At 64.4% G+C, this 115,343-nt stretch carries 97 protein-coding genes and 1 pseudogene (2 of these 98 cut by a window edge); 53 read left to right on the plus strand and 45 right to left on the minus strand.

Translation table 11 applies throughout. The annotated features are described in order from the left end of the window. From B0G62_RS05545 to B0G62_RS05560, 4 genes are all read left to right on the plus strand, one after another. On the plus strand, positions 1-145 hold the 3' end of the coding sequence (locus B0G62_RS05545; RefSeq protein ID WP_103703180.1) for an acyl-CoA dehydrogenase family protein. The gene continues 989 nt to the left of window position 1, outside the view; only the last 145 of its 1,134 coding nucleotides appear in the window; its start codon lies off the left edge, out of view; the stop codon is at positions 143-145. A gap of 64 nt (positions 146-209) precedes the next feature. Beyond that, the gene (locus tag B0G62_RS05550; RefSeq protein ID WP_103703637.1) at positions 210-1,913 is read left to right on the plus strand and encodes an AMP-binding protein; all 1,704 of its coding nucleotides are present in this window, start codon (positions 210-212) and stop codon (positions 1,911-1,913) included. 19 nt (positions 1,914-1,932) lie between these two features. Next, positions 1,933-2,718, plus strand: coding sequence for an enoyl-CoA hydratase (locus tag B0G62_RS05555; protein WP_103703181.1), 786 nt, complete (start codon positions 1,933-1,935; stop codon positions 2,716-2,718). Between the two features lie 3 nt (positions 2,719-2,721). Next, complete coding sequence (locus tag B0G62_RS05560) at positions 2,722-3,870, plus strand: enoyl-CoA hydratase/isomerase family protein (RefSeq protein ID WP_103703182.1); 1,149 nt, start codon at positions 2,722-2,724, stop codon at positions 3,868-3,870. Positions 3,871-3,882: 12 nt separating this feature from the next. Here the strand turns inward: B0G62_RS05560 and B0G62_RS05565 are convergent, their stop codons facing one another. Both B0G62_RS05565 and ppnP read right to left on the minus strand, forming a co-directional pair. Continuing rightward, positions 3,883-5,319 (minus strand): chloride channel protein, encoded by a 1,437-nt coding sequence (locus tag B0G62_RS05565; RefSeq protein ID WP_103703183.1) that lies wholly within the window; start codon positions 5,317-5,319, stop codon positions 3,883-3,885. Positions 5,320-5,466: 147 nt separating this feature from the next. After that, positions 5,467-5,787 carry a pyrimidine/purine nucleoside phosphorylase gene (ppnP, locus tag B0G62_RS05570; RefSeq protein WP_103703184.1) on the minus strand — a complete coding sequence of 107 codons (321 nt, stop codon included), beginning with the start codon at positions 5,785-5,787 and terminating at the stop codon, positions 5,467-5,469. Positions 5,788-6,156: 369 nt separating this feature from the next. Here ppnP and B0G62_RS05575 point away from each other — a divergent pair, with 369 nt between their 5' ends. The 7 genes from B0G62_RS05575 to B0G62_RS31080 all read left to right on the plus strand — a co-directional run bounded on the left by B0G62_RS05575 (position 6,157) and on the right by B0G62_RS31080 (position 14,136). Further along, positions 6,157-8,412: a TonB-dependent receptor gene (locus B0G62_RS05575; RefSeq protein ID WP_103703185.1), complete on the plus strand. Its 2,256-nt coding sequence runs from the start codon at positions 6,157-6,159 to the stop codon at positions 8,410-8,412. A 206-nt stretch (positions 8,413-8,618) separates the two neighbouring features. Next, positions 8,619-8,879, plus strand: a complete 261-nt coding sequence (locus B0G62_RS05580; protein ID WP_103703638.1) for a PAAR domain-containing protein — start codon at positions 8,619-8,621, stop codon at positions 8,877-8,879. Further along, positions 8,876-11,506, plus strand: coding sequence for a type VI secretion system Vgr family protein (locus B0G62_RS05585; RefSeq protein ID WP_167401187.1), 2,631 nt, complete (start codon positions 8,876-8,878; stop codon positions 11,504-11,506). Before B0G62_RS05580 ends, B0G62_RS05585 begins: the two co-directional genes overlap by 4 nt. Next, positions 11,506-12,102, plus strand: a complete 597-nt coding sequence (locus B0G62_RS31070; RefSeq protein ID WP_146055206.1) for a glycoside hydrolase family protein — start codon at positions 11,506-11,508, stop codon at positions 12,100-12,102. Before B0G62_RS05585 ends, B0G62_RS31070 begins: the two co-directional genes overlap by 1 nt. Before the next feature lie 163 nt (positions 12,103-12,265). Further along, positions 12,266-12,574 (plus strand): lysozyme inhibitor LprI family protein, encoded by a 309-nt coding sequence (locus tag B0G62_RS32625; protein WP_425270994.1) that lies wholly within the window; start codon positions 12,266-12,268, stop codon positions 12,572-12,574. Positions 12,575-12,617: 43 nt separating this feature from the next. Beyond that, positions 12,618-13,376, plus strand: coding sequence for a hypothetical protein (locus tag B0G62_RS31075; protein ID WP_146055207.1), 759 nt, complete (start codon positions 12,618-12,620; stop codon positions 13,374-13,376). A gap of 169 nt (positions 13,377-13,545) precedes the next feature. After that, positions 13,546-14,136 (plus strand): hypothetical protein, encoded by a 591-nt coding sequence (locus tag B0G62_RS31080; protein WP_146055208.1) that lies wholly within the window; start codon positions 13,546-13,548, stop codon positions 14,134-14,136. Between the two features lie 126 nt (positions 14,137-14,262). Here the strand turns inward: B0G62_RS31080 and B0G62_RS05595 are convergent, their stop codons facing one another. Together B0G62_RS05595 and B0G62_RS05600 are read right to left on the minus strand one after the other, a co-directional pair. Next, positions 14,263-15,087 carry a family 1 encapsulin nanocompartment shell protein gene (locus B0G62_RS05595; protein WP_103703188.1) on the minus strand — a complete coding sequence of 275 codons (825 nt, stop codon included), beginning with the start codon at positions 15,085-15,087 and terminating at the stop codon, positions 14,263-14,265. Further along, positions 15,080-16,156: a Dyp-type peroxidase gene (locus B0G62_RS05600; RefSeq protein ID WP_103703189.1), complete on the minus strand. Its 1,077-nt coding sequence runs from the start codon at positions 16,154-16,156 to the stop codon at positions 15,080-15,082. The genes B0G62_RS05595 and B0G62_RS05600 overlap by 8 nt, the downstream gene beginning before the upstream one ends. A gap of 284 nt (positions 16,157-16,440) precedes the next feature. On the opposite strand from B0G62_RS05600, the gene B0G62_RS05605 reads away from it, so the two are divergent. Continuing rightward, the gene (locus tag B0G62_RS05605; RefSeq protein ID WP_103703190.1) at positions 16,441-16,716 is read left to right on the plus strand and encodes a hypothetical protein; all 276 of its coding nucleotides are present in this window, start codon (positions 16,441-16,443) and stop codon (positions 16,714-16,716) included. Between the two features lie 12 nt (positions 16,717-16,728). Here B0G62_RS05605 and B0G62_RS05610 read toward each other — a convergent pair whose 3' ends face one another. The 5 genes from B0G62_RS05610 to B0G62_RS05630 all read right to left on the minus strand — a co-directional run bounded on the left by B0G62_RS05610 (position 16,729) and on the right by B0G62_RS05630 (position 24,964). Continuing rightward, positions 16,729-18,933, minus strand: coding sequence for a VTT domain-containing protein (locus B0G62_RS05610; protein ID WP_103703191.1), 2,205 nt, complete (start codon positions 18,931-18,933; stop codon positions 16,729-16,731). Between the two features lie 212 nt (positions 18,934-19,145). Continuing rightward, on the minus strand, positions 19,146-20,360 hold the full coding sequence (locus tag B0G62_RS05615) for a CaiB/BaiF CoA transferase family protein (RefSeq protein ID WP_103703192.1): 1,215 nt from the start codon (positions 20,358-20,360) through the stop codon (positions 19,146-19,148). A gap of 75 nt (positions 20,361-20,435) precedes the next feature. Further along, complete coding sequence (locus tag B0G62_RS05620) at positions 20,436-21,581, minus strand: acyl-CoA dehydrogenase family protein (protein WP_103703193.1); 1,146 nt, start codon at positions 21,579-21,581, stop codon at positions 20,436-20,438. A gap of 11 nt (positions 21,582-21,592) precedes the next feature. Then, a complete protein-coding gene (locus B0G62_RS05625) occupies positions 21,593-22,789 on the minus strand; it encodes an acyl-CoA dehydrogenase family protein (RefSeq protein ID WP_103703194.1) in 1,197 nt (398 codons plus the stop codon). A 30-nt stretch (positions 22,790-22,819) separates the two neighbouring features. Next, the gene (locus B0G62_RS05630) at positions 22,820-24,964 is read right to left on the minus strand and encodes a 3-hydroxyacyl-CoA dehydrogenase NAD-binding domain-containing protein (protein WP_103703195.1); all 2,145 of its coding nucleotides are present in this window, start codon (positions 24,962-24,964) and stop codon (positions 22,820-22,822) included. A gap of 170 nt (positions 24,965-25,134) precedes the next feature. Here B0G62_RS05630 and B0G62_RS05635 point away from each other — a divergent pair, with 170 nt between their 5' ends. Continuing rightward, entirely contained in the window at positions 25,135-26,037 is a 903-nt protein-coding gene (locus B0G62_RS05635) for a LysR family transcriptional regulator (protein WP_103703196.1), read from the plus strand. 37 nt (positions 26,038-26,074) lie between these two features. Here the strand turns inward: B0G62_RS05635 and B0G62_RS05640 are convergent, their stop codons facing one another. The 12 genes from B0G62_RS05640 to B0G62_RS05695 all read right to left on the minus strand — a co-directional run bounded on the left by B0G62_RS05640 (position 26,075) and on the right by B0G62_RS05695 (position 39,006). Next, the gene (locus tag B0G62_RS05640) at positions 26,075-26,860 is read right to left on the minus strand and encodes a DUF4397 domain-containing protein (protein WP_103703197.1); all 786 of its coding nucleotides are present in this window, start codon (positions 26,858-26,860) and stop codon (positions 26,075-26,077) included. A gap of 418 nt (positions 26,861-27,278) precedes the next feature. Further along, entirely contained in the window at positions 27,279-27,728 is a 450-nt protein-coding gene (locus tag B0G62_RS05645; RefSeq protein ID WP_103703198.1) for a Na+/H+ antiporter subunit G, read from the minus strand. 22 nt (positions 27,729-27,750) lie between these two features. Further along, positions 27,751-28,026: a K+/H+ antiporter subunit F gene (locus B0G62_RS05650; RefSeq protein ID WP_103703199.1), complete on the minus strand. Its 276-nt coding sequence runs from the start codon at positions 28,024-28,026 to the stop codon at positions 27,751-27,753. Further along, entirely contained in the window at positions 28,020-28,514 is a 495-nt protein-coding gene (locus tag B0G62_RS05655) for a Na+/H+ antiporter subunit E (RefSeq protein WP_103703200.1), read from the minus strand. Before B0G62_RS05655 ends, B0G62_RS05650 begins: the two co-directional genes overlap by 7 nt. Before the next feature lie 3 nt (positions 28,515-28,517). Continuing rightward, complete coding sequence (locus B0G62_RS05660) at positions 28,518-30,164, minus strand: monovalent cation/H+ antiporter subunit D (RefSeq protein WP_103703201.1); 1,647 nt, start codon at positions 30,162-30,164, stop codon at positions 28,518-28,520. Next, entirely contained in the window at positions 30,161-30,529 is a 369-nt protein-coding gene (locus tag B0G62_RS05665; RefSeq protein WP_103703202.1) for a Na+/H+ antiporter subunit C, read from the minus strand. The genes B0G62_RS05660 and B0G62_RS05665 overlap by 4 nt, the downstream gene beginning before the upstream one ends. Then, positions 30,529-33,330: a monovalent cation/H+ antiporter subunit A gene (locus B0G62_RS05670; RefSeq protein WP_103703203.1), complete on the minus strand. Its 2,802-nt coding sequence runs from the start codon at positions 33,328-33,330 to the stop codon at positions 30,529-30,531. Before B0G62_RS05670 ends, B0G62_RS05665 begins: the two co-directional genes overlap by 1 nt. Positions 33,331-33,501: 171 nt before the next feature. Next, entirely contained in the window at positions 33,502-33,963 is a 462-nt protein-coding gene (locus B0G62_RS05675; protein ID WP_167401189.1) for a carboxypeptidase regulatory-like domain-containing protein, read from the minus strand. Positions 33,964-34,135: 172 nt separating this feature from the next. Next, positions 34,136-35,842, minus strand: coding sequence for a lactate permease LctP family transporter (locus tag B0G62_RS05680; protein WP_103703204.1), 1,707 nt, complete (start codon positions 35,840-35,842; stop codon positions 34,136-34,138). Positions 35,843-35,939: 97 nt separating this feature from the next. Beyond that, positions 35,940-37,415, minus strand: coding sequence for a LutB/LldF family L-lactate oxidation iron-sulfur protein (locus tag B0G62_RS05685; RefSeq protein ID WP_103703205.1), 1,476 nt, complete (start codon positions 37,413-37,415; stop codon positions 35,940-35,942). After that, positions 37,412-38,188, minus strand: coding sequence for a LutC/YkgG family protein (locus B0G62_RS05690; RefSeq protein WP_103703206.1), 777 nt, complete (start codon positions 38,186-38,188; stop codon positions 37,412-37,414). Before B0G62_RS05690 ends, B0G62_RS05685 begins: the two co-directional genes overlap by 4 nt. Beyond that, positions 38,185-39,006 carry a (Fe-S)-binding protein gene (locus B0G62_RS05695; RefSeq protein WP_103703207.1) on the minus strand — a complete coding sequence of 274 codons (822 nt, stop codon included), beginning with the start codon at positions 39,004-39,006 and terminating at the stop codon, positions 38,185-38,187. Before B0G62_RS05695 ends, B0G62_RS05690 begins: the two co-directional genes overlap by 4 nt. A gap of 231 nt (positions 39,007-39,237) precedes the next feature. Here B0G62_RS05695 and B0G62_RS05700 point away from each other — a divergent pair, with 231 nt between their 5' ends. The 3 genes from B0G62_RS05700 (at position 39,238) to ppk2 (ending at position 41,702) form a co-directional block, all read left to right on the plus strand. Continuing rightward, positions 39,238-40,038, plus strand: coding sequence for a FadR/GntR family transcriptional regulator (locus tag B0G62_RS05700; RefSeq protein ID WP_244193120.1), 801 nt, complete (start codon positions 39,238-39,240; stop codon positions 40,036-40,038). Between the two features lie 135 nt (positions 40,039-40,173). Further along, positions 40,174-40,554: a VOC family protein gene (locus B0G62_RS05705; RefSeq protein ID WP_103703209.1), complete on the plus strand. Its 381-nt coding sequence runs from the start codon at positions 40,174-40,176 to the stop codon at positions 40,552-40,554. A gap of 167 nt (positions 40,555-40,721) precedes the next feature. Further along, entirely contained in the window at positions 40,722-41,702 is a 981-nt protein-coding gene (gene ppk2 / locus B0G62_RS05710; RefSeq protein ID WP_103703210.1) for a polyphosphate kinase 2, read from the plus strand. Between the two features lie 96 nt (positions 41,703-41,798). On the opposite strand, the gene B0G62_RS05715 is transcribed toward ppk2, so the two are convergent. Continuing rightward, a complete protein-coding gene (locus tag B0G62_RS05715; protein WP_103703211.1) occupies positions 41,799-43,388 on the minus strand; it encodes an inorganic phosphate transporter in 1,590 nt (529 codons plus the stop codon). A 246-nt stretch (positions 43,389-43,634) separates the two neighbouring features. On the opposite strand from B0G62_RS05715, the gene B0G62_RS05720 reads away from it, so the two are divergent. After that, on the plus strand, positions 43,635-45,224 hold the full coding sequence (locus tag B0G62_RS05720; protein WP_244193121.1) for a GGDEF domain-containing protein: 1,590 nt from the start codon (positions 43,635-43,637) through the stop codon (positions 45,222-45,224). A 31-nt stretch (positions 45,225-45,255) separates the two neighbouring features. Here the strand turns inward: B0G62_RS05720 and B0G62_RS05725 are convergent, their stop codons facing one another. Continuing rightward, positions 45,256-45,660 (minus strand): helix-turn-helix domain-containing protein, encoded by a 405-nt coding sequence (locus tag B0G62_RS05725; protein ID WP_027816963.1) that lies wholly within the window; start codon positions 45,658-45,660, stop codon positions 45,256-45,258. Between the two features lie 677 nt (positions 45,661-46,337). Between B0G62_RS05725 and B0G62_RS05730 the strand changes: the two genes are divergently transcribed. After that, positions 46,338-46,733 (plus strand): hypothetical protein, encoded by a 396-nt coding sequence (locus B0G62_RS05730; protein WP_103703212.1) that lies wholly within the window; start codon positions 46,338-46,340, stop codon positions 46,731-46,733. A gap of 99 nt (positions 46,734-46,832) precedes the next feature. Beyond that, complete coding sequence (locus tag B0G62_RS05735; protein ID WP_103703213.1) at positions 46,833-47,453, plus strand: hypothetical protein; 621 nt, start codon at positions 46,833-46,835, stop codon at positions 47,451-47,453. Between the two features lie 71 nt (positions 47,454-47,524). Here the strand turns inward: B0G62_RS05735 and B0G62_RS05740 are convergent, their stop codons facing one another. The 7 genes from B0G62_RS05740 to B0G62_RS05770 all read right to left on the minus strand — a co-directional run bounded on the left by B0G62_RS05740 (position 47,525) and on the right by B0G62_RS05770 (position 56,374). Next, complete coding sequence (locus tag B0G62_RS05740; RefSeq protein ID WP_103703214.1) at positions 47,525-47,764, minus strand: hypothetical protein; 240 nt, start codon at positions 47,762-47,764, stop codon at positions 47,525-47,527. A 341-nt stretch (positions 47,765-48,105) separates the two neighbouring features. Beyond that, entirely contained in the window at positions 48,106-48,699 is a 594-nt protein-coding gene (locus B0G62_RS05745) for an IMPACT family protein (RefSeq protein WP_103703215.1), read from the minus strand. 500 nt (positions 48,700-49,199) lie between these two features. Continuing rightward, complete coding sequence (gene acnA, locus B0G62_RS05750) at positions 49,200-51,917, minus strand: aconitate hydratase AcnA (RefSeq protein WP_103703216.1); 2,718 nt, start codon at positions 51,915-51,917, stop codon at positions 49,200-49,202. An 80-nt stretch (positions 51,918-51,997) separates the two neighbouring features. Further along, a complete protein-coding gene (locus B0G62_RS05755; RefSeq protein ID WP_103703217.1) occupies positions 51,998-53,458 on the minus strand; it encodes a bifunctional 2-methylcitrate dehydratase/aconitate hydratase in 1,461 nt (486 codons plus the stop codon). An 18-nt stretch (positions 53,459-53,476) separates the two neighbouring features. Continuing rightward, the gene (locus B0G62_RS05760) at positions 53,477-54,007 is read right to left on the minus strand and encodes a hypothetical protein (protein WP_103703218.1); all 531 of its coding nucleotides are present in this window, start codon (positions 54,005-54,007) and stop codon (positions 53,477-53,479) included. Positions 54,008-54,213: 206 nt separating this feature from the next. After that, entirely contained in the window at positions 54,214-55,215 is a 1,002-nt protein-coding gene (locus B0G62_RS05765; protein ID WP_103703219.1) for an HpcH/HpaI aldolase/citrate lyase family protein, read from the minus strand. Positions 55,216-55,390: 175 nt separating this feature from the next. Then, entirely contained in the window at positions 55,391-56,374 is a 984-nt protein-coding gene (locus B0G62_RS05770; protein ID WP_027816956.1) for a malate dehydrogenase, read from the minus strand. A 559-nt stretch (positions 56,375-56,933) separates the two neighbouring features. On the opposite strand from B0G62_RS05770, the gene B0G62_RS05775 reads away from it, so the two are divergent. The 10 genes and pseudogenes from B0G62_RS05775 (at position 56,934) to B0G62_RS05820 (ending at position 65,201) form a co-directional block, all read left to right on the plus strand. Continuing rightward, a complete protein-coding gene (locus B0G62_RS05775) occupies positions 56,934-57,752 on the plus strand; it encodes a GntR family transcriptional regulator (protein ID WP_103703641.1) in 819 nt (272 codons plus the stop codon). A 149-nt stretch (positions 57,753-57,901) separates the two neighbouring features. Further along, the gene (gene sdhC, locus B0G62_RS05780; protein ID WP_103703220.1) at positions 57,902-58,318 is read left to right on the plus strand and encodes a succinate dehydrogenase, cytochrome b556 subunit; all 417 of its coding nucleotides are present in this window, start codon (positions 57,902-57,904) and stop codon (positions 58,316-58,318) included. A gap of 2 nt (positions 58,319-58,320) precedes the next feature. Continuing rightward, positions 58,321-58,689 (plus strand): succinate dehydrogenase, hydrophobic membrane anchor protein, encoded by a 369-nt coding sequence (sdhD, locus tag B0G62_RS05785; RefSeq protein ID WP_027816953.1) that lies wholly within the window; start codon positions 58,321-58,323, stop codon positions 58,687-58,689. A gap of 4 nt (positions 58,690-58,693) precedes the next feature. After that, positions 58,694-60,469 carry a succinate dehydrogenase flavoprotein subunit gene (sdhA, locus tag B0G62_RS05790; RefSeq protein ID WP_103703221.1) on the plus strand — a complete coding sequence of 592 codons (1,776 nt, stop codon included), beginning with the start codon at positions 58,694-58,696 and terminating at the stop codon, positions 60,467-60,469. Positions 60,470-60,498: 29 nt separating this feature from the next. Next, positions 60,499-61,200, plus strand: a complete 702-nt coding sequence (locus B0G62_RS05795; RefSeq protein ID WP_103703222.1) for a succinate dehydrogenase iron-sulfur subunit — start codon at positions 60,499-60,501, stop codon at positions 61,198-61,200. 25 nt (positions 61,201-61,225) lie between these two features. After that, positions 61,226-61,492: an FAD assembly factor SdhE gene (locus tag B0G62_RS05800; protein WP_103703223.1), complete on the plus strand. Its 267-nt coding sequence runs from the start codon at positions 61,226-61,228 to the stop codon at positions 61,490-61,492. Positions 61,493-61,584: 92 nt separating this feature from the next. After that, complete coding sequence (gene gltA, locus B0G62_RS05805; protein ID WP_103703224.1) at positions 61,585-62,886, plus strand: citrate synthase; 1,302 nt, start codon at positions 61,585-61,587, stop codon at positions 62,884-62,886. A gap of 104 nt (positions 62,887-62,990) precedes the next feature. Continuing rightward, a pseudogene (locus B0G62_RS32065) lies at positions 62,991-63,113 on the plus strand (GNAT family N-acetyltransferase); the annotation flags it as partial. Between the two features lie 69 nt (positions 63,114-63,182). Further along, positions 63,183-64,496 (plus strand): sensor histidine kinase, encoded by a 1,314-nt coding sequence (locus tag B0G62_RS05815; RefSeq protein WP_103703225.1) that lies wholly within the window; start codon positions 63,183-63,185, stop codon positions 64,494-64,496. 48 nt (positions 64,497-64,544) lie between these two features. Continuing rightward, complete coding sequence (locus tag B0G62_RS05820; protein ID WP_103703226.1) at positions 64,545-65,201, plus strand: response regulator transcription factor; 657 nt, start codon at positions 64,545-64,547, stop codon at positions 65,199-65,201. Positions 65,202-65,326: 125 nt separating this feature from the next. Here B0G62_RS05820 and B0G62_RS05825 read toward each other — a convergent pair whose 3' ends face one another. The 4 genes from B0G62_RS05825 to B0G62_RS05840 all read right to left on the minus strand — a co-directional run bounded on the left by B0G62_RS05825 (position 65,327) and on the right by B0G62_RS05840 (position 68,221). Continuing rightward, positions 65,327-65,737, minus strand: a complete 411-nt coding sequence (locus B0G62_RS05825; protein WP_103703227.1) for a tellurite resistance TerB family protein — start codon at positions 65,735-65,737, stop codon at positions 65,327-65,329. A 45-nt stretch (positions 65,738-65,782) separates the two neighbouring features. Beyond that, on the minus strand, positions 65,783-66,082 hold the full coding sequence (locus tag B0G62_RS05830; RefSeq protein ID WP_103703228.1) for a TFIIB-type zinc ribbon-containing protein: 300 nt from the start codon (positions 66,080-66,082) through the stop codon (positions 65,783-65,785). 97 nt (positions 66,083-66,179) lie between these two features. Further along, entirely contained in the window at positions 66,180-67,175 is a 996-nt protein-coding gene (locus tag B0G62_RS05835; protein WP_103703229.1) for a TerC family protein, read from the minus strand. A 191-nt stretch (positions 67,176-67,366) separates the two neighbouring features. After that, positions 67,367-68,221 (minus strand): MipA/OmpV family protein, encoded by an 855-nt coding sequence (locus B0G62_RS05840; RefSeq protein WP_103703230.1) that lies wholly within the window; start codon positions 68,219-68,221, stop codon positions 67,367-67,369. 523 nt (positions 68,222-68,744) lie between these two features. Between B0G62_RS05840 and leuC the strand changes: the two genes are divergently transcribed. The 18 genes from leuC to B0G62_RS05930 all read left to right on the plus strand — a co-directional run bounded on the left by leuC (position 68,745) and on the right by B0G62_RS05930 (position 88,442). Then, positions 68,745-70,154, plus strand: a complete 1,410-nt coding sequence (leuC, locus tag B0G62_RS05845; RefSeq protein WP_103703231.1) for a 3-isopropylmalate dehydratase large subunit — start codon at positions 68,745-68,747, stop codon at positions 70,152-70,154. 19 nt (positions 70,155-70,173) lie between these two features. Further along, complete coding sequence (gene leuD, locus B0G62_RS05850; protein ID WP_103703232.1) at positions 70,174-70,824, plus strand: 3-isopropylmalate dehydratase small subunit; 651 nt, start codon at positions 70,174-70,176, stop codon at positions 70,822-70,824. Between the two features lie 77 nt (positions 70,825-70,901). Further along, a complete protein-coding gene (gene leuB, locus B0G62_RS05855) occupies positions 70,902-71,969 on the plus strand; it encodes a 3-isopropylmalate dehydrogenase (protein WP_103703233.1) in 1,068 nt (355 codons plus the stop codon). 127 nt (positions 71,970-72,096) lie between these two features. Then, positions 72,097-72,222, plus strand: coding sequence for a hypothetical protein (locus B0G62_RS32435; protein WP_279629739.1), 126 nt, complete (start codon positions 72,097-72,099; stop codon positions 72,220-72,222). 84 nt (positions 72,223-72,306) lie between these two features. Beyond that, the gene (gene asd, locus B0G62_RS05865; protein ID WP_103703235.1) at positions 72,307-73,428 is read left to right on the plus strand and encodes an aspartate-semialdehyde dehydrogenase; all 1,122 of its coding nucleotides are present in this window, start codon (positions 72,307-72,309) and stop codon (positions 73,426-73,428) included. 226 nt (positions 73,429-73,654) lie between these two features. Beyond that, the gene (locus B0G62_RS05870) at positions 73,655-75,808 is read left to right on the plus strand and encodes a FimV/HubP family polar landmark protein (protein ID WP_103703236.1); all 2,154 of its coding nucleotides are present in this window, start codon (positions 73,655-73,657) and stop codon (positions 75,806-75,808) included. A 14-nt stretch (positions 75,809-75,822) separates the two neighbouring features. Then, complete coding sequence (gene truA, locus B0G62_RS05875) at positions 75,823-76,626, plus strand: tRNA pseudouridine(38-40) synthase TruA (RefSeq protein ID WP_103703237.1); 804 nt, start codon at positions 75,823-75,825, stop codon at positions 76,624-76,626. A 110-nt stretch (positions 76,627-76,736) separates the two neighbouring features. Next, positions 76,737-77,417 carry a phosphoribosylanthranilate isomerase gene (locus B0G62_RS05880; protein ID WP_103703238.1) on the plus strand — a complete coding sequence of 227 codons (681 nt, stop codon included), beginning with the start codon at positions 76,737-76,739 and terminating at the stop codon, positions 77,415-77,417. A gap of 60 nt (positions 77,418-77,477) precedes the next feature. Continuing rightward, entirely contained in the window at positions 77,478-78,671 is a 1,194-nt protein-coding gene (gene trpB / locus B0G62_RS05885; protein WP_103703239.1) for a tryptophan synthase subunit beta, read from the plus strand. A gap of 21 nt (positions 78,672-78,692) precedes the next feature. Then, entirely contained in the window at positions 78,693-79,595 is a 903-nt protein-coding gene (locus B0G62_RS05890; protein WP_103703240.1) for a DNA-methyltransferase, read from the plus strand. Positions 79,596-79,650: 55 nt separating this feature from the next. Further along, positions 79,651-80,466, plus strand: coding sequence for a tryptophan synthase subunit alpha (gene trpA, locus B0G62_RS05895; protein WP_103703241.1), 816 nt, complete (start codon positions 79,651-79,653; stop codon positions 80,464-80,466). Between the two features lie 139 nt (positions 80,467-80,605). After that, positions 80,606-81,478, plus strand: coding sequence for an acetyl-CoA carboxylase, carboxyltransferase subunit beta (accD, locus tag B0G62_RS05900; RefSeq protein WP_103703242.1), 873 nt, complete (start codon positions 80,606-80,608; stop codon positions 81,476-81,478). Between the two features lie 206 nt (positions 81,479-81,684). Further along, complete coding sequence (gene folC / locus B0G62_RS05905) at positions 81,685-82,995, plus strand: bifunctional tetrahydrofolate synthase/dihydrofolate synthase (RefSeq protein ID WP_103703243.1); 1,311 nt, start codon at positions 81,685-81,687, stop codon at positions 82,993-82,995. Between the two features lie 49 nt (positions 82,996-83,044). After that, a complete protein-coding gene (locus tag B0G62_RS05910; RefSeq protein WP_103703244.1) occupies positions 83,045-83,989 on the plus strand; it encodes an SPOR domain-containing protein in 945 nt (314 codons plus the stop codon). Between the two features lie 7 nt (positions 83,990-83,996). Then, the gene (locus B0G62_RS05915) at positions 83,997-84,491 is read left to right on the plus strand and encodes a CvpA family protein (RefSeq protein ID WP_103703245.1); all 495 of its coding nucleotides are present in this window, start codon (positions 83,997-83,999) and stop codon (positions 84,489-84,491) included. Between the two features lie 129 nt (positions 84,492-84,620). After that, a complete protein-coding gene (purF, locus tag B0G62_RS05920; protein ID WP_103703246.1) occupies positions 84,621-86,165 on the plus strand; it encodes an amidophosphoribosyltransferase in 1,545 nt (514 codons plus the stop codon). Positions 86,166-86,327: 162 nt separating this feature from the next. Continuing rightward, positions 86,328-87,524 carry an O-succinylhomoserine sulfhydrylase gene (locus B0G62_RS05925; RefSeq protein ID WP_103703247.1) on the plus strand — a complete coding sequence of 399 codons (1,197 nt, stop codon included), beginning with the start codon at positions 86,328-86,330 and terminating at the stop codon, positions 87,522-87,524. Positions 87,525-87,569: 45 nt separating this feature from the next. Next, the gene (locus B0G62_RS05930; RefSeq protein WP_103703248.1) at positions 87,570-88,442 is read left to right on the plus strand and encodes an MOSC domain-containing protein; all 873 of its coding nucleotides are present in this window, start codon (positions 87,570-87,572) and stop codon (positions 88,440-88,442) included. A gap of 41 nt (positions 88,443-88,483) precedes the next feature. Here the strand turns inward: B0G62_RS05930 and B0G62_RS05935 are convergent, their stop codons facing one another. Both B0G62_RS05935 and B0G62_RS05940 read right to left on the minus strand, forming a co-directional pair. After that, entirely contained in the window at positions 88,484-89,293 is an 810-nt protein-coding gene (locus tag B0G62_RS05935; RefSeq protein WP_103703642.1) for an AraC family transcriptional regulator, read from the minus strand. A 64-nt stretch (positions 89,294-89,357) separates the two neighbouring features. Continuing rightward, entirely contained in the window at positions 89,358-89,699 is a 342-nt protein-coding gene (locus B0G62_RS05940) for an FKBP-type peptidyl-prolyl cis-trans isomerase (RefSeq protein ID WP_027816921.1), read from the minus strand. A gap of 294 nt (positions 89,700-89,993) precedes the next feature. Between B0G62_RS05940 and B0G62_RS05945 the strand changes: the two genes are divergently transcribed. Next, a complete protein-coding gene (locus B0G62_RS05945) occupies positions 89,994-90,689 on the plus strand; it encodes a sensor histidine kinase (RefSeq protein ID WP_244193122.1) in 696 nt (231 codons plus the stop codon). Between the two features lie 147 nt (positions 90,690-90,836). Continuing rightward, on the plus strand, positions 90,837-92,291 hold the full coding sequence (locus B0G62_RS05950) for a hemolysin family protein (RefSeq protein WP_103703250.1): 1,455 nt from the start codon (positions 90,837-90,839) through the stop codon (positions 92,289-92,291). Positions 92,292-92,304: 13 nt separating this feature from the next. On the opposite strand, the gene treY is transcribed toward B0G62_RS05950, so the two are convergent. The 8 genes from treY to B0G62_RS05990 all read right to left on the minus strand — a co-directional run bounded on the left by treY (position 92,305) and on the right by B0G62_RS05990 (position 111,844). Continuing rightward, on the minus strand, positions 92,305-95,181 hold the full coding sequence (gene treY / locus B0G62_RS05955; protein ID WP_103703251.1) for a malto-oligosyltrehalose synthase: 2,877 nt from the start codon (positions 95,179-95,181) through the stop codon (positions 92,305-92,307). Further along, entirely contained in the window at positions 95,178-97,439 is a 2,262-nt protein-coding gene (gene malQ, locus B0G62_RS05960; protein ID WP_103703252.1) for a 4-alpha-glucanotransferase, read from the minus strand. The genes treY and malQ overlap by 4 nt, the downstream gene beginning before the upstream one ends. Continuing rightward, positions 97,436-99,373 (minus strand): malto-oligosyltrehalose trehalohydrolase, encoded by a 1,938-nt coding sequence (gene treZ / locus B0G62_RS05965; protein WP_103703253.1) that lies wholly within the window; start codon positions 99,371-99,373, stop codon positions 97,436-97,438. Before treZ ends, malQ begins: the two co-directional genes overlap by 4 nt. A 15-nt stretch (positions 99,374-99,388) precedes the next feature. Then, positions 99,389-101,623, minus strand: a complete 2,235-nt coding sequence (gene glgX, locus B0G62_RS05970) for a glycogen debranching protein GlgX (protein ID WP_103703254.1) — start codon at positions 101,621-101,623, stop codon at positions 99,389-99,391. 77 nt (positions 101,624-101,700) lie between these two features. Then, entirely contained in the window at positions 101,701-103,917 is a 2,217-nt protein-coding gene (gene glgB / locus B0G62_RS05975; RefSeq protein ID WP_103703255.1) for a 1,4-alpha-glucan branching protein GlgB, read from the minus strand. After that, entirely contained in the window at positions 103,910-107,347 is a 3,438-nt protein-coding gene (gene treS, locus B0G62_RS05980; protein ID WP_103703256.1) for a maltose alpha-D-glucosyltransferase, read from the minus strand. The genes glgB and treS overlap by 8 nt, the downstream gene beginning before the upstream one ends. Beyond that, positions 107,344-110,850, minus strand: coding sequence for a maltotransferase domain-containing protein (locus B0G62_RS05985; RefSeq protein ID WP_103703257.1), 3,507 nt, complete (start codon positions 110,848-110,850; stop codon positions 107,344-107,346). Before B0G62_RS05985 ends, treS begins: the two co-directional genes overlap by 4 nt. Positions 110,851-111,187: 337 nt before the next feature. Further along, positions 111,188-111,844, minus strand: a complete 657-nt coding sequence (locus B0G62_RS05990) for a DUF1345 domain-containing protein (protein WP_103703258.1) — start codon at positions 111,842-111,844, stop codon at positions 111,188-111,190. A 220-nt stretch (positions 111,845-112,064) separates the two neighbouring features. Between B0G62_RS05990 and B0G62_RS05995 the strand changes: the two genes are divergently transcribed. Both B0G62_RS05995 and B0G62_RS31555 read left to right on the plus strand, forming a co-directional pair. Continuing rightward, on the plus strand, positions 112,065-112,799 hold the full coding sequence (locus B0G62_RS05995; RefSeq protein ID WP_103703643.1) for a metallophosphoesterase: 735 nt from the start codon (positions 112,065-112,067) through the stop codon (positions 112,797-112,799). Positions 112,800-113,164: 365 nt separating this feature from the next. Beyond that, a complete protein-coding gene (locus tag B0G62_RS31555) occupies positions 113,165-113,338 on the plus strand; it encodes a hypothetical protein (protein WP_167401190.1) in 174 nt (57 codons plus the stop codon). A gap of 21 nt (positions 113,339-113,359) precedes the next feature. On the opposite strand, the gene B0G62_RS06005 is transcribed toward B0G62_RS31555, so the two are convergent. Beyond that, positions 113,360-114,211: a LysR family transcriptional regulator gene (locus B0G62_RS06005; RefSeq protein ID WP_103703260.1), complete on the minus strand. Its 852-nt coding sequence runs from the start codon at positions 114,209-114,211 to the stop codon at positions 113,360-113,362. Between the two features lie 98 nt (positions 114,212-114,309). On the opposite strand from B0G62_RS06005, the gene B0G62_RS06010 reads away from it, so the two are divergent. Then, positions 114,310-114,693, plus strand: a complete 384-nt coding sequence (locus B0G62_RS06010) for a tautomerase family protein (RefSeq protein WP_103703261.1) — start codon at positions 114,310-114,312, stop codon at positions 114,691-114,693. Between the two features lie 432 nt (positions 114,694-115,125). Then, positions 115,126-115,343, plus strand: partial view of a hypothetical protein gene (locus B0G62_RS31085; protein ID WP_146055209.1) — the 5' portion only. It continues 142 nt past the right edge of the window; 218 of the gene's 360 nt are visible here — the first part of the coding sequence; its start codon is at positions 115,126-115,128; the stop codon falls past the right edge of the window.

Genomic DNA, 115,343 nt, shown 5'->3' on the forward strand with positions numbered 1-115,343 from the left:
CTGCTCGCACGCGATCCAGATTCACGGCGGCTATGGCTTCCTCAACGATTATCCGGTCGAGCGTCATTACCGCGATGCGCGCATCACGCAGATTTACGAAGGCACGAGCGAAGTTCAGCGCATGGTGATTGCGCGGCAGCTTTAAGGTGAAGGAAGGATTGCGAAACAAATAATAAAGCGCATCATGGCGCCAAAAAATGGAGACGAAGATGACAAGGTTCACCCCTTCCGCGCAGGCCTTCATCGAAGCGCGCGATCTGCTGCAGCGACACCGCACCGACTACGATCGCGCTTACGCGGAATTCGTCTGGCCGCAACTCGATACGTTTAACTGGGCGCTCGATTATTTCGATGTCATCGCGCGTGGCAACGACAATCCCGCGCTCTGGATCGTCGACGATCTTGCGCACGGCGGCACGAAATATTCGTATGCGCAGATGTCCGAACGTTCGTCGCGCATGGCGAACTTTCTGCGCGAGCAGGGCGTCGGGCGCGGCGACCGGCTGCTGCTGATGCTGCCCAATCGCGTCGAACTCTGGGATGTGATGCTCGCGGCGATGAAGCTGGGTGCCGTGGTGCTGCCTGCCACCACGCAACTCTCGCCCGACGATGTGCGCGAGCGCGTCGAAGCGGGCGGCGCGCGTTTCGTCGTGGTCGATGCCGCCGAACTCGCGAAATTCGACGCGCTGGATGCGAACGTCAAGCGCATCGCCGTGGGTGCGTCGCGCGAAGGCTGGATCGATCTTTCGCAGACCTATGCATATAGCGCCGCCTTCGAACCCGATGGCCCCACGCGCGCGACCGATCCTTTGCTGCTCTACTTCACGTCCGGCACAACCTCCAAACCCAAGCTCGTCGAGCACACGCATCAAAGCTATCCCGTCGGCCATCTTTCGACGATGTACTGGATCGGCCTGTTGCCTGGCGACGTCCACTGGAACATCAGCTCGCCGGGTTGGGCCAAGCACGCGTGGAGCTGCTTCTTCGCGCCGTGGAATGCGCAGGCCTGCGTGTTCGTCTACAACTACGCGCGCTTCGTGCCGAAGGACACGCTCGCCGCGCTCGTGCAATGCGGCGTGACCACGCTTTGCGCACCGCCTACGGTCTGGCGGATGCTGGTCCAGGAGCCGCTCGCGAGCCACGCGGTGAAGCTGCGTGAAATTGTCGGCGCGGGCGAGCCGCTCAATCCCGAGATTATCGAGCGCGTGCGCCACGCATGGGATATCACGATCCGCGACGGCTACGGGCAGACCGAGACCACTTGCCAGATCGGCAATTCGCCGGGCCAGCCGGTGGTGGCCGGCTCGATGGGGCGGCCGCTGCCGGGCTATCGCGTTGAACTGGTCGATCCCGACGATCAGCCCGTGAGCGAAGGCGAAATCGCGTTGCCACTGGCACAGCGTCCGCTTGGCCTGATGACGGGGTACGCGAACAACGCGAAGGCCAGCGAATACGCCACGCGCAAGGGTTACTACCATACGTCCGACGTGGCGCTGCGACGCGACGACGGTTACTTCGTCTACGTGGGCCGCGCCGACGACGTGTTCAAGTCGTCCGACTATCGCCTGAGCCCGTTCGAACTGGAAAGCGTGTTGATCGAGCACGAAGCGATCGCCGAAGCCGCCGTGGTGCCGAGCCCCGACGAACTGCGTCTTTCCGTGCCCAAAGCCTTTGTGATCGTGCGGCAGGGCTTCGAGGCCGGCCCCGATCTCGCGCGCGAGGTGTTCCGCTTCTCGCGTGAAAAACTCGCACCGTACAAGCGCATCCGCCGCCTGCAGTTCAGCGATCTGCCGAAGACGATCTCCGGCAAAATCCGCCGCGTCGAGTTGCGCCGCCGTGAAATGGAACGCACGGCGGAACCCGCGCGCCAGCCCGACGAGTATTGGGAAGAGGATTTCCCGGAGCTGCGCTGAAATAAAAATGGAGTCCGAAATGATTGAATTCGAGTACGTGAATGACGGCGCGGTGGCGCTTGTCACGCTTGCGCGCCCGCCCGTGAATGCCTTTACCATCGACGGCCTGCGCCAGCTCCAGCAGGTGATCGAAGCCTTCAATCGCGAGGCGCGCGTGCGCGCCATCGTCATCACGGGGCAAGGGCCGAAGTTTTTCAGCGCGGGCGCCGATCTCAATGCCTTCGCCGATGGCGACCGTGCCGTGGCGCGCGCGGCGGCCAGCGCGTTTGGGGAGGCATTCGAGGCGCTGCAGAATGCGCGCGCTGTCGTAATCGCGGCGATCAATGGCTATGCGATGGGTGGCGGACTCGAATGCGCGCTCGCCTGCGATATCCGCATTGCCGAGGAACATGCGCAACTGGCGCTGCCTGAACCGGCCGTTGGTTTGTTGCCGTGTGGCTGTGGCACGCAGACGCTGCCCTGGCTCGTCGGCGAAGGCTGGGCCAAACGCATCATCCTGACTGGCGAGCGCGTGGACGCCGCCACGGCGCTGCGCATCGGTCTGGTCGAGGAAGTGGTGCCGCAGGGCGGCGCGCGCGAAGCGGCGCTCGTCATGGCCGCGCGCGTGGCCACGCTCAGCCCGCAAGCGGTGGCGTCGAGCAAAACGCTCATTCATCAGGCGCGCAACGGCGTGCCGCGCAGCGCGGCGCTGGCGGTCGAGCGCGAGCGCATGCTCGATCTGTTCGATTCGCCCAATCAGCGCGAAGGCGTCAATGCGTTCCTGGAGAAGCGCAAGCCGCACTGGCATTTTGAAACGGAGAACTAAGGAATGAATGCCATACCCGCTTCCACGCAGACTTCGGCGCAGGCACAACCCGACGTGCTGTTTCGCGTGGTCAATCGCGTTGCGATCATCACGCTGAACCGTCCTGCCGCACTCAATGCGCTGTCGCACGCGATGGTGCGCGAGATCGCCATGTTGCTCGAACGCGTGCGCGGTGACGACTCCATCGTCGCGCTCGTGCTGGAAGGCGCGGGGCCGAAGGGCTTTTGCGCGGGCGGCGACGTGCGGGCGATCGATCGGCTGGCGCGCGCGGGCGAGCGTTTGGGCAACGACGGCTGGCAACAGTTTTTCGTCGACGAATACCGGCTCGACTATGCGCTGCATACCTTCGAGAAGCCGCTCGTCGCGCTGCTCGACGGCGTGACGATGGGCGGCGGCATGGGGCTGGGCCAGGCGGCGGCGCTGCGCGTGGCGACCTCGCGCACGAAAATCGCCATGCCGGAGACGCGCATCGGCTTGCTGCCCGATGTGGGCGCGACGCACTTCCTAGCGAAGATGCCGGTGGAGACCGAGCTTTACGTCGGCCTCACGGGCGCGATGCTGAGCGGCGCGGACGCGCTTCACTGCAAGCTGGCCGATCTTTGCGTGCCGGGCGATTGGCTCGACGGTTACGAAGCGCGGCTCGCGCAGACTCATTTCGATGGCAATGTGCGCGATACGCTGCGGCGCGTGTTCGATGCACCGTGTCAGGACGCGAACGCGAGCGCCTTGAGCAGGCACGAGGCGTTAATCGCGAAGCACTTTAATCGTCGTGCGCGCGTGGTGGAGATCGTCGCTTCATTGCACGCCGCGCTCGAACGCGAACCGTCCGAAGCTGAACGCGTATGGATCGAAGCCACGCTGGAAGCGCTGACGCACTATTCGCCGACGATGCTCGAAGTCACGCGCGAAGCGTTGCTGCGCGGGCGCCAGATGACGCTCGCGGAGAGCTTTCGCATGGAACTCGGGATCGTTGCGCGCGCAATCGATGAGGGTGACTTCTGCGAGGGCGTGCGCGCACATCTGATCGACAAGGATCGCAAGCCGCGCTGGGCGCCCGCCACGCTCGCCGAGGTGCGCGATGAACGCGTGCGGCAGTTCCTTTGCTCGCCGTGGCGCGGCCAGGCGCATCCGCTCGCGGATCTGGGCGCGTGAAAATCTGAAGCGTCAGTCCGACGCTTCGCGCGCCGCGGTCGGGTCGCGCAAGGCGGCGAGTCGGCGCTGGCGCTCGTCATCGGATAGCGGGGCTGCGGTCGCGCCGCGCGCAGGTCGCTGCGCACGCGCGAGCAGGCGCAGCGTCGCGACCGATCCGGCGATGGCGAGCAGCATCGGAATCGCCAGATCGTGGTTCACGTGCGTGAACTCCAGCATCAGCACCGTGGCGGTCAGCGGCATCTGCATCGACGCGGCGAGGAACGCCGCCGCGCCCACGATCGCGAACGCGCCTGCCGCGAGTCCCGGCCACACGTGATTGACGAGGCCGGCGATCACGATGGCAAGCAGCGCGCCGTTCGTGAGTCCCGGCGTGAGCAGGCCGCCTTTGGCGCCCGCGCGCAGCGTCGTCGTCGTGATGAGCACCTTGAGCACCAGCAGCGTGGCCGCGAGACCAATGCCCAGGTTGTCGTCGAAACTCAAGCCCGCCGGACCCTTGCCGTTGCCGAGCAGTTGCGGAAACCAGATCGCCAGTACGCCGATCGCCGCGAAATTCACGACCGAATAGACCGGCAAACGCCAATCCTTGGGCGAGGCGTCGCGCGCGCGGCTCGTCACGCGCGCGAAAACGTGCGCCGCCGCGCCGAACAGCGGCCCGCACAGCACCGACCACACCACGAGCTGCGCATTGATCGCGTAGGCGGGCACGTGATACTGCTGCTCGTCGCCCAGGCCGATCCACGCGACCACGGCCGCAATCGCCGATGTCGTGATCGCGGGCACCGCCGCCGACCAGCCGAAGGTGCCCAGCAGCACTTCGAGCACGAACACCGCGCCACCCAGCGGCACGTTGTACACGGCGGCCAGGCCCGCGCCCGCGCCGCACGCGATCATCACGCGGCGCTCGGCGGCGGTCAGGCCCGTGCGCCGCGCGAGCCAGCTCGCGACCACGGCGCCGATCTCGCGCGGCGCGACTTCGCGTCCGAGCGGCGAGCCCATCGCCACCGTCACGATCTGCAATAGCGCGTGCACCGTGGTCGATACCATCGGCATACGCGGTCCGCCCGGCTTGATCGCCGCGCTGATGCTCACGAGCGCACGCCCATGGCGATAGAGCGCCCACCAGCCCACGCCGCCGATCAGCCCGCACGCCACCAGCACGGCCACGCGCCGCCACGGTTCGGTGCCCGTCACGCCTTGCAAAAAACTCTCGTTGCCGATCAGGTGCGCCTGGCTGTAGCCATAGGCGAAGTGCTGGATCCCGTGCAGCAGGAGCGCGAGCAGCATGCCGCCGAACCCCGCGCCGATGCCCGTGAGCACGGTCACCACGGCGAGCGTGACGAGCGGACTGCGTGCGGGCGGACGTTCGGTATCGGGACGGGCGCGGGAGCGCGGAGCGGGATCGATGGGCAACACGGCGCGTAGGGAGGGAGGAGCGGGCGCGGCGCGCATGCGCTGCGGTCTGGAAACACGCGCTAATTGTAGCCACCGCGCCTTTCGGGCGGATTCAGGCCGCGAATCACGTTGCCGCAGCACCCATGAGAACGCCCGCCGCGCGCAAGGCGCGGCGGGCGCTGGAAGCGCGTGCGCCCGAGTCGCTTACAGGTAGCTGCAAACGTAGTCGAGCGTCTCCGTCACTTCGATATCGAAACGGCTCTTGCCCGGCACCGAGAACGATTCGCCGGCGCCGTAGCTTTGCCACTCGTCGCTGCCGTCCAGACGGATGCGGCACTTGCCGGCCTGCACTTCCATCAGTTCAGGCGCGTCGGTGCCGAAGTTCAACTGGCACGGCAGGATCACGCCGAGCGTCTTGCGGCTGCCGTCGGCGAACAGTACGGTGTGCGACACGCACTTGCCGTCGAAGTAGACGTTGGCGCGTTTGATAACGGAAACCTGGTCGAATTGTGCTGCAGCCGTCATGGCGGTCTTCCTCTGGGTCGTTCGTGAAAGGATGCATTCGCGCCGTCAGGCGCGCTCCGATGCTGGCCGCGCGCCTGCTGCGAGAGCGCCATCATACCGGCCCGAAGCCGCACGGCGTAGCGCTCGATGTCGCCGGGCGCGGCGCTGGCGGCGCGAAAACGCGGCGTCGCATCGCGCCATTCTGGCAGTGAAATCCTACAAATTGCCATCTTCAATGTTTACATAAGTATAACTAGTAATTACAATTGCTTAAGCGAATGAGAAACATTCGCATTCTCAAGAACGACAACACCCAAGCATCTCCTGGCGCGGTGGACGCGTAATGTCCCGCGGCGCACAGGCGTGCGCCTTCGATCAAACCGTCCAACCATGTCCGTCATCTTCCCGACGCGGATGCGTACCGTCGCGTCCGTAGCAGCCCTCTATTGCTCCGGTTTCTTCGCCACTCAGGCGGCCCACGCCCAGGCTGCGCCTGCCGTGCCGGCCTCGTCGAGCGCGGCCAGCGCGAATACTTCGCCCAATGGCGCGGCTGAAGCCACGCTACCCGCCGTCAAGGTGAGTTCGTCGGCGGCCTCCGACATGCAGACGAAGTCGCTGTCCTCCTATAAGTTCACCTCGCCGCTCATCGATACGCCGCGCTCGGTCACGGTGATCCCGCAGGAAGTGCTCAAGGAGAAGAACGTCTCGACCTTCGAGGACGCGCTGCGCACGGTGCCCGGCATCACCTTCCTGGGCGGCGACGCGGCGGCGAATCCGTCGGCGGACCGCCCGGTGATTCGCGGCTTCGAATCGCGCAATTCGATCTTCGTGGACGGTATGCGCGACTCGGGCGTGCAGAACCGCGAGACCTTCGACGTCGAGAACATCAGCGTCGTGAAGGGCCCGGATTCGGTGTATGCGGGACGCGGCTCGGTGGGCGGCAGCATCGACATCACCACCAAGACGCCGACCGCCGATAATTTCATCAACGGCAGCGTGGGCCTGGGCACGGACAGCTATCGCCGCGCGACCGTCGACTGGAACCAGAAGCTCAACGACACCAGCGCGTTCCGCCTGAACGTCATGGGTCACGATTCCGACCAGCCGGGCCGCACCAATGTCTACAGCAAGCGCTGGGGCGTGGCGCCGTCGATCGCGTTCGGCCTGAATTCGCCGACCACGGTGACGCTGAGCTACTACCATTTGAACACCTACGACATGCCAGACTTCAGCGTGCCGTTCCGCTCGACGGGCGGCACGCCGATCCCGAGCAATCGCAGCCAGTTTTACGGGCTGAACTCGCGCGACTATCGCCGTGGCCAGAACGACACCGGCGAAGTGAAGGTCGAGCACCGCATCAACGACGCGTGGAAGATCAAGAACACGACGATGTTCGGCCGCTCGACGCTCGACTACATCGCGACCAATCCGCAGCTCACCAGCGCAACCTCGAATATCCTGAGCCTGCAGGCCAAGAGCGGCAAGTACGCGACCAACAGCGTGTCGAACCAGACCGAGGCGAACGGCAAGTTCGACCTTTACGGCATGCGTCACACGCTCACGGCGGGCGTGGAGTTCAGCCACGAACAGGACCTCTACGAGGGCTATCTCGTGAGCGACTCGGCGGGCAACAACATCCGCTCGGGCGGCCCGTGCTCGATCGCGTACAACTGCACGACGGTCAACGGCTGGAACCCGAACAACCCTTGGACCGGCAGCATCCTGCTCAACGGCGACAAGAGCTTCCCGGGCGCCGCCACGCGCACGCGCACCAACATCGCGTCGGCGTACCTGTTCGACAGCGTGCAGTTGTCCGATCGCTGGATCTTCAACGCGGGCATGCGTTTCGACCGCTATGACGTGAGTGCGCAGCAGCCGGGCGTCGCCGATCTGGGCAACACGTCGAACCTTTTCAGCTATCAGTTCGGCCTCGTCTTCAAGCCGATCCATACGGTGAGCCTGTACGCGTCGTACGGCACCTCGTCGAATCCGCCGGGCTCGAACTCGGGCCTGGGCGGCGGCACCGACCAGATCACGGCGACCAACCAGGATCTCGCGCCGGAACGCTCGCGCAACATCGAAGTGGGCGCGAAGTGGGACGTGCTCGATCAGCGTCTGTCGCTGACCACGGCGCTGTTCCAGACCGACAAGACCAACGCGCGCGTGAGCGACGGTCTGGGCGGCATGATCAACGCGGGCTCGCAACGCGTGCGCGGTTTCGAATTCGGCTTTGCGGGGAATGTGACGAACCAGTGGGCCGTGTTCGGCGGCTACTCGTATCTGGATGCGATCACGACGAATGCCGGCCCGACCACGCCGCAGAATTCGGGCTTGCCGATGGTGATGGTGCCCAAGCACAACTTCACGCTCTGGACCAGCTACGACGTGTTGCCTAAGCTCACGCTGGGCGCGGGCGCGACGGTGTCGAGTCTGACTTATGCGTCGGTGTCGTCGACATCGCGCAAGTGGACGCCGGGTTATGCACGTTTTGACGCTTCGGCGACGTGGCGCGTTTCGAAGAAGGTCGATCTGCAGCTTAACGTGAATAATATCTTCGATAAGCAGTACTACCAGAGTGCGTACCCGATTTACGCGACGTGGGCGCCGGGCCGCTCGGCGGTTGTGACGCTGAACTTTTATCAGTGAGCGGGTAGGTGATGGAGTAGGTTGAAAAGGGGCGCCTGATGTTTTTAGGGCGCCCTTTTTTGCAGCATGTGGCGCGCACTATCCCTCTGTTTTCACAGAAGGCACCCACGCAATTATTAGGAATTCTCTTGTAGCGATTTCGCCTGAACGAGCGAAAATTATCCGGATGTGCGGGCATGGCTCGCGTGACTACCGGAATCATTCGCATGAGAGACAACACGACTGGGCGTGAAATGGCATGCCAGGGCGATACGACGGACCATGGCGGCGAAATCCTCGACGGTGCGTCCGATCGAACGCATATGAGCAGGCGCATAGCCCTGGACGGGCACCGCGTATCGTGCCCGAAATGCGGCGGCGTCTTTAACATCATCGCCACGAGCGGGAACACGCACAACGGAAAACGCATTGCGTATCTGGGCGACAAGACGACATGCGGCGCGATACTGCAAACGGTTCGTGCATGAAACGGTCGACCCGTCCCGCCGTGTTTTCTACCCTCACCATGCAGGGGCACGCGCTGCCCGATGGGCTTGTCCTGCGGCGCGTACAGGGTCACGAAGGCGCGGGTCAACTATTCGAATACCGCGTCGAAGCCATCATGCCGCACGCGGAGTTTGCGCTAGAACTGTCCATGAACCCAGGTCTGGACCTGGACCAGATCAGAGATACGCTGGCAACCGTTACGATCAACCTGGAAAATATCGACCTGAGCGCGCCGGCTTTTCGCGGCACGGGCGTGCGCGAGATAAGCGGGCTCATTACGGAAGTCAGCGTTCTAGGGGTAGGGAAAAACGCCATCGTTTATGAATTCGTGCTGCGCCCGTGGATATGGCCAGCGACGTTGCGCCGTAATTCGCGCGTCTGGAATGATTCAGTTCTGGATTGCCTGTCCGAAATACTGCGTCCATACGGCGGTCAAATCGCCTGGCGAATCGAGAACAAAACACGGCCGGGCGCGAATCCAAGGCGCGATCTGATACGTCAGGCATGGGAGACCGACTGGCAATTCTTTATGCGGCTTTGCGAAGAGTTCGGCTATGTGGTGTGGTTCGAACATCGCGACGCTACGCATGTGCTGGTTATCGCCGACAACGCAAGTGCCTATCTAAAGCACGACGCGCCATTCGAAGTCCTGCCTTTCCGCCCAGACGGCGGCCATATCGATTCGGAGCACGTCACGGAGTTTGTGTATTCGCGTGCCGTTACAGTGGGCACCGTAACGGTACACGACCATAGCTATATGTCGCCGCGCCAGAATCCGGGGAGTTTGCCTTACCGCGCTAAATACAGCGCCGCGCGCGATGCGTCGAGTTTTCATCACGAAACTTATGCGCCTGCGGACTTTGCGCAGCCGCAAACGCGGTCCGGGATGCCCGAAGCGGGCGAAGCCTGGCAGGATGATGCGCTGCACCTTGCGCGCGTCAAACTGGAGGCCATGCGTTGCATGGGGCTGCGCGCACGCGGCAGCGGCCCGCTACGCGGCCTCCAGTCCGGTAAAACCTTCAGGCTTGCGGATTATCCGCATCACGCTGCAAATCGCGCATGGCTTGTGACACAGCTGGAAATCGACATTCGCGAACTGCCGGCGACTTCGGGCACCCTGCCGCAATACACAAGCGAATGCACATTTGAGGCGGTGCCGGTTGACGAACCTTATCGCATGCCTCAGGTGACGCCGCGCCCGCGCATCGACGGGTACGAATATGCTGTGATTGTTTCGCCCGATCAACGCGAAATCTGGATCGATGAGCACAACCGTGTGTTGATCCAATACCCGTGGGACCGCGAAGAACAATACGACGGGCGCAAATCAATCTGGGTTCGTCTGGCGACGCAATGGCAAGGCGAGCAGATGGGTTTTGTCGCCCACGCGCGGCGCGGTGACGCCGTGCTGGTGGCGTACATCAATGGCGACCCAGACCGCCCCGTTATTGCTGCGTTCGTGCCCGATCGGGACCATTCACCACCTTGGGCGCTGCCGGAAAATCAGGCGCTCTCCGGTATGCGTTCGCGCAGCCTTGAACATCGCGCGCAATCGAATCATGTCGCGCTCGACGATACGCCTGGCAGGCTACAGGCCCAGATTGCGAGCGACCATGGCAAATCCAGCATCAGCCTGGGCTACAACACGCGTATTGATGGGAATGCAGGGCGGCAGGAGGCAAGAGGTGAAGGCATCGAGGCGCGAACCGACCTTTGGGGAGTGCTGCGCGCGGGCAAGGGCTGGCTGCTGACGAGCTTCGCGCGTGAGAGCGCGGCGGGTAAGGTCAAGGATATGGGCGAGACCCATTCAAGATTGACCGAAGCGCGTGGTTTTCATGAAGAAATAGCCCGAACGGCGCGGCAGCACGGAGCACAGGACGCGACGGACAATCAGGAGGGCGTGGCGAACGCAATCAAGGAAGCCAATGCCGGTTTGCGCGGCAACGGTCATGGTGATTTTCCCGAGATTGAGAACCCCGATATTGTTATTTCCAGTGCGGCGAACGTGCATGCGTCGGCTGAAGGCAGCACGCACATTGCCAGCCGCGAACATATCGCGCTTACCACGGGCGGGAATATTGCACTCGCAGTGACGAAGTCACTCTTCGTATCGGTACGGCAATCAATATCAATGTTCGCGTCGAAGGCGATCACCGTGCTTACGCCTGGCCCTGTGCGTATCGTGTCCCGAGGCGATCAAATCGATCTGATCGCACAGAAAATCATCAACATACTGAGCACACAGGACGAAATACGTCTAACTGCGAAGCGCATAGTTTTGAATGGCGCAGGTACTGAGCTGACTCTCGGTGAAGACGGAATATTTGGTCTCACTGGCGGAAAATTCCTCGTACACGCTGACTCGCACGCAACCGATAAAGCACAGACAGTTGCGCCTGAAATTTATAACGATTCCGTTCAATACGACGAGCAATTCACATTTCACGATGCAAATGGCTTAGCTCTCGCCAATACCTATTACACAGTGCGAATGCCTTCCGGTGAATTGCGTCACGGCATAACAGATTCGCAAGGGCGCACCGAACGCTATGAAACAAGCAGTGCACAGCCGATCAAGTTCTATATGGGCCACAAACGGGAGGCGTGATGCCTGATGAGCTTGTGACAGCCGTAACCAACACTGATCCGAATTCTTGCGCGTATGTTCAAACGGGGCGTCTCTGTAAGCCCTGGAAACTCTCCAGAGAGGGTTATACATTTATGGCTGTCTGCGAGAGTGGGGTGTTAAATGGGAAATATAACGGATTGCCGGTCTCGGATGGCTTTATTGTAAAGGTTTACGACGACGGTTTTGGAATTCCCACCGTTGGGCTTGGGCATAAAGTACTACCGTCAGACAATCTAAGAATTGGTGACATCATAACAGTTGATCGTGCGAGGAAATTCTTTGAAATAAATTTGAAGGATACTGAATCTGCAATCAATCGTGATGTGATGGTCGCTTTGTATCAGCACGAATATGATGCGCTGGTTTCGACCTTATTTACCTCTGGTCCATACCCAAAGCAAGGAGATTTATGGTATCCGGAATCTAGATCTCAACATTTGGCTGGGTTTTTAAATCATGGTGAATACGACAGAATGAGAGACGTAATACGTACCTTTGTTGCCAGGCGTATACCTTGGCGTCGTCGGTTGGAAGCGCGTCTTTTCGAGTGCGGGAATTATGATGCCCGCCATTAGGTTATTTACGGCTATGGTATTGGTCGCCAACGGTGCGTATGCTTCAACGTCTATTTACGGAACCGAATTTGACTATAGGAAAGCAAGGCCGGCTGTTGAATTTTTTGCGGGGAAAAGCCGGTCGAAAATCGCCTCTTATTGCAGGAAGGAAATGTTAAGCACGATGGACTTATCTGCATGCGCACAATTTCACTATGAGGAATCGGTCGCGGCGTTGAATGCGGAAATAGCGAAAATCGAAGTAGTGACACGCGATTCAGACCGGGAGAGAAAAGCCAACGCTGAGCCCGAAGCTCTCCCCTACTTAAGAAGCGCGCAGAGAAGTTGGGTTATTTATCGTGATAACGAATGTTACTCAGAAACGTACCAGGCTGGCCTGGCATCGCTGCATTTTATATATTTCTGGGATTGTATGAACCGGATCACGAAAGCTAGATTGAAGGAGCTAACTACCCCCGACGGCGAAGAGTGAACTGTGCGACGGAGTGCAATCGTAAATTTCATTGCGAGGCGTAATGCTCGATCAGGCAGCACAAATGGCGGCTTGCGGACGAGGTTATTTCAGTCAATATCATGAGAAGACGCGTATGCGGCCGAGGATAAAATGCGGCGATATTGGGAAGATCGCGATAGTCTTAAGTTTTTCAATCCCGGTGTCTGCACATCCCGCTACGAACCCACCCTTAGGAAAATCGGAGCCTAGGGAAGTGGCTGAGTTGAATCTCGAAAATCAAAGTCGAGAAATCATGAAGGTCGTTGAGCGCGGGATGGAGATCATACGAGACGACGCGTCATTTTTACAGAACGATCCCGGATTAGGTTCCTTGTCGCTTCAAAAACCTCGATATAAGTTGCCGGGAATTATTTATCACTATAATAATGAAAAAATTCCATCGGCCAGTCTGACAATCACAACGACGGACGATCCGCTCGACGTTTCATTGGATCGAGATAAGGTTGCACTCGTACCGTTGCTTTTTGAACTCAGGTTTTATGATCTTGTTGATGGAATTGATCCCAATATTTTCAAAGGAAAATTGAAGCTTGCGAATTACTGGGTAGCATCACCAGGAATTAAGGTCGAGGGTAACGATATAGGGGTGGGTTTCCCGCCCAATAAACTATTGCACAGATATCGTTATCGCGCGGAGGGGACTGCTGGCGGAAAGTTTGGAGTGGACGTGGAGCTTTTCTATTATGATTTGCCAGAGAATCCGCAACCGGGAACGCGTTCTGGGCTATGGATGATAAATATCCGCCGAGATTATCCATAAATCGGAGTGTGTGGATAAATAGTGTTTATAGAATTATTTATTGATTTTTATCCAAATGATACGAGGCAGCAGAAGAGTTTTGGCAATAGTGATAGTGTTAAGCTTATCAATTCCGGTATCTATATATCCCGCTACGAATTTACTCCTGGGAAAATCGGAGTCGATGGAAATGGCTGAGCCGAGTCTCGAAAATCAAAGCGGAGAAATTTTGAAGATCGTTGAGCATGGAATGGAGATCATCCGAGGTGATAAGCCATTTTTGCAGAACGATCCCGGATTAGGTTCCTTGTCGTTTCAGGAGCCGCGATATGAGCTGCCTGGAACTATTTATCACTATAGTAATAAAAAAATTCCATCGGCCAGTCTGACGATCACGACGGTTGATGATCCGCTTGACGTTTCCGTGGATCGCGATAAGGTTGCACTCGTACCGTTGCTTTTTGAGATCCGGTTTTATAATCTTGTTGACGGAATTAATCCCGACGCCTTCAAGGATAAATTGAACCTTGCCGGCTATTGGGTGGCAGCACAAGGGATAAGGTACGACGGTAACGATCTGGGCGCGGGTTTTCCACCAGATAAACTAATGCATAGATACCGTTATCGTGCGGAGGAGACTGCAGGCAGTAAATTTGGGATCGATGTGGAGATTTCCTACTATGATCCACCAAAAGATGCGCAACCGGGAACACGGTCGAAACTATCGGAGATTGATATCAGCCGGGATTACCCGCCTGCCAATCGAGAAGTACCTAAGTGAAATTACGATAAACGATGGTTCAGGGTGGCCTCATTTTGCAAAAAAACAAAAATGCCGTCCAGTCTCCCAACCGAACGGCATCAGCCTACGTAAGCGCCTTATCCAACCCAAAGCGCTAAAACACGCTCACTTCCCTTTGACCTCTTCCGCAACCTCGCCCGTCACCGCAACCGAAGCCTCGGCGGTCAGCATCATGAACGTGAAGCTCTCCTGCAGATAAAGACGCACGCTCTTGTCGTCATGCGACGAGTACCCAACCGACACATCCTGCCCAAGGTGAAACGCAAAATCTCCACCGCGCGTGCTCACGATCACGCCGCCTTCAATCGCGGGGGCCCAGATAATCTCGCCGTTTACCAGCCGGCGAATGTGCTCAAGAATCGGATAACCCTGATCGCTCGCTTCGCTCACCGCCGTGTAGGCGTCCGAGCCAAGCAGCACCGCATACGGACCATCCACGCCTTGCAGGCGCAGTTGCTCCAGAGCGCGCGCGATCACGGCGGGGTAATCGGCGATATCGGCGGGCAGGTGCAGCGTGGGGTTCGACGTGCCTTCGCGGATGCCGGTGATCTGCGCGGCCTTGTAGCCGTCGAAGATCGCACGGTCTTCCGCGAACGCGAGGCGCGTGGCCGCGTCCTTGGCGGGCTGCCAGTCGGAGTCTTCCGCGCCGCGCTCGACGTCGTCGATGGCGTCGCGCGACAACTCGAACGGCACGCGCAGTTCGACCAGCGCCTTCACTTCGCGCTGGCGCGCGCGAATGCCGTCGAACGGCGCTTCGATACCGTTCTGGTGACCCGTGCCGACGCCGGCCAGGTCCGAGCCGCCTGGGCCGTTCACGTCCACGACGCGGCGGCCCGCGAGCGAGCGCTTGAAGGTGCGCGCGACTTCTTCTTCGATCTGCGACCACGCCGCCGTGGAAATAGGCGCGAGTTCGCGATGGAGATTATTCATACCGGGGTGCTCCTTTGAGGGATCCGATGGCGAGCGAGCCGTCCGCGGAAAGCGCGGCGGCAGGCTCGGGTTCAGTTTGATCGTGGCTGTCCACGGCGACGGTGGCGGCCGCGCCCGGCACCTGATCCGCAAGCTCTTCGAGCAGCGGCTGCGAGGGCACGAAGAAGAGGCCTCCCGTCACGGCGCGGCTGAAGTCGAGCAGGCGGTCGTAATTGCCCGGCGGCAAGCCGACAAACATGTTTTCCAGCATTTGCTCGATGGGCTGCGGATCGCGCGCATAGCCGATGAAGTAGGTGCCGAATTCGCCCTGGCCCGGCCGGCCGAACGGCATGTTGTCGCGCAGGATCTTGATTTCGTTGCCCTCGGCGTCGTCGAGCGTGGTCAGCGAGCTATGCGACCAGCTCGGCTTCACGGCTTCGTCGAGTTCGATGTCGTGCAGCTTGGTGCGCCCGATGATGTGTTCCTGCGCTTCCACGGGCAGCGCGTTCCAGCCTTTCATGTCGTGCAGGTACTTCTGCACCAGCACGTAGCTGCCGCCCGCGAAGCCGGGGTCTTCGTCCTGGATCACCGTGAAATGGACTGCTTCGTTGCCGACGGGGTTTTCCGTGCCGTCCACGAAGCCGATCATCGCGCGCATGTCGAAATTGCGGAATCCGTGCACTTCGTCGACGGTCTTGACCGCGCCTTCGAGGCGTTTCATCAGTTGCGTGGCGAGTTCGAAGCAGAGGTCGGTCTGGTCGGCGCGGATATGCATCAGCAGGTCGCCGGGTGTGGCGATGGCCTTGCGCTCGCCCGAGCCGAATTCGCGGAACGGATGCAGGCCGGCGGGACGCGGCCCGCCGAACAGCTTGTCCCATGCGTCTGACGAAAAGCCCACGACGCACGAGAGATTGCCGTTGGGCACGCGCTTGCCGACTGCGCGCACGAGATTGGCGACGTCGGCGCACCAGGCGCGCACGGTGGCGCGGCTCGCGGCATCTTCGTTGACGGTCGCGACGATGAAAAAGGCGCTGCGCGTGACGGCGCTGGAGACGGACTGCGGTTCCTGCGTGAGTGAGGCCGGCGTCATGATGTGAGGTATCGCTCGATTAGTCTGATGCGGGTTTGTGGCGCGTTGCACGCGGCCTTGCGCGCGGCGCGAACCTTTCGGAACGCATGCCGCGAACGCGCAGGCGCGGCCTGCGTAGGCCGTGTGCCGCATAGTTTAGCCAAACTCGGGAAAACAGGCGGTTTGTCCGCAGACCGGGCGTGCAGGCCGGTTTGCGGACAGCGGTCACGACGTGGGAGCATAGTGGCTCCGAAGGCGGTCTGTCCGGGACCAACGGTGAGTGCTGACGAGAGAGGAGACGCACCATGTGGGATCACACCGAGCACGAAGGTTTCGAAATCTGGGTGTTGCCGATTCCGGCGTTCGGGCCGCGTTCGCCGGAGCCGCTGTTCCACTACAGCGGCTACATCTGCCGGCATGGCGCGGACGCGCATCTGGAAGGGCGCAGCGTGCGCTTTCACGATCTGATGCGCAATTACGTCGGCCCGGATGCGGCGCTGGACGCGGCTTACAGCGACGCCCGCAAGCGCATCGACCACTTTCACGCGGCGGGTAGCTGGGGCGACGGGCCGGAAGGCTGAAGCCTCGCGTGGTCAGCGTCCGCCGGACACCACCAGCATCACGGGCCGCCCCTCGCAGCCTTCGCTGCCCGGCATCGTGATGACGCGCCAGCCTGCGGGCGGGCCGCCCGTGGCGTCGAGCGCGAGCGGCGTGCCATGGCCGCGATCGACATAGGTGGTGAGCACGTTGAACGGCCACGATGCGCGGCGCAGGCGCTCGTGGACCAGCGACCCGACCCAGATCGGCGTGAGTTCCGGTCCAGGGGGCGGTGCGGCAACGCCTTTTTTGCCCGTCGCGGCAGCGCTGGCCGCATCGGCGTCGCTCGCGTCGCCGCTTGTGTCGCTTGTATTGTTCATGGCGGGCGTCACCGCATCGGCCTGCAAGTCGCTGCGCGCGTCTTGCGACGCCGTCGAGTCCGCTCGCGCAGCCAGCGCATAGCCGGTCGGCCAGAAGCGCAGCACGTCGCGGCGGCTGCCGGGCCGCTCGGGATCGTCGGGCAGGTGCAGGCGGGCGAACACCAGCGGCGAGGGCAGGCCGTTATTAAGCTTGGGCAGCAGCGGCAGCGCCAGCGCATCCACGTTCGGCGCGATCAGCGAGAGCACGCTTTTCGCCGTGAACTGGCCGCCCTCGGTCCAGCCCGCGCCGCGCAGTGCGGCACGCAGGTCGGCGGCGCTGGCGGCCCATTGGAGCGTCATCGGCTCGCGCCGCTCGCCCTTCATGTCCACGCGATAGCAGGCCAGGTTGCGCCAGAGCGTGTCGGTCCACGTCATCTGCGCGACGACCGTGGGGGTCTCGGTGGCGCTCGACGCGAGTTCGGCCTGGCGCTCGGCCACGCCGCGTTGCAGCACGAAGGCGATCACGAGCACGGCCAACACGATCGCGGGCATGAACGTGCGCGCGGAGGGCCGCGCGGGATAGCGCCACAGCGAAAGCAGCACGACCGCCGCTACCCAGATCGACGCGAAGGCCGCGCCGCCGATGGCGTCGGAGAACAGGAAACGGTCGAAATACAGCCCCGCGAAGGCGACCGCCACCACGATGCCGTTGCCGACGGTCGCGACGATGGCCGCCTCGACCATCTTCACGCGCCGCACCAGCAGGAACATCGTGAAGCCGTAGACGATCACCATCGACGCGACACGGTCGCTCGGGAACACGTAGGCGCCGACGTGCGCGGCGCCAGGCGAGCCGTGGTGGATGGCAAAGCGCAACACGAGGATGAGCGCCTGCGAGAGCGCCGCCGCGAGCATCCAGTAGGTGATGGTGCGCCAGCGCCGCTCGATGGCCATCCAGGCCGTCACGGTCAGCACGAGCGCGGCGAGCGTGTAGTTGCTGCCGAGGGTTTCGACGTGCGCGAGCACGGTGTCGGCCCAGGTCGTGTGGATCGACTGCAGGAACTGGCGCACCGATTGATCGATCTGCACGAGCGGATCGCCGTTCAGCAGGTTGCCGAGCACGTAGGAAAACACAGCCGCGCACAGCGGCACCAGCGCGGTGATCGCGAGCACCGCGCCCAGCGCGGGCTGCTTCGGATCGAGCAGGCGCGCGAGCCGGCGCGCGGCCGCGCCTTCGTGCTGCGCGGCCCAGCGGGCCACGCCGCGCCGCGAGTCGCTCGCCCAGTTGTCCAGATGCGCCAGCAGGACGTGCGTGAAGCGCCACACGAGCCAGAGCGTGAGCGCAATGATCGCGAGCGCGACCACCAGCCGGAACGACACCGCGCCCGCCAGTTGCAGCGACGCGCCGAACACCACGCCCGGCAGGATGTGCGCGGGCGCCCAGACCAGCGCCGAAATCACGTTCATCATGAAGAAGCGCCACGGCGCCATGCCCGCCATGCCCGCGACGATGGGCACCACGGCGCGCAGCGGCGCGACGAAGCGCGCGAGGATCACGCTGCGCGTGCCGTGGCTGACGAAGTACGCCTGGGCTTTGTCGAGGATGGCGGGGTGCTTGCTGAACGGCCAGACCCGCGCGATCGAGTCGCGATAACGATGGCCGATCCAGAAGCTCAGCGCGTCGCCGGCGACCGCGCCCGAGATGGCGCAGACGAACAGCCAGCCCAGATTGAGCGTGCCCGTGCCCGCGAAGGCGCCCGCGATGAACATGGCGGTGCTGCCCGGGAAGAACGTGCCGATCAGCGCGAGCGATTCCAGGAACGCCGCGACCACCACGAACGCAAGTGTCCAGCCGGGGTAATCGGCAAGCAGGTGCAGCAACTGGACGTAGGCGTGCTCCATCTCGCAGGCGTTGGGTTGGCGTGTCCCACGCGCAATATAACCGGGTGCGGCGATGTGCGTGCGATATCGTGTGCTAACGTGCGCTATCGTGCCGGCCGCAACGAAAACGCCCCGCCGCGTGCGTGCTGCCTACGCGGCGGGGCGGGTGCATGCGCCTGGCGCCTGGCGCGCGTCTTCTGATCCCGCTGGTTCGAAGGCGGGATCGAGCGCCGTCAAATCACACCTTTTTCCTTCAATTGCGCGAGTTGCGCGTCCGTCAGCCCAAGCGTCTCGCCCAGCACATCGCGCGTGCCTTCGCCCAGTTGCGGCGGGGCACGGCGCACGGGCATGCGTTCGCCGTCGAAGCGCCACGGCGGCGCGAGCACGGGCGTCGTGCCGCTTTCCGTATGCGGATGCGCTTGCTGCGTGACGAGACCCCCTTCGGTTGCGCGCGGCGACAGCAGCGCCTCGCGCAGGCCCGCGACTTCGCCGCACGGAATCCCCGCACGCGCGAGGCGTTCGAGCAGCAGCTTGCGCGGGCGGCTGCCCAGCTCGCGTTTGAGTTCGGGCAGGAGCGCCGCGCGGTTCTGGGAGCGCTGGATATTGGTCTTGTAGCGCGCATCGTCGGCGAGATCGGGACGCTCGATCACTTCGCGCGCGAAGCGCTCGAACTGGCTGTTATTGCCGACCGTGATGACGAGCGGGCCGTCCGCCGCATCGAACACGCCATAAGGCACGATGGACGGATGATCGTTGCCGTAGCGCGGCGGGTCTTCGCCCATCACGAGCGCTTCCAGCCCGTAGTAAGCGGTAATCATGAGGCCGCAATCGAACAGCGCCATTTCGATGTGACGCCCGCGCCCTGTGCGCTCGCGCTGGAGCAGCGCCGCAAGCATGGCCTGCGCCGAATACATGCCCGTGAACAGATCGACGGCCGCCACGCCGAATTTCAGCGGCGGCTGGCTCGCCTCGCCGTTCAGCGCCATCAAACCGGCTTCGCCCTGTACCACGAGATCGTAGCCGGGACGCTTCGCTTCCGGGCCCGTGCGGTCGTAGCCCGAAATCGAGCAATAGACGAGACGCGGATTCTCCGCGCTCAACTGCTCGTAGCCTAGCCCGAGTTTTTCCGCGCCGCCGAACTTGAAGTTCTGCACCACGACGTCGCAGGTTTTTGCCAGATCGCGCGCGATCTGCTGGCCCTCGGGCGTTTGCAGATCGAGCGTGATCGAGCGCTTGTTGCGGTTCACGCTGTTGAAGTACGCGGTTTCGGTCTGGCCGATGCGCAGGCCCCAGTCGCGCGTATCGTCACCGCGATCGGGATGCTCGACCTTGATGACTTCCGCGCCCAGGTCGCCGAGTACCATCGTGCTCCATGGCCCGGCGAGAATGCGCGAAAGATCGAGCACGCGCACGCCCGCTAGCGGTAGGCCATTGTTTTCCGTCTGCATCAGCAGGTACTCCTGATTCGTTGTGGATGGAAGGCCGCGCCCCGGTGTGATCGGAGCGGGCCTGCCACTCGCGACTCACGCCGCAGCGCTTTCCAGTGCATTCAAGGCGATGTAACGCGCAAGATGATGATCCTCGTCGCCGAGTTGATGATCGATCATCACGAGGCGCTTGGCGTAGTGCGCGAGCGGCAGCTCCCACGTCATGCCGATGCCGCCGTGCAGCTGGATCGCCTCTTCGGCCACGCGCGCGCCGACTTGCCCGATCGTGTACTTCGCCGCCGACAACGCGCGCTCGCGCTGCACGCGCGGCGCATCGGCGGCCGCCGCCGCGTTGATGACCGCCGAGCGCGCCTGCTCGATGTCGAGCAGCAGATCGGCCATGCGATGCTGCAAGGCCTGGAAGCTGCCAAGCGGCAAGCCAAACTGCTTGCGCGTGCGCAGATACTCAAGCGTGAAATCGCGCGCGACGTCCATCGCGCCCAACGCTTCCGCCGTCAAGGCGATCAGGCCGAAACCGGTCGCGTGTTCGAGCGTGGCGAAACCGCTGCCTTCGGCGCCGACCAACGCATCCGCGCCGATCCTCACGTTGTCGAGCGTCACTTCCGCCGCGCGTCCGCCGTCGATCTTGCGATAGCCGCGCACCTTCACGCCATCGGAATCACGCGGCACGAGAAAGAGCGAAATACCGCTTTCGTCGAATTCACTACCCGAGGTGCGCGCCGAAACGAGCAATACGTCTGCGTGTTCCGCGTGCTGCACGACGCCTTTTGCGCCTTGCAGCAGCCAGCCGTCGCCGTGCTTTTCGGCACGCGTGCTCACGCGCGCAGCCTCGTAATGCGAACCCGGTTCGTCGTGCGCGAGCGCCGCGATTTGCGAGCCGTCGATCAGCGATGCAATGCGCGCGCGCTGCTCTTCGCTGCCTGCGTGAGCGAGCGCGCGGCCCACGATCAGCGTGTCGAGGAACGGCTCGACCACGAGTCCGCGCCCGAGCGCTTCGAACACCACGGCGACGTCGAAACCCTGGCCGCCGAAGCCGCCATCGGCCTCGTCGAACAGCGCGCCGATCACGCCGAGATCGGCGAAACGGCGCCACATATCCGCGCTGAAACCCTCACTGGAGCGCGCGATTTTATCGCGCGTATCGAAACCATACTGCTCCGAAATGAAACGATTGAGCGTATCCGCAAGCATGCGGCGGTCTTCGGTGTGCTGGAAATTCATCGCAAGACCTCTTAAAGACCGAGAATCATCTTGGAGATGATGTTCTTCTGGATTTCGTTGGAGCCGCCGAAAATCGACAGCTTGCGATTGTTGAAGTAGAGCGCGGCGGCGCTGGCGGCTTCGTCGGGGCCGACCGCTTCTTCGGCATAGCCTTCCTGCAGGGCTTCCTCGACGAAAGGCGTGGCATAGGGACCCATCGCGCGGCGCAGCAGCGACGAAATCTCCTGGCGGATTTCGGTGCCGCGAATCTTGAGCATCGAGCTTTCGGCGCCCGGCACGCCGCCGCCCGCCACGGCTGCGATCACGCGCAGATTGGTGGTCTTCATGTTCTCCAGATTGATCTCGACCTTCGCCAGGCGCGCGGCGAATTGCGGGTCTTGCGCGAGCGGCTTGCCGTTGCGTGTGACCTTTTGCGCGGCGAGCTTCAGGCGCGCGAGCGCCGCCACCGAAAAGCCCACGCCCGCGATGTTGGTGCGCTCGTAGGTGAGCAGATATTTCGCGTAGGTCCAGCCTTTGTTCTCTTCGCCGACGAGATTTTCCACCGGCACGCGCACATCGGTGAAAAAGACCTCGTTGACCTCGTGCTCGCCGTCGAGCGTGATGATCGGGCGCACTTCGATGCCCGGCGTGTTCATGTCGATCAGCAGAAAACTGATGCCTTCCTGCTTGCGCACATCGGTGGCGGTGCGCACGAGACAGAAGATCATGTTCGCGTAGTGGCCGAGCGTGGTCCACGTCTTCTGGCCGTTCACGATGTAGTGGTCGCCTTGACGCTGCGCCGTCGTGCGCAGCGAGGCCAGGTCCGAACCCGCGCCCGGTTCCGAATACCCCTGACACCACCAGTCGGAACCATCGAGAATGCGCGGCAGCCAATGGCGTTTTTGCGCCTCGTTGCCGTATTTGATCAGCACGGGGCCGAGCATATTCAAACCGAACGGCACGATGCGCGGCGCGGCGGCAATCGCGCATTCGTTTTCGAAGATGAACTTCTGCACGGCGCTCCAGCCGGGGCCGCCGTATTCCCGTGGCCAGTGATTCGCGAGCCAGCCCTTTTCGTTGAGGATGGCGTGCCATTGCGCCATGTCGTCGCGCGTGAGGTGCTGGCCGTTGCGCACCTTGCTGGCGATGCGCTGCGGCAGGCGCTCGCGCAGGAAGTCGAGCACTTCGCTGCGGAAGGCTTCTTCTTCAGCGGTAAATTTGAGGTCCATTGATTTGTCCGTGACTTGTTGTGTGCGCAATCAAACTGTCTGGTTCAGGCTCGCGAAGTTCGCGCCGCGTTCCACCAGATCGACGAGCAGCGGCGACGGCTTCCAGAACAGCGGATCTTCCTTGGCGAATTCGCGGATATCGGCGAGCACCTTCGCCAGACCCACGGTATCGGCGTAATGCATCGGGCCGCCGCGATGACGCGGAAAGCCGTAGCCGTAGAGGAAGGTCACGTCCACGTCGAGCGGACGCAGCGCGATCTTTTCATGCACGACGTTCGCGCCTTCGTTGATCATCGCGGCCATGTAGCGGCGCAGGATTTCCTCGTCGCTGAAGCTGCGCGGCTCGATGCCCGCGCGTTCGCGCTCGGCGCGGATGATCGATTCGACTTCGGGGTCGGGCGTGCCCGTGCGTGCGCCGTCGGGGTAGAGGTAGAAGCCGCGGCCCGTCTTCTGGCCGAACCAGCCGCGCTCGCACAGCCGGTCGGCGATCTGCACGTAACGCGCCTTGGGGTCACGCGTGGCGGCACGGCGCTTGCGCGTGGCCCAGCCGATGTCGCCGCCCGCGAGATCGACCACCTGGTACGGGCCCATCGGATAGCCGAATTCGCGCACGGCCTTGTCGATCTGATAGGGCGACGCGCCGTCTTCCATCAGATGATCGGCGGCGGTGCGATACACGGCCAGAACGCGATTGCCGATGAAGCCATCGCACACGCCCGCGCGCACGGGCACCTTGCGCAGCTTCTTCGCCAGTTCGAACGCGGTGGCCACGACATCGGCGCTTACCTGCTTCGGCACCACGACTTCAAGCAGCTTCATGATGTTCGCGGGCGAGAAGAAGTGCAGGCCGATCACGTCCTGCGGGCGCTTCACGCTGTTTGCGATGGCGTCGATGTCGAGATACGAGGTGTTGGTCGCGAGCACGGCGCCGGGCTTGCAGACGCGGTCGAGTTCGGCGAACACGGCCTGCTTGACGCTCAGGTCTTCGAATACCGCCTCGATCACCAGATCGACCGACGCGAGCGCGTCATACGACGTGCTGCCGTTGAAACGCGCGAGAATCGCGGCCTTCGCCTCGGGCTTCATGCGGCCCTTCGCGATCAGACCGTCGTAGACCTTCTCCACATGCGCGCGGCCGCGGGCGAGCGAGGCGTCGTCGCGCTCGATCATCGTCACGGGCAGGCCCGCGTCGAGCACGGCCACGGCAATGCCCGCGCCCATCGTGCCGCCGCCCACCACGCCCACGGTTTCAATCGGGCGCGGCTGCGCGCTTTTGGCTTCGGGCGTTTTTTGCACTTCGCGCTCGGCGAAGAAGGCGTGCACGAGGCCCGCGCGCTGCGGGCTGTCGAGGCATTCGAGGAACAGCTTGCGCTCGACGCGCAGGCCTTCCTCGAACGATTGATCGAGCGCGGCCTGCACGCAATCGACGATCTTCAGCGGCGAGAACAGACCGCGCGACTTCTTCGCGGTCTCGGCGCGCGCGGCGTCGATGGCGGCTTGCGCGGCGGCGTGGTCGGCCAGTCCTTGAGCGTCACGCGTGCGGCGCACCGGCGCGTGCGCGGCCAGCAATTCCTGCGCGTAGGCGAGACCTTCGGCGAGGATGTCGTCGCTCGATCCCACCCGATCGACCAGGCCCAGCTTGAGCGCTTCCTGCGCGCCGATGTGTTTGCCGCTCAACATCAGCGACAGCGCGGCCTCGGCGCCGATCAGGCGCGGCGTGCGCTGCGTGCCGCCCGCGCCCGGCAGCAGGCCCATTTGCACTTCGGGCAGGCCGAGCTTCGCGCCCGCCACGGCGAGCCGATAGTGCGACGCCAGCGCGATTTCCAGACCGCCGCCGAGCGCCGCGCCGTGGATCGCCGCGATCACGGGTTTGTGGCTGGCTTCGATGCGGTTGCAGACGTCCGGCAGCGCGGGCGGCTGCGGCGGCTTGCCGAACTCGCGGATATCCGCGCCGGCGATGAAGTTGCGCCCCGCGCCGACGATCAGCACGGCCTGCACGGCGGCGTTCGATTCGGCGTGCTCGATGGCGGCGGCGAGGCCGCGACGCACATCCACGCCCAGCGCGTTGACGGGCGGATTGTCCACGGTGACAAGCAGCACCTTGCCGCGCAGTTCGTGCGTGACGGGGGCGGCGGAAAGGGCGGAATGGGCAGAAGCGGCCGGGTCGAGTGCCATGCAGGTGTCTCCTTATTTAGGGGCCGACCGGGGTGGTCCTGGTGGCGGTTCTCCAATATTGGGCTTCATTGTGTGGATGCCAGGGTTAATTGACAATCCCATCGTTCGTTGACATGCTGTCAAAGAATCTTTGACAATAAACCGGTCGTGGATCAATCGCGGGACGAATCATGGACGTGAATGCGCTGACGCTGCTGGTGGAGATCCTGGACGCGGGCAATCTGAGCGAGGCCGCGCGCCGCCTCAAGATGAGCCGCGCGAACGTGAGCTACCACCTCAATCACCTGGAAAAGTCGGTCGGCCTGCAACTCGTGCGGCGCACCACGCGCCGCGTGGAACCGACCGAAATCGGCCTGAAGCTCTATGAGCATGGCCGCACGATCCAGAATGCGCTGCTGGCGGCGCATGAGTCCGTGTCCACGCTGGGGCAGAGCTTGCAGGGCCGGGTGCGGCTTTCGGTGCCGAGCGGCTATGGGCAACTCGTGATGTCGGACTGGCTGATCCGCTTCAAGCGGCTTTATCCGGGCATCGTGCTCGACGTGATGTTCGAAAATCGCGTGGAAGATCTGCTGCGCGACGAAGTCGATATCGCCGTGCGCGTGATGCACGAGCCGCCGCAGAATCTGGTGGCGCGCGACATGGGGCCGGTTAAGTACATCGCGTGCGCGTCGGCGCAATGGGTGGCACAGCATGGTATGCCTGAAACGCTGGAGGACCTGGCGCGCACGCCGCTCATCACCGCGACGGTCGTGGGGCGGCAATTGCGGCTGGCGGCTTATCTAAAAGAAGAGCGGCACGAAGTCCTGCTCGAACCGTCGATTATTTCGGAGAACTTCCTGTTCCTGCGCCAATCCATTCTGGCCGGACTGGGTGTGGGGATCGTGCCGGATTACGTGGTGCACGACGACATTCGCGCGGGCCAGGTGGTGACGTCGCTCGACGCGTGGCGTTTGAGCATTTTCGGCACGCATATGTACATGCTCTACATGCCGAACCGGCATCACACGCGCGCGGCGTCCACGTTTATCGACTTTGTATTGGACGAAGCGCATAAGACGGGGCGCGGGGCATAAGCCTGGCCCGCGTCCCATTTCTGCGCGCACTACGGCATTACTGGCCCGTCAACGAATTCGTCAACTCCTGCGCCGGTTGCGAGGTATTTCCGCCTTGCGCGACCAGCAAATGAATCTGGCCTACCGCGAGCTGCGACAGCGTGCCCGCGATCGGCACCGAGGTGATGAGCCAGTCGGCGTTATTGGCCAGATTGAACGAGGCGGACTGGAAGATCGGCGTCTTTGAACCCGCCGTCGTCACGATCGCCACGTAAGTGCCGCCGTTCAGATAATTCGAATCCTGGCCGCTGGCGGGCACGGCATTCTTGAAAGCCACACCGGCCATCGTCGGCGAAACCGTGTTGATATCGGTATTGGGCGCAACGATGTAAATGTCGAGATTCTGCGCGTTGGCCGTGGCGTTAAAGGCCCGCACGCGCGCGCTATTGGAGAGCAGACCCTTGTCGAACGGATCGTCGATCAGGCCGATATCGCCGCCCGTCAATGCAGGCAGCGCGAGCACCGTATATTCGTGGCCCTTGGCGACATCCGGGAAATTGCCGCTCGCGATGGCCGTCGTCGTGCCGGTGTTCGCATAGGCCACCGTGGTATTGCCGGTATTGATATTCGCGAAGTTCGTGACCTGCTTGTACGCGATATTGGTTTGCAGCGCGCTGCCGTTCACGAGAAAGTCCACGTTGGCGCCGCCAGGCAGGGCGTGCACAAAATGTATTTCGGGGTTTTGCAGGCCCAGCTCCTTGCCTACGTCATTGCCGCCGCCGCCACAGGCGGTCAACAGGGCCGCCGCGCTCGCAAGCACGGCCAGAGTGCGAATCGTCTTCATCTCATCCACCTCATCGAGTCTCGGTTTAGCTGTAGAAGTCGCGCGTTGTATAGAGCGTTGTATTGCACGCGTTCTCATTTATTTCGATGTGCTTCTATTCACGCCTTTAGCGTCAGTTCGCAGACCCCGAAGGGATTGCGATGCTGCATCCGGGCGCAAGTCCCCCGCAATCGCTGTGCCGCAGGTTTGCCAACGGGCGAGCGAAGTCGTAACCGGGAGTAACGGGAAGTACGCTCAGCGACGCGCTGGGCGAGCGCTCGAATCGATGAAGCGCGTGGAGGAAGAAGCTGAAGTGCGCCTTAGCCAGACTTTAAATGTTCTTTAAACACGCTTTAAATGGATATTAAGCGCGCTGCGAGGGAAGATACGCAAGGTTGCCTTTACAACGGAGTCGAGTAGTTTTTACGAGCGCGCTATTTCAGACATCCGGGCCAGGTTCGCGCGTCGGGCGCGCGTTTTGCTCAGCATTTTGCTCATTGCCGCTCGATGCTTCGCCTTCGTCGTGCGTGCGCGTGTCGCCTTGATCGGCACAGGCGCCCGTTGCGGGCGGACGCCCGCGTGTTACGCCGGAAAGCGGGACGCGTTGCTGGGTGCCCGCCTTCGCCAGCATGTGCGCGCTGATCGGCGCGGTGAGAAACAGAAACGCGGGAATCAGCAGTTCATGCAGGCTCGCGTAATTGTTGTGAGTGCTGAAGTAGATCACCGACGCGAGCACGATGCCGCCCACGCCCAGCGTGGTCGATTTGGTCGGGCCATGCAGGCGCATAAAGAAGTCGGGCAGGCGAAAAAGCCCGATTGCACCGATCAGCGTAAACAGGCTGCCCACCAGCAGCAGCACGGACACGATCGCTTCGACTGCGGTTTGCATCGGCTGGCCTCTTATTTTTCGTTTAGTTGAGTTCGATGATGTCGCCGCGCTGCAGGTACTTTGTCAGCGCGACGGTGCCCACGAAGCCCATCACGGCGATCAGCAGCGCGGCTTCGAAAAACACGGTCGAGCGCAGGCTGATGCCGTACACGACAATCAGCGCGATCGCGTTGATGTTGAGTGTGTCGAGCGCAACGATGCGGTCGGGCAACGAAGGCCCGCGCAAAAGACGCGCGAGGGTGAGCAGGAACGCGACGCCGAGGATCGCGAACGAGACCGGGATCACGATGGCTAGCATGAGAATATCTCCAGCAACGGGGCTTCATAACGGGACTTGATCGAGGCGACGAGCGCGGCTTCGTCCGCGAGATCGAGCACGTGCACGATCAGGCGCGTGCGATCGTCGCTGAGTTCGGCGCAGAGGGTGCCGGGACTTAGCGAGACGATGCTGATGAGCGCGGTCAGCGCGATTTCGTGCGTGCTGTCGAGCGGCACTTCGATGAATGCGGGGCGCAGGCGCTTCGTCGGGCCGAGTACCAGCAGCGCCACTTCCACGTTGGCCACGACGATATCGATCAGCACGTGGCCGAAGAGGCGCAGCAACAGCCACGGCCTGCCGAAGCGCACCGGCTGCAGCCACAGGCCCTCGCCGATACAGAACGCGATGACGACGCCGAGCAGTGCGCCGAGCAGCAGATTGCCCGGCGAGACGTCGTTCATGAGCAGGACCCAGCAGACAAGCAGCACGATGCTGAGCCACGGATGCGGAAAGAGCCGTTTGAGCATGCGTCAGCTCCCGTTTGTCGGGGCAGCGGGTGCCGCCGATGTAGCCGGCAGGATCGCGTGCACGTAGGCGGCGCGATCGAATAGCTGCGCGGCGGTGGCGTCGAGATATTGCCGCAGCGAACCCGCGCCGATCGTGGCCGCCACCACGCAGCCCAGCAGCAGCGCACAGGCCGCAAGCTTCGCCGAACTGCCGCGCGGCGCGCGTGCGGGGGCGCTCGCAGCGGCGCGCGCGGCGGGTTCGGCCCACAGCAGGCGCGTGCCGGTGCGGCTCAACGCGGCGATCAGCAGGAGGCTGGAGAGCAGCACGGCAGGCCATAAAATGACCGCATCGCCCATCGGCGTGGCCGCGAGCACCATCGCCTTGCCCAGAAAGCCCGAGAGCGGCGGCAGGCCTGCCGCGCCCACGGCGGCGACCAGATAGAGCACGCCCGCGACGTTGGAGGGCCAGGGCGCGTGGGTAATACGGGCCTTCGCGATTGCCGCGCCATCGGATTCGGGCGAGATCGCGGCGGCGGCCGCATCATCGAGCGCTTCGAGCGAGGCAGGTTCCAGAGCGGGTTCCAGGGCGTCCGGCGTAGCGGGCGCTTCCGGTTCGAGCGTATCGGCGAGCAGGAACAGCGCACCCGAACAGAGCGTCGTGCTGATGAGGTAATAGAGCAGCGCGCTCCACGCGAGCGGCGTCTGCTGGGTGATGGCGGCGATCAGGAGTCCGACCGAAACGAGCACGAGATAGCCCGTGGTGGTCTTGAGACTCGACACGGCAAGCGCCCCCAGTGCGCCGAACACGATCGTCGCGATGGCGAGCCACCAGGCCCAGTCGCGCATGAAGGCGTCGAGCACCCCACCCGCGCCGATGCCGAACACCAGCGCGTCGCAACGCAGCATCGCGTAGATGCCCACCTTGGTCATGATCGCAAACAGCGCCGCCACCGGGCCGATGGCGCTGCGGTAAGCCTGCGGCAGCCAGAACGACATGGGAAACACGGCCGCCTTCAGGCCGAACACCAGCATCAGCGTTGCGCCCGCGTAGCGCGCGAGCGGCAGCGTGGCGGGATCGAGGTGCGCGAGACGCTCCCCCATGTCGGCCATGTTGAGCGTGCCTGTGATGCCATACAGCACGCCCAGCGCGATCAGGAAGAACGACGAGCCAACCAGGTTCATCAGCAGATAATGCAAACCGTTGCGCACGCGCCGCGCGCCGCCGCCGTGCAGCAGCAGTGCATAGGACGCAATGAGCAGCAGTTCGAAGAATACGAACAGATTGAACAGATCGCCCGCCAGAAATGCGCCGTTCAGGCCCATCAGCTCGAACTGGAACAAGGCGCGGAAATAGCGGCCGCGCCGCGCATCGGCGCTGGACGTGCCTAGCAGACAGCAGCAGGCCAGCACGGCGGTCAGCAGCAGCATCAGCGCGCCGAGCCGGTCGAGTTGCAACACGATGCCGAACGGCGCGGGCCACGCACCCAGCGCATAGCTTGTGATGTCGCCTTGCGCGGCGTGCGCGGTCAGCAGGCACGCGACGGGCAGCAGCGCGACGATCGCCACGGCGTTGAGCGCGCGTTGCATGCGCTTCGCGCGCACCGGCAGCGCGACGATGGCGGCCGCCGCGAGGAGCGGGATCAGGATCGGGAGCAGAAGGGCGTGGTTCATGCGCCGGGCGTCTCCTTGTCGCGAGCGCTTTCGTTGCCCTTGCCGATGGTCTCGCCATTGACGTGATCGCTGCCCGTCATCGCGAGCGAGCGCAGCGCGAGCACGACGGTGAACGCGGTCATCGCGAAGCCGATCACGATGGCCGTCAGCACCAGCGCCTGCGGCACGGGATCGGCGTATTGAGCGCCTGGCGCGATCACAGGCGGCTTGCCGGTCGAGAGCCTGCCCATGGCCAGCAGGAACAGGTTGATCGCATACGAGAACAGCGTGATGCCGAGTATCACGGGGAACACGCGCGCGCACAGCAGCAGGTAGATGCCGCAGGTGCACAGCACGCCGATCGCGGCGGCGAAGGCGGCTTCCATCAGCTTTTCTCCACGGATTGCATGTCCTTGTCGCGCACGCCCAGATGCGAAACGATCGTGAGCGTCGTGCCCACCACCGCGCCCAGCACGCCCAGATCGAACAACATCGCCGTGCTCAATTCGATTTCGCCGATGAGCGGCAGATGAACATGCCCGAACGCGCTGGTGAGAAATGGATAGCCAAACGCGAGACTGCCCAGACCCGTTGCGGCCGCAACCAACAGGCCGAGACCCGCGAGCGCGCGATACTGGATGCGAATGCGCGACTCCGTCCACAGCACGCCGCTCGCCACGTATTGCAGCAGCAACGCGATGGAGACGATCAGCGAGGCGATGAAGCCGCCGCCGGGCAGGTTATGGCCACGCAGGAACACGAACACGGCGACGAGCATGGTGAGCGGCAGCATCAGGCGAGCGAGGATCGCCAGCAACAGTGGATGCGATTGCGACGACCACGGCAGGCCGCCTGGGCCGGTGCCAGGCGCCTTCAGGCGCAGCCCGCGCAGCAGCGCCTTGACGGCAAGACCCGCGACCACCAGCACGCTGACCTCGACCATGGTGTCGAAGCCGCGAAAATCCACGAGGATCACGTTGACGACATTGTGGCCGCCGCTGCCGGGCAGCGCGTTGGCCAGGAAGTACGGCGCGATGCCTTGCGCGGGTTCGCGTGTCATCACTTCATAGGCGACGCTGCCGAGCAGGCCGCCGCCCGCGAGCGCGAGCAGGCCGTTGCGCAGGCGCGCGGGGATCGTTTCGACGACAGGCTGCAGATTGGGCAGAAAGTAAATCGCCAGCACGAGTAGCAGCACCGTGACGACTTCGACGCTGACTTGCGTGAGCGCGAGATCGGGCGCGGAAAAACGCGCGAACGCGAGCGTCACGAGCAGCCCGCAGGTGCTCAGCATGACGAGCGAGTAGAGCGTGTACTGGCGCACCAGCACCACGCCTACGGCGAGCACCGCCATCAGCACGAGGCCGCAGAGCGTGAGCGCGTCGATGGGCAGCGGCGCGCGCGTGCCGCCCCATGCACCGAGCGCAAAAAAATAAGCGCCCGGAACGATCAGCATTGCCGCGATCATCCACGACAGATAGGCGGGCAGCGAGCGCGTTTCGAACACGCGCACGATCACGGCTGCGCCTTTTTCGAGCCGTTGCACCAGTTGATCGAAGCCCTCGCTTGCGTTCATGTCCGAGAGCATCGAGCGATGATGGCGAAACGCCTCGCGGCGCAGGATAAAGAGCGCCGTGCCCGCCGCGAACGACACCACGCTCATGATGAGTGGCGCATTGATGCCATGCCAGATGCTCAGGCTGTAATCGGGCAGCTTGCCGCCCAGCGTGAACCATGCCGCCGACGCCAGCATGCGGCCGATCGTGTGCTGCGGAAAGAGGCCAATCAGCAGGCAGATCACCACGAGGATTTCCACTGGCAGCTTCATGAAGCGCGGCGGTTCGTGCGGCGGATAGTGGGGTAGGTCGCGCGGCGTCGCGCCGTCGAAGAACACGCCCCAGACGAAGCGCAGCGAATAAGCCACGGAAAGCGCCGCCGCCGCGATCGCGACCACGGGAATCGCCCAGTTGAACGGGCCGAACATGCCTTGCGCGAGCGTCTCGCCGAAGAACATTTCCTTCGACAGAAAGCCGTTTAGCAAAGGCACGCCGGCCATTGCGAGCGACGCCACGCTCGCGAGCACGGCCGTATGCGGCATGGTCTTGCGCAGTCCGCGCAGACGTCCGAGATCGCGCGTGCCCGTTTCGTGATCGATGATGCCCGCGGCCATGAAAAGCGAGGCCTTGAATACGGCGTGATTGACCGTGTGAAAGAGCGCGGCGACGGTGGACAACTGCGTGTCGAGCCCGAATAGCAGCACGATCAGGCCGAGATGGCTGATCGTCGAATAGGCCAGCAAGCCCTTGAGATCGCGCTGGAACAGCGCCATCGCTGCGCCGCCCACGAGCGTGACGAGGCCTGCGAGCGTGGCGGTATAGGTCCACCAGTCGGTGCCTTCGAAGACCGGATAGAGGCGCGCGAGCAGAAACACGCCGGCCTTCACCATCGTCGCCGAATGAAGGTAGGACGACACGGGCGTGGGCGCGGACATCGCGTGCGGCAGCCAGAGGTGAAACGGAAATTGCGCCGACTTCGTGAATGCCGCGAGCAGCGTGAGCAGCAGAATCGCGGGATAAAGCGGATCGTGCTGGATTCTGGGCGCTTGCGCGAGCACGTCGTTCAGTTCGTAGCTGCCGCACACGTGGCCGATCAGCAGCACCGCTGCGAGCAGCGCGAGGCCGCCGGCGCCCGTGATGGTGAGCGCCATGCGCGCGCCGCGCCGCCCATCGGGGCGCGACGGCCAGAAGCCGATCAGCAGGAACGAGACGAGACTCGTCAGTTCCCAGAAGATCACCAGCAACAGCAGATTGCTCGACAGCACGACGCCGAGCATCGCGCCCATGAAAAGCAGGAGCAGCAGATAGAGACGCGGCAGCGCGTCGTTGCCCGCGAGGTAGTAGCGCGCGTAGATGAAGACCAGCAGGCCGATGGCGAGCACCAGCAGCGCGAACATGAACGACAGGCCGTCGAGACGCAGCGACAGTGCAAGGCCGATGTCCGGTACCCATTCGCGACGCCATTGCATGACGCCGAAGGTGGCCATGCCGACGCGTTCGCTCAGCAGCAGTCCCAGGCCGAACAGCGCCGCCGCGAACGCGATCCAGGTCGAGAGCGCGCGCATGCGGTGGGCCGTGAGCGCGACCAGCGCCGCCGCAATGAACGGAAGAACGACCAGCCACCCCAATGCCATGCGATGCTCTCCGGGAAATCGACCGCGCGTGTCTGGACGATGCGGGTCGTTTGCCCGACGCGTTGGCCGGCCGACCGCAGATCACGATCATAGCCGCAAACGGGGACGGAGTTCATCTGTGTGGCATGAACGCAAACATGGCGTGCGTGACGCGATTCAATCGAACCGGCTTCACGTCGCCCAGACGAAGGCTTCGTGTTCATGCGCGGTCTTACCGACATCGACAGTGCGCTTGACGGTCTTGCCGTCGTGGCTCGCGCTCACGACATAGTGGCCGCGAGGCAGTGCGACGAGCATGAACGGCCCGAGCGTACGCGTCGACAGCAACGTCTGGCCGTGAGTGTCGGCAATCGTCACGGGCACATCGGCGAGATATTCGTTGCCGTCCGCCGATTGACGCGCGAATTCGAGCGAGAGCGGATAGTGCGCCGTCGCGGCCTTGAACGCTGCCGACTGGTCGCTGCCGATGCCGCCCGACACATACGCGATGCCACCGGCGTGTTGCACCGGCGGCAGCCCGTTCGCAGCGTTGTTCATGGTCGCGGCGAACGCGCCTTGCGCGCCGAGTGCAAGCGTGAGCGTGGCAGCCAGCGAAAGCGCAGCGGTCTTGTATTGAACTGAGCGTGCATTCATTTTCCACCTCCATCGATTCGTCGATCAAACCCGGGCTACGGCACCGGACGAATCAAGCGTAGATTTCGCCCCTTAAATACCGCTTAAAAGTGTCGATGAATAAAAATTCAAGGCCGCCGCCCGCGTGTGCGGACGACGGCCTTTCAAAGGCGATACAAAAGCGTCGATGTGCTTACTGTGGAATCATGCCCGTGAGCACATACGCCTGAATGAGCGTGACGATGCCGACGATCGCCGCGAAAAACAGGCTATGACGCAGCGTGAAGCGAAACAGCGACGACTCCTTGCCGACGAGGCCTGTTGCCGCGCAGGCAACGGCGATCGATTGCGGCGAGATCATCTTGCCGCTCACGCCGCCTGAAGTATTGGCCGCGACGAGTAACGTGTCCGACACGCCGATCTGGTGGGCAGTGGTGTGCTGCAAGGAACAGAACAGCGCATTCGATGAGGTATCCGAACCAGTCAGAAACACGCCCAGCCAGCCGAGGAACGGCGAGAAGAACGGGAATGCGGCGCCCGTGCCCGCGAGCGCAAGAGCGAGCGTCGAGGACATGCCGGAGTAGTTCGCGACGAAAGCGAAGGCCAGCACGAGGCCGATCGAGAGCACCGGGCGGCGCAGCTCGCCGAGCGTTTCGAAGAAGGCGGCCACGGCGGCGCGCGGCTTCATCTTGAGGATCAGCACGGAGACGATCGCGGTCAGCATGATCGCGGTGCCGACGGCCGAGAGCCAGTCGATCTTGAACACGGCTTCGTAGGGTTTGGCCGAGGCCACGATGGGCGCGGTGCGAACGACGAGCTGATCGAGGCCGGGCACGTGGAAGCTCAGCACGGTGCCCGCAAGCGCGCCCTTCGCGGCGAACAGCGCCTTGAACGGCTTGACGCTCCAGACCGTGACGATGGCGGTCAGCAGGATGAACGGCGACCACGCGCGCACGGTTTGCGCGAGGCTGTATGGGGAGGCCTGACGGCTCGAAGAAGCGGCCCTGGAACCGCCGCCAGAACCGCCGAGCGTTGCCGCGCCGCCGCTCACGCGCACGTTCGACGCAGCGGCTTGTGTCGCACGACGCGGCGACCACACCTTGAGGAACGCGGCCAGGGCGACGAGGCTCACGAGTGCCGAGGTGATGTCCGGCAGTTCCGGCCCGATGTGATTCGACGTGAAGTACTGCGTCACCGCGAAGCTGCCACCCGCGACGAGCGCTGCCGGCCACGTTTCCTTGAGGCCGCGCTTGCCGTCCATGATGAAGACGAGCCAGAACGGTACGAACAGCGACAGCAGCGGCAACTGGCGGCCGGCCATCGCGCCGATCAGAAACGGATCGATGCCCGTCACCTGACCCGCGACGATGATGGGAATGCCCATCGCCCCAAAAGCCACCGGCGCGGTATTGGCGATCAGGCACAGGCCGGCCGCGTAAAGCGGCTCGAAACCGAGTCCGACGAGCAGCGCCGAGGTGATCGCGACCGGCGCGCCGAAGCCCGCCGCGCCCTCCAGGAAGGCGCCGAACGAGAAGCCGATCAACAGCAGTTGCAGGCGCTGATCGTCGGTGATCGAGAGGACGGAGGCGCGAATGACCTCGAATTGCCCCGTTTTCACGACGATCTTGTAGAGGAACACGGCGGTGACGATGATCCATGCGATCGGCCAGAGACCGTAGGCAAAGCCAAAACCCGCCGAAACAAGCGCCTGGCGCACGGGCATGCCATATTCGAACACGGCCACGCCGAGCGCGAGCACGAGCGTGATCGCCGCGGCGACATGGCCTTTGAGGCGCAGCCCTGCGAGCGCGACGAAGAAGAACAGGATGGGCACGGCCGCCACGAGCGCGGATAGCCACAGACTGCCAAGCGGGGTATAGATCTGATGCCAGGGTTGCACTACGGTCTCCTCCGATGATGCGGGTCTAAACGATGATTGCCTCGTCAGGCATGGCTTGGAATATATTTCGCATGACTGACGAAGGTGAGTCGTGCCGCTACTGCGGCTGATCGCGCTCGCGCAGCAGGTCGTGCAGGCTGCGCGGCGCGGGTTTGAGCGGCGTGCGATGCTGGGTCCAGCCCATCTGCTGCGAAGGCGCGAGCGCGCGCAGCCGCGTGGCGGCCCAGCGCAATGCGCGGTACGCGCGCGGATGGGCGAACGCGCCGCTCCAGAAACGCCAGATGAATTGTTCGCTGCGGCTATGGTTCGCGCCCTGGCCGCGCAGCGGATGCGCGACGGCTTCGTCGGGGTCGCGGTTCGCCTCGGTGCGCAGGCGCACCAGCAGTTGTGGAATCGGAATGCGCACGGGGCAGACCTCGCCGCACGCGCCGCACAGGCTCGACGCCGTGGGCAGGTCGGCGGTCGCGTCGAGTCCCAGCAGATGCGGCGAAATGATCTTGCCGATCGGACCGGGGTAGGTCGTGCCGTAGGCATGGCCGCCGATGCGCGTGTACACCGGGCAGTGATTCATGCACGCGCCGCAGCGGATGCATTGCAGCGTGGCGCGCAGTTGTTCGTCGGCATAGGCCTGGCTGCGGCCATTGTCGAGCAGCACGAGATGCACTTCGCGCGGGCCGTCTTTTTCGCCTTGCCGGCGCGGGCTGCTGATGAGGTTGAAATATGTCGTGATCGGTTGACCCGTCGCCGAACGCGTGAGCAGGCTCGACAGCGGCACGATATGTTCGAGCCTGGCGACGACCTTTTCCATGCCCATGATCGCGATATGCACGTCGGGCACCGTGGTCGAGAGGCGGCCGTTGCCTTCGTTTTCCACGAGCCAGAGCGTGCCCGTATCGGCGGCGGCGAAATTCACGCCCGACAGACCGATCTGCGCATCGACAAAGGCGCGGCGCAACGCGCGGCGGCCCGTCTGGATCAGCGCATCGACGTCCTCGGTATAGGGTGTGTCGGGGATATGTTCCTCGAACAGGTGCGCGATATCGCCCTTCGTTTTGTGGATCGCGGGCATCACGATATGCGAGGGCTTTTCGCCGGCGAGCTGCACGATGTACTCGCCCATGTCCGACTCGATGCAGTCGATGCCGCGCTCGCCCAGGTAATGATTCAGCTCGATTTCCTCGCTCGCCATCGACTTGCCTTTGATGACGCGCGTGGCCGCGTGGCGCTGCGCGATGGCGTGGACGATGCGGTTGGCGTCGTCGGCGGTTTCGGCCCAGTGGACCTGGACGCCGTTTTCGCGCAGCTTCGTTTCGAGTTGTTCGAGCAGTTCGGGCAGGCGCGCGAGCGCATGCTGACGCACCGCTTCGCCCAGGTCGCGCAGGGCTTCGAGTTCGTCGGCTTCGGGAAACTGCGCGGCACGTTTGCCTTGCAGAAAATCCATCGCGCCACGAAAGCTCTTGCGCAGTTGCGGATCGTCGAGCGCCGTGCGGGCGCGCTCGCGAAATTCGGCGGTGGGGACGAAATGGAGCGTGCTTTCGTCAACGGCGCGTTCGGCGCGTGCAGTCGTGCTCATTGCGCGGCTCCTTTCGAAGTGGCCTGCGAGGTCGTTGCGGCGTATTCGCCGGTCACGACGACGACCCATAGCGCGCGCGGGCCGTGTGCGCCGTAGGCCGTGGTCTGCTGGATGTCCGACGTCTTGGACGGCCCGGAGATCATCACGAGATTGGTCGGCATGCCGTCGCGCCAGCGCTCTGCGGCAACGGCCGAGTGCAGATCCGTGTGCAAGGTGTCGGCATGAATCAGCGCGATATGCAGCGGCGGCACGAGCGAGACGGTGCGCGGCGCGTTCGCGTCGGGGACGACCACCAGCGTGCCGGTGGCGGCCAGTCCCGAACGGGCGACCGTGAAGCCGGCGTCGATCGTGTCGAATAGTTCGGACTTCCAGGTTTCGATCGGCTCTGCGTAGGTGCGTGTTTCGATCGCCGGGGCGTGTGTCTGGAGCGCTGCCGCGAGTGCCGCGCCTTCGCTGCCCTTCGTGTCGAGCAACAGTCGCTTCACGCCGGCAGTCGCGAGCCGTTGTGCGAGCGCGGCGGGCCATGCTTGCGCGCTTGCGCAGACTACATCGGCGTGCGCGGCTTCGAGCATGCGCTGGAACTGCGCGATGCGCGCCGTTTGCGTCGCGAGCGTGGCGGCGTCGTGCGCGCGCCGCTGTGCGTAGTGCGCGTCGATGCGTTGATCGAGCGCTTCAACCTGCGTGGCGGCGACGGGCGCGCTCGCGCGCAGACGGCCGAGCATACGCGCGCGCGCGTCGATGGTGTCGAGGGTGTCGAGCTTGGCCACGCTCATGCGGCCTCCCCGCCGGTGCGGCGCCACAGGAACGAGGCGAGATGTTCGACCGCGAGCGGCGCGCCCTTGCGTTCGGCGGCGTGGCCGATGTTGAGGAGGCAGCCGCAGTCGGCGGAAACGACGCGGTTGCAGCCCGTCGCGCAAGCCGATGCGATCTTGTCGGCCACCATCGCGCCGGAGATGTCGGGGTGCTTCAGCGAGAACGTGCCGCCAAAGCCGCAGCATTCGGATTCGCGTTCGTGCTCGATGCGGGTGACGCCAGGCAGCGCGTCGACAGCCTCGACGCCGTGTACGCGCGTGCCCATTTCGCGGCGCGCGCCGCAAGAGGTATGCAGGACCACGCGCTCCTCGGGTTGCCGGCGCGCGGCGTCGCCGTAGGCGCCGTCCAGACCCAGATCGATGCCCAGCACGCGCACGAGGAATTCGGTCAGCTCATAGACGCGTGCGGCGATCGATCCGGCGCGCGCGGCATCGGCGCGATCGGCGGCATTGGTCTCGTCGGCGTCGTCGAATAGCGCGGGCCAGTGGTGACGCATCATGCCCGCGCACGAGCCGGACGGCACGATCACGGGCCAGGGCTGCTCGAACAGGCCAAGCTGGGCGCGCGCGACTTCGCGTGCCTGGCGCGGGTTGCCGCTGCTGTAGGCCGGTTGCCCGCAGCAGCTCTGGCCGCGTGGAAAGTGGACCGTGAGGCCTTCGCGCTCGAGCAGTTTGACCGCGTCCAGTCCGGCCTGGGGTACGAACAGGTCCACGAGGCAGGTCGCGAACAGGTAGACGTCGGTGGGGCGCGGGCCGGTGGGGTATGTCCGTTGCTTCATGTCTCGCTGGTATCCGCTGGTTTCGATTGGCGCGGATCGGCAAGGATCGGCGCGTCGTGCTGGCGTCCCGTTAGTCTCGTTAGCGTGCGGCCGGCACCCGATTGGGTCGGATGCGGGCGCGAACGCGGCGACGGCGGGTTTGTGGCGCATAATTCCCGCTTCGGGCGGCGGCTTCAAACTGGTTGGACCAGTGCGCTTTCGCCTCATCAGACGAGGGTTCGGGGACAGGCAATGAGGGACAGGGCTGGCGCGCGTGGTCGCGTCGAAACCGTGATGCGCCGGATGGAAACCGCGTTGCTCGACGGCACATGGCGCGCGGGCGAGAAACTGCCGTCCGAGCGCGTGCTGGCGCAGGATTACGGCGTGGCGCGCAATACCGTGCGCGAGGCGATCCAGCGCCTCGCCGCGCGGGGTCTCGTGGCCAGTCGAGCGGGCGCTGGCGTGTTCGTGACCGATCAGTTGCGCACGGGCTTTGCTTCGCCCTGGGGGCAACTGGTCGCCGATCATCCGGCGTTACGCGACGACATTCTCGAATTTCGCCGCGTGCTGGAAGGGGCGACGGCGTATTTCGCGGCGCTGCGCGCGAGCGACGACGATCTCGCGCGTATCCGCGCGCTGATGGACGAACTGGAGCGCACGCGCGAGAGCGACGACAAAGGCGCGGAAGCCGATGCCGATGCGAAGCTCCACGAAGTCATCGCTCAAGCCTCGCATAACGCCATGTTCCTGCACTTGCACACGAGCGTGCTGGGCGTGTTGCGCGAGCACATCACGATCAACGGTACGGGCCTGCGCGAGCAGAATGCGGACGCATCCGGCCTGTTGCTGCTGCAGCACCGTACGCTGTGCGACGCGATCCTCGCGCGCCGCCCGGAGGAAGCCCGCACGGCCATGCAGACGCATATCGATTTCGTGCGGGCGCGGGTGGGCGAGGAGAGCGGCTTGCTCGAAACTGGTCCTACCAGTGAGCGTGCTATGTGGCCAGGTAGTCCGGCTCCGAAACGCCGCGCGCGCCGCGCGAGCGGTGCTTAGGCGCAGCCGCGCGACGACCAGACGGCTTGCGGCAGCCAAAGGCTGCTAAAGTCGGCGCAAACACCGTCGCCATGACGACCGGCAACGGAACGTTAATGAAGCGGCACGACAAACCGACAACAAGGAGGCAAGGCCATGAACCCGCCCACCGCGCGTATCGAATCCCTGAGCGCCGTGACGCTCACCGTGAGCGACATTGCGCGTTCCGTGCGCTTCTATGAAGCGCTGGGTTTTGCGCACAAACCCGGGCCGTCGATTGCGGGATTTGCGTCGTTCGTGCTCGGCGAGATCGGGCCGGCCTGCTATCTGAATCTGCTCGAAGGGCAGCATGGCAAGGTCGAGGGCTGGGGACGCGCGATCTTTTATGTCTCGGATGTCGATGTCTTTTATGCGCAGGTTTGCGCGGCGGGCCTGACACCGGAGTTCGCGCCGCAGGATGCGCCGTGGGGCGAGCGCTATTTCCATGTGCTCGATCCGGACGGCCATGAATTGAGTTTCGCGAAGCCCCTAGGTTGAGCGGTCAGGCTGCGCGGCCCGCAATAATGCATTTGAAATATGTGTGACACCCGTAGCGCCGATAGTGGCGCGTGGCCGTGTCCATCTGCGCGCGGTGCATCCGCTGTCGGGATGCACGCGAAGCGATAGCGTCGCGGGTTGTCATTCATCGAAAGAGGAGAGTCGCCATGAACGAACTGGATCGCGCGGGACAGGCCGCGCGGGATGCGGGCTACGGCTCGGAGCGCGAAGCCGACGCGCAGGCGAGCCAGGAAGTCGAACGCGAGCGCCGCCGCCGTCTCAACGAAGAACTCCTGGATGCCTACGACGAAGAGCTCGAAATGGAAGTCGACGACCGCCTGCAGGAAGGCGGCCTCGATATCGGCGACGAAGCGCGCGCGCTGCGCCGCGTCTATTTCCGCGAGCTGATCCGCCTGCAGGGCGAACTCGTGAAGATGCAGGACTGGATCATCAGCACGGGCCACCGGCTCGTCGTGATCTTCGAAGGCCGCGACGCGGCGGGCAAGGGCGGCGTCATCAAGCGCATCACGCAGCGCCTGAACCCGCGCATGTGCCGCGTGGCCGCGCTGCCTGCGCCGAACAACCGCGAACGCACGCAGTGGTATTTCCAGCGCTATGTCCAGCATCTGCCGGCGGGCGGCGAAATGGTGCTGTTTGACCGTAGCTGGTACAACCGCGCGGGCGTCGAGCGCGTGATGAACTTCTGCTCCGACGACGAGTACGAGGAATTCTTCCGCTCGGTGCCCGAGTTCGAAAAGATGCTCGTGCGCAGCGGCGTGCAGATCGTCAAGTACTGGTTCTCGATCACCGACGACGAACAGGAAGTGCGCTTCCAGAGCCGTATCGACGATCCGCTCAAGCAGTGGAAGCTTTCGCCGATGGATCTCGAAAGCCGCCGCCGCTGGGAAGCGTACACGCACGTCAAGGAAGTGATGCTGCAGCGCTCGCATATTCCGGAAGCGCCGTGGTGGGTCGTGCAGGGCGTGGACAAGAAGCGCGCGCGCCTGAACTGCATCAGCCATCTGCTGAGTCAGGTGCCGTATCACGAGATCGAGCATCCGCAGGTGACGCTGCCCGCGCGCGTGCATCATCCCGACTACATTCGCCAGCCGGTGCCGCAAAGCATGATCGTGCCCGAGATCTACTGAGCGCATCTGGCGCACTGACGCGACTGAAACGCAAAAGCCGCGCCTCGTGAGTGAGAGGCGCGGCTTTTTTATGCGGCTTCGCCCAGACCGGGACGATCAGAACAGGTGGCGGAACACCCAGTAAAGCGCGCCCGCGAGCGCGATCGACACCGGCAGCGTGAGCACCCATGCGAGCACGAGGCTGCGCACCGTGTTCCATTGCAGGCCCGATCCGTTCGCGGCCATCGTGCCCGCCACGCCCGAGGACAACACGTGCGTGGTCGACACCGGCAGGCCGTAGACGTCGGCGGCGCCGATCGTCGCCATCGCCACGAGTTCGGCGCTCGCGCCCTGGCCGTAGGTCAGGTGCGTCTTGCCGATGCGCTCGCCCACCGTCACGACGATGCGTTTCCAGCCCACCATCGTGCCGAGACCCAGCGCGATCGCCACGGCCACCTTCACCCACGTCGGGATGAACTTGGTCGCGTGGTCGTTCTGCGCCTTGAAGTTGTCGATGGCCTTGGCGTCGATGGCAGAGAAGGCGGGTTGCTTCGCCTTGTTCATCAGGCGGATCGCTTCGGAGGTCAGATACATGTTGTTGCGCACGTTATCGACCACCGATTGCGGCACCTGCGCCATCGATTCATAGTTGCCCACCTGTTGGCCGAGCTGGTTGCTGAGCGAGGCGAGCGCGGGCACCGTTGCCGGCGTGAGCGTGCGCGTGCCGACGAAGCGTTCCACTTCGGCGCGGGAATCGGCGGGCGCGGCCACGCCGTTCGCGTACTTGTTCAGCGTGTTGGCGGCTTCGTGCGCGACGGCGACGAAGGTTTGCGTTTCGGCAGGCGTGACGGCCTTGTTGAGCGCGTAGGCGGTCGGCACCGTGCCGATCAGGATCAGCATGATGAGGCCCATGCCTTTCTGCCCGTCGTTCGAGCCGTGCGCGAACGACACGCCCGTGCAGGTGAGGATCAGCAGCGCGCGGATCCAGAACGGCGGCGGCTCGCTGCCCTTCGGCTCGCTGTAGAGCGCCGGCACCTTCACCAGCGCCTTGAGCACGAGCAGCAGCAGCGCGGCCAGCAGGAAGCCCACGATCGGCGAGAACAGCAGCGACTTGCCGACGCCAAGCGCCTGGCTCCAGTCCACGCCGCTCGTGCCGTTGGTGCCGTGCATCAACTGGTTCATCAGGCCCACGCCGATGATCGAGCCGATCAGCGTGTGCGAGCTCGACGACGGCAGGCCGAAATACCACGTCCCGAGGTTCCAGATGATGGCTGCGATCAGCAGCGCGAATACCATCGCGAAGCCCGCGCTGCTGCCTACCTGCAGGATCAGCTCGACGGGCAGCAGTTGCAGGATGCCGAAGGCCACGGCACCCGTCGAAGTCAGCACGCCGAGGAAGTTCCAGGCGCCCGACCAGATCACGGCGAGGTTGGGCGAGAGCGAATGCGTGTAGATAACGGTTGCGACCGCATTCGCGGTATCGTGGAAGCCATTGACGAATTCGAAGCCCAGTGCGATCAGCAGGGCGATGCCGAGCAGCAGCCACGGTAGCGCGGAGCTTTCTCGCACAGGAGAAAGGTCGTCGGCGAGATGCATGCCGACATAGACGGCGCCAGCAGCGATGACGAGCAGAAAAACCAGCAGGCTCGCGTTACGGCCGCGCGAGGCAGCGGCGCCCGGCTGCGGTGACAGGGAAAGGTCCGGCATGACGAGCAGGCTCCTGTATGTAGCGAGTAGTGAGATCAGTCAGGGGATGGGTTCAGTCGAAACCGCTTTGAAAGCGGCGGTGAAAGCAACGCTCCCGATCATGCGGAGCATGCGTGACGGATTGATGACATCGGCGTGCAAGCCATGCCGTAAGCCCTGAAACAGGCCGTTTGGGACGGTTTTTGTCGGAGGATTGCGTACTTGGCGGATCGGATACAAGAGTCTGTGCAGGAGCCGTCCGCGTGTGTGCGGGCGAGACGTGTTTTCGCGCCGGGCTGGCGTTTGCGTGCGCGACGCTGGGTTTTCGCGGGCGGCAAATCCGTCACCGGATTGATCGGCGGCCACCCTTTTTTCACGGGGTGGGCAGGGACGATCATTGCCACCGCGATGGCGGCGCTGACCTACGCCGCGCTCTATGAAGGCCGCGCCGAGGAACTGCGCCACGCGGTCGAGAATTCGTCGAATATCGTGCGCATCGTGACGAGCGATATCGCGCGCAATGTCGAGCTTTACGATCTTTCGCTGCGTGCCGTGGTCTCCGGTGCGCAGCAGCCGCAGACCTGGGAACTGCCCGCCACGTTGCGCCAGCGCATGCTGTTCGATCGGGCGACGGCGGCGTCGTTTCTCGGCGGGGCGTATGTGCTGGACGCGCAGGGGCACGTGAAGGCCTCGCAGAGCGGCGTCCTGACGCCCGGCGTGTCGCTCGCCGACCGCGACTATTTCGTTGCGCAGCAGCGCGATCCCCATGCGGGGCTGTTCATTTCGAAGCCCTATCGATCCCGCTTGCGGCAGGGCGTGCTGTCGATCGCGTTGTCACGGCGCATTGACGCGCCCGACGGTACGTTCGCGGGCGCGGCGCTGCTCGGCGTGCGGCTCGAGTATTTCGAGCAGCTGATCGATCGCATCGACGTGGGGCAGCGCGGCGGTGTCTTCATCATCATGCAGGACGGCACGCTGCTCGCGAGCAAGCCGATGATGCCGCTTGGCATCGGCGCGAATTACGCGAGCTGGCACAACTACAAGATCATCTCGCGGCACGACACAGGCACGTTCACCGCGCATTCGGAGGCGGACGGCGTGCTGCGCGTTTACACCTACGCGCACGTGGACAACACGCCGATCATCGTCGGCGTTGCGCCCGCCGTCGACGATATTCTCGCGGGCTGGCGGCGCCGCGCGTCGATCGCCCTGGCCATGACGACGATGTTCGGCGGGGCGTGGGTCGCGGTGTCGTGGATTCTGGCGTTCGTATTGCGCGACAAGGTGCTCGCGCAAGCCGCGTTGCAGCGTCTTGCGCTGACCGATCCGCTAACGGGCCTCGCCAATCGGCGGGCGCTGGATGAGCGCCTGAATTCCGAATGGCGGCGCGCTGTGCGTTTGCAGCAGCCGCTCGCGGTGTTGTTTTTAGACATCGACCACTTCAAGCTCTTCAACGACACCTACGGACATGGCGCGGGCGATGAAGTGCTCGCGCTGGTGGCCGAGCGCATCGCCTCGGGCTCGCGGCGCGCTGTGGACATGACGGCGCGCTACGGCGGCGAGGAGTTCGCCGTCGTGCTGCCCGGCACGCCGCTGGCGGGCGCGCAGAAGATCGCGGAAAAGATCCGGCGGCGGGTGGAGTCGGCCAATCTCTCGCATAGCGGCTCGCGCTACGGCCGCGTCACGGTGAGCGTGGGCTGCGCGAGTTGCGAGCCGCCCGTCGGCGGCAGCGCCGCGCAATTGCTGGCCGCCGCCGACGTGCTGCTCTACGAAGCGAAGTCGGCGGGGCGCAACCAGGTGCATGCAAAAGAGTGGACCGGCGAGGCGGGTGCAGCAAACGCGCCGCCTGCGGCCTGAATCGCGCGCCTTGAGTGCTTTCAGTGCACCTTTAGCGCGCCGATTTCGACAGGCGGTGGCCCAGTCCCAGATTCGACACGATCTGCCAGGTATAGACGCGCGAGTAATGCACGCCGAATTGCCGGCCGATCAGTTCGCGCACGCGGCTGTTGGTCCAGGCGTCGCTGGGAAAGCCGTGTTCGCGGGCGGAGCCATGCAGCGCGCCCGCAATCCAGCCTAGCGCGGCCTGGTCGAGCACCGAAGGCCGGCCGCCGACGCTCATCTGCTGAAGCGCAGTGAGCCCGCCGTCCTCCACGATGGTTTTGTAACGACGCACCGTCTGGGCGGAGAGGTGCAGGGAGTCGGCCACGGCGTTCACCGTTGCACCATCCACCAACATCTGGCCGGCAGCCATTCGGCGCGCGACGCTCGGCAAATTCTCGGTTCTGGTAAGCATGTGATCACTCGTCAACGAAAGATTCCGGTCATGCGGCTTACGGAAGCGCCGCTCCAGTCAACCCTCTCAGTGCATGCGGGTCTAGTCGCTTGCTACGGTCCTGCAAAGCTGCTGCGTGATGCGGGGCCATCGCGGACGGCGAAACGATGCGCCCACGCGGGGGCGCTTGCGGAATAACCCTGAGTGCTCCAGTGGCACGAGGTCCAGGTTGTCCCGCAGCGGATATTAATAATTGTTTTTGTATGGATTGTGTATAGCTGGCGGAAAAATAGTCTGCTTGACTTAGCGATTTTCCTGGTCTATCGGAAAAAATGATCGTGCCCGATTCGCTCAACAATACGCGTCCCCGGCGAGCATTCGTGCCATGACACACCCAATCGGCGGGCGCCTCGACGTTTGCAATCTTTTTTAACACGTCGCTTGCATTCCCGCTTGCATTCCAATGGCACACTTAACGGCATCGAATCGGGAAATTTGTGCAGAATGCCTTTTCCGAATCGGCATGAATGGAATTACGCATTCCTTTTGATTGGATAAACGGGTTTGCCGGATTGGCTTAATTACGTATTGCATTGCGTACTTATGCGAACTGGATATCGCTAAACCGCCGGGACGTCCGGGGCATGTGTTGTGATCGATACATGGCCTTGCTGCGAACCGCTTGACGGCCATTGGGGATGAACAAGGAACTCGACGAAAAGGTTGAACGTCTGCTGAGGCGGGCGGCGAGTCGGCGCGGACTCGTGCCTTATGGCGCGTTTCACGCGTTGTTCGCGCAGGACGTGCCGCTGCGCGAGCGCTACGAGAAACTCGAAACCGCGGCGGCGGCCTTGTGCGAACCGCAGGTGGCCGATTACGCCGCGCTGCTCGCGACCGATTCGGGCCTGCCCGGGCCGGACTTCTACACGCGCCTCAGACGCCTGCATTCCGATCGTTATTACGCCACGCTCGGGGCCGATCGTCATCGCATGCTCAAACTCGCGGAGAAGCGTCAGCTTGCGAGCGAAGAGCGCGAGCGTGTGTATGAGCACTATCGCAGCGCCGTGCCCGTGCCTGCGTTGCACGAGGCTTGAACGCGCGTAGTCGGATGCCGGATTCCGGCATTCTTCAATTAGTTAGTTATGCGTTGTAATTGTGTATCGACAGATATCCGACAACGAGGGAAGCCTGCCATGAGAATCAACGACCATTCCGGGTACTTGCTGCGCGTGAGCGCCGTGCTGGCCGCATTGACGTCATTGACCGTATGCGTGCCGCTCTACGCGCAGACGGCGTCGGCGCCCGATGCGGCGGCGAGCGCGCCCGTTGGCGTGCTGCAAACCGGCGAGGTGCAGACCGTGGCGCATGTAGTGAGCGTGGATGCTGCGGCCAACACCGTCACGCTGCGCGGCGCGCAGGGCAGGCAGGTGACGGTGGCGGTAGATCCCGCCGTTGCAAACGTCAGCAAACTCGCGCCAGGCGACCAGGTCAACATCGTCTACAAGGAAGCGCTGCTGCTGCGTGCGGACAAGGTGGACACCAAGGGTATTCGCGCGCGTGTGGAAACGACAGCGGAGACACCGGCCTCAGGCGGCGTGACGGCGGCGGCAAGGGCGGTGCAGGTGGTGGCGACGGTCCAGAAGATCGACCGCGCCCACCGCAAGGTGACGCTGCGCGGCCCGACGCGCACCGTCGTGGTGGGCGTGCCGCAGGATGTACCGATCGAAAAGCTCAAGGTAGGCGACAGCATTCGCGCCGACTATGTGGGCGCAACGGCCGTGCAGGTGGTGCGCAACGGCGCACGCGTGGAGTAGCAAAAGAAAGCGCGCCTGAAACCGGGCGCGCTCACTCGCTCACTGCATGGCCGCATCTGCCGATACCGTCGTCAATCGACCCGGTCGCGATCGCGCACGAGGATCGACACGTACACGGCGGTCGAGACGATGATGACGAGTGCGCCTGTCACCACCTTGGCATGATTGAATTCCACCAGGCCGATCACGGCGATGGCAATGCCCGTTGCCGAGCCCAGCGTGCCGATGGCGGCCACGAGGATGCGCAGCCTGGTCCAGACGCGATGGCGTCGTTCCGGACCGGCGCCGGCTCTCAGTCGATCGAAAATCATGGGATCCTCCCCGTGGGTGACAACTGGCAGGCTGCTCACCGCACGCAGCCCGCCGGCCGACTCGAATCAGACTCGAATCGATTATAGCGATGGGCCGATTCTGCGCTTTCACGGCGTACGCGTCACATTTTGTCAGGAAAGATTTCGCACGTATTTGAGCGCGTTTAAGTTTGCCTTAATTTTGCGAAGCCATGATGAGTGCGTCGGGTCGATTCGATAGTCGATTCGCGGTTGTTCTTCACGTCCCCTGTTTAGCCGCCGATCCTTATCGGCGGCTATTTTTTTGCGCGGACGTTTCACCGATCATCAGGTTTGCAAGCGTCAGCAACTTCGACCCGCGTTCACTCGTGCTCGGGAAAGCCCGCGCGCCCTTGCGTGAGGTCGCGCAGCGCGTCGCGCGCTGCGTCCACGGCCGTGACCGGCATCTGTATGGCGAGCCGCACCGTCATCGTGTAGCGGCTGTCCACGAGCGTGTGCTGGGCCTGCTCGATCCAGTGGCGCACGTGCGTTTCGTCGGGATAGCCGACTTCCACCATCAGCCGCGCCTGAGCCACGCGCTCGATGCGCGGCGCGTTCTGCAGCGTGCTCGCGATGGCGTCGGTATAGGCGCGCACGAGGCCGCCCGCGCCCAGTTTCACGCCGCCGTAATAGCGCACCACGGCGGCCAGCACGCCGTCCAGATCGTGATGGCGCAGCACTTCCAGAATCGGCCTGCCTGCGGTGCCGGAGGGCTCGCCATCGTCGGACATGCCGGACTGGCCGCCGGCGAGCAGCGCCCAGCAGACGTGCGTGGCGGCGGGGTGTTCGTCGCGTAGACGGCGCAGCTCGATCATGGCCGCGTCGCGGTCGGCGACCGGAATCGCGAGTCCGATGAAACGGCTCTTGCGGATCTCAAGCTCCGCGCTGACGGTTGAGGCGAGGGTATAGGTGGGCAAAGCAGGCGAGACGGCGTGGAGGAAACCGTCATGTTAGCGGATACGCGCGGTGGCGCTGGCAGTGCCCTGGCAAGCGCCGAAAACTGCGACCACAGGACGCGTGCGCACATCTTGACAATATCTGTAATGGATTCTTGCGGCTTGTGCTAATGACGCATCGGGAGCGAGGCCCGATAATGATGTTCGTGACGGGTCTAGCTCTGGCTGGGGCGATGCCGAACTCCTCATTCGGTGATCCGTCATTTTCCGAATTCTTTATGCTGCGCCTGTTTTTTCCCCGGCGCGGACTCTCCGAAGCATCCAAAAAAAAATCCCGGTCGGGACGCTGTCCGAGGACCGGGGTTCATAAGGCTCGCCTGTTCTCAAGAGGCGATTCCACGTTACGCCCGTCAAAATTCCGTCGCAACGCGAAAAAAAAGCCCGACTTTCGCCGGGCTCCAAGTGTGACCGCACCCGTTGCCGGGCGCGGCACCTGCAAAAACTGCGTACGCCGTTGCCGCTTAAGCCGCGAGCAGCGAGCGCAGCACGAACGGCAGAATACCGCCGTGCTTGTAGTAGTCGACTTCGATCGGCGTGTCGATACGCAGCAGCACCTGCACGCGCTCATCCTTGCCGTCCTTGCGATGGATCACGAGCGTCAGGTCTTGCTGCGGCTTGAAGTCGTCCGTGAGGCCTTCGATATCGAACGTTTCCTCGCCGGTCAGGCCGAGCGTCTGCACGCTGTCCGAACCCTTGAACTGCAGCGGCAGCACGCCCATGCCGACCAGGTTCGAGCGGTGGATGCGCTCGAAGCTGCGCGCCACCACGGCCTTCACACCCAGCAACTGCGTGCCCTTGGCGGCCCAGTCACGCGAAGAACCCGTGCCATACTCTTCGCCCGCGAACACCATGGTCGGCGTGCCGGCGTCGATGTACTTCATCGCTGCGTCGTAGATCGACAGTTGTTCGCCGCTCGGCTGATGGATCGTCAGGCCGCCTTCGATGCGCGTGCCGTCGGCCTTCGCCGGGATCATCAGGTTCTTGATGCGCACGTTCGCGAACGTGCCGCGCATCATGACGTCGTGGTTGCCGCGGCGCGAGCCGTAGCTGTTGAAATCGGCCTTCTGCACGCCGTTTTCCTTCAGCCACTTGCCTGCGGGCGAGTCTTCCTTGATCGAGCCGGCCGGGCTGATGTGGTCGGTCGTGACCGAATCGCCAAAGATGCCCAGCGCGCGCGCGCCCTTGACTTCAGCGACGCCCGACGACGGCGTCATCGAGAAGTTCTTGCCGAAGAACGGCGGCTCGGCGATGTAGGTCGACTTCGGCCAGTCGTAGACCTGGCCTTCCTCGCCTTCGATCTTGCTCCACAGGTCGCCCTTCTTCGTGAGCTGGGCGTAGTTCTTCTGGTAAACGTCCGCGTCGAGCGCGAACTTGAGCAGCGCGTTGACTTCTTCGCTCGTCGGCCAGATGTCGCCGAGGTAGATGTCGCGCCCGCCCTTGCCCTTGCCGACCGGCTCGGTCATCAGATCGCGCGTGATTTTGCCCGCGATCGCGTAGGCGACGACCAGCGGCGGCGAAGCCAGGAAGTTCGCGCGGATGTTCGGGTGAATCCGCGCTTCGAAGTTACGGTTGCCCGACAGGACGGCGGCTGCGACGACGTCGTTCTTGACGATCGACTCGTTCAGTTCCGGCGTCAGGTCGCCCGCGTTGCCAATGCAGGTCGTGCAGCCATAAGCGGCCAGTTCGAAACCGAGCTTCGACAGATAGGGCAGCAGGCCCGTCTTCGTCAGGTATTCGGTGACGATGCGCGAGCCGGGGGCGAGCGAGGTCTTGATGTGCGGCGCGACCGTCAGGCCCGCTTCCACGGCCTTCTTCGCCAGCAGGCCGGCGGCCAGCAGCACCGACGGGTTCGACGTGTTCGTGCATGACGTGATCGCCGCGATCAGCACGTCGCCGTTGTGCAGATTGACCTTGTCGGTGACCGCGTATTCGGCCGTGAGGTCGTCGGCCTTCTTGTTGAAGCCGTTTTCCGCGACCGGCTTCGAGAACAGGTCCGTGAAGGTCGACTTCACGTTGCCGATTTCGATGCGGTCTTGCGGGCGCTTCGGACCGGCCAGCGACGGCGCGACCGTGCCCAGATCCAGCACCAGCGTCTTGGTGTAGTCGATCTCGCCGGCCTTCGGCACGCCGAACAGTTCCTGCGCCTTGAAGTAGTTCTCGAAGGCGGCGATTTCCGCTTCCGTGCGGCCCGTGCCCTTGAAGTAGTCGATGGTCTTTTCGTCGACCGGGAAGAAGCCCATGGTCGCGCCGTATTCCGGCGCCATGTTGCCGATGGTCGCGCGGTCCGGCAGCGACAGCGAGGCCGTGCCTTCGCCGAAGAACTCGACGAACTTGCCGACGACCTTCTCCTTGCGCAGCATTTCGGTGATGGTCAGCACGAGGTCGGTGGCCGTGCAGCCTTCGCGCAGCTTGCCCTTCAGTTCCACGCCCACGACGTCCGGCGTGAGGAAGTACACCGGCTGGCCGAGCATGCCGGCTTCGGCTTCGATGCCGCCCACGCCCCAGCCCACCACGCCGATGCCGTTGATCATCGTGGTGTGCGAGTCGGTGCCGACGAGCGTGTCCGGGTAGTAGACGGTATCGCCGCCTTCAGCCTTCTTGTGCACGCCGCGCGCGAGGTATTCCAGGTTGACCTGGTGGACGATGCCGATGCCCGGGGGCACGACCTTGAACGTGTCGAACGCCTGCATGCCCCACTTCATGAACTGGTAGCGCTCGTTGTTGCGCTGGAATTCCAGTTTCATGTTCAGGTCGAGCGCGTCCTTCTGGCGGAAGTAGTCGATCTGGACCGAGTGGTCGACGACGAGATCCACCGGCACGAGCGGTTCGATGACCTTCGGGTCCTTGCCGACCTGTTGCGCGACGCCGCGCATGGCCGCGATGTCGGCGAGCAGCGGCACGCCGGTGAAGTCCTGCAGTACGACGCGGGCGACCACGAACGGGATTTCATCGACGCGCGATGCGTTGGGCTTCCAGTTCGCGAGTTGCTCGATGTGCTCTTCCGCGATCTTCTTGCCGTCGTAGTTGCGCAGCACGGACTCGAGCACGAGACGGATCGAAACCGGCAGGCGATCGATCTTCACGCCGAGCTGCTTGCCGAGTTGCGGCAGCGAGTAGAACTTGCCTTTGCCGGAACCGCTGTCGAATTCCTTTAGCGTTTTGTGGAGATTGTGGGCCATGGTGTTTTCCTTCGTTTAATCGCGGAAATAACGCTTTCTTACTACACGTATGCTGCGGGTGCTGATATCTGTCCGATTGCTCAGATCACATACAAGTCTACGTATTCGTTCACCGGCATGGCTTCAAGACGTGCCGCATCGAGCGAGACGTCGAGAATGGCGTGCTGCTGCTTCGCGGGGAAGCGGCGCGCGAGGTTGGTCTTGAACTTCTCGATCAGCAGCGGGAGGCCTTCGTCGCGGCGCCGGCGATGGCCGATCGGGTACTCCACCACGACTTCGGGCAGCGTCGTGCCGTCGTTTAGCTCGACAGTCAGTGCATTGGCGATCGAACGCTTCGCGGGGTCGTGGTAATCCTGCGTGAACCGCGGGTCTTCGACACAGACCGTCTTGGCGCGCAGCGCGTCGATGCGCGGGTCGCCCGCAATATCGTCTTCGTAGTCGGCGGCGGTGAGGCGGCCGAACAGCAGCGGCACGGCGACCATGTACTGGATGCAGTGGTCGCGGTCGGCGGGGTTCGCCAGCGGCCCGGTCTTGTCGATGATGCGGATCGCCGCGGCGTGGGTGCGAATGGTGATCCGCTTGACGTCCTGCGCCGTTTTACCCTGTTGCGCGAGCTGGCCATGCAGCGTCATGGCGGCTTCGGCGGCGGTCTGCGCGTGGAATTCGGCGGGGAACGCGATCTTGAACAGCACGTTTTCCATCACGTACGTGCCGTAGGGGCGCTGGAACCTGAACGGCCGGCCCTTGAACGAGACGTCGTAAAAACCCCAGGTTTTTGCCGTGAGCGCCGACGGATAGCCCATCTCGCCCGTTTTCGCCATGAGCGCGAGGCGCACGCCGCGCGAGGTGGCGTCGCCTGCGGCCCACGACTTGCGCGAGCCCGTATTGGGCGCATGGCGGTAGGTGCGCAGCGCCTGGCCATCGACCATCGCGAGCGAGACGGCGTTGATGAGTTCGTCGCGCGTCAGGCCGAGCATCTGCCCGGCCACGGCGGTCGAGGCGCGCTTGACGAGCAGCACGTGGTCGAGACCGACCTGGTTGAACGAGTTTTCCAGCGCAATGCAGCCCTGGATCTCGTGCGCCTTCACCATGGCTTCAAGCACATGCCTCATGGTGAGCGGCGGCTTGCCGTGCGTCACGGCCGTGCGCGAGAGCCAGTCGGCGGTCGCGAGAATCGCGCCCAGGTTATCCGACGGATGCCCCCACTCGGCGGCAAGCCAGGTATCGTTGAAGTCGAGCCAGCGGATCATCGCGCCGATATTGAAGGCGGCCTGAACCGGGTCGAGCTGGAATGAGGTGCCGGGCACCTTCGCACCGTGCGGGACGATCGTGCCTGGCACGATCGGTCCCAGCAGCCTGGTGCAGGCGGGGTAGGAAAGCGCTTCGAGTCCGCAGCCGAGCGTGTCGATCAGGCAATGCCGGGCCGTCGACAGCGCGAGCGCGCTATCGTCCGACACGACAGGCACGTTCAGGACGTAGTCGACGATATCGACCAATACCTGATCCGGCTGCGGCCTGACGTTGGGGATCGGGGCGGACATCGAGGCTTTCCTCGGTCCTTACTGGCCCGATGCGCCGCTCGCCGGTGCTGCGCGGTTCGCCGGGTTCAGGGCGTTCGCCTGGGTCGGCGCCATTGCGCCTTGCTGCATTGCAACAGTCTTGCACTCGTCGGCCAGACGCGAGCTGTCCTTGTCCGAGAACAGCATCGCCTTGGTTGGGATCACGACCAGGTCGAGGCCGGTGGCGGCGTCGTGGAAACGGTCCGCGCCCGTCGTCGTCGATTGACGCGGCAGGTTGTAGTTCTTGTTCGCCCAGTGAACGGTGACGATCTGGTCACGCGCCATGTCGCCCTTCAGGTCGAACTGCATGCCTTCCGCGCAGCTCCAGTGTTCCGAGCCTTCCGGCACGGCGTCGACCTTCGCTTCCTTGGCCGGGTTGACCTTGCGCTTGATGATGCGGTGCTTCGGTGCCGGCTTCGCGGGCTTTTTCGCCGTCGTCGACGTGGTGCCTTGCGCGGCGGCGTCGGTAGCGGCCAGCAGCATCGTCGAGGACAGCGCGCCAATGATGGTAGCGATCAGCAATTTCTTCATGGAGTCGGACCTTTATGTCTCAAATCGGTTGAACAGTGCGCGGCCACGGGCTGTGGCCGCCGGTTGCACTACGCGCGCCCCGTGAGCGCGCAGCGGACGCTATTTTCACCTATTTATCGGCACGAATTTCAGTTTTTCCGGTGTCAAAATAATTCTGTTGGCCGGTTCTTTCCGAAGTCTCTTCCCGAGTCAACCACGTCGCGCCATCATGCCGTCGCGCCCTCGCCGAACAGCGGCGCGGCTTCCACCGGCACCGTGCGGCCGGTCGAGCGTGCGCGGCGCAGCACCGACCAGTAGTAACGGTAGCTCGCGCGGTCGTGCAGCGTGTCGCCGTGGCGTGTCGGGCCCCATTGGGCGTGCTGCGCGGCCAGCAGGATCTCGGCGGCGGTGACGATTTCCTCGTCGCGCGGCGCGAAAGCGGCCACGATGGCCGGAATCTGCGCGGGGTGGATGCTCCACATGCGCGTGTAGCCGAACTCGTTGCGCGCGCGCCGGGCGTCGTTCGCGACGGTCGCCATATCGCGCACTTCTGTGCTCACGTTGTGTGACGGAATCTTGCCAAACGCATGGCAGGCCGCGGCGATTTCGAGTTTGGCGCGGCGCACGAGCGGATGGTCGAACTGGCCGGGCGAGCGCATGGCGCTGTCGGGAATCGCGCCGTCGTGCGCGGAAACGAAATCCATCAGCCCGAAGCTGAGCGATTCGACGCCGCGCAGCGCGGCGAGATCGAACGCCCGCGCGAGCGCGCCATGGGTTTCGACCAGCAACTGCACGGGAATGGCTTTTTCGATGCCCATCTCGACGCGCGTGGCTTCGATGAACGCGGTCATCTCGGCGGCGTCGCCCACGGCGCGGATCTTCGGCAGCATGAAGAACGCCGGCGCGCGCTTCGCGGCGCGCAGGATCAGGCGCACGTCGTCGCGCCAGTGCGGATGGTGAAAATCGTGGATGCGAACGCCGACGCGCCCGAAGCGGTCGTGATCGCTGCCCAGCAGCGAGGCGACGAGTTCCGCGTGTTCGGCCTCGTGGCCGACCTGGGCGCCGTCTTCGCAGTCGAGCGTGATATCGAAAACCGGACCCAGCTCCTGCTGCAGCGCGAGGGATTTGAGCATCAGCTTCTCGCTGCCGGCGTAGTGGTCGCACGCGGGCAGGAGAGTGGGGGGCGCTTCGCCGTCAAACAACACTTCCGCGGGGAGGATGGCGCGCATCTTCGGCGTCAGGGGACGAGGGTTGTGGGAATACCTGATTCGTACGCGTCCTGCGGCCAGCGGACGGGCAAGGCGCGTGCGGATCAGTGCGCGGGACGGGGGCGTGTGCCGCCCGAACCCGCGCAAGAACCGGAACCCGCCGCGTGGCGGCAAAGCCCCGGTTTGCCTGCATCGATTACTTGAGCAGGTGAGCGACGCCTTCGCGCTCTTCGAGCAGCTCGTTGAGCGTGCCCGTCATCTTTTCGCGCGAGAACGCGTCGATTTCCAGGCCTTCGACGCGCTTGTACTCGCCGTTTTCGCAGGTCACCGGCACGCCGTAGATGATGTCTTCGGGGATTTCGTACGAGCCGTCCGACGGGATGCCCATCGTGACCCACTTGCCGTTCGTGCCGAGCACCCAGTCACGCACGTGGTCGATCGCCGCGTTGGCCGCCGATGCCGCCGACGACAGGCCGCGCGCTTCGATGATCGCCGCGCCGCGCTTGCCGACCGTCGGGATGAACGTGTCACGGTTCCACACGTCGTCGTTGATCAGCGCGTTGAGCGACTGGCCTTCGACCGTGGCGAAACGGTAGTCGGGGTACATCGTCGGCGAGTGGTTGCCCCACACGGCGAGCTTCTCGATCGAAGCGACCGGCTTGCCCGACTTGGCCGCGAGCTGCGAGAGCGCGCGGTTGTGGTCCAGACGCAGCATGGCCGTGAAGTTCTTCTTCGGCAGATCCGGAGCCGACTTCATGGCGATGTAGGCGTTCGTGTTGGCCGGGTTGCCGACCACCAGCACCTTGACGTCGCGGCTGGCGACGTCGTTCAGCGCCTTGCCCTGAACCGTGAAGATTTCGGCGTTGGCCGAGAGCAGATCCTTACGCTCCATGCCCTTCGAGCGCGGACGTGCGCCAACCAGCAGGGCGACGTCGGCGTCCTTGAACGCGACCTTCGGGTCGTCCGTGATGACCACGCCCGCGAGCAGCGGGAAGGCGCAGTCGTCGAGTTCCATCACGACGCCCTTGACGGCAGCTTGCGCTTGCGGGAGGTCCAGCAGTTGCAGGATGACGGGCTGATCCTTGCCGAGCAGGTCGCCGTTCGCGATGCGGAACAGCAGGGAGTAAGCGATCTGACCTGCGGCGCCGGTGACGGCAACGCGCTTTGCGGGCTTAGCCATTGAAAATCTCCAGGAAGATGCGTTAGACGCCAGGGTAAAACGCCATTCTATATGCGCGGTACCCGAAGCGTTCGTGAATCCGACGGTCCTCTTTCCCGGCGTGCGGGCGAGGCCTTGCGGGGCCTGTTGCGCGCGCCGGCGGGCGGGCCGCCATGCCGGTAACCTGTACGACGAAGCTCGGGAATGGACGGGAACGCCCTGGACAGGGCCGCCTGACGCGGGCCGCATTTGCGTGTGCCGACTCCTGCAACAGCTCGGCTGGGACGGTCCACAGGCGCGCCGCGCGGGGGATTGCGCGGGCGGGGCGGATCGAAAACCGCTACTGCATGACTGCTAGAAGGAACAGCATGTGCAAGGCGGACCGCGGCGCATTTCGCCACGAAGTGGATGCTGCCGGCGGCTCCCGTGTTTGACATGGAGTCGCCCGCAAACCCTTGCTCGATCGGCAGTTTAGGATTCGCAATGGGTAAAGTCAACAGTATCTTATGTCTTATATAAGACATATCTGTTGCTGCCAAAAGGGTAGATTTCAGCGGGGGTTTATGTTGAAATGCGCGCCATGAATGCGAACCCGGTCAGCAACGCGAATTCTTCCGCTCCCGACAGCGGCGCGCCTGCGTCCGCCTCCGCTTCTCCGGCCGCGGCGCCGGCGGCCTCGCCGTCCCCCACCTTCAGTCCGCTCTATCAGCAGATCAAGGGGCTCATTACACAGAGCCTCGAGTCCGGCGAATGGAAGCCCGGCGAAATCATCCCTAGCGAAGTCGAACTGGCTGCCCGTTACAAGGTCAGCCAGGGGACCGTGCGCAAGGCGATCGACGAACTGGCCGCCGACAACCTGCTGGTGCGGCGTCAGGGCAAGGGCACGTTTGTTGCGACGCACAACGAAGAACGCGCACAGTTTCGCTTCCTTAGATTGCTGGCTGATGACGGCGCGGAGCATCCGCACGTCAGCAGGCTGCTCGAGTGCCGCCGTCTGCGCGCCTCGGCGGAGATCGCGCGTCAGCTCGATCTGAAGCCCGCCGACCCGGTGGTGCTCATCAAGCGTCTTCTGCAGTTCGATGGCGAGAGTACCGTACTCGACGAAATCTGGCTGCCCGGCGGTATATTCCGCGGCCTCACGGCCGAGCGTCTCGCCGAGTACAAAGGCCCGCTCTACGCCATGTTCGAAGCCGACTTCGGCACGCGTATGATTCGTGCAACTGAGAAGATCCGCGCGGTGGCCGCCGAGCCGGCCGTTGCCGATCTGCTCAATGTTCCGGCTGGTTTTCCATTGCTTTCCGTCGATCGGGTGTCCTATACCTATGGAGACCGACCGGTCGAGGTACGCCGTGGATGGTATGTCACAACCGGGTACTACTATCAGAATGACTTGAGTTGAGAGGACGTCCGCAGGGACATGCGGACTCTTCCCCACGCGCTGCTCGATTCGCGCGCGCATCAGCGGTTTGGAAGGCTGATTTCGCTGCAGCGCGAAAAGAAATGGCGGTAAAATTGCGTATTAGTGTTAACACATAGTAGGGGTCTAGCATGGCAGAAGCCGCAAAAAAACCGAGGCCGGAATACCGGAACATCGGCATTGGGCAGATTTTGTTCGCATACCGCCTGCCGTTGGCCGGTCGCGTATCGATCGGCCACCGCATCAGTGGTGTGCTGTTATTCCTGTTCCTGCCTTTCCTGTTGTTCCTGTTGGACCAGAGCCTCACATCGGAGCTCAGCTTCGAAGTCTTCCGGGGCTTCCTTTCCAACATCATCGTCAAGCTCATCGTGCTGGTCCTCGGATGGGCGTTCCTCTTCCACTTCTGTGCTGGCGTGCGCCACCTGTTCATGGATTTCAACCATGACCTCGCGGCTAAAGAAAAGGGCAAATCGACCTCGCTCGTCGTCGTTGTTCTCTCCACGATCCTCACGATCGCCTTCGCGGCAAAACTCTTCGGAGCGTTTTAAGAATGTCGGCTAAAAACGGTATCGGTCCGAAGCGCCTTGTCGTGGGCGCTCACTACGGCCTGCGCGACTGGATTGCCCAGCGCGCTACCGCCGTGCTCATGGCGATCTACACGATCGTGCTGCTCGTGTTGTTCTTCGGCGCACACGACTTTTCTTATGACGGCTGGGCGTCGATTTTCTCCGCCCAATGGATGAAGCTCGCGACGTTCGTCATGCTGCTCGCGCTGTTCTATCACGCCTGGATTGGCGTGCGCGACATCTGGATGGACTACATCAAGCCCGTCGGCCTGCGCATCGCGCTGGACGTGCTGACGATCGCCTGGCTGCTGGGCAGCCTGGGCTACGCCGCGCAGATTCTCTGGAGAGTGTAAAAGAATGGCTGCAATCAAGAATTCTCTGCCGCGTCGCAAGTTCGACGTGGTCATCGTCGGCGCGGGCGGTTCGGGGATGCGCGCGTCGCTGCAACTGGCGCGTGCTGGCCTGTCGGTCTGCGTGCTGTCCAAGGTGTTCCCGACGCGTTCGCACACGGTCGCGGCTCAAGGCGGCATCGGCGCATCGCTCGGCAACATGAGCGAAGACAACTGGCATTACCACTTCTACGACACGATCAAGGGTTCCGACTGGCTCGGCGACCAGGACGCGATCGAGTTCATGTGCCGCGAAGCACCGAACGCCGTCTACGAACTGGAACACATGGGCATGCCGTTCGACCGCAATGCGGACGGCACGATCTACCAGCGTCCGTTCGGCGGCCACACGGCCAACTACGGCGAAAAGCCGGTCCAGCGCGCCTGCGCGGCCGCTGACCGTACCGGTCACGCGCTGCTGCACACGCTGTATCAGCAGAACGTCGCGGCCAAGACCACGTTCTTCGTCGAATGGATGGCGCTGGATCTGATCCGCGACGCCGAAGGCGACGTGCTCGGCGTGACCGCGCTGGAAATGGAAACCGGCGACGTCTATATCCTCGAAGGCAAGACCACGCTGTTCGCCACGGGCGGCGCGGGCCGGATCTTCGCGGCATCGACCAACGCGTTCATCAACACCGGTGACGGCCTTGGCATGGCGGCCCGTTCGGGCATCGCGCTGCAGGACATGGAATTCTGGCAGTTCCACCCGACCGGCGTGGCCGGCGCGGGCGTGCTGATCACGGAAGGCGTGCGCGGCGAAGGCGGCATTCTGCGTAACTCGAACGGCGAGCGCTTCATGGAGCGCTACGCGCCGACCCTGAAGGACCTCGCACCGCGTGACTTCGTTTCGCGTTCGATGGACCAGGAAATCAAGGAAGGCCGCGGTGTCGGCGCGCACAAGGATCACGTGCTGCTCGACCTGTCGCACATCGGCGCGGAGACGATCATGAAGCGTCTGCCGTCGATTCGCGAAATCGCGCTCAAGTTCGCCAACGTGGACTGCATCAAGGAACCGATCCCGGTCGTTCCGACGATTCACTACCAGATGGGCGGCATCCCGACCAACATCAACGGTCAGGTCGTCGGCACGCCGAAGGGTCACGAAGAAGTCGTCAACGGCTTCTACGCTGTGGGCGAATGCTCGTGTGTCTCGGTGCACGGCGCGAACCGTCTGGGCACGAACTCGCTGCTCGACCTCGTGGTGTTCGGCCGCGCTGCCGGCAACCACATCGTCAAGCACGTGAAGGAGCTCAAGGAGCACAAGCCGCTGCCGGCCGACGCCGCCGACTTCGCGCTCTCGCGCCTCGCCGCGCTGGAAAAGACGACCTCGGGCGAGTACGCGCAGAACGTCGCGAACGAAATCCGCGGTTCGATGCAGAAGCACGCTGGCGTGTTCCGCACCTCGGCGCTGCTGGCCGAAGGCGTCAAGGACATCGCGCAAGTCACCGAGCAGGCGAAGCACATCCACCTGAAGGACAAGTCGAAGGTGTTCAACACCGCGCGCGTCGAAGCGCTCGAAGTGGCGAACCTCGTGGAAGTTGCGCGCGCAACGATGGTTTCGGCTGAAGCCCGTAAGGAAAGCCGTGGCGCACACGCTCACAGCGACTACGAACACCGCGACGATGAAAACTGGCTGCGCCATACGCTTTGGTTCAGCGAAGACAACCGCCTTGAATACAAGCCGGTTCACATGAAGCCGCTGACCGTCGAATCCGTGCCGCCGAAGGCGCGTACGTTCTAAGGCACAAGCCAGTCAAAAGGAATTGGGAAATGGCCAAACGTATTTTTGAAGTCTACCGCTACGATCCGGACAAGGATTCGGCGCCGCGCATGCAGACGTACGAGCTGGACCTCACGCACGAGCGCATGCTGCTCGACGCGCTGGTGAAGCTCAAGGAAGTGGACGAAACGCTGTCGTTCCGCCGTTCGTGCCGCGAAGGCGTGTGCGGTTCGGACGCCATGAACATCAACGGCAAGAACGGTCTGGCGTGCCTCACGAACCTGAACGACCTGCCAGCGAAGATCGTGTTGCGCCCGCTGCCGGGCCTGCCCGTCGTGCGCGACCTGATCGTCGACATGACGCACTTCTTCAACCAGTACCACTCGATCAAGCCGTACCTGATCAACGACACGCCGCCGCCCGAGAAAGAGCGTCTGCAGTCGCCTGAACAGCGCGACGAACTCGACGGCGTGTACGAGTGTATTCTGTGCGCAAGCTGCTCGACCTCGTGCCCGAGCTTCTGGTGGAATCCGGACAAGTTCGTCGGCCCGGCGGGTCTGCTGCAGGCCTACCGCTTCATCGCGGACAGCCGCGACGAAGCCACCGGCGAGCGTCTGGACAACCTCGAAGACCCGTACCGTCTGTTCCGTTGCCACACGATCATGAACTGCGTCGACGTTTGCCCGAAGGGCCTGAACCCGACCAAGGCGATCGGCAAGATCAAGGAACTGATGGTCCGCCGCGCGGTTTGATCCGCGTTTGACCCTACGAGATTGAATGGACTCGCATCAGTCTGACCCCCATCGCCGCGCGCGCCTTCGCTGGCGCGCGCGGCGCGGTATGCTCGAAAACGACATTATTTTCGAGCGTTTTTTCGACCGCTATGAGCATGACCTCAGCGACGCCGATGTGGGTGCTCTCACGCGCCTGCTGGAGCTGAGCGATAACGACCTGATGGACTTGCTGCTCGCACGCAAGGAACCAGAAGGCAATCTTTCCGACCCGGACGTGAAGCGGGTGCTGGAGCTGCTTCGCAAGGTCTGAGATGCGGCGACGTCCCATGTGGACGTTAGAAGGCGCCGCGCCGGACTTGCAAACTATCGAATCCCGTATTTATCTTCGATTGAGGATGTGCTATGACCCCGTCTGATGTAAAAGCCACGCTATCGTTCAGCGACAATTCGCCGAGCGTCGAACTGCCGATCTACAAGGGCACCCAAGGCCCGGATGTGATCGACATCCGCAAACTGTACGGTCAGACCGGCAAGTTCACGTATGACCCGGGCTTCATGTCGACGGCGGCGTGCAACTCGGCGATCACGTACATCGACGGGGACAAGGGCGAACTGCTGTATCGCGGTTTCCCGATCGACAACCTCGCGCAGAACGCCGACTTCCTCGAAACCTGCTATCTGCTGCTCAAGGGCGAGCTGCCGAACCAGGCGCAAAAGGACGAGTTCGTGAAGACCGTCACGCAGCACACGATGGTTCACGAGCAGATGCAGTTCTTCTTCCGCGGCTTCCGTCGCGACGCGCACCCGATGGCGATTCTGGTCGCGGCTGTCGGCGCGCTGTCGGCCTTCTATCACGACTCGCTCGACATCAACAACGCGAAGCATCGCGAAGTTTCGGCGATCCGCATGATCGCCAAGCTGCCGACGCTGGTTGCGATGGCGTACAAGTACTCGATCGGCCAGCCGTTCGTGTACCCGCAGAACGACCTGTCGTACAGCGCGAACTTCATGCGCATGATGTTCTCGAACCCGTGCGAAGAGTACAAGGTCAACGACGTGCTGGTGCGCGCGCTCGACCGTATCCTGATCCTGCACGCCGACCACGAACAGAACGCCTCGACCTCGACGGTCCGTCTGGCGGGTTCGTCGGGCGCGAATCCGTTCGCGTGTATCGCGGCCGGTATCGCCTGTCTGTGGGGCCCGGCGCACGGCGGTGCGAACGAAGCCGCGCTGAACATGCTTGAGGAAATCGGCTCGGTGGAGAACATCCCTGAGTTCATCAAGCAGGTGAAGGACAAGAACTCGGGCGTGAAGCTCATGGGCTTCGGTCACCGCGTCTACAAGAACTACGATCCGCGTGCGAAGCTCATGCGCGAAACGTGCCACGAAGTGCTCGAAGAACTGGGCCTGCACGACGATCCGCTGTTCAAGCTGGCGATGGCGCTCGAAAAGATCGCACTCGAAGACGAATACTTCGTGTCGCGCAAGCTGTACCCGAACGTTGACTTCTACTCGGGCATCGTGCAGCGCGCGCTGGGCATCCCGACGTCGATGTTCACGTGTATCTTCGCGATGGCGCGTACGGTGGGCTGGATCGCCCAGTGGAACGAAATGATCGCCGACCCCGAGCAAAAGATCGGCCGTCCGCGTCAGCTGTTCATCGGCAACACGCCGCGCGAAGCGAAGCCGATTTCGGCACGCTAAGCTACGCAGCCGGCATGCGGCGCGCTCGATGCGCCGCACGCCGTATCATCAAGCTTTATCCCCAACGCCCCGACGGCTTGTTCGTCGGGGCGTTTGTCATTTGTCTGCCCGTTCGCGTCGGTGCGCTACGCGGGAGCGATTCGAATCGCTTCTATCGACGGCATGGTTTCGCGCAGGTCGGCGAGGGCGAGTGGGATATCTATTACGAACGACGACCGTCCGGCTAACGCCCCGCGCCGATTTCCCCGATCCCGAATCCATTATCATGGAGCGGCCCCTCACCCCCAGACCGCCCCATGTTCTTCGCCGCGAACTCCCTGCATCGTCGCCTGAGCATCGCCATCGGCACGCTCGCGCTGCTCGTGGGCGTGCTCGGTTCTCTCGGCACGTTTCTGGTGGTGCGCAGTCTCGCGAGCGAGTTCAGCGCGAGCCTGCGCGACGCCGCCGCGCACGTGCAGGCCGGCGTGCCGCATCACGTATCGGAAAACGGCGTGCGGCAGCCCTCGGATGACCTCGTCGTGCAGATCTGGTCCGCAGGCGACACCGACGAGCCGCGCCGCACGAGCGACCCCGACATCGCCTTGCCGCGCGCGCAAACGGGCTTCTCGTCGATCGAGTTCGACGGCGAGGCGTGGGACGTCTTCGCGCTTGCGGCCGGCGACGAATACATCCAGATCGCCGAGTCGCGCAGCATGCGCAACCGCAATGCCCTGCGCGTCGCGTTCTGGAGCCTGCTGCCCGTGCTCGCGCTGTTGCCGCTGCTCGTGCTCACGATTGCCGTGACGGTGCGCCTGTCGCTGCGACCGATGGAGCGCGTCGGCCGCCGCGCGGCCAAGGTCGATCTGCATGCGCTCAAGCCGCTCGAAGTCGAGAAAGCGCCGGTGGAATTGCGGCCTTTCATTGAATCGATCAACCGCATGATCGAGCGCCTGTCGGTGCTCGTGAACGCCGAGCGCAAGTTCATCGCCGATGCCGCGCACGAACTGCGTTCGCCCATTTCGGCGATGCAGTTGCAGATCGACAATCTGCGCGACGCGCCGCCCGATCAGTACCGCGAACGCTTCGACGAACTTCGGCGCGGCGTGGCGCGCACGGGATCGCTGGTGTCGCAACTGCTGGGCCTCGCGCGCGCGGAAATCGGCGGCGCGCAGCGCGCGGTGGAAGCAATCGCGCTGACGCGTCTCGTGCCCGACGTGCTCGCGGACTTGCTGCCGCTCGCGGACGCGCGCGGCGTGGATCTCGGCGTCGAACGGCTCGACGAAGCGAGCGTGCGTGCGACCGAAGGCGATATGCGCGTGCTGGTCAAGAACCTCATCGATAACGCGATCCGCTATGTACATGCGGGCGGGCGCGTCGATGTTTCGGTGCTGCGCGACGGGCGGAAGGTGACGATCGAAGTGATCGACGACGGCCCCGGCATCGCCGAAAAGGACTTGCCGCATGTGTTCGACCGCTTTTTCCGCGCTGCGAATAACGATGTGGAAGGCAGCGGTCTCGGACTCGCGATTGCGCAGGCGTTGGCGCAGAGTTACGGCGGGCACGTGACGCTCGCCAATCGCGACAACGCGCAAAGCGGCGTCGTTGCGCGCATCGAACTACCGTTGGCCTGAGTCGAAGCGCACGAACCCCTGTCAACCTATGCTAAGGAAAACTGAGCAATGCGGATTCTGCTGATCGAAGACGATCTGCTGATCGGGCCCGCGCTGCTGCGCGCGCTGAAGGACGCGTCCTATAGCGTCGACTGGGTACGCACGGGCGAGAGCGGCCGCGCGGCTATCCGCGATGGTTCGTACACTGCCGTCCTGCTCGATCTGGGCCTGGGCGACATGAGCGGCCTGGACGTGCTGCGCGGCGTGCGCGAAGCCAGCGACGCCACGCCGGTCATCATCATCACCGCGCGCGACGACGTCGACACGCGGGTCGAAGGCCTCGATCTCGGCGCCGACGATTATCTCGTCAAGCCGTTCGAGAGCAAGGAACTGCTCGCGCGCATCCGCGCGGTGGTGCGGCGCAAAGCGGGCTTCGCCTCGGCGACGATGGGCAGCGCGCGCGTGACGCTCGACATGAATACGCGGCGTCTGACGTTCGATGGGCAGAGCGACGATCTGTCCGCGCGCGAATATGCATTGATGCTTGCGCTGCTGGAGCGGCCCGGCGCGATCCTCTCGCGCCAGCAACTGGAAGAGCGGCTTTATGGCTGGGGCGAGGAAGTGGAGAGCAATGCCGTCGATGCCGTGATTTACAGTGTGCGCCGTAAATTTGGCCATGCGGTGATCCGCAATGTGCGCGGGCTTGGATGGGCCGCGTGCGTGTGAGCATGGAGAAAAAACGCGGCGAGCCAGGGGGCTCGCCGCGTCGCGTGCAACACCCGGGGGAAGTCCGTGGTGCACGCTGGAAACGGTTAAAAAGCGCTGCAAATGCAGGGCGAGAGGCGACGACGCTACGATGCCAGCAGGCGCTGCCACGGATGCGCGTGCCACGACTTCGACAGCACCGCAAGCAATTCAGCCTCGTTGTCCGAGAGGTGACGGTCGGCGTGGACCGCGACCAGACACAGACTCAGCACTTCGGCGCGCAGACCGGGATCTTCGAGTTCGAGCAGCACTTGCTGCATGACATCGGAGTCGAGTTTGCAGGCATCGCTCCAGTCCATGTTCGCGTTCGTGAGCAGGTCCTCGCAGAGATCGCGCAGGATCGTGCTGAACTCGCCAGGGGCCAGGCCAAGACGCTCGGCGATGCGGGCGCGATGGATGGCGGCGAGTTCGCTGCTGTTCAGGTGGCCGTCGGCGAGCAGGGCGATGGCGACGATCCGTCCGGCGGCCTGCGGGCTGTTGCTGGTGTAGGTACGCATGGTCAGGAGTCCTTGGTCAATCGTTGCAGGGTAAGCGTTGTGCGTTCAGTCGAAAATGTCTTCGAGCCACGATTTGCGGCGGCGTTCGTGTCCGCCGTGGCGTTGCCCGTAATCGCGCGAGCGATGCTGGGAACCGCGGTGTGAGCCGTCCTGCGAGCCGTGGCCTTCATAGCCATCGTCGAATGGCCGCCGCGTGCCGGGCTGGCCTTGCGCCGCGCGTTCGATCAGCTTGTCGAGTTCGCCACGATCGAGCCAGACACCACGGCATTGCGGGCAGTAGTCGAGTTCGATGCCATGACGCTCTGCAATCGCGAGGGTGACGTCAGGGCAGTTCGGGCATTTCATGATGCGCTCCTTTCGGGGGCGGCAGCCGATGCGGCTGCCGTGGAAACCATCCTCGCAGAGAAGAATGAGCGAAGAATGAGCAACGCTGCCAGCCCGTTCAGGACGCTTCGAGCGGGCCGCCGCCATCCTTGCCCGGCCGCGTTTTGATGAGCGACACCACCACGCCGCCGATGAGCAGCGCCATCGTCACGCCAAGGCTCAGCGGCGCCGGAATCTTGCCGACGATGCCTACCAGGAAGATCTTCACGCCGATAAACACCAGCACGAGCGCCAGCGCATGCTTGAGGTAGTAAAAGCGGTGCGCCATCGCCGCGAGCGCGAAGAACAGCGCGCGCAGGCCCAGCACGGCGAAGATGTTGCTCGTGTAGACGATGAACGGATCGGTCGTGATCGAGAAGATCGCCGGGATCGAATCGACGGCGAAGATCAGATCGGCGAATTCGATCATCAGCAGCGCGACGAGCAAGGGCGTTGCGTAGCGCGTGAGCTTGCCGCTGACCGGATGCGCGCGCCGCACCACGAATGCGCCGCCTTCGAGCCGTTCCGTCACGGGCAGCACGCGGCGGATCGTGCGCAGGAGCCTGCTGTCCTCGACATGCGCTGCCTGCTTCGAGCCGAACAGCATCTTCACGCCGGTCGCGGCAAGAAACAGGCCGAACACGAACAGCATCCACTCGAACTGCGAGACGAGCGCCGCGCCCAGACCGACCATCAGCGCGCGCAATACCAGCACGCCGACGATGCCCCAGAACAGCACGCGATGCTGGAAGGCGCGTGGCACGGCAAGCGCGCCGAAGATCGACGCGATCACGAACACGTTGTCGAGCGAGAGCGATTTTTCTATCAGATAGCCGGTGACGTATTCGGTTGCCGGCTGCGCGCCTAGCTGCCACCAGATAAAGCCGCCGAACAGCAGGCCGATGGCGATATAGCCGAGCGAGAGCCAGAGGCTTTCGCGAATGCCGATCTCGCGGTCGTTACGGTGCAGCACGCCGAGATCGAGCGCGAGCAGCACGATCACCACCGCGATGAAGGCGGCCCAGAGCCACACGGGTTGGCCGAGAAAGGCGGTGGTGATGAACGGCGCGAGCATGAGTACGGTCCTTGGCGTAGGGAGTTGGCGGAGGGCCGTACGGGTGCTGCGTTGCCGCTGCGTGGCCGGTCGACCCCTATGGGCCCTTGGCCCATAGGGTCAGCATAGCGGCGCAGAATGAGCGGAAAATGAGCCGGGCGGGTCGTCCAGGGCCGTGAGTGTTCGTCATGCGCTATTTTTTCTGCGCGTGCCTAGAACTGATAGTTGATCGACAGATCGCAGACGCCTTCGGTCTTGGTCTGGACGATCGGGCTGTTCGCGGCGCTGCCTAGCAGCCGTTTGATGGCGCCGTCGGCGCTCATGAACCAGTGCTTGTTGACGAAGTACACCATCGTGATGCCAAAGCCCGCCGATTTGAGGCCCGCGCTCGCGTTGTACTGGCGGTAGCCGGACGCGGCGGCCTGCTGGCCGGTCACGCCGAACCAGCTTTGCATGTAGTTCGAATCGGCGAACGTGACCGAAGGCCCCGCGAACCAGTAGAACGTCTTGCTGCTGCCCGGCAGCGGCATATAAGTGCCGAGGTCGGCGGTCCAGCCGTTCGAGCCGCCGAAGCTGCGTGTGAAGGCCGCGCGCACCACTAGCGGGAAATCCTTCGACACCACGTATTCGCCCGCGATTTTCATGAGCGGCGCGGGATTGATGTTGCCCATGCCGTTCAGGCGCGAAGGATCGTCATGGCCGCGCCGCCCCAGGTCATAGGCGCCCGCGATGCTCATGCGCCAGTTCGGGCCTTGCAGGAAATTCACGCCGAAGCCTTCGCCCGTCGAGCCGAAAAGAATGTCCTTGTAGCGCAGGTCGATGCTCGGTCCCGCCATCATGTGATAGCGGTCGGAGCCGTCGTAGCGCGGCTCGAAGGTCGAACCGATGCCCAGGCGCGCCTCGAAGTCCGGGCGATCGGGTTGATAAAGCTTTTCGAGCGGGATGCCCGCCGAGTATTGCCATTCGCCGAGCGGTGAGGGCGTCTGGGCCTGCACACGAGGCGCGAAAGCGGCAAGCGCGCAGGCGGTGGCCGCGAGGGCAATGGCGGACTGGCGCGCGGCGCCCATCGCGGCGCGCTGGATCGAGCGGGCCTGCGAATGCCGTCCCCGATATTGGCTTGGTGTGATTGTTGTCTTGTACGCAGCGGCCCGGAAGGGCGTCGTGCGGGGCGAACGGGTTGCAAATGGCATGAGGCCTCCAGGATTGCCTGATCGCGCCGCGAGGTATCCGTATCGGGTGCGTTTCCAGTGTGACGGAACCCGGTTTTTCGCGCTGGCGCGCCGGCGCACCTCTCGCAATCGACGTGCCCGATATGGCACCTTCTATTCGAGCGCGTCCCCGGTTTTGCCTTCTTCCTCCCGAAAGAAAAGCATCGGAAAAACAAAGGCTTTGCTTCGCGTCGATGAATCCGCATGTGAAAAACGACGTGCGCCGCGCGCCGGGTAACATCAATACAGGTATCGTTACTACCACCCAACTCACTGTTTTTTATCGGTTTTTTTGGCCGGGCGGGGTGCGGGATAAGGATTTCGCGTGGCATAATCGATTCACAACGCAAGCCACCCCGCAGTCAATTTATCCCCGCATATCATGGCAAAGACGCTCTACGACAAATTGTGGGACACCCATGTGGTCCACACGGAAGACGACGGCACGACGATCCTCTATATCGACCGTCATCTGCTGCACGAAGTCACCAGCCCGCAGGCTTTCGAAGGCCTGAAGCTGCATGAGCGCCCGGTGTGGCGCATCAGCGCGAACCTGGCGGTTTCCGACCATAACGTGCCCACGACGGATCGTAGCCACGGTATCGCCGATCCGGTTTCGAAGCTGCAGGTGGACACGCTCGATTCGAACTGCGATTCCTATGGCATCACGCAGTTCAAGATGAGCGACCAGCGCCAGGGCATCGTGCACATCGTCGGGCCGGAACAGGGCGCGACGCTGCCGGGCATGACGATCGTCTGCGGCGACTCGCACACGTCCACGCATGGCGCGTTCGGCGCGCTCGCGCACGGCATCGGCACCTCGGAAGTCGAGCACGTGCTGGCCACGCAGACGCTGTTGCAAAAGAAGAGCAAGAACATGCTCATCAAGGTGGAAGGCACGCTGCCGCGCGGCTGTACCGCCAAGGACATCGTGCTGGCCATCATCGGCAAGATCGGCACGGCGGGCGGCACGGGCTACGCCATCGAGTTTGGCGGCTCGATGATCCGCGGTCTTACGATGGAAGGCCGCATGACGGTCTGCAACATGGCGATCGAAGGCGGCGCGCGCGCCGGCATGGTCGCCGTGGACGACACCACGATCGAATACCTGAAGAACCGTCCGTTCTCGCCGCAAGGCGCGGAGTGGGATCAGGCCGTCGAGTACTGGAAGCAGTTCCGTACGGACGACGGCGCGCACTTCGACCGCGTGGTCGAACTGTCGGCTGCCGACATCGTCCCGCAGGTGACGTGGGGCACGTCGCCGGAAATGGTCACGTCGATCGACGGCCGCGTGCCGGACCCCGAGCGCGAAAAGGACCCGGTCAAGCGCGATGCGATGGAACGCGCGCTGCAGTACATGGCGCTCGAACCGAACATGCCGATCGAGTCGATCAAGCCGGACAAGATTTTCATCGGCTCGTGCACCAACGCGCGTATCGAAGACCTGCGCTCGGCCGCTTATGTCGTGAAGAAGCTGGGCCGCCGCGTGGCTGCGAACGTGCGTCTCGCGATGGTCGTGCCGGGTTCGGGTCTCGTGAAGGCGCAAGCCGAACGCGAAGGTCTCGACAAGGTGTTCACGGACGCGGGCTTCGAATGGCGCGAACCGGGCTGCTCGATGTGCCTCGCGATGAACGCCGACCGGCTCGAACCGGGCGAGCGCTGCGCGTCCACGTCGAACCGCAATTTCGAAGGCCGTCAGGGCGCGGGCGGACGCACGCACCTGGTCAGCCCGGCCATGGCGGCCGCAGCGGCCATCGAAGGCCATTTCGTCGATATTCGCAAGCTCGGTTAATCGGTTAAGGCCACGAATCATGGAAAAATTTGTCGTACACACCGGCCTCGTAGCGCCGCTCGATCGCGAAAACGTGGACACGGACGCGATCATTCCGAAGCAGTTCCTCAAGTCGATCAAGCGCACCGGCTTCGGCCCGAACGCCTTCGACGAATGGCGTTACCTCGACCACGGCGAGCCGGGTCAGGACAACTCGAAGCGCCCGCTGAACCCGGACTTCGTGCTGAACCAGGCGCGCTATCAAGGTGCGTCGGTGCTGCTCACGCGCAAGAACTTCGGTTGCGGCAGCTCGCGCGAGCACGCACCGTGGGCGCTCGACCAGTACGGTTTCCGCGCGATCATCGCGCCGAGCTTCGCGGACATTTTCTATAACAATTGCTTCAAGAACGGCCTGCTGCCGATCGTGCTGTCCGAAGCGGATGTCGATCATCTGTTCAATGAAACCTATGCGTTCAACGGTTTCGAACTGACGATCGATCTGGATCAACAGGCTGTGCGCACAACGGACGGCTCGAAGTCGTATCCGTTCGAAGTCGCCGCGTTCCGCCGTTATTGCCTCTTGAACGGCTTCGACGATATCGGCCTCACGCTGCGTCACGCCGACAAGATCCGCCAGTACGAAGCCGAGCGCATCGCGCGCCAGCCGTGGCTCGCCAACCGCGTCATCTGAGCGCGCACGGTTCGAATTCAATGCGTGGCGGCTGAAATGGACGCCACGCTCACCGAAATACAGCGAGGAACACCAGGATGAAGATTGCAGTGTTGCCGGGCGACGGCATCGGTCCCGAGATCGTCAAGGAAGCCGTCAAGGTGCTGAACGCGCTCGACGAAAAGTTCGAGCTGGAAGAGGCGCCTGTCGGCGGCGCGGGTTACGAGGCAAGCGGCCACCCGCTGCCCGAGGCCACGCTGGCGCTTGCGAAGGCGGCCGACGCGATCCTGTTCGGCGCCGTGGGCGACTGGAAGTACGACTCGCTCGAACGCGCGCTGCGTCCGGAGCAGGCGATTCTGGGTCTGCGCAAGCACCTGGAACTGTTCGCGAACTTCCGCCCGGCGATCTGCTATCCGCAACTGACGGGCGCATCGTCGCTCAAGCCGGAAATCGTCTCGGGCCTCGACATCCTGATCGTGCGCGAACTGAACGGCGACATCTACTTCGGCCAGCCGCGCGGCACGCGCGAAGCGCCGGACGGTCTGTTCAAGGGCGCGCGCGAAGGCTTCGACACGATGCGTTATGCGGAACCCGAAGTGCGCCGTATCGCTCACGTCGCATTCCAGGCCGCGCAAAAGCGCCAGAAGAAGCTGACGTCGGTGGACAAGGCCAACGTGCTGGAAACGTCGCAGTTCTGGAAGGACATCATGATCGATGTCTCGAAGGAATATCCGGACGTCGAGCTGTCGCACATGTACGTCGATAACGCGGCGATGCAGCTGGTGAAGGCACCCAAGGCATTCGACGTGGTGGTCACGGGCAATATGTTCGGCGACATTCTTTCGGACGAAGCCGCGATGCTCACGGGCTCGATCGGCATGCTGCCGTCGGCCTCGCTCGACAAGAACAACAAGGGCCTGTACGAGCCGTCGCACGGTTCGGCGCCGGACATCGCGGGCAAGGGCATCGCCAATCCGCTCGCGACGATCCTGTCGGCGGCGATGATGCTGCGTTACTCGCTCGGCCGCGAAGAGCAGGCGCAGCGCATCGAAAACGCCGTGCAGAAGGTGCTCGAACAGGGCTACCGCACCAGCGACATCGTCACGCCGGACTGCAGGAAGGTCGGCACGGTGGAGATGGGCGACGCCGTGATCGCCGCGCTGTAAGGCAAGATGAAAGGGCAAGCCTTTGAAGGCGTGCCCTTTTTATATCGCGCACCGTGAACGTGCGTCGTAAATAGCGGCAAATGCGGTTTTTGCCGCGCAAATTAACTGTTTCGTGTATATTGTTCCGATGGCGAAGATCTCCCCGATCACGACTGTTTCGAACATCCACGGCGAAAAAACGGCCCGTGCGATTTCGCTCGCCATCACCACTAAAGCAACGAAAGCGATTACCAAAACGATCACCATTCGTTGATCGCTCGTCGTGTGCCCGCTCATCTTCCCCGCGCGGCCACGCCGGGCGAGCGAAGCGGGGAAGTGTCCATATCAAGGGTAAGTCATGAACGTAGGTCTCGTAGGTTGGCGCGGCATGGTCGGCAGCGTGCTGATGCAGCGCATGCAGGAAGAACGTGATTTCGACCTGATCGAACCGGTGTTTTTCAGCACCAGCAACGCAGGCGGCGCGGCACCGTCGTTCGCCAAAAACGAGACGAAGCTCAAGGACGCGAACAGCGTCGACGAGCTCAAGAAGTGCGACATCATCATCACTTGCCAGGGCGGCGACTACACCAACGAGGTGTATCCGAAGCTGCGCGCGGCGGGCTGGACGGGTTACTGGATCGACGCGGCTTCGTCGCTGCGCATGAAGGACGACGCGGTCATCATCCTGGACCCGGTCAACCTCGACGTCATCAAGGACGCGCTGGTCAAGGGCCAGAAGGACTTCGTCGGCGGCAACTGCACGGTCAGCCTGATGCTGATGGCGCTCGGCGGCCTGTTCCGCGAGAACCTCGTCGACTGGATGACGGCCATGACCTACCAGGCCGCTTCGGGCGCGGGCGCGCAGAACATGCGCGAACTGCTCTCGCAAATGGGCGCGCTCAACGCCGCTGTGGCGAGCGATCTGGCGAACCCGTCGTCGGCGATCCTCGATATCGACCGCAAGGTGCTGGCCACCATGAACAGCGACGCGATGCCCACGAGCCACTTCGGCGTGCCGCTGGCCGGCTCGCTGATTCCGTGGATCGACAAGGATCTCGGCAACGGCATGTCGAAGGAAGAGTGGAAGGGCGGCGCGGAAACCAACAAGATCCTCGGCAAGCCCGCGATGGGCCAGCCGGGTTCGATCCCCGTCGACGGTCTGTGCGTGCGGATCGGCGCGATGCGCTGCCACTCGCAGGCGCTCACGATCAAGCTGAAGAAGGACGTGCCGCTCGACGAGATCAACGGCATCCTCGCGTCGGCCAACGACTGGGTCAAGGTCGTGCCGAACGAGCGCGAAGCGTCGATGCGCGATCTGTCGCCGGCAAAGGTGACGGGCACGCTGTCGGTGCCGGTCGGCCGCCTGCGCAAGCTGGCGATGGGCGGCGAGTATCTGTCGGCGTTTACGGTCGGCGATCAGTTGTTGTGGGGCGCCGCCGAACCGCTGCGCCGCATGCTGCGGATTCTGCTGGACAAGTGAATGAATTAAACTACGCGCCTGATGACGCGTAGGCAGGCAAAAAGCGCCGCGCCAGTCGCGGCGCTTTTTTATTTTCGCGGCCCGGCGCATGGCCAGCGAGCCCGACCCCATGAATTCCCGTTTGATCGACCGCCGCGCGAGCGGCGTGCCAGGGCCTCTGATGACCGTTCGACTTGACACTGTTCCCGCTGACCGGGGCATCCAAAATATGAAGGCGCGACGCGCCATGCAGGCTGCCGTGAGCGCGGCGGTGCTGGCGCTCGCCGGTGCGGCGCACGCCGCGGCCTCGGCCAGCGCCGCGCACGCTCAGGCAACCAGCGCCGCGGCGGCTGGCGCTTCGGGCGCTTCCGCCGCTGCGCCCGCGCTGCCGGTGATCGGCCACTACACCGTGCATCAAGGGCAGTCGCTGCATGACGTCGCCGTCGACGTCACCCAGTCGCACGACAAGACGACGCTCGCGCGTGCGAGTCAGGCGCTGTTCGACGCCAATCCTAATTCGTTCATGAAGCATGACCCGAGCCGCCTCAGGGTCGGTGCGACGCTGGATGTGCCGGACACGCCGGATATGGCGAGCGGGGCGTCAGGTGTGCTCCCGGCTTCCACGCCGGGTGTGGCTGTTGCTGTCGCTGCGGCCAGCGCTCCGGCGGCGGCTTCGGCTACGGCTACGGCTGCTGCGGCGAGCACGACTGCCGCGTCGGCGCCGGCTGTTGCGAACGCGTCCGCGCCCGAAGCGGCTTCGGGTGCGGCCAGTGCTGCCATCGAGCCTGCGGCTTCGGCGGCTTCGGCCACGACGGCCGCGAGCGCGCCCGCAGCGGCTGCGCCGTCCAGCGACGCGCATTCGTGGAGCGGTGCGGTCCAGGCTGCGCCGTCCAGCGCGGCTTTGGCAACGCCGGCACCCGTCAAGGTTTCCAGCCTTCAGCAACTCCTCGCGCTCAAGAATCGTGTGCTGATGGCGCTGCAACGTCACGGCAAGCAGACGCAGGTCGCCGGTAGCGCTGGCGCGGCTTCGGCGGGCGTGCAAAGCGGCGCGGCGGCTGGCGGCGCGGCGCGCGCGAACGACGTGCAGCCCGAAGTGTTGCCGATCACGTGGGGTATCGTCGCAGCGGTCCTGCTGGCGTTCGTCGCGCTGATCGTGCGTCTGCTCACGCGCAAGCGCCGCAAGCATGTGGCCATCGCCGATGCGCCGGTGGAGCAACCGCTCGCTCCCGCCGCCTACGCCGTGGCGCACGAAGATGAGCATGAAGAGCATCACGAAGCCGAACACGACGACGCGCCGCTGACGCCGCCCGCCGTGGCCGCGCAACCTCAAGCCGAGCCGCTCGCGCACAACCCGCAGCCCGACGCAGAACTCGACCATGCGGCCGATGCCGCGAGCCTGTCAGCCGCCGCTGAACTTGGCGCGGACGCGCTGCCGCCGACGCTCTTCGAGGCGCGGCACGCCGAAACGACGGACGGCCCGGCCGAACAGCACGCAGACCGTACCGAGCACGGCACGCACCCGCATGGTGTCGAGCCGGGCGAGCCGCAGGCGCTGCCGTCCGAAGGCGTCACGGGCGTGCACACGACCGCCGAGGCGGAAGAGCTGGCACGCGACGCAGAAACCGAAGTCGAACCGACAAGCGAAGAGCCGCAACTAACGCCCGCCGCACATCCGGCGATCGGCGCTGAAGTCAGTTCGACCGAACCGACGACGCCCGACGACGAAATCAAGCCGTCGCTCCACCAAACCGAATCCCACCCGGCCGAAGAACCCGTCGCCGAAACGCATCACGTTGCACCCGCAGTCCCAGATATTCCAGCAGTTCCCGTAGAACAAGAAATGGCCCAACTGGAAGTACCGAAAGAGTTTCCGAAGTCCGCAGTAGACGCGCTTGGCAGTCTCGACATGCCGCTGCCGCCGCGCGTCGATGTGCCCGAATTCCCGTCCAGCGGCTTGCCCGCCTTCCCCCTGGGCACCGAGCCGGTTGCCACGCCCGAGACGATCGCGCGCCAGTCGCTGCCGTTCGCCGAGCCGCCCGCGCCGCCGGTAGGGCAGGCCATCGAAGCCGGTACGGCCGGGTTTGGCTCGATCGCGGGCCTCGGCGCCGCCATGGGCACGTCGCCGGTGGGCGCGCCGCCGATGGGCGCACCGCGCTTCGGCACGCTCTCGCTCGACTTCGACCTCAACCTGCCGCCCGATTCCGCCGAGCCGCTGCCGGTCTTCACGCCGGCGCAGCTCGCCCGCATCGCGCGCAACAAGCTGGACCTGGCGCACGAATACATCGAGCTGGGCGACCTCGCGGGCGCACGCGCGCTCATCAACGAAGTGATCGAGTCGAACGACCACGCCACGCGCGCCGACGCGCAGGCGCTGCTGTCCACGCTCTCGCCGCTGTCCTGAGCACCGTCCAACGTATGCGTATCGCGCTTGGAATCCAGTACGACGGGGCCGCGTTCTGCGGCTGGCAATCGCAGCCGCATGGCAAGACCGTGCAGGACGCGCTCGAACGCGCCCTGCGCGAGTTCGCCTGCGTGCCGCTGTCCACGGTGGTCGCGGGCCGCACCGATACGGGCGTGCATGGACTCGGCCAGGTCGTCCACTTCGACACCGAACTCGACCGCACGCCGTTCTCGTGGGTGCGCGGCACCAACGCGTTTCTGCCCTCGACCGTGGCAGTGCAATGGGCGAAGCCGATGCCCGACACGTTCCACGCGCGCTTCGCGGCCTTCGAGCGCACCTATTACTACGCGCTCTACGTCAACCCGGTGCGCTCGCCGATGCTGGCGGCCCGCGCGGGCTGGATCCACACGCCGCTCGACGTCGAGGCGATGCGCGAGGCCGCGCAATGCCTGATCGGCGAGCATGATTTTTCGGCGTTCCGTTCGTCGGAGTGTCAATCGAAAACGCCGGTCAAACATCTCTATCAGATCGATATCCGGCCGCAGGGCGACTTCATCCACTTCCGCTTTCGCGCCAACGCCTTCCTGCATCACATGGTTCGCAACTTGATGGGCTGCCTCGTAGCGGTGGGGCGCGGGCGTTACCCGGCGGCGTGGATGGCCGAGGTGCTGGCGGGGCTCGATCGCGGCAAGGCCGCGCCGACCTTCATGCCCGACGGCCTGTATCTCGCCCAGGTAGGTTATCCTGACGAGTTCGACGTTCCTGCTGCGCATACGGCCAGCGTGCCCTGGAGCACGATCTGGAACGACCCGGCATGATCCGGGCGCGCGAGGGGATTTGAATGGGCGCCGCGGTCAATTGTCCGCATGTTGCTCTCAAATTCAGCGATCTCACCATCAACCCAAACGATAATTTCGAGCTACCAGTCATGACGTCAGCCGAGCCAACCGTCGCGGGGCATCGCACCCGCATCAAGCTCTGTGGGCTATCGACGCCCGAAGCGGTCGCGCACGCTATCGACATTGGCGCCGACGCCATCGGCCTCGTGTTCTACCCGCCGAGCGCGCGCTCGGTGAGCGTGGCGCAGGCCGTCGAGCTGACGCACGACATTCCGCCGTTTGTCTCGGTGGTCGGGCTCTTTGTGAACGCCACGCCGCAGTGGATCAGCGAAGTCGCGAGCAACGTTTCGCTCACGCTCCTGCAGTTTCACGGCGATGAAACGCCGCGCCAGTGCGAAGCGCTGGCGGCCGTTGCCGGTTTGCCCTGGTTGCGGGCGCTGCGAGTGGCGGCGGATACTCAACAGGCCGATTTGATAGAATCGGCGAACAGTTATTCATCAGCCAGCGGCCTGCTGTTCGACACTCATGTCGAGGGTTACGGCGGCGGCGGGAAGGTCTTCGATTGGTCACTTATCCCCGCAGGGCTCGCGCGTCGGGCCGTTTTAAGTGGTGGCTTGAACGCGCAAAACGTCAGTGATGCGATTCGCCAGGTGCGTCCGTTCGCCGTCGATGTCTCCAGTGGCATCGAGGTCCCGGGCGCGAAGGGCGTGAAGGATCACGCCCGCATGGCGGCGTTCGTGCGCGCGGTGCGCGAAGCGGACGCGGGATAATTTCCTGGTCGCCAGCCCTTGCAGCAACGCAAGGCGCCTGGTTGGCCGAGCGAGTGACTTATGTACAATTTGCCAGATGAACGTGGCCATTTCGGCCAATATGGCGGCGTGTTCGCTGCCGAAACCCTGATGCAGGCGATCGATGAACTGCGTGCGGCTTACGCGAAGTTCAAGGACGATCCCGACTTTGTCGCTGAATATCAGCGCGAGTTGAAGCATTTTGTCGGCCGTCCGTCGCCGATCTATCACGCGCAACGCTGGAGCGAGCTGGTCGGCGGCGCGCAGATCTATCTCAAGCGCGAAGACCTGAATCACACGGGCGCCCATAAGGTGAACAACGTGATCGGTCAGGCGCTGCTCGCCCGCCGCATGGGCAAGCCGCGCGTGATCGCCGAAACCGGCGCGGGCCAGCACGGCGTGGCCACGGCCACGATCGCGGCGCGCTTCGGCATGGAATGCGTGGTCTACATGGGCGCGGAAGACGTGCGCCGTCAGGCCGCCAACGTCTATCGCATGAAGCTGCTGGGCGCGACGGTCGTGCCGGTCGAGTCCGGCTCGCGCACGCTCAAGGATGCGCTGAACGAAGCCATGCGCGACTGGGTCACCAACGTCGAAAACACCTTCTACATCATCGGCACCGTGGCGGGCCCGCATCCGTACCCGATGATGGTGCGCGACTTCCAGCGCGTGATCGGCGACGAATGCCGCGTGCAGATGCCCGAACTCACGGGCCGCCAGCCCGACGCCGTGATTGCCTGCGTGGGTGGCGGTTCGAATGCGATGGGTATCTTTTACCCGTATATCGACGATAGTTCGGTGCAGTTGATCGGCGTCGAGCCGGCCGGCGACGGCATGGAAACGGGCCGTCACGCCGCGTCGCTGGCGGCCGGCACGCCGGGCGTGCTGCACGGCAACCGCACCTATCTGCTGCAGGACGAGAACGGCCAGATCATCGAGACGCATTCGGTCTCGGCGGGTCTCGACTACCCGGGCGTCGGCCCCGAGCACGCGTGGCTCAAGGACAGCGGCCGCGCGCAGTACGTGACCATCGACGACGAGGAAGCCCTCAAGGCATTCCACGACTGCTGCCGCATCGAAGGCATCATTCCTGCGCTCGAATCGAGTCACGCGCTGGCCTACGCGGCGAAGCTCGCGCCGACGCTGCCCAAGGACAAGGTTCTGCTGGTGAACCTGTCGGGACGCGGCGACAAGGACATGCACACGGTCGCCGAGCGATCGGGCATCCAGTTCTGAGCGCCCGGAGCGATACGACCGATGCGTGACGAGTTCGACGAGCCGGAAATGCCGGCGTCCGAGGGGGAAACCGTGAGCATTCCCGCCACCGAAGTGGCGACGGGAGCGCTCGCCTTGCCCACGGTGCCCGATACGATCCGGCTCCTGAACCGCGATTTTCTGACCGATGCGGCGAACCTGCCCGATGCCTCGATCGACCTGATCGTCGCCGATCCGCCTTACGGGCTCGGCAAGGACTACGGCAACGACTCCGACATGCGTTCGGGCGAGGACTTCCTCTCCTGGACCTACGCGTGGCTCGACCTGGCTATTCCAAAGCTCAAGCCCAGCGGCTCGCTCTACGTGTTTTGCACCTGGCAGTATGCGCCCGAGATCTTCGTCTATCTGAAGTCGAAAATGACGATGATTAACGAGATCGTCTGGGATCGTCGCGTTCCCAGCATGGGCGGCACGACCCGCCGTTTTACCTCGGTGCATGACAACATCGGTTTCTTCGCGGTGTCGAAGAATTACTATTTCGACCTCGATCCCGTCCGTATCCCATACGATGCCGCCACGAAGAAGGCGCGTTCGCGCAAAATATTCGAAGGTAGCAGGTGGCTGGAGCTTGGCTACAACCCCAAGGACGTCTGGTCGGTTTCGCGGCTGCATCGCCAGCACGCGGAACGCGTCGATCATCCGACCCAGAAGCCCCTGGAAATCGTCGAGCGCATGGTGCTCGCGAGCTGCCCGCCGGGCGGCCGCGTGCTGGACCCGTTCATGGGCAGCGGCACCACGGCAGTCGCCTGTGCACGTCAGAAGCGCGAATTCGTCGGCTATGAAATCAATGAAAGTTACTGCGCGATCGCGCGCGAACGCGTGAGTCTGGCCGCAGAAGCGTCCCCCGCGTCCGCCGCGCCCGCGACCGTTACGGAAGGCGCTTAAGGCGCTCCGTAGGCGTCTATCGCCGCGCAGTATCACCGAATCTGAGGACCCTGAAATGTCCCGCATCAAGAGCAAGTTCGAGGCGCTCGCCGCCTCCGGCAAGAAAGGCCTGATCCCGTTCATGACGGCAGGCGACCCTGATCCGGCGCGCACCGTCGAATTTATGCACGCGCTCGCCGCCGGCGGCGCCGACGTGATCGAACTGGGCGTGCCGTTTTCCGATCCGATGGCCGACGGCCCCGTGATCCAGCAGTCGTCGGAGCGCGCGCTCGCGAAGGGCGTGACGCTCAAGAGCGTGCTGGCCGACGTCAAGCGTTTCCGCGCAACCGACAATGAAACGCCCGTCGTGCTGATGGGCTACGCCAACCCGATCGAGCGCATGGGCGCGGAAGCCTTCGCGGCCGCCGCACAGGAAGCGGGCGTGGACGGCGTGCTGGTGGTCGACTACCCGCCCGAGGAATCGGTGGAATTCGCCGCGAAGATGAAGGCCGCCAACATCGATCCGATCTTCCTGCTCGCGCCCACCTCGACCGACGAGCGCATCGCGGAAGTCGGCCGCATGGCCAGCGGCTACGTCTATTACGTATCGCTCAAGGGCGTGACGGGCGCCGCGAATCTCGACGTGGCGAGCATCGCGAGTAAAATCCCGGCGATCAAGGCGCGCGTGCCGCTGCCCGTCGGCGTGGGTTTCGGGATTCGCGATGCTCATACGGCCGCGGCGGTGGCTGAAGTGTCCGATGCCGTGGTGATCGGCAGCCGCATCGTGCAACTGCTTCAGCAGGCTGCGCCCGACACCGCCGCAGACGCTCTCACGCAGTTCATCGCCGACATTCGTACAGCGCTCGACGCGGTCTCCGACAAAGGCAGATGAGCCTGGCAGGGGACTAGCTGCGAGACTGCTGTAAAATCCAGTTTTCGCCATGCGCGGTCGGGGTCGGAACCCGGTCGAAATGACAGCCGTATAGAACCGGCCGCCGCGCCCGCGCATCACGATGAAGGAAGAAACAACAATGAGCTGGCTCGATAAACTGCTGCCGCCCAAGATCAAGCAAACCGATCCGAAAAGCCGCAAGAGCATTCCGGAAGGTCTGTGGATCAAGTGCCCCTCGTGCGAGGCGGTCCTGTACCGCAACGACGTCGAAGCGAACCTCCACGTCTGCCCGAAGTGCGACCACCACATGCGCATCAACGCGCGCGAGCGTCTGGACGGTCTGCTCGATCCGGAAGGCCGCTATGAAATCGGCCAGGAAATCGTGCCGGTCGACGCGCTGAAGTTCAAGGACAGCCGCAAGTATCCGGACCGTATCAAGGAAGCGATGGACGACACCGGCGAAACCGACGCCATGGTCGTCATGGGCGGCGCGATCCACACGCTGCCTTGCGTGGTCGCCTGCTTCGAGTTCTCGTTCATGGGCGGCTCGATGGGTTCGGTGGTCGGCGAGCGCTTCGCACGCGGCGCGCAGAACGCGCTTGAGCAGCAAGTGCCATTTATCTGCTTCACGGCTTCGGGCGGCGCGCGCATGCAGGAAAGCCTGCTGTCGCTCATGCAGATGGCCAAGACCACGGCCATGCTGACCAAGCTCTCGGAAGCCAAGCTGCCGTTCATCTCCGTGCTGACCGACCCGACCATGGGCGGCGTGTCGGCGAGCTTCGCGTTCCTGGGCGACGTGGTGATCGCCGAGCCGAAGGCGCTGATCGGCTTCGCCGGCCCGCGCGTGATCGAGCAGACGGTGCGCGAGAAGCTGCCGGAAGGCTTCCAGCGCTCGGAATTCCTGCTGCAAAAGGGCGCCATCGACATGATCGTCGACCGCCGCAAGCTGCGCGAGGAAATCGCCCAGTTGATGGCGATCATGCAGCGCCAGCCCGCCGACGCGGTGGCCTGAGGCCAGGTCGCAAGCCGCTATCGGCTCACGCGCGGAACTTCGTGATTCCGCCGCGTGTCAGACGCGCCGCAAGCGAAAGCAAGCGGCGCGTTGTCATTTCCGCGATAATGCCGTGATTTCGCGTAGCGGACGCCGTGCAGGACTTGTCCCCTGCGCCGCGTTCATGCATTCGCGCCGCACTTCCCGATAATCCCGAAATCGTCCCGATGAGTACCTTTCCCACCCTCGACGCGTGGCTCACGCATCTCGAAACCGCGCATCCGGTTGGCATCGACATGGGCCTTGGCCGCATCGGCCAGGTCAAGGACGCGCTGAACCTGAAGTTCGAATGCCCGATCTTCACGGTCGGCGGCACCAACGGGAAGGGCTCGACCTGCGCGATTCTGGAAACGATTCTGCTGAAGGCCGGCTATCACGTCGGCTGTCATACGTCGCCGCATCTGCTGTCGTTCAACGAACGCGCGCGCATCGACGGCCTGCAGGCCAGCGACGCCGATCTGCTGCCGCACTTCGAAGCCGTGGAAGCCGCGCGCAACGCGCTCGCCACGCCGGTCTCGCTCACGTATTTCGAATTCACGACGCTCGCGATCATGCATCTGTTCGCCTCGCGCGGGCTCGACGCCGTGATCTTCGAAGTGGGTCTGGGCGGCCGTCTGGACGCGGTGAACATCCTCGACGCCGATTGCGCGATCGTCACGAGCATCGATCTCGATCACACCGAGTACCTTGGCGACACGCGCGAGAAGATCGCCTTCGAAAAGGCCGGCATCTTCCGCGCGGGGCGGCCGGCGATCTGCTCGGACCCGCTGCCGCCGCAGACGCTGATCGACCATGCCGAAGCGATCGGCGCCGAACTGTGGCTCTTCGGCCGCGATTTCCGTTACGAAGGCGCGCCGGGCAACGAGCGCCAGCAATGGAGCTATGTCGGCCCGACGCAACGCCGTTCGGCGCTCGCGTATCCGGCGCTGCGCGGCGCCAATCAGCTGATCAATACCTCGGCGGCGCTGGCGGCGCTGGAGTCGATGCGTGACCGCCTGCCGGTGTCGGCGCAGGACATTCGTCTGGGCCTCGCCAACGTCGAACTGCCAGGCCGCTTCCAGGTGCTGCCGGGCAAGCCGGCGATCATTTTCGACGTGGGCCACAATCCGCACGCAGCGGCCGTGCTTGGGCAAAATCTCGGCAGCATGGGCTATTTTCCCTACACGTACGCGGTTTTTGGCGCCATGCGCGACAAGGACATCGCGGGCGTGATCGGCCATCTGAAGGACGAGGTCGATCACTGGTGCGTGACCGGTCTGCCGGGTCCGCGCGCGGCATCGGCGCAGGAACTGGAGGAGGTATTGCGCGAAGCCGGGGTGGAAGACGGCGACGACAGCAGCGTCACGCGCTACGAAACGCCCGCCGAGGCGTTTCAAGATGCGCTAAAACGGGCTACCGAAAATGATAGAATCGTTGTTTTCGGGAGTTTTCTGACAGTCGCCGGCGTCATGGCCTGGCGAAAGTCACAGCAGCACTGATCGCGCGGCATCCTGCAAGCCGCCACGCACAGGCCAAAAGCAGCCATACATGGGAATTTTCTCGTTCGGCAAGAAAGACGACGCGCCCCGCCGACGCGGTGCCGAAGCGGGCTCCACCACCCGGCGGAGCAGTCAGAACACGCGCGTGGAGCGGCGTAGTCGTCGGCCGGACCGCACGCGCGATGCCGAGGCGATGCTCCTCGATCCCACGTTGCCCGAAAAGCAGCGGGCGCGCCGCCGCCTCGTGGGTGCGATCGCCCTCGTGCTGGCCGCCATCGTGATCCTGCCGATGGTGCTGGATTCCCACCCGAAGCCCGTCACCGACGACATCGCCATCGACATCCCGAGTCACCCCGCGCCGAAGAACGCCGCGCGCGACGACGAGGACACGCAGGCTGGCGTCGCGCCCGACAATCCCGCCGCGCCCGAGGCGGCGTTGGGGGCGTCGGGTCTCGCGGCGGCTAATTCTGCTAACAGTGCGGCCACGCCCGCGCTCGCCCAGAATCCGCAATCGACGAAATCCGCTCAAACCGCGCCGTCCCGGCCCGCGCCTGCCGCACAGGCGCAAAAGCCCGTTGCACGATCGGCACAATTGGCGCAATCGTCACAGGCAACGCAACCGGCCCAGACCGCCCAGGCGTCCAAACCCGCTCAGCCGGCCGCGAAGCCCGCTGCCACGGAGGCCTCGAACGACGGCGACAGCGATACCGACAGCAGCAGCAACAGCGACACCGGCACGCCTGCCACGCCGCCTGGCGCGCGCTTTGCCGTGCAACTGGGCGCGTTTCCCGACGCCGCTGCCGCGAATCGCTGGGTCACCAAGTTGAAAGCCGCGGGGGTACCCGCATATACCGAACAACGCAAGGAAACCGACGGCTCCACGCGCACGCTATTGCGCGCGGGACCGTTCCCCGACCGCGCGGCCGCCTCCGACGCGATCGCCAAGGTGCGCGGCGCGGGGCTGGCGTCCGGTTCGAACGGCAACGCCGAATAAGCCGTCGATGTTCACGGCATTCGACTACGCTGTAATGGCGGTAATCGGTCTGTCCGCGCTGCGTGGCGCGTGGCGTGGCTTTATCGGCGAGATTTTCGGGCTGATCGGCTGGATCGCGGCGTTCATTGTGGGATGCCGTTTTGTGGATCGCGTGGTGCCCTTCATTCCGGCGAACTGGCCGGGCGGGGCGCTGACCCAGTGGCTGATCGCCTTCGCGCTGATCGTGATCGCCGTGGTGCTCGTGGCCGGCGTGGGCAATGCCGTGCTGAGCCGGTTGGTGCAGGTGAGTGGATTGTCCGGTGTGGACCGCTCGCTCGGGATGCTGTTCGGCCTCGTGCGAGGCGTCGTGCTGGTGCTGATTCTCGTCGTCCTTGCGGGACTGACCGAGCTGCCCCAGCAGGACTTCTGGCGCAAGGCGCTGCTGCGGCCCTATGCCGAGCAGGGCGTGCACGAACTGAAACCGCTGTTGCCCGAGACGCTCGCGTCCTACGTTCACGTCTGATCAGAAGCTGATCGCGTAACGCAGGGCCGGCCCGAAGACAAGTACTTGCCCCTTCGCGGCGCTTCGCGCCGGCTCTGCCGGCCGCCGTCACCGCGTCGTTACCGATTTCGCTTTTTTGAAGGACCTGCCATGTGCGGCATCGTAGGCGTAGTTTCCCGTTCTCCCGTCAACCAGCTCCTCTATGACGCGCTGCTGCTCCTGCAGCACCGTGGTCAGGACGCGGCCGGCATCGCCACCGCGAACGGCAGCACGTTCCATATGCACAAGGCCAACGGCATGGTGCGCGACGTGTTCCGCACGCGCAACATGCGTAGCCTGCCTGGCAACAGCGGCATCGGCCAGGTGCGTTATCCGACGGCCGGCTCGGCGTCGAGCGAAGAAGAAGCCCAGCCGTTCTACGTGAACGCGCCGTTCGGCATCGTCCTCGCCCACAACGGCAATCTCACCAACTGGCAACAGTTGAAGGACGAGATGTTCCGGGTGGACCGCCGCCACATCAATACCCGTTCCGACACCGAAGTGCTGCTCAACGTGCTCGCGCATGAAGTGCAGCTCGCCAGCACCGGTCTCGAACTCGATCCGGCCGCGCTCTTCAAAGCCGTCTCGGGCGTCCACCGCCGCCTGCGCGGCTCGTACGCGATCGTCTCGCTGATCGCCGGCTACGGTCTGCTCGCGTTCCGCGACCCGTTCGGCATTCGCCCGCTGTGCATCGGCAAGCAGGAAACGCCGGAAGGCACGGAATGGATGCTGGCTTCGGAATCGGTGGCGCTCGAAGGCATCGGCTTCGAATTCGTGCGCGACGTGCGCCCCGGCGAAGCGGTGTTCATCGACTTCGACGGTAATTTCCATTCGCAGCAGTGCGCCCAGTCGCCCAGGCTCAACCCGTGCATCTTCGAACTCGTGTACCTCGCGCGTCCGGATTCGGTGCTCGACGGCGTGCCGGTCTACAACGCGCGTCTGCGCATGGGCGACTATCTCGCCGAGAAGATCCAGCGCGAACTGCCCGACGTGAAGATCGACGTGGTCATGCCGATTCCCGATTCGTCGCGTCCCGCGGCGATGCAGGTGGCGAACAAGCTGGGCGTGGAATACCGCGAAGGCTTCTTCAAGAACCGCTACGTCGGCCGCACCTTCATCATGCCGGGCCAGGCGATGCGCAAGAAGTCGGTGCGCCAGAAGCTCAACGCCATGGGCATCGAGTTCAAGGGCAAGAACGTGCTGATCATCGACGACTCGATCGTGCGCGGCACCACCTCGCAGGAAATCGTGCAGATGGCGCGCGATGCGGGCGCAACCAGGGTGATCTTCGCTTCGGCGGCGCCGCCCGTGAAATTCCCGAACGTGTACGGGATCGACATGCCCACGCGTGGCGAGCTGGTGGCGCATGGCCGCACGGATGAAGAAGTCGCGCGCATCATCGGCGCCGATTACCTCGTCTATCAGGACGTGGAAGCGCTCAAGAAGGCCGTGCGCGACATCAACCCGGAACTGGGCGACTTCGAGGCTTCGTGCTTCGACGGCGAATACATCACCGGCGACATCACGAGCGCTTATCTCGACAACATCGAGGCCGCGCGTCTTGCTCCGCAATCGCAGTCGGATCGCGATGCCGCGAGCGACGCGCAGGATGGCGGCACGCGTTCGCAACTGCACCTGCAACTCTCGGTGGAGTGATGGACGACGCCAGGCGCGGCGCGCTGCCCGCAGCCTGGCGTGTTATGCCGAAAGCCCGCTTTTGCCGATGCAAAAGCGGGCTTTTTTGCGTCCGCGCGCCGGTTTCAATGCGTGTGCGGACATGACCGACGATTCAGGCTACGGATACACGGATACACGGAAATGGACGACAACCTCAACTTCGACACGCTGGCCGTGCGCTCGGGCACGCTGCGCAGCGAGTTCAACGAGCATTCGGAAGCGCTCTTCCTCACGTCGAGCTTCTGCTTCGGCAGCGCCGCCGAAGCCGCCGAGCGCTTTGCGAACTCCGAAACCGGCTATACGTACGCGCGTTTCACCAATCCCACCGTCACGATGTTCCAGGAGCGGCTGGCGGCGCTCGAAGGCGGCGAAGCCTGCATGGCCACGGCGTCGGGCATGGCCGCGATCATGTCGGTGGTGATGTCCACGTTGCAGCAGGGCGATCACATCGTCAGCTCGCGCAGCCTGTTCGGCTCGACGCTCGGCATGTTCTCGCAGATTTTCCCGCGCTTCGGCATCACGGCCACCTTTGTCGATCCTCACGACCTCGACGCGTGGCGGCAGGCGGTACGCCCGGAAACGAAGATGTTTTTCCTCGAAACGCCGTCGAACCCGCTCACCGAAATCGCCGATATCGAAGCCGTGAGCCGGATCGCGAAGGCCGCGGGCGCGCTTTTCGTTGTCGATAACTGTTTCTGTAGCCCGGCGTTGCAACAGCCGCTGAAGTTCGGCGCGGACGTGGTGATGCATTCGGCCACCAAGTTCCTCGACGGCCAGGGGCGCGTGCTGGGCGGTGCCCTGGTCGGCTCGAAGTCGTTCATCCAGGAGAAGGTGTTCCCGTTCGTGCGCAGCGCGGGACCGACGCTGTCCGCGTTCAATGCGTGGGTCCTGCTCAAGGGCATGGAAACGCTCTCGCTGCGCGTGGAAAAACAGTCGGACAACGCGCTCGAGATCGCGCGCTGGCTCGAAACGCATCCGGCCGTGAAACGCGTCCATTACCCGGGCCTCGAATCGCATCCGCAGCACGCGCTGGCGATGCGTCAGCAGAAGAAGGGCGGCGCGATCGTGTCGTTCGAACTCAAGGGCGATACGCCCGAGGCGCAGCGCGCCAACGCCTGGCGCGTGATCGACCACACGAAGGTCTGCTCGATCACGGGCAACCTGGGCGACACGCGCACGACCATCACGCATCCGGCCACCACGACGCACGGCCGCATCGCGCCGGAGGCGCGCGCGGAAGCGGGCATCACGGAAGGGTTGATCCGTCTGGCCGTGGGACTGGAAGATCCTCGGGATGTGCGCCAGGATCTCGCGCGCGGGCTGGATGGTATGCAATAAAACGCCTTGTTTCAGGCGATATTCTATTTCTTGAGTGAGTGCATCATGGCGGTGATTCGTGGCTTGTTCGTCTATCCGGTGAAGTCGTGCGGTGCGATCGCGCTCGATCGCGCGCAGCTCGAAACGCAAGGCTTGAGGTGGGATCGGCACTGGATGGTTGTGGACGCAACGGGCCGTTTCGTTTCCCAGCGCGAATATGCGGCGATGGCGCGTATCGTCCCGGCCTTCGTGCAAGACGGCGTGCAACTCGTGATGGACGGCATCGACGCGGCGCTTGTGCTGCCGTTCCAGCCGCGCGGCAACGAGGCGCGTGTGAGCGCGACGGTCTGGAAGGACACCTTCGATGCGCTCGACGAAGGCGACGAAGCGGCGCAATGGTTCACGCGCGCGCTCGGCGTGCCGGTGCGTCTCGTGCGTTTCGCGCAGGACGTCACGCGGCTTTCGAGCAAGAAGTGGACACAGGACGACGACGCGCCCACGCAATTCGCCGATGGTTTCCCGATTCTCGTCACCAGCGAATCGTCGCTCGCGGAACTCAACGAGCGGCTGGCGGCCAAGGGCGCTGCGCCGGTCTCGATGAGCCGTTTTCGCCCGAATATCGTCGTGGGCGATGCGGGCGAGGCGTTCGACGAAGACTTCATCGACACGCTCTCGATCGAAGGCGATGCGGGTCTTGACGATGTGGTGCTGCGCTTCGTGAAGCCGTGCGCGCGTTGTCCGATCACGACCATCGATCAGCAGACGGGCGAACGCGACGCGCAATGGCCCACCGAGCCGCTCGATACCTTGCAGACGTTTCGCGTCGATGCGCGTGTGGATGGCGGTCTGACCTTCGGACAGAACGCGATCGTCGTCAGCGGCGCGGGCAGGCGCGTGGCGGTGGGCGCGCAGGCGCAGTGGGAATATCGCTTCGAATAAGGCGCTTTAGACGCTTTAGATGTTTCGGGCGCGCGAGGCGCTCAGTGCGCGGGCAGCGCGCGCCATTGTCCGGGGGCGAGCCCGAAGCGCCGCGTGAAGGCGTGCGTGAAAGCGCTCTGGTCGCCAAAACCAACTTCGAGCGCGATTTGCGTGAGCGAGCAGCGCGGGTCCGCGAGCAGCGCAAGCGAGGTGTCGAGCCGCAGACGCTGCAGATAGCGATGCGGCGTCTCGCCGAACGCTTCGATAAAAAGCTGATGAAAGCGCCGCACGCCGAAGCCGCAATGAACGGCCAGATCGGCGATACGCAGTGGTTCCGCGAGATGCGCGCGCAGCCAGCGGTCGATGCGCGCGAAATCGAGTCCGGCCGCCGCCGTGGCGTTCGCATTGCCGGCAATGCCGGTTTGCGCGATCACGGCCGCGCACAGGCGCGTTGAAGCGTCCCAATGAAAGCGCCGCGCGCGCAGGTCCATATCGGTGTCCTCGGCGTCCTGCTGCGCCAGGCACGCACGCCCGGCGATCTGGCGCACGAGCGCCGTGAGCGCCGGGTCGACACGCACGGCGCGCGCGGTATCGAACAGCCGCTCGGGCACCGCGAGCGACGCGGCGGGCAGATCCAGCACGAGCTGGCAGTTCTCGCCGATGCCCACATAGTCATGACGGGCGCCCGCCGGAATCAGCCAGGCCGAACATTCGTCGATGCGCTCGCCCACGCCGTTCACCGACATCTCCATCGACCCGTCGAGCCCGAGCACGATCTGGTGAAAGTCGTGCAGATCGGTGGCCTCGATCGCGCCGTAGCGGCGCAATTCGACACCGGGCGCGATGACGGGAGCGTGGTGATGCGGGTTCATGTCGAGCGGCGCGGCGAGCCAATACGGGTAGACCACGAGGCGGTCACGACGACCGCCCTGGCGCTCAGACGCCGAGCAGTTCCACTTCGAACACGAGCGTGGCGTTCGGCGGAATCACACCGCCCGCGCCGCGCACGCCATAGCCGAGTTGCGGCGGAATCGTGAGCTTGCGCACGCCGCCGACCTTCATGCCCTGGACGCCTTCGTCCCAGCCCTTGATGACCATGCCGCCGCCCAGCACGAAGGCGAACGGGTCATTGCGGTCCTTGCTCGAATCGAACTTCTGGCCGTCCGTCAGCCAGCCGGTGTAGTGCACGCTGACCGTCTGGCCGGCCGTGGCTTCGGCGCCGGTGCCTTCAGTCAGGTCTTCATACTTGAGGCCGGATGCGGTGGTCACGATGGACATGGAACACTCCTGAGTCGGATTGGATAAAAGCGCTATTGTAGGCGCTTTGCCGGGCGGCGAGGCGCGACAGACAAGGCGCGTCGCCGTTTTGCGGCAGGCACAGCGCATGCGGGATGATAAGGCGCCCGGGTGCGCAATGCCACCGAGGCTTCGCGCCCCTGCCTATAATGGGGCCTTGGCCAGCCCATTGGGCCAGCCCGCTCAAGCGGGTGAGAAACGAGGAAATCGATGGCGTCGACCACCACTACCCGTAGCGAACGAACAGCGCGTCTGTGTGCCGAGGCCGCGCTTTTCATGCGTGATTACGTGCTGTCGCGCGTATCGCACGATCTTCGCAGTCCCCTGAATGCAATCCATAGCTGGGCCTACGTGCTGGACCGCAAGATCGATAACGCCGATGCCGCCGCGCAGCGCGCGCTCTCCGGCATCCGCACGGGCGTGGAGCAGCAGGTGCATCTGCTCGAAACGCTGGTCGATACGACCCGCGCCGAAACCCGCAAGCTGCAGATCGAACGCGCGCCTTTCGAACTCGACGCGCTGATCGCCGACACCGTGGCGGACGCGCGCGCCGCGCTTGCCGATGAGCGGGGCGTGAGCCTCGCCGTGGAAGGCGTGCCCACTGGCGTCACGCTCGACGCCGGACGCGAGCGCATCGCCCAGGCGCTCTGGCTGCTGCTCGTCTTTGCCGCCGAAACCGGCGCGCACGGCAGCACCGTGACGCTCACCGTGAGCGCCACGGCTGCGGCGGCGCAATTCGAGCTGCGCTGGCAAGCGAGCCTCGACACGCTGACCGACGATGCCCTGCCGCATGTGCTCGAACCCTTTGGCCGCGCGCAGGCCCGCGAGCCGCAGGAAGTGGGGCGTTTCCCGTGGGTGCTCGCGCTTTGCCAGCGCGTGGCGGAAGCCCACGGCGGGCGTTTCGAGGCGCAGCCGCTCGTGCAAGGCGAGGCCGCGCTGTTCACACTGAACGTGCCGGCGGGCGCTGCCTGACGCGCAACGCGGCTTCGTCGCGCCGCGCCGGATTCGCTGCGCCCACCGGGACATTGAGCGCCTGGCCCGCCCACGTGGGCCGCCGATGCCTTACGGGGTTCTTTCACCCCTTATACTGAGCGCTTCGCGATTTCGGAGTTCCAGGTCTTGATTCAGCTCATCGCCCTGATCGGCGCGCTGTTCCTCGTTGCCCTCAACGGTTTTTTCGTCGCGGCGGAGTTCGGCCTCGTCAAGCTGCGCGCGACGCGCGTGCAAAGTCTCGCGGCGGAGCACGGCCTGCGCGGCCGCCTGCTCGCCAAGGTCCACGGCCAGCTCGACGCCTATCTGTCCGCGTGTCAGCTTGGCATCACGCTCGCTTCGCTCGGTCTTGGCTGGATCGGCGAGCCCGCGTTCGCGCAGCTGCTCGAACCCGTGTTCGATTTGGTCGGCGTGCATTCGCCGGAACTGATCCACGCCATTTCGCTCGTGTTCGCCTTCACGGCAATCTCGTTCCTGCATATCGTGGTGGGCGAGCTGGCGCCGAAGTCGCTCGCGATCCGCGAGGCCGAAAAGGTTTCGCTGTGGGCGGCCACGCCGCTCTACGGTTTCTACTGGACGATGTACCCGGCGATCTGGGCGCTCAATTCCAGCGCCAACGCGGTGTTGCGTCTCGCGGGCCTGTCCGCCGATCACGGCGGCGAGGCGCACTACTCGACGGAAGAACTCAAGCTGATTCTGCGTAGCCGCCGCGCCGCCGCCGAGGCCGAAGCCCAGGCCGCGCTGCACTCACATGCCGATACCGGCGCGCACGAAGGTGCACCAGGCCGCGCCGCGCGCCGCCGTCCCGCGCGCGAGGCCGCTGCGGGTCAGGCGCACGCCATGCCCGGCAGCGCGAACGCGCTGAGCGTGGACGAATGGAACACGCTGGCCCATTCGCTCGACTTCTCGCGCCTGACCGTCTCCGACCTCATGCGTCCCGCGCACGAGATGGTGGGCCTGCGCCGCGATCTCTCGCTGAGCGAGAACATGCAGATCGTCGCGCGTCATCGCTTCAGCCGCTATCCGCTTTTCGAAGACGCGTCGGGCGAACATGTCGCGGGCCTGATTCACCTGAAGGATCTGCTGCTCGCGCGCGAGGCCGGCCACACGCTCGACGACCTCGGCAAGTTCGTGCGTCCGGTGCAGTACGTGAAGCCCGAAACGCCCGCGCTCGCGTTGTTCCGGCGCTTTCGCAAGGGCGCGCCGCATTTCGCGCTGGTCGGACGCAAGGGTATGCAGCCGAGCGGTTTCCTCACGCTCGACAATCTGCTGGGCGCGCTGGTGGGGCAGATCCACGACGAATTCCATCAAGCCGATACCGACTGGACCCGCATGGACGACGGTACGCTGATGGGACGCGGCAGTCTGCCGGTGGTGTCGCTGGAACAGGCGCTTGGCATCGACATCGACGAAGGGCGCGCCGAATCGGTGGGCGGTCTCGTGATTCACGCGCTCAACGACTTGCCGACCGAAGGGCAGCGCGTGTCGTTCGATCGTTTCGATATCGTCGTGAAGAAGATGAAAGGGCCGCGCATCGTGCTCGTGCGCGTGTACCCGAAGGATCTGGAAGACGAGGGCGGCTGAGTCTGCGTTTGTCCTATTTGCGCGCGATATTTGCGAGCACCGCCACCGGCATCGCCGCGAGCACATCGCGCGGATACAGCCAGTTCGCCTGGTCGCCCTGAGCGGCGTCCTTGCTGGCGGTGTGGTCCACATCGGCCAGCCAGTCGTGCAGCGCCGACGCCGGGCAGCCCTTCGGCAACGCGATGGCCGTGTCGTCCCAACGTTGCGCCGCGACGCACGGCACATCGCCGTCGAGCAGCGCCGCCGCGTGACGCGTGCCGACGACCACGGCCCAGTGATCGCCGTGGCGGCGCGCGAATGCGATCACATGCGCGGCCAGCGCGCCGTGCACTTTCAACGGCCAATATTCCCCTTCGCGCAGCAGGCCCGGCGCGCGCTCGCGCAGCGCGAGCAGCCGATGGATCACGGCCTGTTTTACCTGTGCGTCGCGCCAGTTCGCGAGCTTCGCGGCGGGTGTGGCGTCATCGAGCGCGGCCGCGCGCAGCGCATAATCCACCGGTCGCCGGTTGTCGGGATCGACCAGGCTGAAGTCCCATAGTTCGGTACCCTGATAAAGATCGGGCACACCCGGCGAGGTCAGGCGCAGCACGGTTTGCAGCAGCGTATTCAACGCGCCTGCGGGCGAGATGCGCGCGACGAACGTGGTTAGCTCGTGCAAAAAGCCGTCGCGCCGCCGCGGCGAGAGAATGTCGAACAAAAATGCCTGGCACTCCGACTCATAGTTTTCATCGGGTGCAATCCAGCTGGTGCGCTGTTTGGCTTCCCGCAGCGCCTTCAGTTGCCATTGCGCGACACGCTCGGCGAGCGCGTGCACGCCCGCTTCGTCGGCGGGATCGAGATCGGGCGGCCAGCAGCCTGCGAGCGTCTGATAGAGCATCGCTTCGAAGGCGGGACCAGGCGACCATTGTGCCGCTTCGTTGAGGTTGTCCCCGGGGCGACGCTGCGGCTGGTTGAGCGTCGACCAGGCGCGCAGCGTGGCGCTCCATTCGGACGCGATTTCGCTGAGTACGGCGAGGCGCGCGCGCACGTCCTCTCCACGCTTGTGATCGTGGGTGGCGGTCGCGAGCAACGCATAGGGCGTGCGCCGCTGACGCTGCGCATTGGCGGCGTGGAAAGCCTCCACGTCGAGCGAAAAATCGTCGGGATCGGTGCCCACGTCATTGCGCGAAAGCAGGCGGCCATAGCGATAGAGCGCGGTGTCCTCGGTTGCCTTCGCCGCGAGCGGTGCAGTCAATTGCGAGAACAACGCGAGCGCCGTGCGCTGCGCGATCAGGGCGTGGCTCAAGGGCGTGGCGGGCGGATTCTGTCCGCCGTGTTTGCCCGCGCGCGCTGCCTTTCCATCGTTGCCGCCGTTACCTTTAGTCGCCGGGTCAGGCGCATGCGCGCCAAGCCATGCATCGACCTGATCGAGAGCGCCCTGATTCGCTCGCGGCAGCGTCTTGCGCGCGGCCGCGAGCGCCACATCGAAATAGCGGTTATCGATTGCGCTGCGCAGGCCGTTGCTGGGGTAGATCCGATAAACCGGAAAGTGCGTCGCCAGTTGCGCCACGGTGCGATGCACACTCGCGAAGGTGAAGTCGCGCGTGCCGGGTTGCTCGCGTGCGATCCGGTGCAGCGCGCGCGCCGCATGATCGAGTTCCGCCGCCAGCGATGCGGTCAATATCTCGCGGCGCGCGTCGAGCGACACCTGCGCGAATGGCGCATCGTCGCCCGAGATCGCGGCCCACGCTTCGGCCAGCGGCACGACGCCTGCGGGATCGTGCAGCAGCGCGCCCACATCGTTCATGAAGTCATAGCCGGTCGTGCCCTGTACCGGCCAGTCGTCGCGCAGCGCCTCGCCGCGCGCGAGAATCTTTTCGACCACGATATAAGGGGCGCCCGCGCGCAACGAGGCGAGCCGCTGGCGCAGGCGCTCGCAGTATTCGCGCGGATCGGCCAGGCCGTCGACATGATCGATGCGCAGCCCGTCGATCACGCCTTCGGCATAGAGCCGAAAGATCAATTTGTGTACGGCCTCGAATACGTCGTGCCGTTCCACGCGCACACCCGCGAGCGCACTCACGTCGAAGAAGCGCCGCCAGTTCACTTCGTCGGTGGCCGTGCGCCACCAGGCGAGGCGAAAATGCTGGCGCTCCAGTAGCCGATGCAAGCGATCACGCGACACGGGATCATCGGTTCCATAGGATTCCAGAATGAAATCGATGGCATCCGTGCCTTCGCGCGCGACGAAATCGCGCAAGGCGTCGCGCGCGGCGGCGGCGCGCATCTGGTCGTCGGGTTGGGTGCTGAGGCCTTGAAAAGGCGCGGCAAGCGCAGCCAGATCGGCGCGATTGGCCGCTTGCAGCAGCGCCGCGTATTCGGTCGGGCAGATCGGGCAGACATGCGGCCCGTATTGCGCGAAAAAGCGCGCATTGGCCGCGTCGAACTTCAGCTCGATGCGGCCAGCCGCGAGTTCTTCGCCATACTGCGCGCCGAGGAACGGCATCAGCACCTTGCCGCGCAGCGCCGGATCGGGCGAGTGCCAATCCACGTCGAAATGACGCGCAAACGCGCTATGCCGCCCCCATTCGAGAATGTCGAGCCACCACGCGTTATGCGATCCGCCCACGCCCATGTGGTTGGGCACCATATCCACGATGAGGCCCATGCCGCGCGCGTGCACCGCTGCCGCCAGACGCCGCAGTGCGCCTTCGCCGCCCAGTTCGGCGCTCACCGTGCCGTAATCGACCGTGTCGTAGCCGTGCATCGAACCGGGCTGCGCGGTCGTGACCGGCGAAAGATACAAGTGGCTCACGCCGAGCGCGGCGAAATAATCGAGTTGCGCGAGCGCGTCGTCGAACGTGAAGTCGTGATGCAGCTGCAGGCGCAGCGTGGCGCGGGGAATGGTCATGGCGTCGGCGGAACGGCGGGCGCGGCGGGGTCGTCGCTCGGGCCGTGGTCCGTATCACTGATTGATGCATGCGCCGTTCCCGCGGCTTCGCGCGCGCGCACGATCGTCTCGACGCGTGCGGCGAAGGCGGGATCGGCAAACAGGGCGTCGACGGGCAGCGGCAGGCGCTGGCGCCAGTTCGGATGCTCGTCTATCGAGCCGGGCAGGTTCGGCTGGTCGGCGAGTCCCAGCAGGTCTTCGAGCGGACAGGTCACGAGTGGGCTCGCGCTCGCGGCCACGTAACCGAGCGCGCCGTTCACGGGGGCATCGTCGGGAGGCGCAACGGCGGCCTCCGGTGCCGCGAAGCCGGTCTGCTGGAGCGCGCGCCATAGCGCGGCGCGGTCGGTCTCGCGCTGCGCATGTTCGAGCGCGACGGGGTCTCGCCCGTCCGCGCGCGGCAGGGTCTGGCCGATGCGGTGGCGCCAGTCGATGTCGGCGCCGCGCCACCAGCCCGCGATTGTCGGCAGATCGTGCGTGGTCGTGGTGGCGACGCCATGCGGGTCGTAGCGCGCGGGCGGCAGGAAGCCGTCGCCTTCGCGCTCGAACCAGAGCACACGGATGCCGTAGAGACCGTGCGCGGCCAGGCGCTCGCGCAGACCGGGCGGCACGGTGCCCAGATCCTCGCCGATCGCGATCGCGCTATGACGCCACGATTCGAGCGCGATGAGCCGCACGAGATCGTCGAACGGATAGCGCAGATACGCGCCATGTTTCGCGCTCTCGCCCTCGGGCACGAGCCACAGCCGCCGCAGCCCGAGAATGTGGTCGATACGCACGCCGCCCGCGTGTGCGAACGCCGCGCGCAACATGTCGATGAAGGCGCGAAAACCGTTGTTGTGCATCGCGCGCGGCGAAAACGTCGTGAGGCCCCAGCTTTGCCCGGCCTGATTGAAGATGTCGGGCGGTGCGCCTACCGACACGCGTTGCAACATGTCGTTGGGCAACGACCACGCATGTGAGCCCGCGCCGTCGCAGCCCACGGCGAGATCGGCGATCAGGCCGATCGCCATGCCCGCGTCGCGCGCGGCGCGCTGCGCCTGCGTCAGGCCTTCGGCGGCGAGCCATTGCAGGAAGCGGTAAAAGTCCACTTCGCGGCGGTGTTCGGTGGCGAAGGTCGTGACCGCGGGATTGCGCGGATCGCGCAGCGCCTCGGGCCAGTCGCGCCAGTGGCGCATACCGGCGGACGCTTGCGATCCGCCGCTGAGCATCGCTTCCTGAAGCGCTTCGAAACGCGCGTGATCTTCGAGCGCTTCGCCGCCGCGCGCGCAGAAGGCCTCGAAAGCGGCCGCGCGCGGCGATCCGCTCGCGCGCTCAGTCGCGTCGAAGCGTTCGAACAGCACGCGCAGCACCTTGAGCTTGAGCGGCACGGCGCGTTGCCAGTCGATCAGCGGCAGCGCTTCGAGTTCGCGCCAGGCGTCGCCCGCCTGGGCCGCGACGATGGCATCGTGCGCGGCCTGATCGCCGAACACGGCGGCGGGATCGATATGCGTGACATTGAGCCAGAGCCGCGAGGACGGCGAGTAAGGGCTGAAATGGCCCGGCTCGGCGCAGAACATCGCATGGGTGGGACTGACCGCGAGCGCCTGTGCGCCGTGCCGTGCGCTGTGAGCCGCGAGCGTCGCCAGTGCACTATAGTCGCCGATGCCGCCATCGCCATTGCGTCGGAGTCCGTACAATTGCGCGGCGACGCTCCACAGCAGTGGTACGTGCCCGCCGTCGCTGCCGTGGCGCGTGCGCCATGCGTCGGCGACGTTGTGGCAACGCGGCGGCGCGACCGCGATCTTTAACCGGTGGTCGTTGACGCTGAGCGTGTGATAGCCTGGCTCGGCAAGCGGCGCGAGCAGCGCTGGCGCACCCTTAGGCGACGTGAAGCGGCCTTCGATGTGCTCGCCGTTCTCCAGCTCCACGCGATAGTGGCTGCCCGTGCGCACCACCGATGCGGGCAATTCGATCGCGCTCTCGTATTCGGCGGTGATGAGCGGCGGCAGGCGGCGCGACGATTGTTCCGCGTTGAGCACGGACGCGCTGTGGCGGATTTGCGTGGCGTTCGCGCAGGGCAGGCCCATGCATTCGAGCAGCGCTTCGAGCGTGCTGTCCGGCACGCGTTGCGCGACGCCATGGGCGTCCGACCATTCGACTTCGAAGCCCGCGCGCTGCGCGAGGTCCGCGAGCGCTTCGCTGCGCCGCGCGCTGCTGGTGCCACTGTTAGGGTCTTTCATGCGAACGGCTCCTCGCGCCGCACCGTGCGCGCGTCATGATGCTGCGCATACTCGGATACGTTGCCGGTGAGCCAGACCACGCAGGCGCTTTCGGGCAGCACGCCGTTATCCGTGCGATCGCGTGCGCGCGGCGGCGTTTCGAACACCACCTGGCCTTCGGGCGGCGATTCGAGCCGCACGCCGTCATGGCCGAGATTGAGCGCGATCGTCCACGTCTGCCCGTCGTCCAGACGCCAACGCGCGATCAGGGCGCGCGCGCCGTTGCCTTCGTCGTCGGCAAGTACTTGCGCGCCGAGCGCGCGCGCGTGGTGCAGGCGCGGCGTCAGCAGACGCGCGCGCACCACCAGCGCGGATTTATAGAAGTGCATCCAGTCGCGTCGCTCGTCGTCGAGCGGCGCATCGGTGGGCGGCGACGAATTGATGAACGTCTGCACGTCGTTCGGATCGGGAATCTGCTCGCGCTGCTTTTCGTCATTGAACGCGGCGAAAGCCTTGAATTCGCGGCGGCGTCCTTCTCGCACCGCATCGGCGAGGTCGCCTTCGAAGGCCGTGAAAAACTGGAACGGCTGCGTCGAGCCGTATTCCTCTTCCATGAACAGCAGCGGAATCTGCGGTGACAGCAGCAAAAGCGCAGTGGCCGCGCGCAGTGCATCGTCGTCGGCGAGCGTGCGCAGACGCTCGCCGAACGCGCGGTTGCCGATCTGATCGTGATTCTGCAGGAACATCACGAACGAGGTGGGCGGCAGGTGCCCACTCGGCTCGCCGCGCGGCTTGCCGTCATGGACGGGCGACGGATCGCCCTGATATACGAAACCTTCGCTGAGTGCGCGCGCGAGTTTCTGGATCGGGTGATCGGTGAAGCCGCGGTAATAGCCCTGCGATTCGCCGGTTAGCATGACGTGCAGCGCGTGATGCACATCGTCGTTCCATTGCGCGTTGAAATGCGACTCCAGAAGATTGGCTTCGTTATGCTCATTTTCCAGCACCAGATGCACATGGCGGCCTGGCTCCACGCGAGCGTGAACATGATCGGCGAGTTCGCGCAGCCACTCGGGATTGTCGATCGCGTGCACGGCGTCCAGGCGCAGACCGTCGAAGCGATATTCGGTGAGCCAGTAAAGTGCGTTATCGCTGTAGAAGTCGCGCACTTCGGGGCGCTCGAAGTCGAGCGCCTCGCCCCAGGGCGTGTGCGAGCCGGCCTTGAAAAAAGGCCTGGCGTACTGGCCGAGCCAGTTGCCGTCCGGGCCGAAGTGGTTGTAGACCACGTCGAGGAACACCTGCAAACCCAGCCCGTGCGCGGTGTCGATGAGTTCCTTGAGTTCGTCGGGCGTGCCGTAGGCCGCGTGCGGCGCGTAGGGCAGCACGACGTCATAACCCCAGCCGCGCTCGCCCGGATAGTCGTTCAGCGGCATCAGTTCGATGGCCGTGATGCCGATGTCGACCAGCGCAGGCAGGCGCTTCATCACGCCGCGATAGCCGCCGAGCGCGCCAACGTGCAACTCGTAGAGCACCGTTTCTTCCCACGGACGGCCGCGCCAATGCGTGTGCTGCCAGGCATAGGCGCGCGCGTCGAGCACTTCGCTCGGGCCGTGCACGCCTTGCGGCTGAAAGCGCGAAGCGGGGTCGGGCACGAGTTGATCGTCGTTGATTCGATAGCGATAGCGCGTGCCCGCGCCGCACGGAGCCTGCGCCTCGAACCAGCCGTTGTGCGAAGGCGTCATGTCTAGCGGCGCGGCAGTCTCGTGCCCGTCTGCACCCTCGAACACCACCTGTACGGCGCTGCACGACGGCGCCCAGAAGCGAAAGCGCGTGTGCGGCTGTTTGAGCGCCGCGCCCGTCAATTGCGCGCCAAACGGCAGGCAGTGCATGTAATGGCGAACATGCGGCTCGTGAGGCTTGTGCGAATGCGGCGGATCGTTTGGATGCGAGGCCATGGGTGGTTCCTGTAGCTATCCAGCAGCGCTTTCGTCTGCGTTTTCGTCGGCGTCTGCGTTCGGCGCGTTGTCCGTGGGGTGGCGCGGATCGGGCGGCGGCGGGCCGTGCCTGCTGCTTTCAGCGCTCGCATTGGCGTCATGTTCCGCCTGCGGAAATGGCCTGGCGCATAGCACCACAAGCGCATGAGCGCCAACGTCGAACGTCACGTCGCGCAACGCATGCGGCGGCGCATCGGGGTTCGCGGTGTCGAGCAGCACGGACCACGCAAGGCGCGGCGCGGGCGCCGTGAACGTCACGCTATTCGCTGAGGCATTCAACATCATCAACAATACTTCGATTTCGCCATCAAGGCCTGCTCCCGCGCGCCGCACCGCTAACACATGCGATTGCGGATCCTGCCACGCTTGCGGCGAGAGCCGCTCGCCGTGCTCGTCGAACCAGTCGATGTCGTGTACATCAGGCAGCACCTCGCGGTCACCGAACAGAAAGTGCGTCTCACGCAGCAAGGGATGATCCCGGCGCAGCGCGATGGCGCGCGCGGCAAACGTGGTCATGGCTTCGCCTTGCGGCGTGGCCGCGAGCGACCAGTCGAGCCATGAAATCTCGTTGTCCTGGCAGTAGGCGTTGTTGTTGCCGCGCTGCGTGCGGCGGGTTTCATCGCCGGCCAGCAGCATCGGCGTGCCGATCGCAATGAACAGCGTCGCCAGCATCGAACGCGCGACGCGCGCGCGCGTGTCGAGAATCGCGGGATCGTCCGTCGGCCCTTCCACGCCCCAGTTCGCGCTCCAGTTTTCGTTGTGGCCGTCGCGGTTGTCTTCGCCATTTGCTTCGTTATGCTTGTCTTCGTACGAGACCAGATCGGCCAGCGTGAAGCCGTCGTGCGAAGTCACGAAATTGAGCGAGGCCCACGGGCGCCGCGTGCGTTTGTCGAACAGATCGGCCGAACCCGTGAGGCGCGCGGCGAGATCGGCACGCTGGCCCGGCGCGCCGCGCCAGTAACGCCGTACGCTGTCGCGAAAGCGGTCGTTCCATTCCGCGAAGCCGGGCGGATGATTGCCGAGTTGATAACCGCCTGGCCCCACATCCCACGGCTCGGAAATCAGTTTGACCTGTGAAAGCACGGGGTCCTGGCGCAGCACATCGAAAAAGCCGCTGGCGGGATCGAAGCCGTGCGCCTCGCGCCCGAGCGTCACGCCCAGATCGAAACGAAAACCGTCGATGCGGTACGACGTGACCCAGTAGCGCAGCGAATCGACGACCATCTGCAGGACACGCGGATGCGAAAGATTGACCGTGTTGCCGCAGCCCGTATCGTTGATGAGGTGGCGCTCGTCACCGGGCACGCAGCGGTAATAACAGGCGTTGTCGAGGCCGCGCCACGATACCGTGGGGCCGATTTCGCCGCCTTCGCAGGTGTGGTTGTAGACCACGTCGAGGATCACCTCGATGCCCGCCGCGTGCAACTGGCGCACGGCGATGCGCATCTCGTCGGGGTCGTAGCCCGAGAGATACGACGGTTCGGGCGCGAAGAACGCCGCGGTGTTGTAGCCCCAGTAATTGCGCAAACCGCGCTCGACCAGAAAGCGCTCGTTGAGAAATGCGTGCACGGGCAGCAGCTCGACGGCGGTTACGCCGAGTTTGTGCAGATGATCGATGAAACGCGGCGCGCCGAGCGCGGCGAAGGTGCCGCGCGTATGCGAGCGCAGATCGTGACGCATCATCGACACGCCGCGCAGATGCGTCTCGTAGATGACGGTCTTGCCCCAGGGCGTATTGGGGCGCACGTCGTGCGACCAGTCGAAGGTCTCATGGCTGACCACGGCCTTGGGCATCGCGGGTGCGGAGTCGCGCCGGTCGAGCGAGAGATCGCTACGGTTCGAATGCACGCGATAGCCATAGAGCGTGTCGGACCAGCGAAACTGGCCGACCAGGCGCCGCGCGTAGGGATCGAGCAGCAGCTTGTACGGATTGAAACGGTGCCCCTCATGCGGCTGATACGGACCATGCGCGCGCAGACCATAGACGGTGCCAGGATGTGCGCCTGGCAGATAGCCGTGCCAGATTTCGTCGGTGCATTCTGGCAGGGTGTAGCGCGTGCGCTCCTTGCGCCCGGTGGGGTCGAACAGGCACAACTCGATACGCCACGCGTGTGCGGAAAACACCGCGAAGTTCGTGCCCAACCCGTCCCACGTCGCGCCCAGCGGATACGGCGAACCGGGCAGCAAGCGCTCGGGAATGCCGTTAGCCATATCGATGCTCCTTCTCGTGCTTCTTGTATTGCATCGGATTCCTGATGAGTGACGCGCCTGCGAAAGCGTCCTGCCAGTTAGCGCCGCAACCGCAGCACCAGCGTGCCGAGCGGCGGCAGCACGAGCGCCGCCGATTGCGGCTTGCCGTGACTCTGCACCGGCTCGGTCGAAACGCTGCCCCCGTTGCCCATGTTCGATCCGCCGTAGACTTCGGCGTCGGTGTTGAGCGCTTCGTCCCACTGGCCCGGCTGCGGCATGCCGATCCGGTAGCCGTGGCGCGGCACCGGCGTGAAGTTGCAGATCACGACGACCTCGCGGCCCGCGCCGTCCACGCGTCGCCACGCGAGCACGCTGTTTTCTTGGTCATCGGCGACGAGCCATTCGAAGCCGCCCGGCTCCGTGTCCAGCACATGGAGCGCGCTTTCTTCGGCATAAAGCCGGTTGAGGTCGCGCACGAGCGTCTGCACGCCGCGATGCAGCGGGTCGTCGAGCAGATTCCAGTGCGGCGTGCCGTCGTGGTCGAATTCGGCCAGTTGCCCGAACTCGCCGCCCATGAACATCAGCTTCTTGCCCGGATGCCCCCACATGAAGCCGAAATACGCGCGCAGGTTGGCGAACTTCTGCCAGCGGTCGCCCGGCATCTTGCCGAGCAGCGAGCCCTTGCCATGCACGACCTCGTCATGCGAAAGCGGCAGCACGAAACGTTCGGAGTACGCATAGACCATCGCGAACGTCATCAGGTGATGGTGATAGCGCCGGTACACCGGGTCTTCGTGCATGAAGTGCAGCGTGTCGTGCATCCAGCCCATGTTCCACTTGAACTGGAAGCCCAGGCCGCCGTCCTCGGGACGCGCGGTGACGCCGGGCCATGCGGTCGATTCCTCGGCGATGGTGATGACGCCGGGGTGCTGCGGCACGTACTGCGTTTCGTGATTGAGGCGCTTGAGAAAGGCGATCGATTCGAGATTCTCGCGCCCGCCGTAGAGATTCGGCACCCATTCGCCCTGTGCGCGCGAGTAGTCGCGATAGAGCATCGAGGCCACGGCATCGACGCGCAGGCCGTCGACGTGATAGCGCATCAGCCACGCCAGGCCCGAGGCGATCAGGAACGCGCTCACCTCCTTGCGGCCGAGGTTGTAGATCATCGTGTTCCAGTCGGGGTGATAGCCCTCGCGTGGATCGGCGTGCTCGTACAGCGCCGTGCCGTCGAACTCGATCAGGCCATGCGCGTCGTTGGGGAAGTGCGCGGGCACCCAGTCGAGGATCACGCCAAGGCCTGCTTCGTGCGCGCGATCGACGAACGCGGCGAAGTCGAGCGGCGAGCCCAGCCGCGCCGTGGGCGCGAACTGCGAGAGCGGCTGATAACCCCATGATCCGCCGAACGGATGCTCGGCGATGGGCAACAATTCGATGTGCGTGAAGCCCATGCCCTGCGCGTAGGGAATCAGGCGCTCGGAGAGCGCGCGCCAGTCGGGCGAGGTTGCATCGGCGCCTTGCGTGGGCAGCCAGGACTGCGCATGCACTTCGTAGATCGACATGGCCGCGCGCGCGTTCTGGCGTTGCGCGCGCTCTTGTATCCACTCATGGTCGTGCCACGCGAAATGATCGAGCGCTTCGAGCGGCGCGACGATCGATGCCGTTGCGGGTGGCGCTTCGGTCTGGAATGCGCAGGGATCTGACTTGAGCGGCAACACGTTGCCGTGCGCGCCGAGGATCTCGTACTTGTAGCGCGCGCCCGCAGCCACGCGTGGAATGAACAGTTCCCACACGCCCGCCTCGAAACGCAGCCGCATCGGGTGGCGGCGTCCATCCCACGCGTTGAAGTCGCCCACCACCGACACGCGCCGCGCGTTCGGCGCCCACACGGCGAAGCGCACGCCCGGCACGCCGTTGCACACGACGGGACGCGCGCCCAGGCATTCGAGCACCGCGTAGGGATCGCCATCGGCGAGACGGCGCAAGGCATCTTCGGAAAGCTGCGGTCCAAAAATATAGGGATCCTCTATTTCCTGCTTCACACCATGCCAGTCGATTTCAAGCCGGTACGGCAGCGCTTCTGCGAGCGCTCCCGCGAACAGGCCCGCCGGATGCACTTGCGTGAGTTCCGCGAGCGTCTGGTCGCGCTCGCGCGCGAGCACGACCACGCGCGAGGCGTTCGGCAGCCACGCGCGTACATAGGGCGCGCCGTCGACCCAGTGCAGCCCGAGCACGGAGAACGGATCGGCATGACGCGCGTGGATCAGTGCGTCGATGTCGTGATGTTGCAGGCCGGCGTCCGGGGTGCGCTCAGGCATGTCCACTTCCTCCCGTATGCGTGTGTCCATGAGCCTGATTGGGGGTGACGCCGAGCACGCTGCTCGCGAGCGCGGCGAGACCCCGGATCGGCAAGGCGAGCCAGGACGGCCGGTTGGCGGCCTCGTAGCGGATCTCGTAGGCGGCTTTCTCGATCAGGAACAGGGCAAGTAGCGCCTGTTCGTGCTTCGCGCTCACGAGCGAGAGGGGTGCATTGGTGACAGCCGCCCGATACTGGCTCAGGAAGGTTTCGGCCGCATGGCCGCGAAAGCGCTCGAATAGCGTGCGCTTGCGATCGGCGATCTGCTGCGGCGCGCTTTCGGTGCTCGATTGCGCGGCTGCGCCCGCGTAGGACAGCGAGCGCAGCAGGCCCGCGACGTCGCGCAGCGAGCATTGCTTCGCGCGCCGGTAGTCGAGCGAGCGCGCCGGTTCCCCTTCGAAGTCGATCAGATAGGCGTCGCCTTGCGCGAGCAGCACCTGGCCCAGATGGAAGTCGCCATGAATGCGGATGCGCGCCGCCGCTGCATCCTCGGGCACGAGTTTTTCGACGGCCTTCACGAGCGCATCGCGGCGATCGATCAGGCTGCGCGCGAGTTCGCGGGCGTCGTCGTCGAGCGTATGCACGTCGTCGCGCACGTGCTGCGCGACGATATCGAGCGCTTCGATCAACATCTTCTTCGCGTCGGCGACCCACTGGCGCACGTCGTCGGGCGTGGCCGCTTCGGGCGCGAAAGCGGGGTCCTCGGTCGGCGAGGCGAGTACGGCATGCAACTCGCCCAACCGTTTGCCGATCGCACCGATCACCGCCGCGTAGTTCTTCATGACCTCTTCTTCATGGGCGGGATCGGAGCTTTCGCCGTCGTCGGCGGCCAGCGCCAGTTCGTCGATCGTGCGGCGCAGATAGTCGAGCGCCCATGCCCATGCGTCGCCTTGATTGTCGATAAAGCCTTGCAGGATCGCGAGCGTATGCGGCACGCCCTCGGGATCGACGCGTACGACTTCTCCATAGAGCGGCGCGGTGTTCGCATAGCCGAGCTTCGTCAGATAGCGGCTCATTTCCGCTTCGGGATGGACGCCCGCCATCAGGCGGCGCACCAGCTTGAGCACGAGCGCTTCGGCGATGATGAGCGAGCTGTTGCTCTGCTCGGCGGCAAGCCAACGTATTTCGGGTTCCTCACCGAGTTCCAGTTCGTCCAGACGATCGGTCGGCTCGAAGCGGATCGTGCTGCCTTGCACCGTCGGCACGGCGGCGCGTTCGTGGAGCTTGCGCAGCACGCCATAGGCGAACCACGGCAGCGCGAAGGCGTCCGTGAGATAGCCGATGGTGCGCCCGCGCCGCACGCGCGAGAGCGCAAGCTGGATGTGCAGCGGCGTGGTGGTGTCCGCGCCCCAGGTGATGGCGATCGGCAGCACGTAGCGCTCGCTTGTGCCATCCGCGAGTTCCGCTTCGATTTCGGTGAAAGCGAAGCCCGCGCCCTGGATCGTCGTGAGGGCGGCCAGTTTTACGCTGCGCAGCGGTTTGTTCTTCGAAGCAAACCAGCGGCGTCGCGACAGCCACGACGGCAGCACTTCGGATTCGAGCAACCGCACGTTTTCGGGCGTGGCGCCGGTCTGGCCTTCGCGGATCACGACCGTCACGAATTCGGGTAACTGCTCCGAAATCGGCTGGCTCCAGGAGGGCCGCTGATTGCCGGGGCAGAGCAGGAACCACAGGAATCCGTAGGGCGGAAACGTCAATAGATAGGGTAACTGACCAATGGGCGGGAATACCGAATCGGCGGTCATTTCCACGGGCGCGGTGCCCGCGAATTCAGACAGGTCGAGTTCGACCGCCTGCGGCGCGCGCGAGAGATTGGCCACGCAAAGGATCGACGGCTCGCCCGGCATCTCGCGCAGATACGCGAGGATCTTGCGATTGGCGGGCCGCAGGAAGCGGATCGTGCCGCGCCCGAAGGTCTGTTTCGCGCGCCGCGTGGCCAGCATGCGGCGCGTCCAGTTGAGCAGCGAATGCGGGTCGCGCGTCTGCGCCTCGACGTTGATCGCGTCGTAGCCGTAGAGCGAACCCATCAGCGGCGGCAGCACCAGTTGCTCGGGGTCGGCGCGCGAAAAGCCGCCGTTGCGGTCGGATGACCACTGCATCGGCGTGCGCACGCCGTCGCGGTCGCCCAGGTGGATGTTGTCGCCCATGCCGAGTTCATCGCCGTAATAGATCACCGGCGTGCCGGGCATCGACAGCAGCAGCGAATTGATCAGTTCGATGCGGCGGCGGTCGCGCTCCATGAGCGGCGCGAGGCGGCGGCGAATGCCCAGATTCAGGCGCGCGCGCCGGTCGCTCGCATAAGTGTTCCAGAGATAGTCGCGCTCGGAATCGGTGACCATCTCCAGCGTCAGTTCGTCGTGATTGCGCAGGAAAATCGCCCACTGGCAGCTATTCGGCAGATCCGGCGTCTGCTTCATGATGTCGATGATCGGAAAGCGGTCCTCGCTCGCGATCGCCATGTAAAGGCGCGGCATCAGCGGAAAGTGGAACGCCATATGGCATTCGTCTTCATTACCGAAGTACTCCTGCACATCTTCCGGCCATTGATTGGCTTCGGCCAGCAGCATGCGGTTGGGGTAATGCTCGTCGATGGTCGCGCGGATCTGCTTGAGGATCGCGTGCGTTTCGGGCAGGTTCTCGTTATTGGTGCCTTCGCGTTCGACGAGGTAAGGCACGGCGTCCAGCCGCAGCCCGTCGATGCCCATGTCGAGCCAGAAGCGCATGACTTGCAGCACTTCGCGCAGCACGGCGGGATTGTCGAAGTTGAGATCGGGCTGGTGCGAATAGAAACGATGCCAGTAGTAGGCGCCCGCGACGGGATCGTGCGTCCAGTTCGACGGCTCGGTGTCGATAAAGATGATGCGGGTGCCCTGATAACGCTGATCGGTGTCCGACCACACGTAGTAGTTGCGATGATTCGAGCCGGGCTTCGCGCGCCGCGCGCGCTGGAACCACGGATGCTGGTCCGACGTGTGATTGATGACGAGTTCGGTAATCACGCGCATGCCGCGCGCGTGCGCTTCCTGAATGAAGCGGCGCACGTCGGCGAGCTGGCCGTAATCGGGGTGCACGTTGCGGTAATCGGCAATGTCGTAGCCGTCGTCGCGGCGCGGCGACGGATAGAACGGCAGCAGCCAGATCGCCGTCACGCCCAGCGCTGCGATGTAATCGAGCTTGGCGAGCAGGCCCGGGAAATCGCCCACGCCGTCATTGTTCGCATCGAAGAACGACTTCACGTGTACCTGGTAGATCACGGCGTCCTTGTACCAGTGCGGATCGTCCGAAAGCAGCGAGGGCTTGCCGCGCTTTTGCGTGGCATGTCCTTCGTGACCTGCGTGGCTTTCGTCGGTCTGTGCGGTGGGGTCGTGCGTAACCGAGGGATCGCGTTTCATGTCGCTCCTCCGGGCGGGAAGTCGTCGCCCAGTTCGGGGTGGCTTTCGAGTTCGGCATCGTCGGTGTCGGGCGGCGGCGTTTCGCGCGGCAACCCGTCGATCGGCGCGATGCGCCAGATCGCGAACGGCTTCGTGTGCGGGTCGAGCCGCACGTGCTGCCAGCGGCCCTGCCATTCGAAGCGCTCGCGGGTCATTTCATCGACCACGGCCAGGCGCGCATGATCGTCGATCTGCCACTGCTGGAAGGTGGCCCAGGATAGTTCGATATCGGCGCCTTGCTCGTTCCACGCATCGAGATTGATGGCCACGACGATCACGTTGTCGCGCGCGGGCGTGGCCTTTTCGAAGCAGAGAATGCTGTCGTTGTGCGCGCTCAGGAAGGTCACGCCCAGATGGGTCTGCAACGCGGGATTGGCACGGCGCACGCGGTTGAGCGCGGCGATTTCCGCAATGATGTTGCCGGGCCGGTTCCAGTCCCACGCACGCAGCTGATACTTTTCGGAGTCCAGATATTCTTCGCTGTTGGGCAGTGGCCTCGCCTCGCACAGTTCGAAGCCGCTATACACGCCCCAAAGCCCCGAAAGCAGAGAGGCCAACGCCGCGCGTATCAGATGGATCGAGCGCGCGCCATTCTGCAGATAGCGCGGATTGATGTCCGGCGTGTTGACGAAGAAGTTGGGCCGATAGAAGTCGCGCACCTCGCTTTGCGTGAGCTCGGTGAGGTAGGCGATGAAGTCGCGCTTCGATTCGCGCCACGTGAAATACGTATAAGACTGCGAAAAGCCGAGCTTCGCCAGGCGGTACATCAGACGCGGGCGCGTGAAGGCTTCGGAGAGAAAGATCACGTCGGGATGGCGCGCGCGCACGTCGGCGATCATCCATTCCCAGAACGGCAGCGGCTTGGTGTGCGGATTATCGACGCGGAAGATGCGCACGCCCGTATCCGCCCAGAACAGGATCACGTCGCGCAGGGCGAGCCAGAGATCGGGCCTGGCATCGTGCGCGTAGAACTCGGGGTTCACGATGTCCTGATACTTCTTCGGCGGATTTTCCGCGTAGCGCAGCGTGCCGTCGGGACGCCACGCGAACCAGCCCGGATGCGCCTTGAGCCACGGATGGTCGGGCGAGCACTGGATCGCGAAATCGAGCGCGATTTCGAGTCCATGCGCGTGCGCCGCGTCGAGCATTCGGCAGAAGTCTTCGAGCGTGCCCAGTTGCGGATGCACGGCGGTGTGGCCGCCTTCGGCCGCGCCGATCGCGTAGGGGCTGCCCACGTCGCCGGGCTGCGCGCTCAGCGAGTTGTTGCGGCCCTTGCGGTTCGCAAGACCGATCGGATGGATCGGCGGGAAATACAGCACGTCGAAGCCCATGTCGCGCACGCGCGGCATCTTCGCGATCACGTCGTCCCAGGTGCCGTGCCGCGTTTCGTCGTCGCTCATCGAGCGCGGGAAGATCTCGTACCAGCTCGCGAAACGCGCGGCAGGACGCTCGGCGTCCACGCGCTGCACGGTCGTATCGCGCGAGAGGAAGGGCCGATGATGCGCGGCGCGCACGGCGGCGGCGGTCGTGGGCGCCGATAGCAGCGCGCAGCGCGTATCCGTATCCGCGCCGATGAAGCGCCTGACGATGTCGTCGAGCGCGGCGCGATTCTGCGCGTGTTCCTCGCCGGGCACGTCCGACGTTTCCGCTGTGGCCAGCACGAGTGCCAGCAGGCGGCTCGCTTCTTCAAGTTCGAGATGGACCGGCTGATTGGCCGCGCGCTTTTTCTGCAGATGATCGACGAGCGAGGCGAAATCGTCGCGCCACGCGATCACCACGAATTCGTAGCGGCCCACACGATCGAGCGGGAAATGACCGCTCCACATGTCGGTGCCGGCGGGCGGCACGGGCGACATGGGCGCTTCGTGCCAGGCGGTTTCGTCGGCGGCGCGCCAGAGAATCGCGCCGTCGATGCGGTCGTGCCCTTCGGCGAAGAGTGCGGCGCGTACCTCGCAGCGTTCGCCGACGATGCGCTTAGCCACGAAGCGCCCGCGATCGACCGACGGCGTCACGCTTTCGATAGCGATGCGCGGCGCGGCGATGGCTTCCAGCACACTCCTGTGGCCGCTGGTGGGCGACTTCGCCAGATCCTCGGGCGGCGCGAGCGAAACGAGCGGGCTGGCGAGCGCGCGGAACAGCCAGCATGCGCCGGCGGGCAGCGTGAAGCTGTCGGGCACCGCGCTCGCGTCGTGCTGCTCGGTCAGGCGCGCGCCGCGCAAGGTTTGCGCGTCGAGCGGCGTGAAGCGCGTGAAATTGCCGGGCACGCCGTCGAGCAGATGCGCCATGTTCACGCGCACCGGCGCGGCCAGCGCGGGATTGACGAGCGTGAGCAGGGCTTCTTCGGCGACCCGCAGATCGGCGCGGTCGCCGCGCAGCACGGCGGCCACGGGCGCGCCCGCGCCGTTGAGCGCGCGCAGCTCGCCATTGGTCTGCAGGATGAAGGTCTCGCGCTGCAAGGCGTTGGCGTGCGCGATGTCGGCGCAGAAGTCGAACGGCGCTTGCGTTTTCAGCTGCTCCCAGGAATGGATGGCGGCAGGCGCATCGCGGCCGCCGTGGCCGGTCGCGTCGTGCAGGCCGTATTCGAAACCCATCGGCACGAGCCAGCCGGTGCCGAGCGCCGCCGCCGTGCGCAGCATGCGCCGGTAGGCGCGCTCGACGGCGCGCGCATCGGCGGCGCCTTCGAGGTCGTGAGCGAGCCGCGTGCCGTAGGGCGCCTCGGGAAACGTGACAGGCGAGCCTACGCGCCGCACGACGGCGTGTTCCTCGATCATCCAGTGCTCGGAAAAATCCCACCAGCGCAGCGAGGTGAAAGCGGCGTCGAAACCCGCGTCTTCCAGCCTGGCGATCTCGGCGCGCGCGAGGCCCGGCGTGGCCGCGAGCCAGCGCGTGGGCGCGTGGCTCGCCCGCACCGCGTCGAAAATGGCGCGCAGCACGCCCGCGGGCACACGATGCGGCGAGTCGATGCGAAAGCCCCCGAGGCCCGCATCGACCAGACGCGTCGCGAGCTGCGTCCACCACACGGCGAGCGCCGCGCCCGCGCGGTCGAAATCCGCATAGGCGACGTTGGCGTCCAGATGGCCGTGGCGCGGGTCGAGGCGGGCATCTTCAGGCTCGAATGGTCGAAACCATTCGGGATGTTCGGCATACAGCGCGCCGTCCGCCGCCGTGCGGTCGAGCGTGAGGTCCGCGAGCAGCGTAATGCCGCGCGAGCGCGCGGCGTCGGCGAGCAGGCGCAACGCGTCGTCCACGCGTTCCTGCGAGCCGAAAGCGGGGTGCAAGCGGGTGTGATCGGCGATGATGCGGTCGTCGCCTGAAGCGCCAGGCGCGAACAGGCCGCCGATCAGGACATGGTCGAAGCCGAGCGACGCGGCGTGCGCGAATTGCGCGGGCCACGCGTCTAGCGGCCCAGCGAGGACGGAATGGACGAAGTAGATCCGCGGCGCATAGGCGTGGGGAAGTTCCATCGGTCGGATTCCAGGTACGTCGGGCGGCGTGGATGCAAGGCCGATGGGTCACCGGATGCGATCACGTTGCCCGTGGGCTGCCGGAGCGGGCCGCGCGGGCTCGCGGCGCGTCCTGTTCAGAGTAGTGCAAGAGCAGGCCGGAACCAAACCGCGAGTGACGCGTAGCGTCTTGGCAAGGGATTCAGCAAGGCATGTGCCCAGGGCGGGCGGACTGGTGGGCTTGCGTACGGGCGTGCCGTCTGGGGCGGTGTCGTGGCGGGCGCGCTTTATGTCGCCGGAACTTCGGCCGCGCGATATTTGCAAAGACCGTGTGCAAAAACGGCGCGGCGATGATGTTTCAGTTGCCGACCATGCTCGCGGCGATGTTCACGCACAGCCCGAGCACCGAAACATTGAAATAGAACGACAGGATCGATTGGGCGAGCACGCTGCGGCGCGCGCCGCGCCCGCGCATGCCGACGTCGGCGGTCTGCGAGGCGCAGGCGATCGTAAACGAGAAGTACAGGAAATCCCAGTAGTTGGGCGTGAGGTGCTTGTCGGGAAAGACGAGCGCGGGCGCCTGGGGATCGGAGCCGTAGTAGACGCGCGCATAGTGCAGCGTGAAGATGGTCGGAATCAGGAACCACGCGCCGATCAGCGTCATGCCGGTGAGCAGCGAGTGCAGCACCTTCGAGGCCGTGCCCAGATCCTTCGTGGTGCCCAGTTCCAGCACGATCGCGACGATGCTCGCAACCGTCGCCGCGCACACCATGAACAGCACGGTGCTCGCGCTCTGGTCCTCGCGCTGGGCGTTGGCGCGCACGCTCTCTTCGTCGGTGCGCGCCATGTGTATCCAGATCAGCACGAGGTAGGTCCAGATCGCGGCGTCCCAGCCGAGCAGCACGCGCGCCACGGGCCGCATGGCCGCCGGCACGAGCGCGCCGAGCACGATCCCCACCGCGATGCCGATCGTCATATGCGGACGGTTGCGCAGGACTTGCGGAAGAAGTTTCATCGCTTCGAATTGCCTTGTGGGAGGGGGTTAGCACGCGAATTGTTGCGACGATTTTAGTCGGGCCGCCGATGCGGCGTTATTTTACGGATCGCGCCTTACGGTTTGTCGAACGGCGCACATCGGTGGCCTCATTCAAGGCGTGTGAAACGTCGTCTGAAAAGTCCGTGCAAAAGCGGGAATGCGCGCATACGCTGCGCGCGCACAGGGCTATCATGAAGCGATGACGCCCACTCTTGTTCCTGAAGTTGTGCATCACGCGGCCAATGCGGCCGGTCGCGATTTTGTGATCGGCGACCTGCATGGCTGCGTGGACCCCTTGCGCTATCTGCTCCACAAGGTAGCGTTCGACGGGACGCGCGACCGGCTGTTTTCGGTGGGCGATCTCGTCGATCGCGGCGACCAGTGCGAGCAGGCGCTGGCGCTGCTCGACAAGCCGTGGTTCTACCCCGTCCTCGGCAATCACGAGGATTCGCTGTGCGCCGTCGTCGATGGGCGGCTTGCGCGGCATCGCTGGTACGGTATTGGCGGAGGCTGGTCGCAGGCGCTGCCGGAGCGCTCGCTCGCGGCGCACGCAAAGCGCCTGCGCGAACTGCCGCTCGTGCGCACCGTCGGCGAGGGCGCCGCGCGCTTCAATGTGCTGCATGCGGAGTTTTTCGGCGATGACGTCGAACTCGACGCCGGCCAGTTCGACACCGCCGTGCGCGAGCGCATGCTATGGGGGCGCGAACTCGCCCTCAGCGCAGGCGCGCCGCCGCACCGCGCGCTTTCGCTCACTTACTGCGGACACACGCCGGTGCGCGAGTTGCGCCAGATCGGCTCGCAGATGTTTATCGATACCGGCGCGTTTATTCCCGAAGGCCGCCTGACGCTGGTTGAGGCGATGACGCCGCGGCATTGGTCGATCTCCGTGCAGGCCGCGCGCGCGATGGGCGCGGCGGACATGGCGCTGCCCTGACGGGCCGATTGTATTCGCGACTCAGGGCGTCGCTGATGGCCGATGCGGGTTGGGTATAATCGCCGCCCGGTTCGTGCGGGACAACAAAGGCTCATCGACGGAGGCGCGGCGTGCGGGCAGTGGTAGTGATGATCGCGGCAGGGTGGTTCGCGACGGCGACGGCATGGGCAGCCGCGCCAACGGCGGCACATGCCGCGAAGGCGCAGAGTTCAGCGCATAAAAAAGCTCACGTCGCTAAAACGGCGCGGCATAAAGCGCACAAGAAGGGCGCGAGGCCAGCCGCTGCGCGTGGTGTGAAAGCGCAGAAGGCGGCGAAGCACGATGCAGTCACGCCATCGAACCACCATTCCAGCGCGAAATCTCACATGCCGCGCACAGCACGTCAGGCGAGCGAGCACAAGCCCGCCAAACCGGCCGCCGTGCGTGTGGCGCCGCGCCACAAACTCATGGTCGACGCGCCTGCGGCGCCTTCCTCGCCCGCCGTGTCGGCCAAGCGCATGAACCCGCAGCCGCAGGCACTTCCGCCCATCCTCAGTTGATGCGCGGCTGATTCACCGGGTTCAGGCGCTGCCAAGACTCGATGCGAGCAACTGCAGCGTCGCCGCCGAACGCGGCTCGCGCACGCGCGAGTGGAGCGTGACGCGGGACACCGGCAAGGGCGGCAGCCCGTACTTCGCCCCGACATCGACGAGCGTGCGCGGCGCTACCCGCCGCGCGAGCGCCGACACTGCCAGCCCGGCCTCCAGCGCCGCGCCGACCGCCGCCACGCCGCCGCCCACGAACACCTCATTCCACGCCATCCCCGCCGCATCGAGCGCGCCGATCGCCGCCGTGCGCACCGCGCAAGGGCCGGGCAGCAGCGCGAGCGGCAGCGGCGTGCCGGGCGACCACTGCAATTCGGGCGAGGCGAGCCAGACCAGCGGCTCGTCGAACAGCAGGCGTGCATCGCCGCGCGGTGGCTCATCGGCTTCCTGACGCACGATCGCAGCGTCCAGCCGCCGCTCGTCAAACTGCGCGAGCAATTGCGCCGACAAACCCAGATGCAGGGCGATCACCAGACCCGGATCGTGCGCGCGCAGCAGCGCCAGCTGGCGCGCGAGCTGGGCATCCGCGACGTGTTCGCTCAGCCCCAGCGTGAGCCGTCTCGAATCGCCCGTCAGCGCGCCGAGCGCGCGCTCGTGCGCACCCAGCAATTCGCGCGCTGCGCCAAGAAAGGTCAATCCGTCTTGGGAAAGCCGCACGACGCGCGGCGTGCGTTCGAGCAACTGCCGCCCGAGGTGCGTTTCGAGGCGCTTGAGCTTGAGGCTGACGGCCGATTGCGTCGTGCCGAGCGCGTCGGCCGCGCGCGTGAAGCTGTGCAGTTCGGCGACCAGCACGAAGGCGCGCACGGCGTCCAGGTCGAGTGGCTTCATTTCCATCGTAAATAAATGAAATATTGATTGATATCTGTTTATTATGATAGACGCGGACTAAGCTGATGTCATGTTCAATCAACCCGATGGAGCCAGACATGCCTCTCACCCGAATCGCCGTTCGCGCCGGCAAACCCGCAACGTATCGCAAGGCCCTGATGCAAGGCGTGCACCGCGCGCTCATCGAAGTGTTCAAGGTGCCCGAAGACGACCAGTTCATGATCGTCACCGAACATGACGCGGATAACTTTGTCTTCGGCCGGCACTATCTGGGTATCGACCGTAGCGACGATCTTGTGATCATCCAGATCGCCGCGAACAATACGCGCGGCCAGGATCAGAAGAAGGCGCTGTTCGCGCAGATCGCGGACAACCTCGCGCAGGAGCCGGGTGTCAGGCGCGAGGATGTGTTCGTGAATCTTGTGGATGTCGCGAGGGAGAACTGGTCGTTCGGCAATGGGGTGGCGCAGTATGCGACGTAAACAATCGTGTGTGGTCACGCGAGGCTGACTTCTTTCGCTGGTTTCACGTCTACGTTATTCGCTGCCCACGACTGAACTACAAAGTCCCAATCTGGGCAGCTCTGCCGCTAATCCACGACCTGATTTAGCAATTTACGGAGCGAGAATTTAAGTCGATCGGCGTCTAAAACTTACTGTAAAAGTAGTGTTCTACTTGCTGTACATGCATCTGATGAATTCGAGCGCGATGGCGTCGACGGGAGTCAACGCGCATGCCATTATCATGCAATTTCGCCGGGCGGCGATGCGGTTAAAGGCGGGAATGGGGCCAAGATATATCGCAAAGACATTATTGGCTATCCAGGTGAATCGTATTCGACCAATGGCGTCATTCACTTCGAGATCTTTACAACCGATTCGGATCTGGCCAGCTTCTTCGTCGATAGCCGCAATGTGCAGGAAGTCGGCGGCAAGGGCACTTGGGGCGACAGCTATTTCATCGTCAAAGCCGGTACGGCTGTTCGCGCGGATCACCCCGCCGGTCAACAGATCGGCGGTCAGTCCTACCCGGTGGGTGTCGCGGGTACACTCGATGCGAACAGGAATCTTCTGGTACGCATAGCCTATCGCAAGGGCAGCAAATATACGACCACGTGGATCGACGGCGGTGA

Origin of the sequence: Paraburkholderia eburnea, from assembly GCF_002917095.1 — a bacterium.
Lineage (GTDB): Bacteria > Pseudomonadota > Gammaproteobacteria > Burkholderiales > Burkholderiaceae > Paraburkholderia > Paraburkholderia eburnea.

Bases quoted from the DNA above. Each gene is read 5' to 3' on its own strand.
- B0G62_RS05770 (WP_027816956.1), bottom strand. From the start codon at position 56,374: ATGGCTAAGCCCGCAAAGCGCGTTGCCGTCACCGGCGCCGCAGGTCAG.
- B0G62_RS05635 (WP_103703196.1), top strand. From the start codon at position 25,135: ATGGACGTGAATGCGCTGACGCTGCTGGTGGAGATCCTGGACGCGGGC.
- acnA (WP_103703216.1), bottom strand. From the start codon at position 51,917: ATGGCCCACAATCTCCACAAAACGCTAAAGGAATTCGACAGCGGTTCC.
- glgB (WP_103703255.1), bottom strand. From the start codon at position 103,917: ATGCCTGAGCGCACCCCGGACGCCGGCCTGCAACATCACGACATCGAC.
- B0G62_RS05695 (WP_103703207.1), bottom strand. From the start codon at position 39,006: ATGAAGCAACGGACATACCCCACCGGCCCGCGCCCCACCGACGTCTAC.
- B0G62_RS05800 (WP_103703223.1), top strand. From the start codon at position 61,226: ATGGACTCGCATCAGTCTGACCCCCATCGCCGCGCGCGCCTTCGCTGG.
- B0G62_RS05640 (WP_103703197.1), bottom strand. From the start codon at position 26,860: ATGAAGACGATTCGCACTCTGGCCGTGCTTGCGAGCGCGGCGGCCCTG.
- glgX (WP_103703254.1), bottom strand. From the start codon at position 101,623: ATGGCTAACGGCATTCCCGAGCGCTTGCTGCCCGGTTCGCCGTATCCG.
- accD (WP_103703242.1), top strand. From the start codon at position 80,606: ATGAGCTGGCTCGATAAACTGCTGCCGCCCAAGATCAAGCAAACCGAT.
- B0G62_RS05685 (WP_103703205.1), bottom strand. From the start codon at position 37,415: ATGAGCACGACTGCACGCGCCGAACGCGCCGTTGACGAAAGCACGCTC.
- B0G62_RS05825 (WP_103703227.1), bottom strand. From the start codon at position 65,737: ATGCGTACCTACACCAGCAACAGCCCGCAGGCCGCCGGACGGATCGTC.
- B0G62_RS05610 (WP_103703191.1), bottom strand. From the start codon at position 18,933: ATGGAGCACGCCTACGTCCAGTTGCTGCACCTGCTTGCCGATTACCCC.
- B0G62_RS05650 (WP_103703199.1), bottom strand. From the start codon at position 28,026: ATGCTAGCCATCGTGATCCCGGTCTCGTTCGCGATCCTCGGCGTCGCG.
- B0G62_RS31080 (WP_146055208.1), top strand. From the start codon at position 13,546: ATGGCTGAGCCGAGTCTCGAAAATCAAAGCGGAGAAATTTTGAAGATC.
- B0G62_RS05815 (WP_103703225.1), top strand. From the start codon at position 63,183: ATGTTCTTCGCCGCGAACTCCCTGCATCGTCGCCTGAGCATCGCCATC.
- B0G62_RS05795 (WP_103703222.1), top strand. From the start codon at position 60,499: ATGGCCAAACGTATTTTTGAAGTCTACCGCTACGATCCGGACAAGGAT.
- B0G62_RS05765 (WP_103703219.1), bottom strand. From the start codon at position 55,215: ATGCGCGCCATCCTCCCCGCGGAAGTGTTGTTTGACGGCGAAGCGCCC.
- B0G62_RS05565 (WP_103703183.1), bottom strand. From the start codon at position 5,319: ATGCGCGCCGCGCCCGCTCCTCCCTCCCTACGCGCCGTGTTGCCCATC.
- B0G62_RS05575 (WP_103703185.1), top strand. From the start codon at position 6,157: ATGTCCGTCATCTTCCCGACGCGGATGCGTACCGTCGCGTCCGTAGCA.
- B0G62_RS05935 (WP_103703642.1), bottom strand. From the start codon at position 89,293: ATGAACCCGCATCACCACGCTCCCGTCATCGCGCCCGGTGTCGAATTG.
- B0G62_RS05625 (WP_103703194.1), bottom strand. From the start codon at position 22,789: ATGGACCTCAAATTTACCGCTGAAGAAGAAGCCTTCCGCAGCGAAGTG.
- B0G62_RS05655 (WP_103703200.1), bottom strand. From the start codon at position 28,514: ATGCTCAAACGGCTCTTTCCGCATCCGTGGCTCAGCATCGTGCTGCTT.
- folC (WP_103703243.1), top strand. From the start codon at position 81,685: ATGAGTACCTTTCCCACCCTCGACGCGTGGCTCACGCATCTCGAAACC.
- B0G62_RS05880 (WP_103703238.1), top strand. From the start codon at position 76,737: ATGACGTCAGCCGAGCCAACCGTCGCGGGGCATCGCACCCGCATCAAG.
- B0G62_RS05560 (WP_103703182.1), top strand. From the start codon at position 2,722: ATGAATGCCATACCCGCTTCCACGCAGACTTCGGCGCAGGCACAACCC.
- B0G62_RS05915 (WP_103703245.1), top strand. From the start codon at position 83,997: ATGTTCACGGCATTCGACTACGCTGTAATGGCGGTAATCGGTCTGTCC.
- trpB (WP_103703239.1), top strand. From the start codon at position 77,478: ATGTACAATTTGCCAGATGAACGTGGCCATTTCGGCCAATATGGCGGC.
- B0G62_RS05690 (WP_103703206.1), bottom strand. From the start codon at position 38,188: ATGAGCGTGGCCAAGCTCGACACCCTCGACACCATCGACGCGCGCGCG.
- leuD (WP_103703232.1), top strand. From the start codon at position 70,174: ATGGAAAAATTTGTCGTACACACCGGCCTCGTAGCGCCGCTCGATCGC.
- B0G62_RS05925 (WP_103703247.1), top strand. From the start codon at position 86,328: ATGGACGACAACCTCAACTTCGACACGCTGGCCGTGCGCTCGGGCACG.
- B0G62_RS05755 (WP_103703217.1), bottom strand. From the start codon at position 53,458: ATGTCCGCCCCGATCCCCAACGTCAGGCCGCAGCCGGATCAGGTATTG.
- ppnP (WP_103703184.1), bottom strand. From the start codon at position 5,787: ATGACGGCTGCAGCACAATTCGACCAGGTTTCCGTTATCAAACGCGCC.
- B0G62_RS06005 (WP_103703260.1), bottom strand. From the start codon at position 114,211: ATGAAGCCACTCGACCTGGACGCCGTGCGCGCCTTCGTGCTGGTCGCC.
- B0G62_RS05660 (WP_103703201.1), bottom strand. From the start codon at position 30,164: ATGAACCACGCCCTTCTGCTCCCGATCCTGATCCCGCTCCTCGCGGCG.
- B0G62_RS05835 (WP_103703229.1), bottom strand. From the start codon at position 67,175: ATGCTCGCGCCGTTCATCACCACCGCCTTTCTCGGCCAACCCGTGTGG.
- B0G62_RS05985 (WP_103703257.1), bottom strand. From the start codon at position 110,850: ATGGAACTTCCCCACGCCTATGCGCCGCGGATCTACTTCGTCCATTCC.
- B0G62_RS05820 (WP_103703226.1), top strand. From the start codon at position 64,545: ATGCGGATTCTGCTGATCGAAGACGATCTGCTGATCGGGCCCGCGCTG.
- B0G62_RS32435 (WP_279629739.1), top strand. From the start codon at position 72,097: ATGGCGAAGATCTCCCCGATCACGACTGTTTCGAACATCCACGGCGAA.
- B0G62_RS05585 (WP_167401187.1), top strand. From the start codon at position 8,876: ATGAAACGGTCGACCCGTCCCGCCGTGTTTTCTACCCTCACCATGCAG.
- B0G62_RS05840 (WP_103703230.1), bottom strand. From the start codon at position 68,221: ATGGGCGCCGCGCGCCAGTCCGCCATTGCCCTCGCGGCCACCGCCTGC.
- B0G62_RS05890 (WP_103703240.1), top strand. From the start codon at position 78,693: ATGCGTGACGAGTTCGACGAGCCGGAAATGCCGGCGTCCGAGGGGGAA.
- malQ (WP_103703252.1), bottom strand. From the start codon at position 97,439: ATGAAAGACCCTAACAGTGGCACCAGCAGCGCGCGGCGCAGCGAAGCG.
- B0G62_RS05555 (WP_103703181.1), top strand. From the start codon at position 1,933: ATGATTGAATTCGAGTACGTGAATGACGGCGCGGTGGCGCTTGTCACG.
- B0G62_RS05945 (WP_244193122.1), top strand. From the start codon at position 89,994: ATGCGTGATTACGTGCTGTCGCGCGTATCGCACGATCTTCGCAGTCCC.
- B0G62_RS05645 (WP_103703198.1), bottom strand. From the start codon at position 27,728: ATGCAAACCGCAGTCGAAGCGATCGTGTCCGTGCTGCTGCTGGTGGGC.
- B0G62_RS31555 (WP_167401190.1), top strand. From the start codon at position 113,165: ATGCCGCGCACAGCACGTCAGGCGAGCGAGCACAAGCCCGCCAAACCG.
- B0G62_RS05630 (WP_103703195.1), bottom strand. From the start codon at position 24,964: ATGGCACTCGACCCGGCCGCTTCTGCCCATTCCGCCCTTTCCGCCGCC.
- ppk2 (WP_103703210.1), top strand. From the start codon at position 40,722: ATGAACGAACTGGATCGCGCGGGACAGGCCGCGCGGGATGCGGGCTAC.
- B0G62_RS05910 (WP_103703244.1), top strand. From the start codon at position 83,045: ATGGGAATTTTCTCGTTCGGCAAGAAAGACGACGCGCCCCGCCGACGC.
- sdhC (WP_103703220.1), top strand. From the start codon at position 57,902: ATGGCAGAAGCCGCAAAAAAACCGAGGCCGGAATACCGGAACATCGGC.
- B0G62_RS31070 (WP_146055206.1), top strand. From the start codon at position 11,506: ATGCCTGATGAGCTTGTGACAGCCGTAACCAACACTGATCCGAATTCT.
- B0G62_RS06010 (WP_103703261.1), top strand. From the start codon at position 114,310: ATGCCTCTCACCCGAATCGCCGTTCGCGCCGGCAAACCCGCAACGTAT.
- B0G62_RS05620 (WP_103703193.1), bottom strand. From the start codon at position 21,581: ATGAATTTCCAGCACACCGAAGACCGCCGCATGCTTGCGGATACGCTC.
- B0G62_RS05930 (WP_103703248.1), top strand. From the start codon at position 87,570: ATGGCGGTGATTCGTGGCTTGTTCGTCTATCCGGTGAAGTCGTGCGGT.
- sdhD (WP_027816953.1), top strand. From the start codon at position 58,321: ATGTCGGCTAAAAACGGTATCGGTCCGAAGCGCCTTGTCGTGGGCGCT.
- B0G62_RS05675 (WP_167401189.1), bottom strand. From the start codon at position 33,963: ATGAATGCACGCTCAGTTCAATACAAGACCGCTGCGCTTTCGCTGGCT.
- B0G62_RS05700 (WP_244193120.1), top strand. From the start codon at position 39,238: ATGAGGGACAGGGCTGGCGCGCGTGGTCGCGTCGAAACCGTGATGCGC.
- B0G62_RS05870 (WP_103703236.1), top strand. From the start codon at position 73,655: ATGCAGGCTGCCGTGAGCGCGGCGGTGCTGGCGCTCGCCGGTGCGGCG.
- gltA (WP_103703224.1), top strand. From the start codon at position 61,585: ATGACCCCGTCTGATGTAAAAGCCACGCTATCGTTCAGCGACAATTCG.
- B0G62_RS05830 (WP_103703228.1), bottom strand. From the start codon at position 66,082: ATGAAATGCCCGAACTGCCCTGACGTCACCCTCGCGATTGCAGAGCGT.
- B0G62_RS32625 (WP_425270994.1), top strand. From the start codon at position 12,266: ATGGACTTATCTGCATGCGCACAATTTCACTATGAGGAATCGGTCGCG.
- B0G62_RS05600 (WP_103703189.1), bottom strand. From the start codon at position 16,156: ATGACGCCGGCCTCACTCACGCAGGAACCGCAGTCCGTCTCCAGCGCC.
- B0G62_RS05740 (WP_103703214.1), bottom strand. From the start codon at position 47,764: ATGATTTTCGATCGACTGAGAGCCGGCGCCGGTCCGGAACGACGCCAT.
- B0G62_RS05550 (WP_103703637.1), top strand. From the start codon at position 210: ATGACAAGGTTCACCCCTTCCGCGCAGGCCTTCATCGAAGCGCGCGAT.
- B0G62_RS05725 (WP_027816963.1), bottom strand. From the start codon at position 45,660: ATGCTTACCAGAACCGAGAATTTGCCGAGCGTCGCGCGCCGAATGGCT.
- trpA (WP_103703241.1), top strand. From the start codon at position 79,651: ATGTCCCGCATCAAGAGCAAGTTCGAGGCGCTCGCCGCCTCCGGCAAG.
- B0G62_RS05595 (WP_103703188.1), bottom strand. From the start codon at position 15,087: ATGAATAATCTCCATCGCGAACTCGCGCCTATTTCCACGGCGGCGTGG.
- sdhA (WP_103703221.1), top strand. From the start codon at position 58,694: ATGGCTGCAATCAAGAATTCTCTGCCGCGTCGCAAGTTCGACGTGGTC.
- B0G62_RS05705 (WP_103703209.1), top strand. From the start codon at position 40,174: ATGAACCCGCCCACCGCGCGTATCGAATCCCTGAGCGCCGTGACGCTC.
- B0G62_RS05775 (WP_103703641.1), top strand. From the start codon at position 56,934: ATGAATGCGAACCCGGTCAGCAACGCGAATTCTTCCGCTCCCGACAGC.
- B0G62_RS05760 (WP_103703218.1), bottom strand. From the start codon at position 54,007: ATGAAGAAATTGCTGATCGCTACCATCATTGGCGCGCTGTCCTCGACG.
- B0G62_RS05730 (WP_103703212.1), top strand. From the start codon at position 46,338: ATGAACAAGGAACTCGACGAAAAGGTTGAACGTCTGCTGAGGCGGGCG.
- B0G62_RS05715 (WP_103703211.1), bottom strand. From the start codon at position 43,388: ATGCCGGACCTTTCCCTGTCACCGCAGCCGGGCGCCGCTGCCTCGCGC.
- B0G62_RS05605 (WP_103703190.1), top strand. From the start codon at position 16,441: ATGTGGGATCACACCGAGCACGAAGGTTTCGAAATCTGGGTGTTGCCG.
- B0G62_RS05615 (WP_103703192.1), bottom strand. From the start codon at position 20,360: ATGCAGACGGAAAACAATGGCCTACCGCTAGCGGGCGTGCGCGTGCTC.
- asd (WP_103703235.1), top strand. From the start codon at position 72,307: ATGAACGTAGGTCTCGTAGGTTGGCGCGGCATGGTCGGCAGCGTGCTG.
- B0G62_RS05995 (WP_103703643.1), top strand. From the start codon at position 112,065: ATGACGCCCACTCTTGTTCCTGAAGTTGTGCATCACGCGGCCAATGCG.
- B0G62_RS05580 (WP_103703638.1), top strand. From the start codon at position 8,619: ATGAGAGACAACACGACTGGGCGTGAAATGGCATGCCAGGGCGATACG.
- B0G62_RS05670 (WP_103703203.1), bottom strand. From the start codon at position 33,330: ATGGCATTGGGGTGGCTGGTCGTTCTTCCGTTCATTGCGGCGGCGCTG.
- truA (WP_103703237.1), top strand. From the start codon at position 75,823: ATGCGTATCGCGCTTGGAATCCAGTACGACGGGGCCGCGTTCTGCGGC.
- purF (WP_103703246.1), top strand. From the start codon at position 84,621: ATGTGCGGCATCGTAGGCGTAGTTTCCCGTTCTCCCGTCAACCAGCTC.
- B0G62_RS31075 (WP_146055207.1), top strand. From the start codon at position 12,618: ATGCTCGATCAGGCAGCACAAATGGCGGCTTGCGGACGAGGTTATTTC.
- treS (WP_103703256.1), bottom strand. From the start codon at position 107,347: ATGAAACGCGATCCCTCGGTTACGCACGACCCCACCGCACAGACCGAC.
- treZ (WP_103703253.1), bottom strand. From the start codon at position 99,373: ATGGCCTCGCATCCAAACGATCCGCCGCATTCGCACAAGCCTCACGAG.
- B0G62_RS05990 (WP_103703258.1), bottom strand. From the start codon at position 111,844: ATGAAACTTCTTCCGCAAGTCCTGCGCAACCGTCCGCATATGACGATC.
- leuC (WP_103703231.1), top strand. From the start codon at position 68,745: ATGGCAAAGACGCTCTACGACAAATTGTGGGACACCCATGTGGTCCAC.
- B0G62_RS05735 (WP_103703213.1), top strand. From the start codon at position 46,833: ATGAGAATCAACGACCATTCCGGGTACTTGCTGCGCGTGAGCGCCGTG.
- leuB (WP_103703233.1), top strand. From the start codon at position 70,902: ATGAAGATTGCAGTGTTGCCGGGCGACGGCATCGGTCCCGAGATCGTC.
- treY (WP_103703251.1), bottom strand. From the start codon at position 95,181: ATGACCATTCCCCGCGCCACGCTGCGCCTGCAGCTGCATCACGACTTC.
- B0G62_RS05940 (WP_027816921.1), bottom strand. From the start codon at position 89,699: ATGTCCATCGTGACCACCGCATCCGGCCTCAAGTATGAAGACCTGACT.
- B0G62_RS05665 (WP_103703202.1), bottom strand. From the start codon at position 30,529: ATGGAAGCCGCCTTCGCCGCCGCGATCGGCGTGCTGTGCACCTGCGGC.